Below are 112,005 nucleotides of genomic sequence, written 5' to 3' on the forward strand. Positions count from 1 at the left end.
CTGCAGCTCGTCCATCAGGTCGAGCCCGGCGGCGTTCAGGGTGGCGGGATCGGCCAAGGTGATGACGCCGATGCCGTCCTCGACCGCGGTTTTGATCTTAAAATAGGCCACGTCGTCCTCCCTCAAGGTTCGCGGGACGAACTAAAGAGGGGATGTCCTGGCGTCAGGCTAGGGGAAAGTTGCGAGCCGCCGATCAGGCGGCCGCGACCACCGTCTCGGCGCTGCTGACCCGGTTGCGGCCCGACCGCTTGGAGACGTAGAGGGCGCTGTCGGCGCGCTCCATCAGCCCGTGGGCCGACTCACCGCGACGTAGTTCGGCCAGGCCGGCCGAGACTGTGATGGCCCCCAGGTCGTCGTTGGTCGAGCGCCGCTTGAGCATGCGCGAGGACACTTCTTCGCGGATTTCCTCGAGCACCGCGGCGGCAATTTCGGCGGTTTCGCGCGGGAAGATCAGAGCGAACTCCTCGCCGCCGTAGCGGGCGGCGAAGCGGGGCGGCGCGCCGACCCGGCCGATGACGCTGGCCACATAGCGGATGACCTGGTCGCCGGTCTGGTGGCCCCATGTGTCGTTGAAGTTCTTGAAGTGGTCGATGTCGATCACTGCCAGCGTCAGGCTCTGGCCCTGCTCGCGGGCGTCCGAACAGGCGCGTTCCAGTTCCTCGTCGAAGGCCTTGCGGTTGGCGAGGTTGGTCAGCCCGTCCGTGGTCGCCTCGCGGCGGACCTGTTCCAGGTGCTCGCGCAGCTTGGCCACCTGAGAGGTGGATTCCGTCAGGCGCTTCTCCAGCGCCTTGTTCTCGCGCTGGACGCGCTTGGTGGCGACGACCAAGCCGTCGACCGTCTCCTGGACGGCGGCGATATTGGCGGCGTCGCTCAGCGACTTGGAGGCGCCGGCCAGGGTCTGGCCATAGACCTCGCTGGACTTCTGCGCGGTCTCGATGGCTCGGCTGACCGCGTCCAGTTCCTTCGTCAGCGCATCGCCGGCGTCGCGGATCTGTTCGTTCAGCTTGGCTTTGGGAAGGTAGGTGGCCGCCAACTCGTCGGCGACCATGTCGGTGAACGCCTCCCCGGAGGAGAGCAGGCGGGCGATCTCTTGCCCAAGCGCGCTGTCGGGCTCGGCGATATAGTAGGTCCAGAGCTCGAAATTGGTGGCGGTCGGCCAGACCTTGTGCGCCTCCATAGCGTCCATCGCCTGGCGGGCGATGTCGTAGGCGCCAGGACCCCGCAGCTTGGTTTCGATATCGCCCGACATTCTGTCTTTCCCGAATCCTCGAGGCGTCCCGTGTCACGCGGACGCCCCGTCTCATGGGGAAGAATAGGCGAGAGAGTCGAACGAGCCGTTAAAACGCGGCTATTTCGACTATTCCGAAGTTGTCGGTCGCGGCGCGCGCTTGAGGAAGTCTGGAATGTCGGAGCCGAAGCCGACGACGCTGTCCCGGTCCTCGCGGTTATCACGGCGCTGACGGTCGCGGCGCGCCGGTTGTGAAGCCGGTTCCGCAGCGACTGGGGCTGGCCGTTCGGTCGGGCGTTCGGCGCGAGCCGGCCGGTCCGAATACTGGGGCCGCTCAGCGGGCGCGGAGCGCTCGGCACGCTCCGGGCGCTCCGCACGCTCTGGGCGCTCGGCACGCGCCGGACGCTCGGCCGTGCGGGTGCGCGGCTTGCGGCTAGGCGCCTCAGACTCAGTCGTGGCCTCGGCCGGCGCCGCGGCGAGGGGCTCCATGGAGGCCACCTCGCCATGCGCGGCGATCGGTCGGTCGCGCCCGCGACCACGATCGCGGTCTCGGCTTCCACCGCCTCCGCTGCGCTCGCGTCCGCCACGCTCGCGGCCGCCACGCTCGCGGCCGCCGCCGCCGCTGCGTTCGCGACGTTCGTCCTTGATCGAGGCGAAATCGACGCCTTCCAGCACTACCTCGTTGGGCGTCTTGCCGATCAGCTTGAGCACCTTGTCGATGTTCTTGGCGTCGGCGGGCGTCACGATCATGAACGCCTCGCCGCTACGGCCGGCGCGGCCCGTGCGGCCGATGCGGTGCACGTAGTCGTCGGCGTGGTGCGGAACGTCGTAGTTGAAGACGTGGCTCACGGCCGGGATGTCGAGGCCGCGGGCGGCGACGTCAGACGCGCAAAGCAACTTCAACTCGCCCTTGCGGAAGCTCTCCAGCGTCCGCATCCGTGTCGCTTGGTCCAGGTCGCCATGGATCGGGCCAGCGTCGAAGCCATGCTTCTTCAGCGACTTGGCGACGATGTCGACTTCGGACTTGCGGTTGCAGAACACGATGCCGGTGTCGACCTCGGCCCGCTCGACCAGCATTCGCAGCGCCGTGCGCTTGGCCTTCGGGTCGGAGGTCGGCAGACGGACCAGGTGCTGAGTGATGTTCTCGCCGGTGGTCGCCGGGCGCGAGACCTCGATCCGCAGCGGGTCATTCAGGAACTGCTTGGTCAGCCGGGTGATTTCCGGCGGCATGGTGGCCGAGAAGAACAGCGTCTGCTTCTTGGCCGGGGTCAGCTTGAAGATGCGCTCGATGTCAGGGATGAAGCCCATGTCGAGCATGCGGTCGGCCTCGTCGACCACCATGATCTGCACGCCGGTGAGCAGCAGCTTGCCGCGCTCGAAGTGGTCCAGCAGGCGGCCGGGGGTGGCGATCAGCACGTCGACGCCGCGGTCCAGCTTCAGTTCCTGGTCGCCGAACGAGACGCCGCCGATCAGCAGGGCCCAGGACAGCGTGCGCTTCTGGCCCTTGGAGTATTTCTCGAATGAGGCGGCGACCTGGTCAGCCAGTTCGCGCGTGGGCGCGATGACCAGCGAGCGCGGCATCCGCGCCTTGGAGCGGCCGGCGGCCAGCCGATCGATCATCGGCAGCGTGAAGGCGGCGGTCTTGCCGGTGCCGGTCTGGGCGATGCCGAGCACGTCGCGACCCTGGAGGGCGACGGGAATGGCCTGCGCCTGGATCGGGGTGGCGGTCGTGTAGCCTGTGTCGGCAACAGCCTGAAGCGTCGCGGGCGACAGGCCCAGTTCGGAAAATTCGGTCATTCAACAGCAATGGGGGCGGAGGGCCCGCTCAAGTGAAGAGGTGGCAAACCGCGGCGGCGCGGACGGCGGTCGTCGCGCGGCCGGAAGATACGGCGTGACGGCGTCAAGTCAAACGCGTTCTGAACCTTGAAGTTCAAGGCGCGGGCGCGTTCAGCGCATATCGTTCTTCAGTGACCGCAGCGAGCAGCCTGAACAGCACCGCGCAGAGGGCCAATTCGCGACCGGTTGCGAAGCGCTAAACGTCCAGGTCAGCGGCCGCGAATTCGGCGTTTTCCTGGATAAACCGGAAGCGCAGCTCGGGCTTGCGGCCCATCAGCGCCTCGACGAGGTCCTCGACCGTCTCCTCGGCGCGGGGCAGGGTGACGCGGGCCATGGTCCGGGTAGCCGGGTCCATGGTCGTCTCCTTGAGCTGCGCCGGCATCATCTCGCCGAGGCCCTTGAAGCGGCCGATCTCGGGCTTCTTGCCCTTGAACTCGGTGGTCAGCAGCTCTTCACGATGGGCGTCGTCACGCGCGTAGATGGTCTTGCCGCCATGGCTCATTCGGTAGAGCGGCGGCAGCGCCAGATAGAGGCGCCCAGAGCGGATCAGGTCCGGCATGGTCCGGTAGAAGAAGGTGATCAGCAGCGATGCGATGTGGGCGCCGTCCACGTCGGCGTCCGTCATGATCACCACGCGCTCGTAGCGCAGTTCCTCTTCCTTGAACTTCGAACCGCCCTGCACGCCAAGGGCCAGCAGCAGGTCGGACAGCTCCTTGTTGGCGCCCAGCTTATCGAGCGAGGCCGAGGCGACGTTCAAGATCTTGCCGCGCAGGGGCAGGATCGCCTGGGTCTTGCGGTTGCGGGCCTGCTTGGCCGAGCCGCCGGCCGAGTCGCCTTCGACCAGGAAGATCTCGGTGCCGTCGGTCGCCTGGCCGGAACAGTCGGCCAGCTTGCCGGGCAGGCGCAGCCTGCGGGTCGCAGAGGCGCGGGCGACTTCCTTGTCGCGGCGGCGCTTCAGTCGCTCCTCAGCGCGATCGACAACGAACTGCAGCAGGGCGCTGGCGGCCTTTGGCTGGGCGGTCAGCCAGTGATCGAACGGATCGCGCAGGGCGTTCTCGACCAGCCGCTGAGCGTCGGACGAGGAGAGCTTCTCCTTGGTCTGGCCCTGGAATTCGGGATTGGCGATGAACACGCTGACCAGCGCGCCGGCCTGGGCCACCACGTCTTCGGCGGTAATCACCGCGCCGCGCTTCTCGCCGGTCAGTTCGGCGTACTGCTTCAGGCCGCGGGTCAGCGCCGCGCGCAGACCTGCCTCGTGCGTGCCGCCTTCCGGGGTCGGCACGGTGTTGCAGTAGGACTGCATGAAGCCGTCAGCTTCGCCAAAGCCCGCCGGGGTCCAGGTGACCGCCCACTCGACCTTGCCGGTCTCGCCGGGCCGCTCATAGCGGCCGGCGAACGGCTCGGGGGTGACGGTCTCCACCGACTTCACGCGCTCGGCCAGGAAATCGGCCAGGCCGTTAGGGAAGCGGAAGGTCGCCTCGGCTGGCGTCTGGTCATGGATGCGGGCCGGATCGCAGCTCCAGCGGATCTCGACGCCGCCGAACAAGTAGGCCTTCGAGCGCGCCATCCGATAGAGGCGCGCCGGCTTAAAGGCGCAACCCTCGCCGAAGATCTGCTCGTCCGGCACGAAGCTGATCGCCGTGCCCTTCTTGCGGGTCGGGTTCAGCTTCTCGATCGAGCCCAGCGGCTTGCCGCGGCTGAACGACTGGCGCCACTCGAAGCCGTCCTTCCAGGCGGTGACGTCGACCTGTTCCGACAGCGCGTTGACGACCGAGACGCCGACGCCGTGCAGACCGCCGGAGGTCTCGTAGGCCTTGCCGGAGAACTTACCGCCCGAGTGCAAGACGGTCATGATCACTTCCAGGGCCGACTTGCCCGGATGCTTGGGGTGCGGGTCGACCGGGATGCCGCGGCCGTCGTCCTTGACGGTCAGCCGGCCATCGGCTTCCAGGCGCACCTCGATGACCTTGGCGTGGCCGGCGACGGCCTCGTCCATGGCGTTGTCGAGGACTTCGGCGAACAGGTGGTGCAGGGCGCGCTCGTCGGTGCCGCCGATGTACATGCCCGGCCGCTTGCGGACCGGCTCCAGCCCCTCGAGGACTTCGATGTCCTTGGCGGAGTAGCCGCTGGTCGGTTTCTCGCCCAGCACCGCAGGGTCGGGACGCGGCTCATGGCTCTGCGCCAGCGGCGCAGCCGGCGCAGGGTTGAGGGCGTCATCGAACAGGGAAGCTTGGGGAGTGGAAGAGGCCTGGGACATGCGACCTGAAAATGGAACGATTCGAGACCGCCCCATATGAAGGGCGCACGCGCCGATATCAATGCGACGGGTAGGCGGGGAGGTTCGCGCGTGCAGCGCTGCTCCGCTAAACCGGGACGCTGAAGCAGAATGTTGGAAATCACGCCTGAGGGCGAGGCGACGCGCCAGGAGACCGTCACTCGCGATCCGACCTATGATTACCAGCTACGCGCCTTCGTGGACGCCGTGCGTGGTCGCGCCGCCGACCTGACGGGCGGCGACGACGCGGTGGCGCAAATGGAGTTGCTGGACGCCGTGCGGCCGGCGGCGCGGGCTTAGGCTGCCGCTGCGACTGCGCGACGACGGCGGCGAATGAAGCCGCCGGCCGTCATGAAGCCGACGATCAGCATGGCCCAGGTGGCCGGCTCGGGAACAGCGGACTGAGGCGGGAGGCTGTGCGAGGTGATGCCGCCGCCGCCGCCGTTGGGACGGCCAAGCCAGGTGAGCAAGGACGGCATGCGCGGCTGGAACTCGACGATCGTCGGGATGCGCAGGTCTTCGAACGGCAGGGCGCGTTCGACGCCGGTCTCGCTGATCACCGTGGCCGGGTCGGCGATGCTGAGCACCACGGTCTCGGGCAGCATGGCCGGCGCGCGCGGCGCGCGGGCAGGCAGGAAGTAGACCGGAACCATCGTGGCCTGGGGGGCGGGAGCGGCGCTGACCAGGCTCATCGCGCCCATGGCGCTCGACAGAAGCGCAGGCGTCATTGCCGGCAGCGGGATCACCACCGACGCCACCAGAAGCGCGAAGAGGGTTCGATTGGTAGTTGTCGCCTTCGACGTTTTTTGCATCGATTCAACGCCCCCGTGTCTATTCCCCGGGCTCGCTTGCATCGCGAAATGACGAGCAAGAAAACCCAGACGCCCTGGACACATCTGTCCTTGTTTGGTGTGCGCCTGCAAGACTTGGTCCAGGTAAACAATTGTCACATCGGGACATGTCGCGCCGCACGGCCCAAGAGACTCAACCCGCTGGCGAGTTTGACTTGCCAAGTGCGATCTCTGCAGACGCGGCGGGTGATGCCCCAGGACGAGCCGAAAGTGAAGCCCTTGCCGTGCTGTCCCGCAATGAACCACTCCGAACGTACAGTCGGCGTTGCATTTTGGTTTCACCTGCGAGGAGGTCCGCGCTTTACTCGCCTCCTGAGCGAATGGCGCCGTTCCGCCTCAATTTCCCTTGAGCACCAGCGCCGGACCCGCGGCTTCGGCCGAAATTTCAGCGGCGTGGAAGGGCAGGCGGTGCCAACCCTTCTTTGAATAGAGTCAGGTCTGGTCCGCGTAGTAGGGCGAGGCCGGGTCGGTGGACTGCGAGTAGGACAGCACCGCATCTGCAACCGGCCCCTTGTCGTCGAAGGTGACGACCTGGATGTAGCTCGAGCCGTGATAGGGCACGTAACCGCCGGCTTGTTCGTTCCAGCGCGACTGCTGGGCGTTCAGGACGCCGTCGCTACCTTCGCCGCCATGGACCGGGATCTTCTGGTCGCCGCGGACCGCGAAGTGATAGCGGCCGTACGGCGCGTCCAGCGCAACCTTCTGGCGGTCAAGCATGGCCACGGCGTTGCCCAGCGCCTGGCGCAGCTTGGCGGCGGTCTCGGCGTCGGTTTTCAGGCCGCGCGGCGTGTGCACCGGATCGGCCGGATCGAACGGGGTGACGTAGAGGTCGGAGACCCTTTGGGCGTTGCGCCAGAATTCGACCCAGAGCAGCGCGCCGACGCTGTCGCTGTCCATCCGCCGGTCCCACCTGGCCAGAACCGAGCAGGCCTGGGCCAGGTCGATGCTCTTGCCCTCGACGGAGGGGGCCGGCCCTTCGGCCGAACAGACCTTCAGCGTGTCGTCGAGATAGAGCTCGGCCGCGTGGTTCCTGTTCCGGAACAGCATGGTCTTGACCACTTCGGGGTCGAAGCCTGCGCCGGAGAGGCCGTCCGTGCCGGCGATGCGCGCCTCGATCTCGACGATCCCCGAACGGGTGCGCAGGTTCTGCGGCGTCGCGGTTGGCCCGACGATGGGCGAGGCCGCGGGCATCGGAGCGCTGGGATTGGCCAGCCAGAAGCTGTCATTGCTGTTGGCCACATAGTCGGTCCGGACCGCGGCGGGCATGGTCGCGCCGGGCATCAGGCCGGGTGCATCCCAGTTACACGCCGCCCGTGAGCCGTCGAGCACGTAGACGCGGGCGGCGTCGGCCAGCTTGGCGGCGCCAGGGCTCGGAGCGCAGTCCTTCAGCTTCTGGGCCGAGACGTTCGGCGTGGCGGTGATGTCGGCGTAGAGCGCCTCGCCATGCCTGTCGGCGGCGATGGTGTTCACCCACGGGATGCCGAGCGACTTGGTGATCGTGGCGCGGATCTCACCCACCGACTTGGCTCTCGCGATGTCGAGCCAGGTTCCGGCCGCAGCGCTGTTGTTCTTGTTGGCGTCGCGCAGGGCGTAGGCGGTCTTGGCGTTCCAGGTCAGACCGGCCTGCGGCATCACCACCACCGGGCCGTAGAGGGTCGAGTAGTAGGTGCGGGTCTGCTGACCGGCGGCAGTGTCGAGCGTGACGGTCTCGCGTTCCATGGCGTGGCGCTTGCCGTCGAGCAGATAGGCGGTGGGATCGGCCGGATCGAGCGCCAATTCGAAGAGGGTGAAATGACGGTCGGTCGAGACCGTGTGGGTCCAGGCCACGTCCTTGTTGAAGCCGATCGACATCCCAGGCGCGCCGCCGATGGTCACGCCCATCGCGTCGAACTTGCCAGGGATGGTCAGGTGCGCCTCGTAGAAGCGGTTGGTGGTTTCCCACGGGAAGTGCGGGTTGCCGAGCAGCAGCCCGGACTTGTTGGCGGTGACGCCGCGGCCGAACGCCCAGCCGTTGGAGCCGAGTCCGATCATCTCGGCCATGTTCGGCAGGCCAAGGTTCGAGGCGGCCTTGGCCGGCGCAGCGGCGCTCGGCGGTGCGGCGGCGTTGGTCTGGCGCAGCCACGCTCCGCCGCTGGCCTGGATCATCCGCTCCTCGTTGAGGCGCAGCATGTCGTCGAGGGTGATCTGGCGGACCCAGGCGGCGTCGCGGCATTCCGCGGGCCGTTTCTCCTTCGGCGTATCGGCGAGGTAGCGGTTGAACCCGGCCACATAGCCGGTGACCAGTTCACGGTACTCCGCTGGGCCCTTCTGCAGGCCGGCCCGTAGCGGCGCCAGGTCGATGTTGGCGCGGAAGAAGAAGTCGCTCTCGATATTCTTGATGTCGGTGAACGAGACGACCGTGGTCCCTTCGGCGCCGAAGTGCTTCGTGCGCTCGCCGTTCACGGTGACGATTTTGTCGGCCAGCAGGCAGAGATTGTCCTGCGCGAAAGCGTAGGCCTGGCCGTAGCCGAGGCTGCCGTAGTCCTTCGCGGTGACGTGCGGGATGCCGTATTTGGTGCGGACGATCTGCGCCTCGTAGGTCGCCGCTGCAGCGCTGGAGGTGATTCCCGCGGCAAGCGCGCAGGCGGCCGTGGTCAGAAGCAGCGACTTCATGCGTTTCCCCCGAACTGTCCCCGCGTTGGATCGCGAGCGATGAGGGATGACGTGCGGATCGGACGGCGTTCGTCAACCGCAGCTTGGCCGGCCGCCCAAAAGAAGAGGGCCGCGGATTGCTCCGCGGCCCCTCCGATGTTCGCCTCAGGCGGCTTCGATCAGCACGCGTAGTACATGTCGAATTCGACCGGGTGCGGATGCAGCTGGAGACGCATCACTTCCTGCATCTTGAGCTCGATGTAGGAGTCGATGAAGTCGTCGTCCATGACGCCGCCGGCCTTCAGGAAGGCGCGGTCCTTGTCGAGGTTTTCCAGGGCTTCACGCAGCGAGCCGCAGACTTCCGGAACCTTCTTCTGCTCGCGCGGCGGCAGGTCGTAGAGGTTCTTGTCTTGGGCGGCGCCCGGGTCGATCTGGTTGATGATGCCGTCCAGGCCGGCCATCAGCAGGGCGACGAAGGTCAGGTAGGGGTTGCCCATCGGGTCCGGGAAGCGGGCTTCGATGCGCTTGGCCTTCGGCGAGTCGACGTGCGGGATACGGATCGAGGCCGAACGGTTGCGGGCCGAGTAGGCCAGCTTCACCGGGGCTTCGTAGCCGGGCACCAGACGCTTGTAGGAGTTGGTCGTCGAGTTCGAGAAGGCGTTGATGGCCTTGGCGTGCTTGATGATGCCGCCGATGTACCACAGGCACATCTGCGACAAGCCGGCGTACTTGTCGCCAGCGAACAGCGGCTTGCCGTCGGCCCAGATCGACTGGTGGACGTGCATGCCCGAGCCGTTGTCGGCGAACATCGGCTTGGCCATGAAGGTGGCCGTCTTGCCGTAAGCCGCCGCCACGTTGTGGATGACGTACTTATAGAGCTGCATCCGGTCGGCCATGGTGATCATGGTGTCGAACTTCAGGCCGAGCTCGTGCTGGGCAGGCGCCACTTCGTGGTGGTGCTTTTCCGGCCGCATGCCGAGTTCGCCCATGACGGCGAGCATTTCGCCGCGCAGGTCCTGGCAGCTGTCGACCGGGTTGACCGGGAAGTAGCCGCCCTTCGGGCCGGGCCGATGGCCCATGTTGCCTTCCGGATATTCCTTGCCGGTGTTCGACGGCAGTTCCGTCGAGTCGTAGGAGTAGCCGGTGTTGTGCGGCGCGGTGGACCAGCGCACGTCGTCGAAGATGAAGAACTCGGCTTCCGGACCGAAGAACACGGTGTCGCCGATGCCCGAGGCCTTCACGTAGTTCAGCGCGGCCTTGGCGATCGAGCGCGGGTCGCGGTTGTACGGGGTGCCGGTGTCCGGGTTCACGATGTCGCACATCAGGCACAGCGTGGTCTGCTGGTAGAACGGGTCGATGATCGCCGTTTCCAGGTCCGGACGCAGCTTCATGTCCGACTCGTTGATGGCTTTCCAACCGGCGATCGACGAACCGTCGAACATCGTGCCGTCGGTCAGGAACTCTTCGTCCACCAGGTCGATGTCGAAGGTGACATGCTGCATCTTGCCGCGAATGTCGGTGAAGCGGACGTCGACATATTTGACGTCCTTTTCTTTGATCTGGTCCAGAATGTCCTTGGCGGTCGTGGCCATGGTCTTATCCCCTTGAAGACGTCCGATAGCTAAGTTGGTCTAGACGGCTGCGGCGCCGGTCTCCCCCGTGCGGATCCGCAGAACGTCGGTGATTTCCGAAACGAAGATCTTGCCATCCCCGATACGGCCGGTGCGGGCGGCTCCGACGATGGCTTCCAGCGCCGCTTCGAGCTGGTCGTCGGCCACGACCACCTCGATTTTGATCTTGGGCAGGAAGTCCACGACGTACTCGGCCCCGCGATAGAGTTCGGTATGACCCTTCTGGCGGCCATATCCCTTGGCCTCGATCACGGTCATCCCCTGGACGCCCAGCTCCTGCAGGGCTTCCTTCACCTCGTCCAGCTTGAACGGCTTGATGATGGCTTCGATCTTTTTCATTCCAAGCTCACTGGCCTCAGGTCTCAGGCGGCGCCGCCGAAGCGGCTCGGGGCTACGAGCACGCTCGCAGTAGGGGCGACAAGAGGGTTGGGCTTGCGGTTCCGTCGCGGGAGCATGCGATGATGTGAATGATGCAAAATTAGGCAAGCGGCGCCCAAATCACGATCAGCGCCGGAAACGATTGGTTCGGGTCTTTTTCTGCGCCTTCAGCGGCGTCGGAGAAGGGCTGGGAGGGACGGAAAATGGACGAGCGCACGCCAGTTCTGATCGGAGCGGGTCAATTCACGTACAGGGGTGATCCGGGTGCTTCGCCTTCTCCCACCAGTTTGCTGAAGATTGCGGCGGAACGTGCGGCGGCCGATGCCGGGCTCGGGGCGGAAAAGCTCTCCCGGATCGATACCTTGGCCGTTGTGGGCTTCACCATCGACGCTCCCGGCGGCGGCCGGATGGTGCCGCACTCGACCAATCCGCCCGCGACTTTGGCCAAGCGCATCGGCGCTTCCCCGGCGCACGCGGTCTATTCGCACATGGGTGGAAACAGCCCCCAGCAGCTGATCAACACCGTCTGCGAGCGAATCGCCAAGGGCGAGACCCAGTTCGCTTTGGTGGTTGGCTGCGAATTCCTGGGCTCCGCCACCAAGCGGCTGACCAAAGGCTTGGGCTTCGACGACTGGGACGACGTCGAAGAGCTGCCGGAGCCAGACCGGATCGGCGATCCGCGTCCCGGCGTGACGCCCTATGAGGCCAAGCATGGCCTCGGCCGGCCGATCAACTGCTATCCCTTGTTCGAGAACGCCTTGCGCGCGCGCGACGGCCGCTCGATCCCCGGCCACCAGCGGCGGCTGGGCGAGCTGTTCGCCCCCTTCACCCAGGTGGCGGCCAAGAACCCCGAAGCCTGGTTCCCGGTTGAGCGCTCGGCCGAGGAGCTGGTCGAGGTCACCGACCGCAACCGCATGGTCGGCTTCCCCTACACCAAGTACCTGAACGCCATCATGGAGGTCGACCAGTCGGCCGGGGTGCTGGTGGCCAGCCTCAAGACGGCGCGGGAGATGGGCGTGCCGGAGGACAAGCTGGTCTATCTTCACGGCTGCGCCGACGCCTCGGACCTCTGGTATCCGCTGGATCGCCAGGACTTCCATTCCAGCCCAGCCATGCGGCTCACCGGCCAGCGGGCGCTGGAGATGGCCGGGGTGAGCCTGGACGACATCGGCCACATCGACCTCTACTCCTGCTTCCCCGTCGCCGTGGAGATCGGCGCGGAGGAGTTGGGCCTGGCGCTAGACGACCCGCGCGGCCTGACCGTTACCGGCGGGCTCCCCTATATGGGCGGGCCGGGCAACAACTACGCCATGCACTCGATCGCCGTGATGATGCAGCGGCTGCGCGACGATCCGGGCTCCTATGGGCTGGTGACCGCCAACGGCTGGTTCCTGACCAAGCAGTCGACCGGCGTCTATTCGACCAAGCCGCTCGGCGGCCCGTTCGAGCGGCAGGATCCGAAGATCATCCAGGCCCAGATCGACGCACTGCCGCACCCGACTGTCATCGAAGAGCCAAAAGGTGCGGCCACTATCGAGACCTATACGGTGGTGCACGGCCGCGAGGGTTACATGTTGGGCATCGTGGTCGGCCGCGACTCCGAAGGACGCCGTTTCGTCGCCCAGACCCCCACGGACGAGGCGACCTTGGCTGGACTTGAGGCTACAGAAGCGGTCGGCCGCACGGGGATTGTCACCCGCTCCGAGGACGGCACGCGCAACATCTTCATTCCGGATTGACCTGATGTCCCGACTTTACCTGATCCGCCACGGCAGGCCGGCCGCCGTCTGGGGCGAGGCTGACGAGGACCCGGGCCTCGACGCGGCGGGTCAGGCGCAGGCCGAAGCGGCCCGCGACCATCTGCTCAGCCTGCCGGAGGGCCAACGGCCGACCCGAGTGGTGTCCTCGCCGCTGCGCCGCTGCCGCGAGACTGCCGAACCGACCGCCAAGGCGCTGGGTGTCGAAATCGAGATCGACCCGTTCGTCGGCGAGATTCCGACCCCCAAGGCGCTGACCGCCGAGCAGCGCCCCGCCTGGCTGCGGGCCGTCTTTCAAGGCCGCTGGAAGGACGTCGAGGGCGACCTCGACTATGACGCCTGGCGCGGCGACGTCGTGAAAGCCCTGCATTCGCGCGGCGATACGGCGGTGTTTTCGCACTATGTGGCGATCAATGCGGTGATGTCGCATCTGGATGGCGATGAGCGCGTTCTGGTCTTCCGTCCGGATCACGCCTCGATCTCCACCCTGGAAACCGACGGCGGGACCTTGACCTTGGTGGAGCGGGGGCGCGAAGCCTCTACCGGAGTTCTCTAGGTCTTCGAAGGAGCGGCCGTGGCTGCGCGCAGGATTCTCACGGTCGCCGAGATCGCCGCCGCCGATCGCGCGGCCATCGCCGCGGGCACGCCCGGCGTCGAACTGATGGAGCGGGCTGGGGCCGCGGTGGCGGACGCCATCGTCGAGCGCTTCTCGCCCCGCCCCGTTTGCGTGATCTGCGGCCCTGGCAACAACGGCGGCGACGGCTATGTGGTCGCCCGGCTGCTGAAGGAGCGCGACTGGCCGGTCGAGGTCCGCGCGCTCGAGCCACCGGCCAGCGCCGACGCCAAGGCCGCGGCCGCCCGCTGGGACGGCGGCCTGACGCCGATCAGCGCTCCCATGGACGCCCGCCTCTATGTCGACGCCATGTTCGGCGCGGGTCTGGCCCGGCCGTTGAGCGGCGACGCGGCCGGGGTGGTGACACGCCTAGCGGCCCATCCGGAGCTGGTGGTCGCGGTCGACGTGCCCTCGGGCCTGCCAGGCGACACCGGCGCGCCGCAGGGACCGGTCGTGGTCGCCGTCCTGACCGTTACCTTCCACGCCAAGAAGCCGGCCCATGTGCTGCAGCCCGGCCACGAGCTCTGCGGCGAGGTGGTCGTTGCCGACATCGGTTTGGCCGAGGCCGATGGAAAGCTGATCGAGAACGGCCCGGAAGCCTGGCTGGCCCACTTCCCCTGGCCGGCCGCCAATTCGCACAAGCACGCCCGCGGTCGTTTGGTGGTCGTCTCTGGCGAGGCTTGGAGCACCGGCGCTGCGCGGCTCTCGGCGCGGGCCGGCCTGCGCATGGGCGCTGGCCTGGTGACCATCCTCTCACCCTCCGAAGCCCTGTCGGTGAACGCCGCCCATCTGGAAGCGGTGATGCTCAAGGGCTTCGACACCGAGGCTGAACTGGAGCAGGCCGCGGCCGACGTCGACGCCGCGATCATCGGCCCCGCGGCCGGGGTCACCGAGAACACTCTGGTCAACGTGCTGGCGCTGGCCCGCACCGGCGCCGCGCTGGTGATCGACGCCGACGCCATCACCGTTTTCCGCGACGATCCAGAAGAGCTGTTTTCGGTGCTCGACGTCGATGACGTGCTGACCCCGCACCCCGGCGAGTTCGAGCGCCTGTTCCCCGGCCTGCTGAAGGAATCGCCCGACCGGATCGCCGCCGCCCGGCAAGCCGCGCGGCAGGCCGACGCCATCGTGCTGCTGAAAGGCGCCGACACCGTGATCGCCGCGCCGGACGGCCGCGCCTGCGTCAATGCCAACGGCTCGCCCTGGCTGGCCACGGCCGGTTCCGGCGATGTCCTGGCCGGCTTCATCGGCTCGCTGATCGCCCAGGGCATGGAGAGCTTCGAAGCGGCCTGCGCGGCCGCCTGGATCCACGCCGAGGCCGCCGAACTGCACGGGCCGGGCCTGATCGCCGAGGACCTGCCCGGCCTGGCGCCGACCATCCTTCGCCGGCTGTACGAGGGGCGGGGGCTCTAGCGCACGCCCGTGCGCCAGCCCTCGCCGTCATGCTCCATGTACTCGGCGACGCCCTTAGCCTGCGCCTCGCCGTAGTAGCGTGAGACCACGTGCAGGGCCGCGTCGATCCCCGATGTCAGTCCGCCCGCGCTGACGAACTTGCCGTTGTCCACGAAGCGGCGGCCCTTCACGAGCCGCACAGTCGGGTATTTCTCTGCGAAGGGCTCGAAATACTCGTGGTGGGTCGCCGCCGTCTGGCCGTCAATCAGCCCGGTCGCCGCCAGCAGGAAGGCGCCGGTGCAAACCGACATCACCACGTCGGCCTTGGCGGCCGCCTCCCTGATCCAGGCGATCTTGGCCTTGTCCGTCCACCCCTGCGCCCCAATGACCAGCACCGCCGGCTGCGGGGCGTCGGAGAAGTCGTGGTCGGCGACCATCTTCATCCCGCCCGTCATCCGGATCGGGCCCTTGGTGGGCGCGACGGTATAGAGCTTGAACCCGGGCGAGGGATTGTCTTGGAACGTCTCCCAAGGGCCTGCAACGTCCATCACGTTGGCCTTGTCATCGATCAGGAAGGCGACCGGCACCGAGGCCTGCCGCGCGACGACGGGGACATCCGCGGCAGTGGCGACGGAGCGCGCAAGCCCCGCTGCGGTGATTCCGCCAAGCGCCGCTGCGCCCGAGAGGAGAAGGTAGCCGCGTCGGTCCAATCGCATGGGAAAGCCCTCAAATGTTCGCGCCACGTGGCGACGAGGAGGGGATAGGCGCGGCCGTGGAGCGTCCATAGGCCGATATTCAGACGAAAACGGACGAAGGTCGCCCGCGCTCTTGAGTCCCGAAACGTCGGATGCCTCATAGGGCGTCCGGAGGGATCACATGCAGCCGCGGCGAATTGGCCTGATCGTATTTGACGATGTCATGGCGATGGATGTCGCTGGGCCGTTGGACGTCTTCCATTCCGCCAACCCGTGCGATCAGGACGGAAGGATCCTGTACGAGGTGCTGTTGGTCGCGGCTGAACCTGGTCCCATCAGGTCGGAGTCCGGCATACTCTTTCAGCCTCACTGCACCTTGGACGAGGCTCCCGCCTTTGACACCTTGATCGTCCCGGGCGGCCGCAGCCTGCGGGTCGCGCCGCCACAGGCCGTCATCAACTTCATCCAGCATCGGGCGGCCAGCACGCCTCGTGTGGTTTCTGTTTGCACGGGACTCTACGCCCTAGCCGCCGCTGGCCTGATGGATGGCCGGAGCGCCACCACCCACTGGCGTTATGCTGAGGACTTCCGCCGACGCTTCCCCTTGGTGCGGCTCCAGCCAGAGGCCATCTTCATTAGGGACGGAAAATTCCAGACATCGGCGGGGGTCACGGCGGGGATTGATCTGGCCATGGCCATTATTGAGGCCGATCACGGTCCCTCCCTGGCGTTGGAGGTGGCGCGGGAGTTGGTGGTTTTCGTCAAGCGCCCTGGCGGCCAGACCCAGTACTCACAGCAGCTTCAGACTCAAATGCGCAGTGGCGATCGTTTCGCCGACCTCGTCGCGTGGCTGCCGGGGCACCTGAGTCAGGATCTGTCGGTGGAGGCGATGTCGCGTCGCGTGAACCTCAGCCCCCGCCACTTCTCGCGGCGGTTCACCGAGCAATTTGCGGTCTCGCCTGGAGATCACGTGACCAAGCTGAGACTCGAAATGGCCGTGCGGCTTTTGGAAGCTACCGGTCAGCGCGTGGACGTCATCGCCGCCGCGGTCGGTTTTGCCGGCCCGGACGTCTTTAGGCGCAGCTTCATCCGGGCCTACGGCATGTCGCCAAGCGCCTATCGCGCCCAAGGCAGTAGAGAGGCAGCAGCGACCGTGGCCGAGCAGACCGCCAGGTGCTGATGAATGGCCAAGCCTCGCCGGCCATGCTACGCCCGTCGTAAGATGACCTTGAGCCTCCAGCGCACAGCAGCTCTCGCAGCTAGCCTCCGTCCGGTAATGACCGGGCGGATCGTCATGCGTGTTCGGGAGGGTAGGGGTGTCTAGGGTTCGATTTCGAACCTGACGTACAGCAGAAACCCCCCTCCCGGCGACGGGAGGGGGTTTTGCGTTGCAGGCTCCTTAAGTCGTCGCCGGTCCACCACCGGAGCCCACCATGACCTCGCTCAATCCAGAACTCCTGGCGGCGCTGACGCTCTTCGCGTTTGTCTCCTCGATCACGCCTGGCCCCAACAACACGATGCTGATGGCCTCGGGCGCCAACTTCGGCTTCCGCGCAACCATCCCGCATGGGCTCGGCGTGTCGGTCGGGTTCTTTCTGTTGGTGATGGCCGTGGGCCTGGGGCTGGGCGGCCTGTTCGCCGCCTATCCGCCGCTGCACGACATCCTGGCGGTGGTGGGCGGACTGTATCTGCTGTGGCTGGCCTGGAAGATCGGCACGTCGAAGGGACTCGGCCTGGGGGAGGCCGGCGCGCGGCCGCAGACCTTCCTGCAGGCGGCCGCCTTTCAGTGGGTGAACCCCAAGGCCTGGGCCATGGCGCTCGGCGCGGTCACCGCCTACGCGCCGCGCGAGAACTACGTGTTCAACATCTTCCTGGTCTCGCTGATCTTCACCGCGATCAACCTGCCGTGCGTGATGAGTTGGACCGGCTTCGGCGTGGGCCTGCGGCGCTTCCTCGATCGCCCGGCTGTGCTGCGCGGCTTCAACATCGCCATGGCGCTGCTGCTGGTGCTTTCACTCGTCCCGGTGGCCATGGAGCTGATCGGCGCTTGACGCGCGCCAACGGTTCGCCGATGGCAGGGGCGGAACGCGGGCGTGGCGGAACTGGTAGACGCACTGGATTTAGGTTCCAGCGCCGCAAGGCGTGGAGGTTCGAGTCCTCTCGCCCGCACCATCCTGTATCGCGCCTTCGGCGCTTCGCAGGACGGGTCCTGTCGCGTCGTTCGAGGCGGGATGTTCTCGGAAGTCTTGGCGAAGAGCGCGGTTGACAAGACTGCGCGCCTTTGCGCTTGGACTAGGGCGCTCGAAATGACATAAGAGCGCCCGCTCGCCGCCGCTGGTTCGGCGGCGCATATCTTTTCACCCCTAGGGCGGAACTGCCGGCGCGAGCCCGCGCCGCACTCCGGAAGTTCAAGAATGTCGATGCAGATCGTTGAAAAGTCTGGCGAAGGCCTGAGCCGCGTCTATGGCGTGACCGTCCCGGTCGCGGACCTGAACGAGCGCCTCGAAGCGCGGATCGTGGAAATCACGCCGCAGCTGAACATCAAGGGCTTCCGCCCGGGCAAGGTTCCGGCCGCCCACGTCCGCCGTCTGCATGGCAAGGCCCTGATGGCCGAAGTGGTCGAACAGGCCATTTCCGAGACCGCCCAGAAGGTCCTGGAAGACAACAAGCTGCGCCCCGCCGGCGAGCCGGACCTGAAGCCGGAAGGCGACATCGCCGACGTGATCGAAGGCAAGGCCGACCTGGCCTACGAAATGGCCGTCGAGCTGATGCCGGAATTCGAGCCGACCGACCTGACCAAGATTTCGCTGACCCGCCCGATCTACGAGCCGAGCGAGACGGAAGTCGACGAGGCCGTCGACGAGCTGGCCAAGCAGAACCGCACCTACGAGCCGCGCACCGGCAAGTCGCTGAAGGCCAAGGATGGCGATCAGCTGCTGATCGACTTCGTCGGCCGCATCGACGGTGAAGCCTTCCAGGGCGGCACGGCCGAGGATTCGGAACTGGTGCTGGGTTCGGGCCAATTCATCCCGGGCTTCGAAGACCAGCTGGTCGGCGCCAAGCCGGGCGATGAAGTGATCGTGAAGGTGGCCTTCCCGGCCGACTACCAAGCCGCCAACCTGGCCGGCAAGGACGCCGAATTCACCACCACCGTGAAGGAAGTCCGCGCGCCGGTGGAGTCCAAGGCCGATGACGCCATGGCCGAACGCCTGGGCATCGAGAGCCTCGAAAAGCTCAAGGAACTGCTGAAGTCGAACCTGGAGTCGCAATACGCCGGCGCCTCGCGCTTCAAACTGAAGCGCGCGCTGCTGGACGTGCTCGACGAGAAGCATGACTTCCTGCTGCCGCCGAAGATGGTCGCCGCCGAGTTCGCTGCGATCTGGCAACAGGTCCAGCAGGACAAGGAACGGGGCGGCCTGCCGCCGGAAGACGCCGAGAAGTCGGACGACCAGCTCGAAACCGAGTACCGCAAGATCGCCGAGCGCCGCGTGCGCCTGGGTCTGGTGCTGGCCGAGATCGGCCGCGCCAACAACGTCCAGGTCACCGAGCAGGAGCTGCTGGACGCCATGCGCGCCGAAGCCATGCGCTATGGCCAGCAAGCCCAGCAGATCTTCGACATGTTCCGTCAGAACGCCAACATGCAGGCCCAGCTCCGTGCGCCGATCTTCGAGGACAAGGTCGTCGACCTGATCGTCGAAAAGGCCACCGTGAAGGACGAGAAGGTCTCCAAGGAAGAGCTTCTGAAGGAAGACGACATGCCGGAAGGCTACGGCGCCTAAACGCCGATCGCCTCAAGGCTGACGCATTGAAATCCCTCCCGGCGACGGGAGGGATTTTCTTTAGGACTATCGGTCACCTTGCGCTGGCCCCTCCGCCACGCGATATCGGAGGGGAACGCGGCTCTGTGCGCAGAGTCGACCAATCAGAGAGGCTTACTTTTATGCGTGACCCGCAGATCACCGCCCTGAACCTCGTGCCGATGGTGGTGGAGCAGACGAGCCGCGGCGAGCGCGCCTTCGACATCTTCTCCCGCCTGCTGAAAGAGCGCGTGATCTTCCTGAACGGTCCGGTCGAGGACGGCATGTCGGCGCTGATCTGCGCCCAGCTGCTCTACCTCGAGGCCGAGAACCCGAAGAAAGAGATCCAGATGTACATCAACTCCCCCGGCGGAGTGGTGACGTCCGGCCTCGCGATCTACGACACCATGCAGTACATCCGCTCGCCGGTCGTGACCCTCTGCATGGGCATGGCCGCGTCGATGGGCTCGTTCCTGCTGATGGCGGGCGAAAAGGATCAGCGCATCGCCCTTCCCAACAGCCGCATCATGGTTCACCAGCCCTCGGGCGGTTACTCGGGCAAGGCCTCGGACATCGAGCGTCACGCCGAGGACATCATCAAGACCAAGCGCCGGCTGAACGAGATCTACGCCAAGCACACCGGCCGCACCTATGAAGAGGTCGAGGAAAAGCTCGACCGCGACACCTTCATGACCCCGGAAGAGGCCAAGGAGTGGGGCTTGGTCGATCACGTGATCGAGCGCCGCGCCGACGACTAGACCGGTCATGCCGGGCCACTTCCTCGTCGTAGGCGGGACCGGAATGCTCAGTGGACTTGTGGAGGCGCTCGCCGGAGACGGCGGGCGCTTTTCGCTTTTGTCGCGGCGTGCCTCGCGGGTCGCCGGGGATCGCGGTTTCGACTGCGACTACCACGACGAGGCGGCCTTCCGCCGCGCCTTGATGGCCGCGGTACACCGCAACGGGCAGATCGATCTGGCCGTCGCCTGGTTCCACACCCTGAAGATCCCCGCGCCGCGGCTGCTGGCCGAGCAGGTGAGGGGGCGCATGTTCCAGGTGCTCGGCAGCGCGACCGCCGATCCGGCCCATCCGGACCGCCTGCAGCGGGCGGCGGAGGTCGCTGAAGGCCTGCCCGACTGCCGGCTGCGCCAGGTCGTCCTGGGGTTCGTGCAGGACGACGGCGGTTCGCGCTGGCTGACCAACGCCGAGATCAGCGCTGGAACGCTGGAGGCGATCACCGTGGATCGGCCGCTCACCATCGTCGGCCAGGTGGAGCCCTGGGCCGCTAGGCCCTGAGCCGCTCGCCGGTCAGCGCCAGAAGCGCCGCCCGGCCCTCTGCGCCGCTGACGTCAAAGCGCTCGAAGTCGCCGCCATCGGCTGTGCGGATATCGGCGAACAGGCCCTTGGGGTCCTCGTGGAAATGCAGGAAGGCCTTGGACTTGCGATAGAAGACGCCGCGCTTCTTCTCGACCATGCCCGGGTGGGCGCGCAACTCCGCCAGCAGTGGCTCAAGCTGGTCGAGGGCGTCCTGGCCTGCGTGCTTCATGGCGCTCAGTCTTCGCGGGGATATTGCCCTGGTCTGGCCAGATAGTAGTCCGCCGCCGGCAGGCCGTCTTCAGCCTCCACTGCAGCGTTGAACACCCTTTCGTCGAAGCCGCCGCGCTCGTCCCGCTTGGCCAGGCGACGCTGTTCGACCAGATCTAGGCTGGAGCCGTGCGCCTCGGCCAGGGCGCGGAGCACTTCCAGCACGTCGGCCAGTTCACCGAGCAGATCGCCGTCATTGGCGTCACGGACCTCCAAGGCCTCCTCGACCAACTTCTCGCGAAGCGCGGCCAGGTACTCCGCATCGTCCAGCCGACGGTCGAACACCGCTAGGCCTTGGGCCCGCATCATGGCCGGCAGGCGATCGCGGATCAGCTTCTGGACGCGAAACCGCATCAACGACCTCCAGCAGGGATCAGGGCTTTTCCTGGAACACGCGGTATCCAGGCTCGTCGGCGATGGCCAGCATCTCATGGTCGCCGCTGGTGTCGCCATAGGCCGCCCGCAGTCGCAGGCCCGGGCCGAAGACTTCCTCCAGCCGCCGTACTTTTTCGGCCCCCCGGCAGTTGGAGCCGACGAACGACCCGATCACCCGGTCCCGCTCATCGAACGCCAGTTCCGTCCCCAGGAGCAGGTCGGCGCCAAGGCCGCGGGCGAAGGGGGCGACCACGATCTCCGGCGAGGCGGTGACGATCACCATCTTGGCCCGGCGCTGGGTCCAGCGCCGCCAGGTGCGCAACGCGTCGGGGCGCAGCAGTCGAGGGGCCATCAGCTCGGCGAAGGCCTTGGCGTCGGCCTCCAGGCGCTCGCGCGACACGCCGGACAGGAACTCGCGAGTGGCCGCCGCCTTGATCCGGCCGCGATTGCGATGTCCCAAATATGAAATCGCGCTCGGGATCAGCCGGGCCATGCCGAGATTGTACCGCGCCGGGCCGGCGCGCCACTTCAGGAAGGCCGTATAGCTGTCGTGCGTCGTCAGGGTGCCGTCGAAGTCGAAAGCCACCACGCCGGCGTCCTCAACGCCTTCGTCCAGCGTTTCCGTCTGCGATCCGCCGATGCGCAGCAGTTGTCGTCTAGCCATACGTCCCCCAACGCGCCGCAACCGCATGCGGGTCAACTCAGGCTGAGCCGCTACAGGGCGGCGCGAGCACTTGAGGTGCGGCGTAGTGTGCGGCTCTCTTGCGCCTTTTCGACACAATCCCATCTAGGGATTCGGACATGCCTGCCATCAGGCGCCCCGCCGCCAAATGTCACTGAAGCGTCTCGGAGGCTTGTGATCGTGGCCCGGATCGGGGAATGTCAAGGATTAGACAACCCCGGGCACGTATCCTGCACTGATGGCGTCAGGGACGCCGCCGGGCCGAGCGACGGCGAAAACTTCGGTGGACGCCGCCGAGAGAGTGAGAAACGACCATGACCAAGGCCGCGAGCGGGGACTCCAAGAGCACTCTGTATTGCTCTTTCTGCGGCAAGAGCCAGCACGAGGTCCGCAAGCTTATCGCGGGCCCGACGGTGTTCATCTGCGATGAATGCGTCGAGCTGTGCATGGACATCATTCGGGAAGAACACAAGATTTCCTTTGTTAAATCAAAGGATGGCGTGCCGACCCCGAAGGAAATCCGGGAAGTTCTCGACGACTATGTGATCGGCCAGGACCACGCCAAGAAGGTCCTCTCGGTTGCGGTTCACAATCACTACAAGCGCCTGAACCACGCGACGAAGAACAACGACGTTGAGCTGGGCAAGGCCAACATCCTGCTGATCGGTCCGACCGGCACCGGCAAGACGCTGCTGGCCCAGACGCTCGCGCGAATCATCGACGTGCCGTTCACCGTGGCCGACGCCACGACCCTGACCGAAGCCGGCTACGTCGGCGAGGACGTCGAAAACATCATTCTGAAGCTGCTGCAGTCGGCCGACTACAATGTCGAGCGGGCCCAGCGCGGCATTGTCTACATCGACGAAGTGGACAAGATCAGCCGCAAGTCGGACAACCCTTCGATCACCCGCGACGTGTCGGGCGAGGGTGTGCAGCAGGCGCTGCTGAAGATCATGGAAGGCACCGTCGCCTCGGTGCCGCCGCAAGGCGGGCGCAAGCATCCGCAGCAGGAGTTCCTGCAGGTCGACACCACCAACATCCTCTTCATCTGCGGCGGCGCCTTCGCCGGCCTGGAGAAGATCATCTCGGCCCGCGGCCAAGGCACCTCGATCGGCTTCGGCGCCAAGGTGTCTGACCCGGACGATCGCCGCACCGGCGAGATCTTCCGTCAGGTGGAGCCTGACGACCTGCTGCGCTTCGGCCTGATTCCGGAATTCGTCGGCCGTCTGCCGGTCATCGCGACCCTGGACGACCTGGACGAGCCGGCGCTGGTGAAGATCCTCACCGAGCCGAAGAACGCTTTCGTGAAGCAGTATCAGCGCCTGTTCGACATGGAGAACGTCGGCCTGACCTTCACCGACGACGCCCTGATGGCGGTGGCCCGCAAGGCCATCATCCGCAAGACCGGCGCGCGCGGCCTGCGCTCGATCCTCGAAGGCATCCTGCTCGACACCATGTACGAGCTGCCGACCTATGACGGCGTCGAAGAGGTGGTGGTCAACGCCGAGGTGGTCGAGGGCCGCGCCCAGCCCCTGGTCATCTACGCCGAGCGCCGCGACAAGGGTGGCGCGGCGTAAGCCGGGTCGTACTGAATGATCAAGGGCCCCGCGGACCTGCGCCGCGGGGCCCTTTTCGTTTGGGGTTGAGTGTGAGCCAGGCGCTCACCTCGCCCTGCGACCGCGGCGTAATCGCCGCCACCGGTCATTGCGACGACAGCGCCCGCGGTCCGCTGGTCCTGGCCGGGACCGTGCTGGGTTCGAGCCTCGCCTTCATCGACGGCTCGGCGGTGAACCTGACCCTGCCCGTAATCCAGCGCGAACTGGGCGGCGACGCCGCCTCGGCGCAGTGGGTGATGAACGCCTACGCGCTTCTGCTTGGCGCCTTGGTGCTGGCGGGTGGCGCGGCGGCGGACCGCTACGGCCGCCGGCGAGTGTTCGTGGTCGGCGTGGTGCTGTTCTCCGCCGCCTCGGCCCTCTGCGGCGCTGCGCCGAACCTCTTGCTGCTGATCATGGCCCGGGCGCTCCAAGGGGTCGGGGCTGCGCTGCTGGTTCCGGCCAGTCTGGCGCTGCTGGGCGCGTCCTTCGACGAGAAGGGCAGGGGCAGGGCGGTCGGCATCTGGGCCGGCGTAAGCGGTCTGATGAGCGCCGTCGGCCCGGTGCTGGGCGGCTGGCTGACCGACACCGTCTCCTGGCGGGCGGTTTTCTTGATCAATCTGCCGCTGGCCGCCCTGGCCATCACCTTCATCCTGTCGGGCGCGCGTGAGAGCCGGCTGGCCACGGCCGGTCCTGTCGACTGGGCGGGCGCGGCCTGCGTCACGCTTGGCCTGACCGCGCTGACCTGGAGCCTGACCGAGGCCTCCGGTCGGGGCGCAGGCCCGCTCCTTTGGAGTGTTCTCGCCGTCGGCGCCGCGCTGTTGATCGCCTTCCTGCTGGTCGAGCGTCGGGCGGAAAGTCCGATGGCGCCGTTGGGGCTGTTCAAGTCAAAGGCGTTCAGCGGCGCCAACCTGCTGACCTTCCTGCTCTACGCCGCGTTCGGCGGCGCGCTGTTCCTGCTGCCTTTCCAGCTGATCAACGTGCATGGCTATGCGGCGACGGCGGCGGGCGCAGCGCTGCTGCCGCTATCGGGCGGGCTGGCGGTGCTGTCGCCGCTGACGGGAGCATTGGCGCACCGGATTGGGGTCAGGGCGATGCTAACGCTTGGCCCCTGGCTGGTGGCCGCCGGGTTCGCCAGCCTGGCCTGGAGCGCGCAGCATGGCGGCTACTGGCTGGGGGTGTTTCCCGGCCTCGTCCTGCTGGCGTTCGGCATGGGCGTGACGGTGGCTCCATTGACCGACGCCGTGCTGGGCGCGGCGCCCCGCGAGTACGAGGGCGCGGCCGCAGGCGTGAACAACGCCACCGCGCGGATCGGCGGCCTGATGGCTGTGGCCTTGGCCGGCTTCGTCATCGCCCCCGGCGCGCCGGAGGTTATGACAGAGGGCTACCGATGGGCGATGGTCGCCGCCGCGGCCCTGGCCATCGCCGCGGGGCTGATCGGAGCGCTGACCATGCCGCGGCGCAGCTCTGGGGAAATGAAGTGATGCGGGTCCTGCTCGTTCTCGCCGCCAGCGCCTTGGCGCTGGCCGCCTGCGATCGCAAGCCGCCTGCGGCGGCCGCGCCCGCGGCGTCACAGTCTGCCCCGCGCGCTCCAGCGCCGATCGCTGCGCCCAGCGGCGAGTTCGACCCCATTTCGACCACCGCCATGGGCGTCACCGGCGACTTCACCGCAGCGGACGGAACCCTGAAGTTCGCTCAGGGGCAGAGCTACGCCGTTACAGGCGTCTCGATGCAGAAGGGGAGCGAGCCGTACGCTTCGACCAAGGCCAGCTTCGCCAGCCTGATCAACGTGTCGGACGCGGCCGAGCTGACAGTGTTCAAGGTCGTCGCCGAGGATCCGGCCAAGGCGCCGAACGGCGGATTTTGCGGCAAGACGCCAACCACCTATCTGGTCACCCACAATGGGGTCGATGGGAGCGGGCAGCCCGCCTACGTCATCGTCGCGTTCAGCGGCGCGGCGCCGCCCAGCGCCGCCTCCGCCGAGACCGAGCTCTGCGGCACGTTCATGTACGCGCCGCGGTACGACTAGGCAGAGGCTCTGGATGAAATGTTGAAAACTGAGGCCTCGCGGGCGGCCGGCGTCTGCAAGTTCTTCGCGCTACCCTGTCACTTCGTCGCGGACCACTCTGGCCGCGCTTGAATGCGGCGACGAAGCGTCCACATAAATGAGCCGAGAAGCCGCCGTCGAAGGCGGACGGGCCGTCCGACTCAGACGCATCGTCTGTAGTAACCGCGGTCCGGGGGCCGAGCCTGGTGTTCCAACGGGCCGGCAGGAGTTAGAACGCATCATGTCCGAGATCAAAACCCTTCCCATTCTGCCGCTGCGGGACATCGTGGTGTTCCCGCATCAGCCGGTGCCGCTCTTCGTGGGCCGGGAGAAATCCGTACGCGCGCTCGAAGAGGCGATGCGGGGCGAAGGCAAGCAGATCCTTCTGGCGACGCAAAAGGACAAGGACGACGACGATCCGTCGCCCGAGGCCATCTATGACGTCGGCGTCGTCGCGACGGTCCTGCAGCTGCTGAAGCTTCCCGACGGCACCGTGAAGGTGCTGGTGGAAGGCAAGGCCCGCGCCGGCATTTCCCGCTTCACCGCGCAGGAAGAATACTACGAAGCCGAGATCGCCTTCATTTCTGAGGACGGCGCCGCTTCGCCGGAGGCCGAAGCGCTGTCGCGCGCGGTCGTCGAGCAATTCGAAAACTACGTCAAACTGAACAAGAAGGTGCCGCCGGAGGCCCTGGCCTCGATGCCGCAGGTCGACGCGCCCGGCGAACTGGCCGACCGCATCGCCTCGCACCTGTCCGTGAAGATCGCCGAGAAGCAGAGCCTGCTTGAGGTCTTCAACGTCGTGAAGCGCCTGGAGAAGGTCTACGCCCTGATGGAGGGCGAAATCTCGGTCATGCAGACCGAGAAGAAGATCCGCAACCGCGTGAAGCGGCAGATGGAGAAGACCCAGCGCGAGTACTATCTCAACGAGCAGATGAAGGCGATCCAGCGCGAGCTGGGCGAGCAGGACGATCAGCGCGACGAGCTGCTCGAGCTCGAAAAGCGCATCAAGAAGACCAAGCTGTCCAAGGAGGCCCGCACCAAGGCCGAGGGCGAGCTGAAGAAGCTGCGCAACATGAGCCCGATGTCGGCGGAATCGACCGTCGTGCGGAACTACCTCGACTGGCTGCTGTCGATCCCGTGGGGCAAGGCCAAGACCAAGGCTATCGACCTGAACAAGGCCGAGGAGATCCTGAACCGCGACCACTTCGGCCTCGAGAAGGTCAAGGAGCGGATCCTGGAGTACCTGGCCGTGCAGGCGCGGACCGGTTCGCTGAAGGGCCCGATCCTCTGCCTGGTCGGTCCTCCCGGCGTGGGCAAGACCTCGCTGGGCAAGTCGATCGCTGAGGCGACCGCGCGTGAATTCGTGCGCGTCTCCCTGGGCGGCGTGCGCGACGAGGCCGAGATTCGCGGCCACCGCCGGACCTATATCGGCTCCATGCCGGGCAAGATCATTCAGTCGATGAAGAAGGCCAAGTCGACCAACGCCTTCTTCCTGCTGGACGAGATCGACAAGATGGGCAGCGACTACCGGGGCGACCCGGCCTCGGCCCTGCTTGAGGTCCTGGACCCGTCGCAGAACTCGACCTTCGCCGACCACTATCTGGAGGTGGACTACGACCTGTCGCCGGTGATGTTCGTCACCACCGCCAACAGCCTCAACATGCCCCAGCCGCTGCTGGACCGCATGGAGATCATCCGCATCCCCGGCTACACCGAGGATGAAAAGGTCGAGATCGCCAAGCGCCACGTCCTGCCGAAGCTGACCAAGGACCACGGCCTGACGGCCGAGGAGTTCGTGGTGCCAACGGAGACCATCCGCGACCTGATCCGCTACTACACCCGGGAAGCCGGCGTCCGCTCGCTCGAGCGGGAACTGGGCAATCTGGCGCGTAAGACGGTTCGGGATCTGGGCCGCGAGGCCGTCACCTCGATCACCGTCGACGCCGATCGGCTGGCCAAGTACGCGGGCGTTCAGAAGTACCGCTACGGCGAGACCGACGCTGAAGATCAGGTCGGCATCATCACGGGCCTCGCCTACACCGAGTTCGGCGGCGATATCCTGACCATCGAAGCGGTCAAGATGCCGGGCAAGGGCCGCATGTCCATCACGGGCAACCTGAAGGACGTGATGAAGGAGTCCATCGCGGCGGCCAACTCGTATGTCCGCAGCCGGGCGACCCACTTCGGCATCGAGCCTCCGGTCTTCGAGAAGACCGACGTGCACATCCACGTGCCGGACGGCGCCACGCCCAAGGACGGTCCGTCAGCGGGCGCGGCGATGGCCACGGCAATCGTCTCGGTGCTGACCGGCATTCCGATCCGCAAGGACATCGCCATGACCGGCGAAGTCACCTTGCGCGGCCGGGTGACCGCGATCGGCGGCCTGAAGGAAAAGCTGCTCGCGGCTCTGCGCTCCGGCGTGAAGACCGTGCTGATCCCGCAGGAGAACGTGAAGGACCTGGCCGATATCCCCGACAACGTGAAGTCGGCGCTCGAGATCGTGCCGGTTTCCAACGTCGACGAGGTGTTGGCGCGGGCGCTGATTCAGCCCCTGAGTCCCATCGAATGGAACCCTGCGGACCAGCCGGCGGTGTCGGTTCAGGCCGATGATGGGGCCGACGAGGCCGTGATCACCCACTAATCAGTGGAAAACTGAGAAAAAATAAGGCGGCGCGAGGTCTTCTCGCGCCGCCTTTGTTTGACGCGCGAGAATCGACCGCCATAATCGCGCAACGCGAAGCAGCCTCGCGCTTCCGCGAGGGGTTCGCGGTTTGAATAACGGGCTGGGAGAGACAGGAAATGACCAAGGCCGAACTCGTCACGGCGATCGCCGACAAGGCGGGCCTCAACAAGGCGCAGGCGAAGGACGCTCTGGAAGCGTTCATCGATAGCGTCACGGAGTCGCTGAAGGCGGGGCAGGAAGTCCGACTCGTCGGTTTCGGCAGCTTCGTTCCGGTGACCCGCGCCGCGGGCACTGCGCGCAACCCGCGCACCGGCGAGACCGTGAGCCGTCCGGCTTCGAAGACCGCGCGCTTCCGCGTCGGCGAAGGCCTGAAGGGCTCGCTGAACTAAGAACCGTCCATACGGTTTAGCGTTCAAGGGGCGGCCTCCGGGATTTCGGAGGCCGCCCCTTTTCGCATTATATGGGGCGGCTAGCTCAGCTGGTCAGAGCACCTGGTTTACACCCAGGGGGTCGGGGGTTCGAACCCCTCGCCGCCCACCAGCCTTCGCCCGTTCCACGGGCTACGGCTCGGCAAGCCCCATCCAGGGCGAAGGCTGCCGCGCCGAAGCGTAGCGAAGGCGGGCTTCTGAGTTGAGTGAGTGGCTCGGCCCGTTYCWCGGGCTACGGCTCGGCAAGCCCCATCCAGGGCGAAGGCTGCCGCGCCGAAGCGTAGCGAAGGCGGGCTTCTGAGTTGAGTGAGTGGCTCGGCCCGTTYCWCGGGCTACGGCTCGGCAAGCCCCATCCAGGGCGAAGGCTGAAGGCCGGGCCGGGACAAGACGTGAGGGGGCAATCCTGAAGTACGTCTACATCCTTGAGAGCACTGACGATCCGGGTCGCCACTATGTCGGCCTCACCAGCGACCTGCGTGCGCGGCTCGAACGCCACAATGCTGGACAGGTCAGCCACACTTCCAAGTTCGCACCCTGGCGGGTGAAGTCCTATTTCGCCTTCGCCGACGAACTCAAGGCCATAGCGTTCGAGAAATACCTGAAGAGCGCTTCTGGGCGCGCGTTTGCTAAGAAACGACTTTGAGCATGCTCCACCGCCCCCTCGGCGCCACTGGCCTCAGCGTCTCCGAAATCGGCCTCGGCTGCGCCAGCTGGTGGGGCCAGAAGGCGTTTGACGAGCGCCAGGCCATCGCCCTGGTCCATGCCGCGCTCGATCACGGCGTTACCTTCTTCGACACCGGCCCGGCCTATTCGGGCGGCGAGGCCGAGCCGCGGCTCGGTCGGGCGCTGAAGGGCAGGGCGCTGGACGGTCTGGTCATCGCCACTAAGGCCGGCACCTGGCATGACGGTCATCGCGTCCTCCGGGATTTCCGCCCGGCCGCCATCGAGGCCAGCGTCGAGCGTAGCCTGCGCCATCTCGGCCTCGAAAGCCTGCCGCTGCTTCAGCTGCACGGCCCCGCCATCGCCGAATTGAATGACGACATGTTGGCCATGCTGGAAGGCCTCAAGCGCCGCGGCCTGGTCCGCGTTGTGGGCGCCAACAGCTTCGATCCGGCGGTCGCCGCCCATGTCGCCAGCCTGCCGACCTTCGACGTCGTGATGGTCGACTACAACGTTCTGCGGCCGGAGCGCGCGCCGCTGATCGCCGAAGCGGCCGAGCAGGGCAAGGGCGTGCTGGCCGGCATGGCGCTGGCCATGGGGCATCCGAATCGCCAGGTGCTGCGTATCCGTGCCCCCCGTGACGTCTGGTACGCCCTGCGCGCGCTGAAGAACCACCGGACCGACATCGCCAAGGGCGCCCGCTTCGGCTTTCTCGCCGACACGCCGGGCATGAGCGCCGCCCAGGCCGCCCTGGCCTATGTGCTGGCCAATCCCCACGTCTCCTGCGCGGTCATCGGCACCACGCGGATGGGCCACCTGCTGGAGAACCTGGCCGCATCGGGCATGAGCCTGCCAACAGCGACCCTGGCGCAAATACGCCGCGCCCAGGGCATGGAGTAGGGCGGTGAGCGACGAGGACTTCCTGAAACGGGCCGTGGCTCTGGCCGAATCCAATGTGCGCGACAGCGGCGGCCGTCCCTTCGGCGCCCTGGTGGTCAAGGACGGCGCGGTGCTGGCGAGCGGCGTCAACGAGATCGGCGTCACCGGGGACCCCACCGCGCACGCGGAGCTATCCGCCATCCGCAGGGCGGCCCAGGTCCTGGGCTCGCCCCGTCTGGACGACTGCGTGGTCTACGCCAGCGGCCAGCCGTGCCCGATGTGTCTCTCGGCGATGTACCTGACCGGCGTGAAGGCGGTCCGCTTCGCCTTTTCCAACGTGCAAGGCGAGCCGTTTGGCCTCTCCACCGCGGCGGTCTACGCCGAGCTGGCTAAACCCCTGGACGCCCAGGCGCTCGACATCCGGCAGGTCGCCGTCGGCGAGCCCGAAGCTTACCGGATCTGGGCGGCGACACGCTCAAGCTAGCCGCGCCAACCGAACTTAGTTTGGTTTCAATGGCTTGTTGTCGGCTCGGTCCGATTGGTCTTTGATCGCTCCCAACGGCGCCCCGAGCGCCGACCACAGGGAGTTCGTGCGATGGCTGACGGCGCCATGAAGCTGGCCGACGAGGCGCGCGCCCGCGCCTTTTCCATCCCGCTGGATGAGATCCACCCCGGCGATCCTGAGCTGTTTCGCACCGACACCCACTGGCCGTACTTCGAACGCCTGCGCCGCGAGGACCCGGTCCACTGGTGCAAGGACAGCGAGTTTGGCCCGTACTGGTCGGTCACCAAGTACAACGACATCATGGCGGTCGACACCAATCACGGGGTCTTCTCGTCCGAGGCGGCGCTCGGCGGCATCACTATCCGCGATGCCCGGCCTGACCTGCGGCGGCCCAGCTTCATCGCCATGGACCCGCCCAAGCACGACGTGCAGCGCAAGACCGTCAGCCCCGTCGTCTCCCCCGCCAACCTGCAGGTGCTGGAGCCGCTGATCCGCGAGCGCGCCGCCCGCATCCTCGACGAGTTGCCGATCGGCGAGACCTTCGACTGGGTCGATCGGGTCTCCATCGAGCTGACCACCCAGATGCTGGCCACCCTGTTCGACTATCCGTTCGAGCGCCGGCGCGAACTCACGCACTGGTCCGACGTGGCGACCTCCATGCCGATGCCCGGCGGCCTGGTGGAGACGGAGGAGGCCAAGCAGGCCGAGCTGATGGAGTGTCTGTCCAGCTTCAACGAGCTCTGGAACCAGCGGGTCAACGCGCCGCCCACCGGCGACCTGATCTCGATGCTGGCCCACGGCGAGGCGACTCGGAACATGAGCCCGGACGAGTATCTCGGGAACATCATCCTGCTGATCGTCGGCGGGAACGACACCACCCGTAACTCGATCAGCGGCGGCGTCCTGGCGCTGAACCAGAATCCCGACCAGTACGACAAGCTGCGCGCCGATCCGTCGCTGGTCCCGTCGATGGTCTCCGAGATCATCCGCTGGCAGACCCCGCTCGCTCACATGCGCCGCACCGCCCTGGCCGATGTCGAGGTCGGCGGCAAGACCATCCGCAAGGGCGACAAGGTCGTCATGTGGTACGTCTCGGGCAACCGCGACGACACCGTTATCGACAGCCCGGATCGTTTTATCATCGACCGTGAGCGGCCGCGTCAGCACCTGTCGTTCGGCTTCGGCATCCACCGCTGCGTCGGCAACCGGCTGGCCGAGCTGCAGCTCCGCATCGTCTGGGAGGAGATCCTCAAGCGGTTCTCGTTCGTCGAGGTGGTCGGCGAGCCGCGCCGCGTCCGCTCCAGCTTCGTCAAAGGCTACGAGACCTTGCCGGTGCGGCTGCACGCTAAATAGTTCCTCCCCCGCTGGGGGAGGTGGATCGGCGCACCAGCGCCGAGAGGGGGTATGCCGATGGACGGCGTCCCCCTCAGCCGGCCATGCGGCTGGCAGCTCCCCCAGAGGGGGAGCAATGATGGCCCCGCCCGCCCAAATACCCTTCCGCGACGGCGCCCTTTTCCTCGTCCGCGAGAGGCGTAGTCTGCCCGCATAACAACGATAAACGGGCGGAGACGAGACATGGCTGCCGGCGTCGACCTTGGGCCTCTTGATCAGGCGTTGGAGACGGCGCACCTGCCGGCGCTCTCCGCAGCCCTGGTCCATCTGACCGGCGATCCGGCGTGGCTGCGGCCCGAATGGCGGCCGATGTATACGCCGTTGTCGCGCGGCGAGACCGGGGTCCCCGAGGACGAGCAGGCCAAGATGCGCGCCTTGGCCAAGGTCGCCATCACCGACTACCTGACCGGCAAGACGCCGATGGCGCCGACCCCTGGGCCCGAGTTGGTCCGCCAGATGATGAGCTTCGTGGCCGGGGCCGACATTCCCGACGGCTATGGCGAGTTTCTCACCGACGAACTGGCCCTCGACGGCCATTCCTCCAAGGACCCGCAGTGGTCGCCGGAGGTGAAGAGCGTCGCGCGGCGGATGCATGTGCTGGTGGTCGGGGCGGGGATGTCGGGCCTGCTGACCGCTCTGCGCCTGGAACAGGCCGGCGTGCCGTTCGAGGTGGTCGACAAGAACGCCGACGTCGGCGGGACCTGGCTGGAGAACTCGTATCCCGGCTGCCGGGTCGACTCCTCCAACCACATGTACTCCTACAGCTTCGAACCCAATCACTTCTGGCCTCAGCACTTCTCGACCCAGCCGGTGCTGCTCGACTATTTCCGCGGGGTGGCCCAGCGCCATGACCTGAAGAAGCACATCCGCTTCGAGACCACGGTCGAGGAGATGGTCTGGGACGAGCATCGCGCCCTCTGGAAGGTTCGCCTGAAGACGCCCAATGGGATCGAGCATGCCGAGGCGAGCGCCGTCGTCACGGCGGTCGGACAGCTCAATCGACCGCGCTATCCGGAGATCAAGGGCCGCGAGCGCTTCTCCGGGCCGGCCTTCCACTCGGCCGAATGGCGGCACGACGTCGACCTGACCGGCAAGCGGGTGGCGGTGATCGGCACTGGCGCCAGCGCCTACCAGTTTGTCCCCGAGATCGCCGGCAAGGTCGGCAGTCTGACCGTCTTCCAGCGCACGCCGCCGTGGGGCTTCCCGGTGCCGCACTATCACGAGGACGTCCCGGAAGGGATGAACTGGCTGATGGAGCACGTGCCGCTCTATGACAAATGGTACCGCTTCTGGATGTTCTGGATGGTGACCGACGGCCTGCTGCCGATGGTCACCGCCGATCCGGGCTGGAATGGTCCCCCGACCGCGGTCAGCGAGCTCAACCAGGGCTTCCGTGAGATGATCGCCATGGCCATTGCGGCCCAGGCCCCGGAGCGCCCCGACCTGGTCGAGAAGGTGATTCCGACCTATCCGATCGGCGGCAAGCGCTCACTGCTGGACAACGGCGTCTGGATGGCCGCCCTGCAGCGCCCGAACGTCGAACTGGTGACCGAGGGGATCAGCGAGATCACCGAGACGGGCGTCGTCACCGCCGACGGCCAGGTCCGCGACTTCGACGTCGTCATCTACGGCACAGGCTTCTACGCCTCGAAGTTCCTGTGGCCGATGCAGATCAAGGGCCGCGGCGGGGCCGACCTGCACGAGACCTGGGGCGGCGACGCCAAGGCCTATCTCGGCATGACCACGCCGGGCTTCCCGAACCTGTTCATGATCTACGGCCCCAACACCAACATCGTGGTCAACGGTTCGATCATCTTCTTCTCGGAGTGCAGCGTCCGCTACATCGTCGGCTGCCTGAAGTTGCTGGCGGAAACCGGCTCGGCGGCGATGGAGCCCAAGCGCGAGGTCCATGACGCCTTCAACGTCAAGATCGACGAGGGCAATCGCCTGATGGCCTGGGGCGCCCCGCAGGTGTCCAGCTGGTACAAGAACGAGAAGGGCAGGGTGAGCCAGAACTGGCCCTTCGCCCTGGTCGACTACTGGCGCGCCACCCTGGCGCCCGATCCGAAGGACTTCGTGCTCAGCAAGAGCGCCGAACTGGTCGGTTAGCGAGAGGGAGGGGAACCGGATGAGCGAACTTCAAGGCGGCTGCGCGTGCGGCAAGGTGCGCTACAAGATCAGCCAGGCCCCGATGGGCGTTGGGGTCTGCCATTGTCGCCAGTGCCAGTACAGCAGCGGCGGCGGCCCCAACTACGTAGCGCTGGTCCTGCGCTCAGACTTCGAGGTCACCAAGGGCGAGCCCAAGACCTTCGCCAGCCCCGGCGGCAGCGGTCAGGACGTGCTGCGCGCCTTTTGCCCGGACTGCGGCACGCCGCTCTACTCCGATCCGGGCTCGATCCCGTTCCTGGCGGTCAAGCTGGGCGGGCTGGACGATCCGTCGGCGCTGTCGCCCGGAATGCACATCTGGACCGTCGAGGCGCCTTCCTGGCACCAGATGACGCCCGGTCTGCCGGCGTTCGAGCGCGGCCCGCCCGGCTAGGCCGGCCGCGCATGGCGGCGGGGGGCGCCGGCGCTATAGCTGATCGCTCGACGCGTTCGCTGGAGATTTCCGCATGTCCCTGAAGCTCGCCGTCATCGTCTGCTCTACCCGCCCTGGCCGGGTCGGCATCTCCATCGCGCGCTGGTTCGAGGGCTACGCCAAGGCGCACGGCGGCTTCGATGTGACGCTGGAGGATCTGGCCGACTACGACCTGCCGGTCTTCGACGAGCCGCACCATCCGCGGCTGCGCAAGTACGAGCACGATCACACCAAGGCCTGGAGCGCCGCGGTCGAGCGGGCCGACGCCTACGTGTTCGTGACGCCGGAGTACAACTACGGCCCGCCGCCGTCGTTCGTGAACGCGATGAACTACCTGGTCCTGGAATGGCAGAACAAGGTGGCCGGCTTCGTCAGCTACGGCGGCGTCTCCGGCGGCATCCGCGCCGTGCAGACCGAAAAGCTGATGCTGACCAGCTTCAAGATCATGCCTCTGCCGGAGCTGGTGATGATTCCGATGTTCCCCCAGCACCTGGATGCGGAAAAGAACTTCACCCCGAACGAAATCCACCTGACCTCGGCCAAGACCATGCTCGACGAGCTGGCCCGCTGGGGCGCGGCGTTGAAAGCGATGCGGGCGGGCGGCTAGCCAAGCTTTCTTGCGGCAGGTTCCTGCGCGATTCAGCAGGAAACCTGCCGATAGGCCTCAGACATGCCGAAACCCGCCGTGAGCGCGGCGGTGGGTCTATCTATCTGTTCGGAAAAGAAGAAGTGGCGCGAATGACGGGGCTCGAACCCGCGACCTCCGGCGTGACAGGCCGGCGCTCTAACCAACTGAGCTACATCCGCGTGACGGCGACGTCGCCGCGAGGGGCGTCTGATATGACCGACCCGGAATCGTGTCAACGGCCAATCTCGTTCAGCTGTGGATAAAGCGCCCCGCCCGACGATTTCCCGCCATTCGGCAGGAATGGGGCCTCAAGAATTGATAACGATTATCATTCGTATTATCTGACCAAGTGAAGTTCAGGCCGCCTGTTCGTGAGCCTGAGGCGCGAGCGCAAGCTGCGGATTTCTCGAACAATGCTGGCTGCGCGCATTTGCGATACCACCGGTCGCACCACGCCGTTTGAACCCTGCGCAATGCTGGTCTAGAAGGGCGCGCGACTCCTTCGAGGATTCCATGAACGCCTTTCTTTTGCAGTATCTGCCCATCGTGATCTTCCTTGGGATCGCGACCGTCCTGGGCCTCGCCTTCATCGTGGCTTCGGCGACCCTGTCGCCGCAGGCCCCGGACCCTGAGAAGCTGTCCACCTACGAGTGCGGCTTCAACGCCTTCGACGATGCGCGAATGAAGTTCGACGTCCGGTTCTATCTGGTCTCGATCCTCTTCATCATCTTCGACCTGGAAGTGGCGTTCCTGTTCCCCTGGGCCGTTTCGCTCATGAAGCTGCCCCAGGAGCTCGGACAGTTCGCCTTCTGGTCGATGATGACCTTCCTCGGCGTGCTGACCGTCGGCTTCATCTACGAATGGAAGAAAGGCGCCCTGGAATGGGAGTGATCGTTCCTGCGGGTTCGGCCGGCCGCACCACGGTCGAGGGCTATAACCCCAAGCTCCACGACCCCTTCTTCGACGGCGTCTCGAACGAGCTCGCCGACAAGGGCTTCATCACCGCGGCCGCGGACGACCTGATCACCTGGGCGCGCACCGGCTCGCTCATGTGGATGACGTTCGGCCTGGCGTGCTGCGCGGTCGAGATGATGCAGGCCTCGATGCCGCGTTACGACTTGGAGCGCTACGGCTTCGCGCCCCGCGCCTCACCGCGCCAGTCGGACGTGATGATCGTCGCCGGCACCCTGTGCAACAAGATGGCTCCGGCCCTGCGCAAGGTCTACGACCAGATGCCGGAGCCGCGCTACGTCATCTCCATGGGCTCGTGCGCCAACGGCGGCGGCTACTACTACTTCTCCTACTCGGTGGTGCGCGGCTGCGACCGGATCGTCCCGGTCGACATCTATGTGCCCGGCTGCCCGCCCACGGCTGAGGCGCTGGTCTACGGCGTGCTGCAGCTGCAGAAGAAGATCCGCCGGACGGGGACCATCGAGCGATGAGCTGGCCCCTGACCGAAGACGCCCTGCACACGCTCGGCAACGAGATCCTGACCTCGGGGACCGGCCAGGTGGCCGGCTTCCACATCGCCTATGGCGAGCTGACGCTGACCGCGCCGACCAACCGGATCGTCGAGACCCTGACCCAGCTGCGTGACCAGTTCGGTTTCCACCAGCTGATCGACCTGTGCGGCGTCGACTATCCCGACCGCGCCCAGCGTTTCGACGTGGTCTATCACCTGCTGTCGCTGACCAAGAACGCCCGCCTGCGGGTGAAGGTGCAGACCGACGAAGACACCCCGGTCCCGACCGTGACCGGCGTCTTCCCCTGCGCCGACTGGTATGAGCGCGAGGCGTTCGACATGTACGGCGTGTTCTTCGAAGGACACCCGGATCTGCGCCGCATCCTCACCGACTACGGCTTCCACGGCCATCCGCTGCGGAAGGACTTCCCGATGACCGGCTATGTCGAGCTGCGCTACGACGACGAGCTCAAGCGCGTCGTCTACGAGCCGGTGAAGTCGGTCGAATACCGCAACTGGGACTTCCTGAGCCCCTGGGAGGGCGCGGAGTACCTGCTGCCTGGCGACGAGAAGGCGCCCGCTGCCGGAGGACCGAAGTGATGGCTGACGACGCTTCGAACCCCGCTGTGATCCCGGAAACCCCGGTCCGCAAATTCAACATCAACTTCGGCCCGCAGCACCCGGCGGCCCACGGCGTGCTGCGTCTGGTCCTGGAGCTGGACGGCGAAGTCGTCGAGCGGGTCGATCCGCACGTCGGCCTGCTGCATCGCGGCACCGAAAAGCTGATGGAGTACCGGACCTACCTCCAGAACATCCCGTACTTCGACCGCCTCGACTACGTGGCGCCGATGAACCAGGAACATGCGTTCTGCCTGGCCATCGAGAAGCTGCTGGACCTGGAGACCCCGATCCGCGGTTCGATCATCCGCGTGATGTTCTCTGAGATCGGCCGGATCCTGAACCACCTGCTGAACGTGACGACCCAGGCCATGGACGTCGGCGCCCTGACCCCGCCGCTGTGGGGCTTCGAAGAGCGCGAAAAGCTGATGGTGTTCTATGAGCGCGCCTGCGGCGCTCGCCTGCACGCCAACTACTTCCGTCCCGGCGGCGTCCACCAGGACCTGCCTGAAGCGCTGGTCAACGACATTGGCGACTGGGCCGTGGCCTTCGAGCGTCCGCTCAGGGACATCGACAAACTGATCACCGGCAACCGCATCTTCAAGCAGCGCAACGTCGACATCGGCGTGGTGAGCAAGGAGCAGGCGATCGAGTGGGGCTTCTCCGGTGTGATGGTGCGCGGTTCGGGCATCGCCTGGGACCTGCGCCGCAGCCAGCCCTACGAGTGCTACGACGACTTCGAGTTCGACATCCCGCTGGGCGTCAACGGCGACTGCTACGACCGCTATCTCTGCCGCATGGAAGAGATGCGCCAGAGCGCGAAGATCATCATTCAGTGCGTTGAACGGCTTAAGAAAACGCCGGGCCCGGTGATGACCGAGGACAACAAGTATTCGCCCCCGCGCCGCGGTGAGATGAAGCGTTCGATGGAAGCGCTCATTCACCACTTCAAGCTCTACACCGAAGGATTCCGCACCCCGGAAGGCGACGTTTACGCCGCCGTCGAGGCGCCCAAGGGCGAGTTCGGGGTCTATCTGGTTTCGGACGGCACCAATCGTCCGTACCGCTGCAAAATCCGCGCGCCGGGCTTCCCGCACCTGATGGCGATGGACTGGATGAACCGCGGTCACATGCTGGCCGACGTCTCGGCGATCCTCGGCTCGCTGGATATCGTTTTCGGGGAGATCGACCGTTGAGCGCGCCCGCCTGCATCAGCCCGTTCGACGTGGTCGACGCCCAGTTCGAGGCCTACAACGCCCAGGATCTTGAAGCCTTCTGCTCGTTCTACGCCGACAACGCCACTCTGGGCGATTTCAACGGCGCGATCACGGCTGACGGCCTCGAGGCGATCCGCGCCCGCCACCAGAAGCTGTTCGCCGATTTCCCTGAGAACAAGGCCGAGCTGCGCCACCGCATCGTCGTGGGCAATACGGTGATCGACCACGAGCGCGTTGCGCGCAAACCCGGCGGAGACACCTTCGAGGTGGCCGCCATCTACACCGTCTCGGACGCCAAGATCGTCCGCGTCGACTTCGTGAAGTGAGGATCGCTTGAGCGTTCGCCGCCTCTCTCCGAACCAGCCCGCCAGCTTCGCCTTCTCAGCCGAGACGAAGCAGAAGGCGGATTGGTGGATTTCCAAGTTCCCGGCCGGCCGCCAGCAATCGGCGGTCATCCCGATCCTGTGGCTCGTGCAGAAGCAGGAGGGCTGGGTCTCGGAGCCGGCCATCCGCCTGATCGCCGAGCTGCTCGGCATGGCCCAGATCCGGGTGCTGGAGGTCGCGACCTTCTACACCATGTTCATGCTGGAGCCGGTCGGCAGCCACGCCCTGGTTCAGGTCTGCGGCACGACGCCCTGCGCGCTGCGCGGTGCCAATGAACTGATGGCCCACTGCAAGAAGAAGATCGGCCCGAAGGATCACCTGTCGGCCGACGGCAAATTCTACTGGCAAGAAGTCGAGTGCTTGGGCGCCTGCTCCAACGCGCCGATGGCCGCCATCAACGACTATTACTACGAAGACCTCACGGTCGAGACCCTCGACGAGGTGCTGAACGAGTTCGCCGCCGGCAAGCCGCGCGCGCCGGGCTCGGTGATCGGCCGCAGCGGCTCTGCGCCGGAAGGCGGTCCGCTGACCCTGAGCGATGCATCGCTCTACGACGGGACCCGGGCCAAGCCGATCAAGTCCCTCCCCAACGCGCCCAAGCCTTCGAAGGGCGCCAAGGAGCCGGCCCAATGAGCGGAATGAATGCGATCGCGCGCCTGCTGGGCGCGGACAAGGGAGTGTAGGGGCCTTGGTCGGTATTCTCGAAGACAAGGACCGCATCTTCACGAACCTCTACGGCCTCCATGACTGGGGCCTGGAGGGCGCGAAGAAGCGTGGGGCCTGGAACGGGACCCGTGAAATGCTGAAGCAGACGCCGGAATGGCTTTGCGACCAGATCAAGGCGTCCGGCCTGCGCGGCCGGGGCGGCGCCGGCTTCGGCACGGGCCTGAAGTGGACCTTCATGCCCAAGCAGGAGAGCGAGCGTCCGCACTACCTGGTGGTCAACGCTGACGAATCCGAGCCGGGCACCTGCAAGGACCGCGAGATCATGCGCAATGATCCGCACCTGCTGATCGAGGGTTGCCTGATCGCCAGCTACGCGATCCGCGCGCACACCTGCTACATCTACATCCGCGGCGAGTACGTGCATGAGCGCGAGCGCCTGGAAGCGGCGATCCGCCAGGCCTACGAGGCCAAGCTGATCGGCAAGGGCAACGTTCACGGTTGGGACTTCGACTTGCACGTCACCCACGGCGGCGGCGCCTATATCTGCGGCGACGAAACCGCGCTGATGGAAAGCCTGGAAGGCAAGAAGGGCCAGCCGCGCCTGAAGCCGCCGTTCCCGGCCGGTGCTGGCATCTACGGCTGTCCGACCACCATCAACAACGTCGAGTCGATCTCGGTCGTCGGCACGATCCTGCGCCGCGGCGCCGAATGGTTCGCGGGCTTTGGCCGTCCGAACAACACCGGCACCAAGCTGATGGCCATCTCCGGCCACGTGAACAAGCCGTGCGTGGTCGAAGAGGCCATGTCGATCCCGCTGCGGCAGCTGCTGGAAGACCACTGCGGCGGCATCCGCGGCGGTTGGGGCAACCTCAAGGCGGTCATTCCGGGCGGTTCGTCGGTGCGAATGATCCCGGCCCACGAGGCCGAGACTGCGCTGATGGACTTCGACAGCCTCTCGGCGCTGAAGTCGGGCCTGGGCACCGCGGCGGTGATCGTGATGGACCAGTCCACCGACATCGTGAAGGCGATCGCCCGCCTGTCGTACTTCTACAAGCATGAGAGCTGCGGCCAGTGCACGCCGTGCCGCGAAGGCACCGGCTGGATGTGGCGGGTCATGGAGCGCATGGTCACCGGCGAAGCCGAGATGCGCGAAATCGACATGCTGCTCGACGTGGCCAGCCAGGTCGAAGGCCACACCATCTGCGGCCTCGGCGATGCGGCCGCCTGGCCGATCCAGGGCCTCTTCCGGCACTTCCGCCACGAGGTGGAGGATCGGATCACCCAATATCGGGCCGGAAGGCCGCATGTGCAGGGCGCGTCCCTGCAAGCGGCGGAGTAACCCCTAATGCCCATCGCTAAGGTCAATGGCGTCGAGGTCGAGTTCGAACCCGGCATGACGGTTCTGCAGGTCGCGGAGCTGGCCGGGGAAGAGATCCCGCGCTTCTGTTATCACGAACGCCTGAGCATCGCCGGCAACTGCCGCATGTGCCTGGTCGAGGTGAAGCCCGGCCCGCCGAAGCCCCAGGCTTCCTGCGCCCTGCCGGCCGCAGAGAACCAGGAGATCTTCACCAACACGCCGATGGTGAAGAAGGCCCGCGAAGGGGTGATGGAGTTCCTGCTCATCAACCACCCGCTGGACTGCCCGATCTGCGACCAGGGCGGCGAGTGCGACCTGCAGGACCAGGCCATGGGCTATGGCCGCGACGGCAGCCGCTACGCAGAGAACAAGCGAGCCGTCGAAGAGAAGTACATGGGGCCGTTGATCAAGACGGTCATGACCCGCTGCATCCAGTGCACCCGCTGCGTCCGCTTCATCACCGAAGTGGCCGGCGTGCCGGACATCGGTCTCATCTCCCGTGGCGAAGACGTTGAAATCACGACCTATCTCGACAAAGCCGTGGCGTCCGAGCTGTCCGCCAACGTGATCGACCTCTGCCCGGTCGGCGCGCTCACCTCCAAGCCTTACGCCTTCAACGCCCGTCCCTGGGAGCTGAAGAAGACCGAGAGCGTGGACGTGATGGACGCGCTGGGCTCGGCGATCCGCGTCGACAGCCGCGGCCCGGCCGTGCTGCGCGTGCTGCCGCGCCTCAACGAAGAGATCAACGAGGAGTGGATCAGCGACAAGACCCGCTACGCGGTTGATGGTCTCTCCCGCCAGCGCCTCGATCGGCCGTTCATCCGCAAGGGCGGTCGGCTGCAGCCGGCCACCTGGGGCGAGGCCTTCGAGCTGATCACGAGCAAGGTGAAGGCCGCCAGCCCTGAGCGTCTCGGCGTGATCGCCGGCGACGTCCAGGACGTGGAGTCGATGAAGGCGGCCAAGGACCTGTTCTCGGCGCTCGGCTCGGCCAACATCGATTGCCGCCAGGACGGCATGGCCCTGGGCGGCGGTCAGCGCGAGAGCTGGCTGTTCAACTCGACCCTCGCCGGCATCGAAGACGCCGACGTGGTCCTGCTGGTCGGGACCAATCCGCGCATCGAAGCTCCGGTGTTCAACGCCCGCCTGCGCAAGCGCTGGGCCGCTGGCGCCCTGCGCGTCGGCTTGATCGGCGAGCAGGCCGACCTGACCTACAAGTATGACTATCTCGGCGCGGGGGCCTCGACCCTGTCGGGCCTGGCCCGCGCCAAGAACGACTTCGTCACTGCGCTCAAGGAAGCCAAGAAGCCGGCGATCATCATCGGCGCCGGCGCCCTGGCCCGTGAAGACGGCCAGGCGGTGCTCGCCGCCGCCGCCGCTGCGGCCAAGAGCTTCGGCCTGACCTGGAACGTGCTGCACACCGCGGCTTCGCGGGTCGGCGGCCTCGACCTGGGCTTCGTGCCCAGCGAAGGCGGCAAGAGCGCCAAGGAAATGGTCCAGCCCGGCGCGCTCGACGTGCTCTTCCTGCTCGGCGCCGACGAGATCGACGCCAAGGCCAGCGACGCCTTCAAGGTCTATCTGGGCACGCACGGCGACGCCGGCGCGCATGTCGCCGACGTGGTCCTGCCGGGCGCGGCTTACACCGAGAAAGACGGCATCTACGTCAACACCGAGGGCCGGGTTCAGCTCGGCTACCGCGCGGTCTTCCCGAAGGGCGACGCCCGCGAGGACTGGTCTGTGTTCCGGGCCCTGTCCGATCGTCTCGGCGCGACCCTGCCTTACGACACCCTGGCCCAACTGCGGGCCAAGCTGTTCGCCGACCACCCAAGCTTCGGCCAGGTGGACTTCGCGCCCGGCTCGACGGGCGCGGCGGTGGACTTCGGTTCGCTGGGCGCCAAGGGCGAGGTCTCCGACGCGCCGTTCGAGAGCGCCGTGAAAGCCTTCCACCTGACCAATCCCATCGCGCGCGCCAGCGTGACGATGGCTGAGTGCGCCGCCGTCGCTTCCGGCGCCGCCAAGATCGCGGCGGAGTAGGGGCATGGACGCGCTCGCCAACACCTTCTGGGCCACGCCAGGCGGCTGGACCCTCATCACCGTCGCTCAGATTCTGGCGGTGATCTTGCCGCTGCTGGTCGCGCTGGCGTTCTTCATGCTGGCCGACCGCAAGATCTGGGCCGGCGTGCAGATGCGCAAAGGCCCCAACGTGGTCGGGCCTTTCGGTCTGCTGCAGTCCTTCGCCGACCTGATCAAGTTCGTGCTGAAGGAAATCGTCATCCCCGACGGGGCCGACAAATTCGTCTTCCTGCTAGCCCCGGTGCTGACCTTCGTGCTCGCCATGGTCGGCTGGGCGGTGATCCCGTTCGCGCCGGGCTGGGTCGTCTCGAACATCAATGTCGGCGTGCTGTACCTGTTCGCGATCAGCTCGCTGGGCGTCTACGGCATCATCATGGGCGGCTGGGCTTCGAACTCGAAGTACCCGTTCCTCGGCTCGCTCCGTTCGGCGGCGCAGATGGTCTCGTACGAAGTCTCGATCGGCTTCGTCATCGTCACCGTGATCCTGCTGGCCGGCACCATGAACCTGCAGACCATCGTCGAGAAGCAGGCCGGCGGGTTCTGGAACTGGAACGTCTTCGGTGGCGGCCTGCACAACCTGCCCATGGCGCTGGTGATGATCCCGATGGCGGTGATTTTCTTCATCTCGGCCCTGGCCGAGACCAACCGTCCGCCCTTTGACCTGCCGGAAGCCGAGTCCGAGCTCGTGGCCGGCTATCAGGTGGAATACTCCTCCAGCCCGTTCCTGCTGTTCATGATCGGCGAGCTGGTGAACATCGTGCTGATGTGCGCCCTGATCTCGCTGATGTTCTTCGGCGGCTGGCAGGCGCCCATCGATCTGCCCTTCGTCCATAGCTGGGCGCCGACGGCGCAGAGCTTCTACGGCCTGATGTGGTTCGTGCTGAAGATCTGCTTCTTCTTCTTCCTGTTCGGCATGGTGAAGGCCATCGTCCCGCGCTACCGCTACGACCAGCTGATGCGGCTGGGCTGGAAGGTATTCCTGCCGACCTCCCTCGTCGCCGTGGCGATCGTCGCGGCCTGGCGGGTCTTCGGTCCGGGGGGCGCATGAGGACGCTGATGGCCGGCATTCTCCTGATCACCCTGAGCGCCTGCGCCAGTTCGCCCGGCGGTCCCGATCCGCTTGGCGGCGTCGCCAGCTACGACGCGCTGAAGAACGCGCGCGGGGCTTGCGTCGCCAAGGGCGGTGAACTGGTGCGCAGCGACGAAAGCTCGGGCAAGCGCATGTCCGACTACGTCTGCAAGAGAAAGTAACCGCGAGATGATGCAGCGAATTTCACAAGCGATCAGGGGCGCGGCGCTGATGGACTTCGTCGGGGCGTTCGGCCTGGCGATGAAGTACATGGTCAAACCGAAGGCGACCGTGCAGTACCCGCACGAGCGCGGCCCGCAATCGCCGCGGTTCCGCGGCGAGCACGTCCTGCGGCGCTATCCCAACGGGGAAGAGCGCTGCATCGCCTGCAAGCTGTGCGAGGCGATCTGCCCGGCCCAGGCCATCACCATCGAAGCCGAACCGCGTGACGACGGCAGCCGCCGTACGACCCGGTACGACATCGACATGGTCAAGTGCATCTACTGCGGCCTGTGCCAGGAGGCCTGCCCGGTGGACGCCATCGTCGAGGGGCCGAACATCGAGTTCGCCGTCGAGACGCGTGAAGAGCTCTACTACGACAAGGAACGCCTGCTCGAGAACGGCGATCGTTGGGAGCGGCAGATCGCGAAGAATCTAGAACTGGACGCGCCCTACCGGTAAGAACCCGGGCGCGATTCCGAGACGACCACCTTCGTCATTGCGGGCCTCGGCCGGCGGTGACGGACCCAAGTAAACTAAGGGGCTGAGAAGAGCCGTCATGGCCTTGGCGATCGCATTTTACCTGCTGGCGGCGGTGACCGTAGGCGCAGGGTTCGGGGTGGTTTCATCCCGAAATCCCGTGCACTCGGTGCTGTTCCTGATCCTCAGCTTCTTCTCGGCCGCGGGCCTCTTCGTGACCTTGGGCGCGGAGTTCCTCGCGATGCTGCTCGTCGTCGTCTACGTCGGCGCGGTGGCGGTGCTGTTCCTGTTCGTCGTCATGATGCTCGACGTCGACTTCGCGGCGCTGCGCCAGGGCTTTGCGCGCTACATGCCGCTCGGCGGCCTGGTCGCGCTGATCCTCGTGGTCGAGATGATCACCGTCTCGACCGCTGTGGCCACACAGGGGGCGAGCAAGAGCGAGCCGATGGTGCACTCCGACGTCTCGAACATCGAGAGCATCGGCCGGGTGCTCTACACCGACTACGTCTACTTCTTCCAAGCCGCTGGGCTGGTGCTGCTGGTGGCCATGATCGGCGCCATCGTCCTGACCTTGCGCCACAAGCCGGGCGTCCGCCGCCAGGTCATCGTCGACCAGGTGGCCCGTACGCCGAAGACCGGCATGCGCGTCGTTCAGATCAAGCCGGGACAGGGGATCGAGCAATGATGATCGGGCTCACCCACTATCTCGCGGTGGCCGCGATCTTGTTCACCATTGGGGTGTTCGGGATCTTCGTGAACCGCAAGAACATCATCGTCATCCTGATGTCGATCGAGCTGATCCTGCTCGCCGTGAACATTAATCTGGTGGCGTTCTCGGTCTATCTGCACAACGTCGCCGGACAGATCTTCGCCATGTTCGTACTGACCGTCGCCGCCGCCGAGGCGGCCGTCGGCCTCGCCATCCTTGTCACCTTCTTCCGTAACCGCGGCGACATCGCCGTGGACGACGTCTCGATGATGAAGGGCTGACGGACCTAAACATGACACCGCAGTCTCTCATCACAACCGTGGTCTTCGCGCCGATGATCGGCGCGATCATCGCCGGCCTGTTCGGGCGCCGGATCGGCAACGTCGCCTCGCAAAGCGTGACGACCGGCCTGCTGCTGCTGTCGGCGGTCCTGTCCTGGACCATCTTCAGCAAGTGGACTTGGGGCGGCCTCGAGCCGTTCACCATCCAGCTGCTGCCGTTCATCAACATCGGCGACTTCCAGTCGAACTGGTCGATCCGCCTCGACGGCCTCTCGGCGGTCATGCTGGTGGTCGTCACCAGCGTCTCCTCGCTCGTCCACGTCTATTCGTGGGGCTACATGGCCGAGGACGACTCCAAGCCGCGCTTCTTCGCCTACCTGTCGCTGTTCACCTTCGCCATGCTGGCCCTGGTGACCGCCGCCGACTTCATGCAGCTGTTCTTCGGCTGGGAAGGCGTGGGCCTGGCCAGCTACCTGCTGATCGGATTCTGGTTCAAGAAGCCCACCGCCAACGCCGCCTCGATCAAGGCCTTCGTGGTCAACCGGGTCGGGGACTTCGGCTTCGCGCTCGGCATCATGACCGTCTTCTGGATGTTCGGTTCGATCCAGTTCGCCGAGATCTTCCCGAAGGTCGCCGGCATGGCCGACCAGGGCTGGTGGTTCGCCGGCTCCTACTGGCACGCCGTCGACCTGGCCTGCGCGCTGCTGTTCGTGGGCGCGATGGGCAAGTCGGCTCAGTTTTTCCTGCACACCTGGCTGCCGGACGCGATGGAAGGTCCGACCCCTGTGTCGGCGCTGATCCACGCGGCGACCATGGTCACCGCCGGCGTCTACATGGTCTGCCTGCTGTCGCCGATGTTCGAGTACGCGCCCTACACCAAGCAGATCGTCACCCTGATCGGCGCGGTCACGGCCCTGTTCGCCGCGACCGTCGGCCTGGCGCAGAATGACATCAAGCGCGTCATCGCCTATTCGACCTGCTCGCAGCTCGGCTACATGTTCTTCGCCGCCGGCGTCGGGGCCTACCAGGCCGCCATGTTCCACCTGTTCACGCACGCCTTCTTCAAGGCGCTGCTGTTCCTGGGCGCCGGCTCCGTGATCCACGGCATGCACCACGAGCAGGACATGCGCCGCATGGGCGCGCTCTGGAAGTACCTGCCGGTCACCTATGTGGTGATGACCATCGGCACCCTGGCGATCACCGGCTTCGGCCTGCCGAACCTGCACCTGGGCTTTGCGGGCTTCTACTCGAAGGACACCATCATCGAGAGCGCCTTCGCGGCTGGCCAGGAGTTCGGTGGCACGGCGTACTTCGCCTTCATCGTCGGCATCTTTGCCGCCGGCCTGACCGCCTTCTACTCGTGGCGCCTGGCGTTCATGACCTTCCACGGCACCGCCAAGTGGGGCCATGGCCATGACGACGAGCACGGACATGCGCATGACGATCACGCCTCCTCGGCGCAGATCGAGACCCACGACGAGCCGCTGCCCGATCATGACCCCGGTCACGAGCACAAACCGCACGAGAGCCCGTGGGTGATGCTGGTTCCGCTCCTGCTGCTGGCGTTCGGCGCCCTGGCCGCCGGCTTCGTCTTCGTCGACCACTTCGTGGGCGAGGGCTGGAAGGAGTTCTGGCGCGGCGCGATTTTCAACGGCGCGGACAACCACGTGCTTGAGCACGCGCACCATTCGCCGACCTGGGTGAAGTGGGCGCCGCTGGTGGTTTCGGCGATCGGCTTCGCCAGCGCCTTCTACGTCTACATCATGCGCGAGGGCCTCGGTGCGACGCTCGCCGCGCGGAAGGGCCCGCTGTGGACCTTCCTCTACAACAAGTGGTTCTTCGACGAGATCTATGAGGCGACCTTCGTGCGGGCGACCAAGTTCCTGGGCGACCTGTTCTGGAAGGGCGGCGACCAGAAGATCATCGATGGCCTGGGCCCCGACGGGGTTTCGGCGCTGTCCTACGCCGTCGGGCGTCGGGCCGGCCGTCTCCAGACTGGCTACGTCTATCACTATGCGTTCGTAATGCTCCTCGGCGTGGCGGGACTGCTGTCCTACGCGCTGTGGGCTTGGCAGGCTTAAGGGGGAGGGCGATCCCATGACCGGTATTCTCTCCCTGACGACCTTCACGCCGTTGATCGGCGTGGCGGCCATCCTGTTCCTGCGGACCTTCCGTTCGCACGAGGACGCGCAGACCATCCGCGCCGTGAAGTGGATCACCTTCGTGACCACGCTGGCGACTTTCGGGCTGTCCCTGCTGCTGGTCGGCCAGTTCGACCCGGCCAACCCGGGCTTCCAGTTCGTGGAAGACCACGCCTGGTTCGCGGGCATCCACTACCGAATGGGCGTGGATGGCATCTCGATCCTGTTCGTGCTGCTGACCGCGTTCCTGATGCCGATCTGCATCGCCGCGTCCTGGAACTCGATCGACAAGCGGGTCCCGGCCTACATGGTGGCGTTCCTGGTCCTAGAGACCCTGGTCATCGGCGTGTTCTGCGCCCTGGACCTGGTGCTGTTCTACCTGTTCTTCGAGTTCGGCCTGGTGCCGATGTTCCTGATCATCGGCATCTGGGGCGGAAAGAACCGGGTCTACGCGGCCTACAAATTCTTCCTCTACACCCTGCTTGGCTCGGTGCTGATGCTGGCCGCCATCCTGGTGATGATCGGCGTCTCGGGGACCTCCTCGATCCCCGAGCTGATGAACTACAAGTTCGACGAGCACCTGCAGACCTGGCTCTGGCTGGCCTTCTTCGCCTCGTTCGCGGTGAAGATGCCGATGTGGCCGGTGCACACCTGGCTTCCCGACGCCCACGTCGAGGCGCMGACCGCCGGTTCGGTCATCCTGGCGGGGATCCTGCTGAAGATGGGCGGCTACGGCTTCCTGCGCTTCAGCCTGCCGATGTTCCCGATCGCCTCGGACCTGTTCACGCCGCTGGTCTTCGCGCTCAGCGTGATCGCCGTCGTCTACACCTCGCTGGTCGCCTTCCGTCAGACCGACATCAAGAAGCTGATCGCCTACTCCTCAGTCGCCCACATGGGCTTCGTGACCATGGGGATCTTCGCCGGCAACGCCGTCGGGGTGCAGGGCGCGATCTTCCAGATGCTCAGCCACGGGGTGATCTCCGGCGCGCTCTTCCTGTGCGTCGGCGTCGTCTACGACCGCATGCACACCCGAGAGATCGCCTTCTACGGCGGTCTGGTGAACCGCATGCCCTGGTACGCCGCGACCTTCATGCTCTTCACCATGGGCAATGTCGGTCTGCCGGGCACCTCGGGCTTCGTCGGCGAAATCACCACCATGACCGGCGCCTATCAGGTCTCCACCTGGACGGCGGTTGTGGCGGCCACGGGCGTCATCTTCTCGGCGGTCTACGCCCTGACCCTCTATCGTCGGGTCATCTTCGGCGAGATCACCAACCCGGCCCTTGCCGACATCACCGACCTCGACTGGCGAGAGGTGGCGATCTTCGCCCCGCTGATCGCCATGACCCTGTACCTCGGCGTCTATCCGGCCGCCGTCTTCGATCTGACCCAAGCTTCAGTCGACAACCTCGCGGCGGTCTACCGCGCGGCCATCGGCGGGTGAGGACCTAGAGACCCATGACCTTCTCTCAAGACCTCGCCCTCGCGGCGCCGGAACTGATCCTGGCGATCGCCGCCCTCGGCCTTCTGGTGGTCGGGGCCTTCGCGCCGCGCGCCACCACGGCGTTGATGCTCGCCTCGATCGGCGCCCTGATCCTGGCGGCCTGGGCCGCTGCGGTCGGCCCGATCGGCCGCGGCTTCGCCGGCGGCATGATCTCCGACAACGCCTCGGCCTTCGCCAAGGTGGCGATCTACGTCGCCAGCGCCATCGCCGTCCTGCTCGGCCAGAAGTGGTTCGAGCGGAAGGCGATCCGCAACTTCGAGTTCCCGATCCTGATCCTGCTCGCCGCGCTCGGCATGGGCATGATGGCCTCGGCCGGCGACCTGATCTCGCTCTATATGGGCGTGGAACTGCACTCGCTGGCGCTCTACGTGCTGGCGGCCATGCATCGCGACGACGCCAAGGCGTCCGAAGCGGGCCTGAAGTACTTCGTGCTCGGCGCCCTGTCCTCGGGCCTGCTGCTCTACGGCGCCTCGCTGATCTACGGCTTCGCGGGTTCGACCAAATTCGACGACATCGCAGTGGCGGTCGAGGGCGGGGCCGGAACCGGCGTGCTGTTCGGCCTGGTCTTCCTGATCTGCGGCCTGGCCTTCAAGGTTTCGGCCGCGCCGTTCCACATGTGGACCCCCGACGTCTATGAAGGCGCCCCGACCCCGGTCGTGGCCTACTTCGCCGGCGCGCCGAAGCTGGCCGCCATGGTGCTGTTCGCCCGCGTGCTCTCGGAAGGCTTCGAGGGCGCGGCGGACCAATGGCGCCAGGTGCTGGTGGTCATCGCCCTGCTGTCGATCTTCGTCGGCGCCTTCGCGGGCCTGGCGCAGAAGAACCTGAAGCGCCTTTGGGCCTACTCGTCGATCGCCAACGTCGGCTACGCGGTGCTCGGCCTGGCGGCCGGAAACACCGAAGGCATGCAGGCCATGCTGGTGTTCATGATCCTCTACATGGTCGACGTGACCGGCTTCTTCGCCTGCCTGACGGCGCTGTCGCGTGAAGGCCGCCCGATGGAGACCATTGACGATATGGCGGGGCTCTTCAAGGAACGCCCCGGCATCGCCCTGGCCATGACCGCGTTCTCGCTGTCGGCGCTGGGCCTGCCGCCATTCTCGGGCTTCTGGGCGAAGTTCTATGTGTTCAAGGCCGCCATCAATGTCGGAGATCCGATGATCCAGATCGCGGCGGTGCTTGGCCTGGTCGGCAGCGTCGTGGCCGCCTTCTACTACCTGCGCCTGATCAAGGTGATGTGGTTCGACACCGCCCCCAGCGCCGTCGACGCATCGCCGACCGAGGCGCGCGTGGTGGCCATCGGCGCGGCGTTCTTCTCGTTCCCGCTGGTGCTCGGCGCGCTGATCTTCCTCGATCCGCTGGCCAAGGCTGCGGCGGTGGCGTTCGGGCTCGCCTCCTAGGTGAGCGGCCACCCGCCGATCGAAGCCCACGAAGAACTGGACTCCACCAACGCCGAGGCGCGCCGCCGCGCCGAGGCGGGGGAGGGCGGTCCGCTCTGGATCACCGCCCTGCGGCAGACCGCCGGCCACGGCCGGCGGGGCCGGGCCTGGACCACCTCGACCGGAAATCTGGCGGCGACCCTGCTGCTGACCACGGATAAACCGGCCGCCGAGGCCGCGCAGCTCTCCTTCGTGGCCGCGCTCGCCGCCGCCGAGCTGGCGCAGACCTGCCTTGGTCCCGGCGCGGCCAAGCTGAAATGGCCCAACGACGTGATGGTCTTCGGCCGCAAGGCGGTCGGCATCCTCATCGAGTCCGGAGCCCGGCCTGACGGCGCGCTCTGGCTGGCGGTCGGCATCGGCGTCAACCTCGCCGAAGCCCCCCAGAACGTCGAGCGGCCCGCTACCGCATTTGCCGAGCACATGGCCAGCCCGCCGCCGGCGCCGCTGGATGCTCTGGAAATCCTCGCCACGCGTTTCGAGCATTGGCGCGCGCTTTGGGACCGCGAGGGCTTCGCGCCCATCGCGCAGGCCTGGACGCTCCATGCGCATGGGTTGGGCCAGACTTGCGAGGCGCGGCTGCCCAACCAGACGCACAAGGGCGTGGCCGAGGGGCTGGACGCCGACGGCGCGCTGCGCCTGCGGCTGAATGATGGAACCGTGCTGCGGATCACCGCAGGCGACGTCTTCTTCGGGGAGGCTTGAACCCAATGCTGTTGGCCATCGAGCAAGGCAACACCAACACCCTGTTCGCCGTTCATGACGGCGATCGCTGGATCGCCCAGTGGCGCGCGGCCACCGACTCCAGCCGCACGGCGGACGAGTACGCGGTCTGGCTCTCGCAGTTGCTGCACATGGCCGGGCTGCAGTTCGGCGTGCTGGACGCCTGCATCATCTCCAGCGTGGTGCCGCAGTCGATCTTCAACCTGCGCAACCTCGCCCGCCGCTACCTGCACGTCGAGCCGCTGGTGATCGGCGAGAACGCCGACCTCGGCATCGAGGTGCGGATCGACAAGCCCTCGGAAGCCGGCGCTGACCGCCTGGTCAACGCCCTGGGCGCGCACATCGTCTATCCGGGCGACCTGATCGTCATCGACAGCGGGACCGCCACCACCTTCGACGTCATCGCCGGCGACGGCGGGTTCGAGGGGGGTGTGATCGCGCCCGGCATCAACCTATCTATGGAAGCGTTGCACAGCGCGGCGGCGAAGCTGCCGCGCGTCGCGATCCAGAAACCCCAGAAGGTGGTCGGGACCGATACGGTCGGGGCCATGCAGTCGGGCGTCTTCTGGGGCTATGTGGCCCTGATCGAGGGCTTGATCGCCCGCATCAAGGCCGAACGCGGCGCGCCGATGACGGTCATCGCCACGGGCGGTGTCGCCTCGCTGTTCCATGGGGCCACCCTGGCCATCGACCACTTCGACCCGGATCTGACGATCCGCGGCCTACTTGAGATTCACCGCCGGAACACGGCGGCAAGGACGTAATGAAAGCAAAAGACCAAGACGAGCTCGTCTTCCTGCCGCTCGGCGGCTCGAACGAGATCGGCATGAACTTCAATCTCTACGGCTACGGCCCGGCGCATGCGCGCAAGTGGATCGTGGTCGACCTGGGCGTCACCTTCGGCGACCAGACCACGCCGGGCGTGGAGATCATCCTGCCCGATCCGCAGTTCATCCTCGACTACGCCAAGGACATCATCGGCATCGTCCTGACCCACGCGCACGAGGATCACATCGGCGCCGTCGCCTGGCTGTGGCCCAAGCTGCGCGCCCCGCTCTATGCGACGCCGTTCACCGCCTTCCTCCTGCGCGAGAAGCTGCGCGAGAACGAGGACTGCGCCGACGCCGAGATCACCGAGGTGCCGCTGAGCGGGAAGGTGCAGCTGGGCCCGTTCGAGGTCGAGCTGGTGACGCTCACCCATTCGATTCCCGAGCCGAACGGCCTGGCGATCCGCACGCCGCTGGGCGTGATCCTGCACACCGGCGACTGGAAGATCGACCCTGACCCAGTACTGGGCGCGACCACCGACGAGGCCGCAATCCAGAAGCTGGGCGACGAGGGCGTCCTGGCCATGGTCTGCGACTCGACCAACGTCTTCGTCGACGGCGAGGCCGGCTCCGAGGCCGACGTGAAGACCGCCCTGGCCGGCCTGATCGGCGGGCTGAAGGGCAAGGTCGCCGTCGCCTGCTTCGCCTCCAACGTGGCGCGCATGGACAGCGTGATCCGGGCCGCGGAGGCCGCCGGCCGCAGCGTCTGCCTGGTCGGCCGCTCGATGCACCGCATGTCGGCCGCCGCCAAGTCGGTCGGCCTGCTCGAGGGCGTCGCCGAGTTCATCTCCGAGCAGCAGGCCGCCTCGCTGCCCGAGAACGAAGTGCTGTTCCTCTGCACCGGCAGCCAGGGCGAACCGCGCGCGGCGCTGTCGCGCATCGCCGACGGTTCTCATCCGCACGTGAAGCTCGGCGCGGGCGATTCCTGCGTCTTCTCCTCGCGGGTCATTCCCGGCAACGAGATCCCGATTCGCAACCTGCAGAACCGCCTCGCCGACCGCGGCGTGCGGCTCTACACCGAGCGCGACCATCCCGGCATCCACGTCTCCGGCCACCCCTGCCGCGACGAACTGGCCCGCATGTACCATTGGGCGCGGCCGCAAATCGCCGTGCCGACCCATGGCGAGCGCCGCCACCTGCTCGAGCACGCCGCCTTCGCCAAGGACCTCCAGGTCCCGCAGTCGATCGCCCCGCGCAACGGCGACATGGTCCGCCTGGCCCCGGGCCGGGCCGAGATCATAGATGAAGTGCCCGCCGGCCGTATCTATGTCGACGCCGGCGTGCTGACACCCGAGAACGGCGACGCGCTGCGTGAGCGTCGCCACGCGGCCTACAACGGCGTGCTGGCCGTCAGCGTGGTCCTCGACGGCCGCGGTAAGTTGCTGGGCGAGCCGCAGGTCCGCGCGCTCGGCCTGCCGGCCGACGAAGACTATCCGATGGACGAGGTGCTCGACGACCTGGCCGGCGAGGCCCGCCAGGCCCTGGCCCGCGTGACGGGCGAGCAACGCGAGTTCGACGCCGAGGTCGAGACCGCCATCTCCCGCGCCGTCAAGAAGGCCAGCCAGCGGATCTGGGGCAAGCGTCCGGTCGTGGAGACCACGGTCCTGCGGGTCTAGATTTCGCCGCACCATCGCGTGTCATCCCGGAAGCCGCATAGCGGCTGCCCGGGACCAATGAACACCTGATGGATCAAGCTGTAGCTCGGTCCTTCTTCAGCGCGGCGCAAATGGGTTCCGGTCTTGCTTCGCAAACCGGGACGACACGGCAGGGTGACGCTCCGGCGCCCTCGCGCCCGCGCCCGGAGAGGTCTATACCGCCGCCATGATCGGAAGACTGAACCACGTGGGCGTCGCCACGCCCTCCATCGCCGAGTCGGTGAAACTCTATCGCGACGTGCTAGGCGCGACGAACATCACCGAGACCAAGGCGTTGCCGGAGCAGGGCGTCTACGTCTGTTTCGTCGACCTGCCCAACAGCCAGATCGAGTTGATCGAGCCTCTTGGCGACGATTCGCCGCTCAGGGGCTTCCTTGCGAAGAACCCGGCCGGGGGGCAACACCACGTCTGTTTCGAGGTGTCCGACATCATCGCCGCGCGCGACGACATGCGGGCCAAGGGCGCGACGGTGCTGGGCACGGGCGAGCCGCGGATCGGCGCGCACGGCACGCCGGTGATCTTCGTCCACCCGAAGAACATGGGCGGGGTCTTGGTCGAACTGATGGAAACTCCGAAGGAAGCTCACGCATGAGCGTGTTCACCGGCATTGCGATCTATCTGACCATCTGGTGGACGGTGCTGTTCTCCGTCCTGCCGATCGGCGTGACCAGCCATGCCGAAGCCGGCATCGACAAGGGCGACGGCGGCGACCCCGGCGCGCCGGTCGATCCCAAGCTGAAGAAGAAGTTCCTCACCACGACGATCATCACCACGGTGCTGTGGGTGATCCTGTTCCTGGTGCTGCATTTCAAGCTGGTGACCCTGCCGCCGGTGCCCGACAACTGGAGCTGAGGGCGGCTGGCGTCGCCGGATTGCCCGCGCGAGGCTCCACTGCGCACAAGTTTTAGGCGAAATCGCCAATCCTCCACGCCAGGGGAAACTCAGCCGAGCCATGGGGCGTAACCCGAGTTACCTCTGAGGCAGACACAGACGGCCATCCGGTTCGTCCGTGGCGTTTTCCCCGACGACTTGAAGGCCGCCCGCCCTCCCGTGGGCGGCCTTCTTTTCGCTCAGCTTGCATTGCAAAGCTCGCGAACCCGGCTATCACGGCCAGTAGATCATCGGGACACATCCCCAGGCATGCATCTTCCGAGACTTTCGCTCGCGACTGGAGCGCCCAAGGTTTGAGCGCGCAGAACGGCAGCAACGGCGCGCTGAACGGCCGCGCGCCTCCGTTCGGGCAATGGGAGCGGTCGGTGGCCGCCCGTTACCTTCGGGCCAAGCGCAGCCAGGGCGGCGTGGCGCTGATTTCCATCATCTCCTTCGTGGGGATCATGCTGGCCGTGGCAGTGCTGATCATCGTCATGAGCGTGATGAACGGCTTTCGGGCCGAGCTGCTGTCGCGGATCCTCGGCTTCAGCGGTCACCTCTATGTCACTGGCGGCGTGCTGACCGACCCCGACCGAGGCGCGATCGTCAAACGGCTGTCGGATATCCCCGGCGTGGTCCAGGTGACACCGGTCATCGAGGCCCAGGCCATGGCGCTCGGCGCCGGCCAGATCAGCGGCGCCATCGTGCGCGGCGTCACCCGGGCCGATCTGAAGGCCACCAAGATCGTTTCGGGCAACATCACCCGCGGCAGCATCGCCGGCTTCGGCGAGGGCGAATACGGCGGCGACATGATCCTTGTCGGCGACCGCCTGGCCGAGGGCCTCGGCGTCCAGGCGGGCGACGAACTCAGCCTGATCTCGCCGGTCGGCGGGGCCACGGCGTTCGGGGCCACGCCGCTGCGCAAGACCTACACCATCGCCGGCACCTTCACGGTCGGCATGAGCGAATACGACCAGGCCTTCATCTACATGCCGCTGGAGCAGGCCCAGCTGTTCTTCGGCCGCGACAGCGGCGTCGACTATCTGGAGATGAAGCTCGCCGATCCGGACCGGGCCGTGGCCATGAAGGGCGATGTCGCCCGCGCTGCCGGACCCTCGGCCCTGGTCACCGACTGGACCGAGAAGAACTCCGCCTACTGGGGCGCCCTGAAGGTCGAGCGCAACGTCATGCGCCTGATTCTGATGCTGGTCGTCGCCATCGCCGCGATGAACATCATCTCGGGCCTGGTGATGCTGGTGAAGAACAAGGGCCGCGACATCGCCATCCTGCGCACCATGGGGGCGGGGCAGGGCTCGATCCTGCGCATCTTCTTCATGTCCGGCGCGGCTGTCGGCGTGCTCGGCACGCTGGCCGGCCTGCTGGTCGGCTCACTGTTCTGCGTCTTCATCGGCGAGATCCAGACCTTCGTGGAGTGGGCCACGGGCGCCCAGGTCTTCAACTCCGACATCTATTTCCTCAACCGTATCCCCGCGAAGATCGACTGGCAGGAAGTCGCCGTGATCACCGGCTGGGCGCTGGCCGTGTCGTTCCTGGCGACCCTGCCGCCGGCCTGGCGTGCCTCGCGCCTCGATCCTGTGGAGGCGCTTCGCTATGAGTGAGCCGGTGCTCTCCATCCGCGGCCTGCGGCGGACCTACAAGAGCGGCGACAAGACCCTGGTGGTGCTCAACGGCGTCGATCTCGACGTGCGGCCCGGCGAGATCGTCGGCCTGATCGGGCCGTCCGGCTCGGGCAAGTCCTCGCTGCTGCATGCAGCCGGCCTGCTCGAACACCCGGACGCCGGCCAGATCACCGTCGAGGGCCGCGACTGCTCCGACCTCAGCGATCGCCAGCGCACCCGCGTGCGCCTGGCCACCGTCGGCTTCGTCTATCAGGCGCACCATCTGCTCGCCGAGTTCACAGCTCTCGACAACGTGGCCCTGCCGCAGATGATCGCCGGCCGCTCGCGCAAGGCCGCTCGGGACCGCGCCGCCGAGCTGCTCTCCAACCTCGGCCTGGCCGAACGCGTCGACCATCAGCCCGCCCAGATGTCAGGCGGTGAGCAGCAGCGAGTGGCGATCGCCCGGGCGCTGGCCAACTCGCCTCGGCTGTTGCTGGCCGACGAGCCGACCGGCAACCTCGACCCGCACACCTCCGCCTCGGTGTTCGACAGCCTCTACGCCCTGGCGCGCAGCGAAGGCGTCGCGGCCCTGGTCGCCACCCATAACCTAGAGCTCGCCAAGCACATGGACCGCGTCCTGGCGCTGAAGGACGGCCACCTGGAAGCGCACGTCCTCTAGGAACTCTGGACGAGCCGGGGAGGGGCGCGATCCATGGATGAGACCGAAGAGCTGATCCAGCTCTGCGTGCGTGCGCTCGCCTCGCAGATGAACGCAGCGCCTGGGATCGAACTTCACATGACCCGGAACTGTATTCTCGGTCTGACGGACGAGCTCCTGGCCGACCACAATAGACTGACCTTGGGCGCCGATCCTGACGCCGAGGGCTTTCTCATTCGATCGGTGGCGCGGGCGAGAGAACGAGGTCGGCCGCTCACGGCCATCATGAGCCCCCATGTGGCGCAGAGCCTTGCGCCGGTCGCGACGAGGCTAGGCCTCACCGCTGTCGGCGCTGCGCCGCTCATGGTGCTTCGCCCGAACGTTCCCGTTCAACCGAGCTGCCCCACGCACGTCGTCCGCGCACTCGGCCCAGAGCTTGTCGGCGTCGCCGGCGATCTGATCGCCGCCGCCTTTGACGAGCCACGGGATGTCATCGCCAGGTGTATCGAAGTCAGCATGACCGAGACCTCGGGCGTGGAGACCTATATCGCCTGGGGCGACGAAGGGCCCATGTGCACCGTCTCCGTCACCCCAACGGGTAACACGGGGGGAATCTCGCTTATGGCCACGCCGCCTGAGCACCAACGCAAGGGCATGGGCCGCGCCCTGCTGAGTCAGGTGATCTATGACTACCGGCGCCGCGGCATGGAGCGCTTCCACCTGGGCGCGACCGATGCAGGCCGGCCGCTCTACACAAGCCTTGGCTTCGAGCTGGTCGCCGATCTCCCCGTCTGGATCTTGGAACAACCCGCCTCAGCGTAGGATTAGATGGCTTCGGGTGCTCGGGCGATCTCCGGACTTTCCAGATCGGAGATCAGGCCGGGCCCTGTCGGGCGCCAACCCAGCCGCTGTTGCGTCAGCGCGCTGGAGGCCTGGCCGTCGCGGCCGATGAACATCCCGAGCCAGCCGAAGTGCTCGCCCGCCTGCTCCTGCGGGATCGAGGCCACGGGCAGGTTCAGTCGGCGGCCGATCGCTTCGGCGATGTCGAGCATGGAGACCCCTTCGTCCGCCACCGCGTGCCAGGTCGCGCCGGGCTGCGCCCGCTCAAGGGCCAGCCGGTATAGCCGCGCCGTATCGAGCACGTGGGCGGCCGCCCAGCGGGCGTCGCCGTCGCCGACATAGGCCGACACGCGCTTTTGACGCGCCACCTCGACGGCATGGGTGAGCAGGCCGTGATGGCGCATGTCATGCACCTGCGGTAGGCGCACGACGCCGGCGTTGACGCCATGGGCGGCGAGAGCGGCCGCAGCTTCCTCGGACGCGGCGCGCGGGATGTCGGTGGACCTGGGCGGCGGATCGTCCTCGGTCCCCGGGCGGCCCGGCGCGGCCATGCCCGTCCCGGAGGTGACAAGGATCGGCCGGTCGGATCCGGCCAGGGCGGAGCCCAGCGCGGCGATGACGCGGCGATCATCCTCGCAGTTCGCCAGGTAGGTCGAGAAGTCGTGGTTGAAGGCCAGGTGGACCACCGCGTTCGCCTGGGCGGCCCCGCGCCTCAGGCTCTCAAGGTCATCGAGCGCGCCCATGTGCGGTTCAGCTCCAGCGGCGGCCAGCGCCTGCCGGCCGGCTTCGGAGCGGGTCAGACCGAGCACCTGGTGGCCCGCCGCGATCAGGTCGGAGACCAGGGCTGAGCCGATGAATCCAGTCGCGCCGGTGATGAAGACACGCATTGGACAGGATCTCCTCACGTCAATGGAGACAAGCGTGCGCCCTGGAGATATCCTGGTAAAGATATAACATTATCATGGTATAATGATCACCCAGATAAGCATGCAGACCGCGACGGACAGACGGCTTGGGAGTTATCTGAAGGATCGACGCGCCAAGCTGGATCCGGCGGCGTTCGGGTTTGCGACGGGCCGCCGGCGCACGCCGGGCCTGCGGCGCGAGGAGGTCGCTCAGCGGGCCAGCATCAGCCCCACCTGGTACACCTGGCTGGAGCAGGGACGTGGCGGCCCGCCCTCCGCTGACGTGTTGGACCGGCTGGCCCGGGCCCTGATGCTGACCGAACTGGAGCGCGAGCACCTCTTCCTGCTGGGCCTCGGCCGCCCGCCCGAGGCGCGCTACCGGAAGGATGAGGGCGTCACCCCGCGGCTGCATCGCGTCCTCGAAGCCCTGGAGCCCTGTCCCGCGCTCATTCGCACCGCCACTTGGGACGTGGTCGCGTGGAACCGGGCGGCGACGCTCCTTCTGAGCGACTATGGGGCGGTGGCGCCGCAGGAGCGCAACCTGTTGCGCCGTATCTTTCTCGATCCGCAGGTTCGCCAGGCCCACGACCACTGGGAGAGCGTGGCCCGGTTCGTCGTGAGCGCGTTCCGGGTGGACGCCGCGCGGGCCGGCGCGGCGGCCGAGGTGGAGCCGCTCGTCGACGAACTCTCCCGGCTGAGCCCCGAGTTCAGGGCGATGTGGGCAGAGAACGAGGTCCTCAGCCACGGCGAGGCGGTCAAGCAGATCCGCCACCCCGTCCTGGGCCGCATCGCCGTCGAGTACTCCACCTTCTCCGTGGATGGCCGCTCGGACCTCAGCCTGCTGGTCTACAATCCCACAAGCCGATCGGACGCCGAGAAGATCGCCGCGCTGCTGGGCATGGCGACCGCACCAAGCTGATGGTCCGCCTACATCCGGATGGGAATGCCCGCTCCTGGCGTTGCGCTGACTTTGGGCCTTCGTGTTCCAAACCTCCGCGAAGTCGAAATAAGAGCTGCGCCTACGTCAGCAAGGCGCCTTGCTTGGCGCCTCAGCGGGGGCTGACAACGATCCTGGGGATCGTCACCCATCCGCCGGCGTAAACGTCGTCGAGCCGTCCGGGTGGATGGTGCAGCCTGGATTGTAGGCCACCTCCCATCCGTGGCCGTCGAGGTCCACGAAGTAGCCCGAATATCCGCCCCAGACGGCATCTTCCGGCGGCTTCGACGTGGTCGCGCCGGCGGCGAGGGCTTGTGCGAATGTGGAGTCGACCACCTCGCGCGACGGCTCGTTGATCGCCACCGTGATGCCGGAGAACCTGCCGTCGATCGGCCGCTTGGCGTCCTTCTCCAGGTCGCCACGCCCAAACAGCGCCAGGCCCAGGCCCGGTAACTGGTAGAAGCAGACCTCCTCATTGGCGAAGCCTGGCGTCCAGCCCAGGCCCTGCTCGAAGAACACCCGGGAGCGTGCGAGGTCGTCGACCCCAAGGGTGATGAGCGACAATCTCTGGTCCAAATTGGCCTCCTTGCGTGCGCAAAGCTTAGCCTCTTGACGATGAGAACAAAACGAGAAATAAGAACACAACTAGAACATCCACAGTGAGGACGTCGCAGATGGTTCGCTTGGCTCGGGAATCGCTGGCCTTTGTATCGGTTGCAGGCTTTGTCTGGATGATGTGCGCGGTGGCCCAGTACGCCGCCTGATGTAGGAGGTGTCGGAGTGAGCGAAGCGGGGAACGAGGGTTTCGTCCACCTGCGGGTTCGCTCCGCCTATTCGCTCCTCGAAGGGGCGATCAAGGCCGAGCAGGTCAGCGGCCTGGCCAAGGCCGCGGACATGCCGGCGGTGGCCCTGACGGATCGGGCCAATCTCTACGGCGCCCTGGAATTCTCGGTCACCAGCAAGGATGCGGGCGTCCAGCCGATCGTCGGCTGCGCCCTGCCGGTCACCGGTATCGGTGGCGGCCAGAGCGAACGCTGGGCCAAGATCCCGACCATCGTGCTGCTGGCCCAGAGCGAGCAGGGCTACCTGAACCTCAGCGTGCTCTCGTCACTGTGCTATCTGGAATCCGACGGCTCGGAGGACGTTTCTGCGCCCTGGAGCAAGGTGATCGAGCACTCCGAGGGGCTGATCCTGCTCTCGGGCGGCGTCGACGGGCCGGTCGATCCGTTGCTGGCGCAGGGCAAGGTGGCCGAGGGCCAGGCTGCGCTGGCGGAAATGGCGCGGGTATTCGGCGACCGCTTCTATATCGAGCTGCAACGGCACGGCCTGCCGGCCCAGGCGGCGGCGGAGGGCGAACTGGTCGCCTATGCCTATGACCACGACATCCCGCTGGTCGCCACCAACGACGTCTATTTCGCCAAGCAGTCGATGTACGAGGCGCACGAGGCGCTGCTCTGCATCGCCGACGGCGCCTTCATCATGCAGGATGAGCGCCGGCGGGTGACTGCCGAGCATTGGTTCAAGCCGGCCGCCGACATGCGCGCGCTGTTCGCCGACCTGCCGGAAGCCTGCGACAACACCCTCGATATCGCCCGCCGCTGCGCCTTCATGGTCAAGAAGCGCGACCCGATCCTGCCGCGGTTCGACACCGACGGCGGCCGCTCGGAGGCCGACGAACTGGCCTACCAAGCCCGCGAAGGGCTGAAGTCGCGCATCGCGCTCGGCCAGGCCTCGGCCTTGCCGGTCGAGGAGTATGAGGCCCGGCTGGAGCGCGAGATCGGGGTCATCGCTCAGATGGGCTTCCCCGGCTACTTCCTGATCGTCGCCGACTTCATCAAGTGGGCCAAGGCGCACGACATTCCGGTCGGGCCGGGCCGGGGTTCAGGCGCCGGTTCGCTGGTCGCCTACGCCCTGACCATCACCGACCTCGACCCGCTGCGCTACGGCCTGCTGTTCGAGCGCTTCCTCAATCCGGAGCGGGTCTCGATGCCCGACTTCGATATCGACTTCTGCCAGGAGCGCCGCGAAGAGGTCATCAGCTACGTCCAGCAGCACTATGGGCGTGACCGGGTGGCGCAGATCATCACCTTCGGCACCCTGCAGGCGCGGGCCGTGCTGCGCGACGTCGGCCGGGTGCTGCAATTGCCGCTGGGCCTGGTCGACCGCCTGGCCAAGATGGTGCCGGCCAACCCCGCCAACCCGGTGACTTTGGCCAAGGCCATCGAGATCGAGCCGCGCCTGCGTCAGGCCCGCGACGATGACGAGGCGGTCAAGCAGTTGCTGGACACCGCGCTCCAACTCGAGGGGCTCTACCGCAACGCCTCGACTCACGCCGCCGGCGTGGTGATCGGCGACCGGCCGCTGACCGAGCTGACCCCGCTCTACCGCGATCCGCGGTCCGAGCTGCCCGCCACCCAGTTCAACATGAAGTGGGTCGAGAGCGCGGGCCTGGTGAAGTTCGACTTCCTCGGCTTGAAGACCCTGACCGTTATCGATCGGGCGCTGAAGTTCCTGGCCAAGCGCGGGGAGGTTGTCGATTTCGCCACCGTGGCGCTCGATGACGAGGCTGCTTACGAGGTGATGTCCAGCGGCGGCACCGTCGGGGTGTTCCAGCTGGAAGGGCAGGGGATGCGCGACACCCTGCGCCAGTTGCGGCCCGGCTCGATCGAGGACGTCACTGCCGTTGTCTCGCTCTACCGCCCTGGCCCGATGGACAACATCCCGGCCTTCATCGACTGCAAGTTCGGCCGCCGCGAGATCGACTATCTGCACCCGACCCTGGAGCCGGTGCTGAAGGAGACCTACGGCATCATCGTCTACCAGGAACAGGTGATGCAGATCGCCCAGATCCTGGCCGGCTACAGCCTCGGCGAAGCCGACCTGCTGCGCCGGGCGATGGGCAAGAAGAAGAAGGAGGAGATGGACCTCCAGCGGGCCCGGTTTGTCACCGGTGCGGAGGCCAAGGGCGTGCCGGCCGAACAGGCGGGCTCGATCTTCGACCTGGTCGACAAGTTCGCCGGCTATGGCTTCAACAAGAGCCACGCGGCCGCCTACGCCTATGTCTCCTACCAAACGGCCTGGCTGAAGGCGAACGCGCCGGTGGAGTTCTTCGCGGCTTCGATGAGCCTCGATATCTCCAACACCGACAAGCTGGCGGTGTTCTACCAGGACGCCAAGCGCTTCAACGTCAAGGTCCGCAGCCCGGACGTGAACCGCAGCGCCGCCGACTTCGAGGTCGAGAACGGCGAGGTGCTCTATGCGCTCGGCGGCATCCGCAACGTCGGCCTGCAGGCCATGCAGCACGTGGTGACGGTGAGGGCCGAGGGCGGGCCGTTCCGCGACATTTTCGATTTCGTCGAGCGGGTGGACCCCAAGCAGGTCAACAAGCGGGCCTTCGAGACCCTGGCCCGGGCCGGCGCCTTCGACACCATCCATCCAGACCGCGCCCAACTGGCGGCGGCCGCCGACGTGCTGGTCGGCTATGGCCAGACCATCGCGGCCGATCGCGCCTCCTCGCAGGGCTCGCTGTTCGGCGGCGATCAGGTCGAAGCTCAGCGACCGCGCCTGCCCAAGGCCGAGCCGTGGACGCCGGTGCAGCGCCTGGACGAGGAACTGGCCGCGGTCGGCTTCTATCTGTCGGGCCACCCGCTGGACGACATGGTCACGGCGCTGCGCCGGCGGCGCACCGATCTGCTGGCCGACGTGATCCCCAAGGCCGAAGCCGGGGCCGAAGCCTTCCGCATGGCAGGGGTCGTGCGCCGCAAACAGGAGCGGGCCTCGCAGTCGAGCGGCGAGAAGTTCGCCTTCGTGACCCTTTCTGACCCGACCGGCGAGTACGAGGTGCTGTTCCCGCCGGAAGCGCTGCGCAAGTGCCGCGACCTGCTCGAGCCCGGCAAGGCCGTGGCGCTCAAGGTCCGGGCCAAGGCCCGCGACGGTGAGGTGCGGTTCTTCGGCGACGACGCCGAGCCTGTGGATAAGGCTGTGGAAAACGCGGTGGCCGGCCTGCGTGTGCACCTGGCTCCGCGCAGCGCCGAGATCGAGGCCCTGAAGAAGCGGCTGGAGAACGTCTCCAATCCGCGCGGGGGCGAGATCGTGCTGATCGCCGGCATCGAGCGTGGCCGCGAGGTGGAGTTGAAGCTGCCGGGCCGCTTCACCCTCGACGCCTCGGTGCGCGGCGCGCTGAAGACCTCCCCCGGCGTGGTCTTCGTCGAGGACATCTAGCCAGGCTGAACCTAGTCATCCGCGCGAGCGGCAGGCCGGCTCAGCGCAGGTCGACGTAGCCCTTGGGCTTGGCGGGCTTGGGATAGGAATCCAGGCCGCCGCGCTCGGAATAGACCGACTTGGGTTTGTAGGGCTTGAACATGTCGGGTTGCGCCATGGTCGGCGCCTCAGGCGCCGATGGGAACTTCGGGGCAGGATTGGATTGCGTGTGCCTGGACGTTGTCGGCGGGGCATAGAATGACGGCGGCTTGTAGGGAGCCGGCGTGGAGGTGGGCAGTGATCTTCCTGACCACTGCGCGAACGGCCCCGGTTTCGGCTTCATGGGCTGGGCGCCTGCCTGGCCTGCAAGCAATGACAGTCCCAGCGCGACTGCTACGATAGATTTCATGATCGCCCCCAGATTGCGACCATAAGCTGAGCGATAACGAGGTTCGGCGCAAGGGGGCGGCAGGGCGCAGCGCGTTCCAGGCTTGCATTTTCCGACGTCAGCGCCTATTTGCCCGCCTCATTCCACACGCAGGTGTTTGGCGATGTGCGGGGAGACATCCCGCCGTACCCATTCCGGTCCTCCATCTGGAGGGTTTGCCTGCGGCGGTTAACCGGAAAAAGGACGAAAAGCCGATGGCGCTTCCTGAATTCTCCATGCGTCAGCTCCTGGAAGCTGGCGCCCACTTCGGTCACCAGACTCACCGCTGGAACCCGAAGATGGACCGTTACATCTTCGGTTCGCGGTCGAACATCCACATCATTGACCTGTCGCAGAGCATTCCGCTGCTGCACCAGGCCCTGGTGAAGGTGCGCGAAGTCGCCGCTTCGGGCGGCCGCGTGCTGTTCGTCGGCACCAAGCGCCAGGCCTCCGAGCCGGTCGCCACCGCCGCCAAGCGCAGCGCCCAATACTACGTGAACCACCGTTGGCTGGGCGGCACGCTCACCAACTGGCGCACCGTTTCGGGCTCGATCGCGCGTCTGCGCGAGCTGGAAGGCATGCTGGAAGGCGAAGGTCAGGGCCGCAGCAAGAAAGAGCTGCTGCAGATGACCCGCGAGCGCGACAAGCTCGAGCTGAGCCTGGGCGGCATCAAGGACATGGGCGGCATTCCCGACCTGATGTTCGTGATCGACACCAACAAGGAAGCGATCGCGATCCAGGAAGCCCGCAAGCTGAACATCCCGGTCATCGCCATCCTCGACACCAACTGCGATCCGGACGGCATCACCTATCCGATCCCCGGCAACGATGACGCGGCGCGCGCCATTCAGCTGTACTGCGACCTGCTGGCCGACGCCGTCCTCGACGGCCTGGCTGCTGGCCAGTCGGCCGCCGGCGTCGACCTCGGCGCTTCGGTCGCCCCGATCGAACCGACCCTGGCCCGAGAGCTTACGCCGGAGCCCGAAGCGGCGCCGGCCGTCGAGGCCCCTGCCGCCGAGGCTCCGGCCGCGGACCAGGAACAAGCCGGCTAAGACGTCGCTCCGACGTCTTTTCCAGCTTGACGAAAAACGATCATGGCCGGGCCCTATCAGGGTCCGGTCAAACCCATTCTGAATGATAAGGAGCTGACCATGGCGGAGATCACCGCTGCGCTGGTCAAGGACCTGCGCGAGAAGTCCGGCGCTGGCATGATGGACTGCAAGAAGGCCTTGCAGGAAAACAACGGCGACATGGAAGCCGCGGTCGACTGGCTGCGCACCAAGGGCCTGAGCAAGGCCGCCAAGAAGTCCGACCGCGCCGCGGCCGAAGGCCTGGTGGCTGGTAAGCTGAGCGACGACGGCAAGACCGGCGTGCTGGTCGAGCTGAACGCCGAGACCGACTTCGTGTCGAAGAACGAGCTGTTCCAGAACGCCGCTCGTGACTTTGCGACCGTCGGTCTGGAGATCGAAGGCGTTGACGCCATCACCGCGGCCAAGACGGCCAAGGGCGAAGTCGTCAGCGACGTGATCACCAACCTGATCGCGACCATCGGCGAGAACATGCGCCTGCGTCGCTCGGCCCGCCTGTCGGTGAGCCAAGGCGCCGTGGCCCTCTACCTGCACAATGCGCAGGGCGAAGGCGTCGGCCGTCTGGGCGTGCTCGTGGCTCTGGAAGGCGCTGGCGACCAAGCCGTGCTGAAGGAAGTCGGCCGCAAGATCGCACTGCACGTGGCCGGCACCCCGACCCCGCCGCTGGCGCTGAACGAGGGCGACCTCGACCCGGCCGCCGTCGAGAAGGAAAAGAAGTTCCTGACCGACCAGGCTCTGGAATCGGGCAAGCCGGTGGCCGTCGTCGAAAAGATGATCGAAGGCCGGATCCGCAAGTGGCAGGAAGAAGTGGTTCTGCTGAAGCAGCCCTTCGTCATGAACCCGGATCAGACCATCGAGCAGCTGATCGCCGAGACCGCCAAGGAAACCGGTTCGCCGGTGGCCGTGAAGGCTTTCGTGCGTTTCGCCCTCGGCGAAGGCGTGGAGAAGAAGCAGGACGACTTCGCCGCGGAAGTGGCGTCGATGACCGGCCAAGCCTGATCCGACCCGGATTGAGCCTTTAAAGGGGCGCCGTGCGTTCGACGCGCACGGCGCCCTTGGTTTATGTAGTAACAGCCAGATTCTCGACGGAACCCGCCGATGCCCCCAGTCACGCCCCGCTACAAGAAGATCCTCTTGAAGATGTCGGGCGAGGTCCTGATGGGCGACTCGCTCTTCGGCATCGACACCAAAACGATCGAAGCGGTGGCCGAGGACATCAAGGAAGTGGTGGAGCACGGGATCGAGCTCTGCCTGGTGATCGGCGGCGGCAACATCTTCCGCGGCGTGTCGCTGGCTGGCAAAGGCATGGATCGCGCCAACGCCGACTACATGGGCATGCTGGCCACCGTGATGAACGCCTTGGCGCTGCAAGGCGCGCTTGAGAAGATCGGCGTCTACACCCGCGTGCAGTCGGCGATCCCGATGGAAGCGGTCTGCGAGCCCTACATCCGTCGTCGGGCGCTGCGGCACCTGGAGAAGGGTAGGGTGGTCATTTTCGCCGCCGGCCTGGGCGCGCCATTCTTCACCACCGACACGCCGGCGGCGCTGCGCACGGCCGAGATGGGCTGCGACGCGCTCTTCAAGGGCACGAGCGTGGACGGCGTCTACACTGCCGACCCGAAGAAGGATCCGAGCGCCCAGCGCTACGAGACCCTGAGCTATCAGGAAGTGCTGGCCAAGGACCTACGCGTCATGGACGCCTCCGCCATCGCCCTGATGCGTGACAACCAGATCCCGATCGTGGTCTTTTCCATCCGCGAGCGGGGCAACTTCTTCAAAGTGCTGAAGGGCCAGGGCGTCTTCACGACCATCGCCTGACCTTTCGCTAAGCGTTACACGAGAAATCTGGGAGAAATTCCTATGGCTGCTACGGAAAAGCCGGTTCTGGCGAGGTACCGGGATCGCATGGACAAGGCGATCTCCGCCCTGAAGGACGAGTTCGCCAGCCTGCGCACCGGTCGCGCCTCGGCCAGCCTGCTCGATCAGGTCATGGTCGAAGCCTACGGTTCGACGGTGCCGATCAACCAGGTGGGCGCGGTCAGCGTGCCCGAGCCGCGTTCGATCAGCGTCAGCATCTGGGACCGCGGCCTGGTGGTCTCGGTGGAGAAGGCGATCCGCAATTCCGGCCTGGGGCTGAACCCGGTCGTTGACGGTCAGAGCCTGCGCGTGCCGATTCCGCCGCTCACCGAAGAGCGCCGTAAGGACCTCGCCAAGCTGGCCGGCAAGTATGCCGAGCAGCAGAAGGTCGCGATCCGCAACGTCCGCCGCGACGCCAACGACGACCTGAAGAAGGCCGAGAAGGACAGCGTGATCACTCAGGACGAACTGCACCGCATGGAAGGCGACGTGCAGAAGTTCACCGATGAGGCGATCAAGCGCGTCGACGAAGCCTTGAAAACCAAAGAACAAGAGATCATGCAGATTTAGTCCGCCGATCTTTCGGTCAAGGACCCCGGGAACCTCATGGCGACGATCGATCAAGAGCAGCCTGCGGCGCACGCGCCTCTGCACGTGGCGATCGTCATGGACGGCAATGGCCGCTGGGCGAAGCGCAGGGGCCTGCCGCGCCAGGTCGGGCACCCGAAGGGCGTGGACGCCATCCGCCGCGTGGTCGAGGCCGCGCCGGACCAGGGGATCCGCTATCTGACGCTCTACGCCTTTTCGACCGAGAACTGGCGGCGGCCGGCCGGTGAAGTGGCCGAGGTCATGCGGCTGCTGAAGCTCTACGTGAACTCTGATCTCGACAAGCTGGCCCGCGAGGGCGTGAAGGTGCGCATTCTGGGCCGCCGCGCAGGCCTGCCCGCCGACGTGGCCGAGATCGTCGAACGCGCCGAGCGCCAGACCGCGCACAACGACAAGTTCTTCCTGCAGGTCGCTTTCAACTACGGTGGCCGCGCCGACATCATCGATGCGGCGCGGGCGTTGGCGGCCGAGGCCGTCGCTGGCGCGATTGCGCCGGAGGACATCACCGAGGATCTGCTGCAGTCGCGGCTGTCCACCGGCGGCATTCCCGACCCTGACCTGGTGATCCGCACCAGCGGCGAGCAGCGGCTGTCGAACTTCCTGCTCTGGGAGACGGCTTATTCCGAGTTCGTCTTCCAGGACGTGCTCTGGCCGGACTACGACGCCGAGCACCTGCGTATCGCCATCGAAGAATTCAAGAAGCGCGAGCGGCGCTACGGCGGCGCCGTGGCCGATGATGTCCTTGCCGCCGGCTAGACGTTTCGATTGGTCCAATCTGGGCGTGCGCGTCGCCTCGGCCACGGTCCTGGTGCCGGCGGTGCTGGGCGCGGTGTGGTTCGCCGACCTGCCGGGCCTGCGCTGGCTGTTCCTGGTCCTGATCGCCGTGGCCGTGGCCTTGCTGGCCATTGAGTGGGGGGCGATGACCGCCCCGAACGCCCCGGTCCGCGTCTCCACCGCCCTGACGGTGGCGATCCTCGCGGCGGCATTTCTGGCCTTCCAGGGTCACATGGCGCTCGCCTGGGGCGCTGTCGCTCTCGGCGCCGCCGCCGCCGCGCTGGTGGCGCGGGGCGTCGCTGAGCGGCCGACCAACGCCGCGTTCGGGGTCATCTACCTGGCGATTCCGGTCGTCTGCATCGTCTGGCTCCGCGGGATGCCGGAGGGGCGCCAGTGGACGGTCCTGCTGTTCGCGGTCGCCTGGGCGGCCGACATCGCCGCCTTCGCGGTCGGAAGCGCCCTCAAGGGGCCCAAGCTGTGGCCGCAGTTCTCGCCCAACAAGACCTGGTCCGGTTTCATCGGCGGGCTGGTGGCCGCCGCCGCGGCCGGAGCCGCCATGGCCGCCTTCAGCGCCATCGTCCTGAGCATCCAGGCCGGTGCGCTGATCGGCTTCGTCGGAGGGCTGGCGACCATGGGCGGCGACCTCTGGGAGTCGCGCCTCAAACGCCGCTTCGGAGTAAAGGATTCGGGCGATCTGATCCCCGGCCATGGCGGTCTGCTTGATCGGGTCGATGGATTAATGTTCGCAACAGTCGTACTTGCGGGCGCTCGTCTGATAAACCATTGGGGATGGGCTCATTGACCCTGCCACGCCGCGTCAGCGTTCTCGGCTCCACCGGCTCTGTCGGCGTCTCGACCCTCGATCTGCTGGACAAGGCTGGGGCCGAGGTCGAGGTCATGGCGCTGACCGCCGGGCGCAACGTCGCGCGTCTGTCCGAGCAGGCCCTTCGCTGGCGGCCGAGACTGGCGGTCATCGAGGATGAAACTAAGCTCCCGGAACTGCGCGCGCGGTTGAACGGCTCGGGCATCGAGACCGCCGCGGGCCACGCGGCCGTGGTGGAGGCTGCGGCGGGCGAAGCCCAATGGGTGATGTCCTCCATCGTCGGTTTCGCCGGTCTCGCGCCGACGCTGGCGGCGGCGAAGGCTGGGGCCGTCATCGGCCTGGCCAACAAGGAAAGCCTGGTCTGTGCAGGCCCTCCGTTGCTTCGCACGGCCAAGCTGGCGGGCGGGGCGGTGATCCCGGTCGATTCAGAGCATTCGGCGATCTTCCAGGTGCTCGACCCGATGAACGCGCAGCGGGTGGATCGCCTGATCCTGACCTCGTCGGGCGGCCCGTTCCGCACCTGGTCGGCCGAGCAGATGGCGCACGCCACGCCGGAGCAGGCGGTGGCCCACCCCAACTTCAGCATGGGCGCCAAGATCTCCGTCGACTCGGCGACCATGATGAACAAAGGGCTTGAGATCATCGAGGCGGCCTACCTGTTTGGCATGACCGACGAGCGGGTCGACGTGCTGATCCACCATCAGCAGATCATCCACAGCCTCGTGGAGTACGCCGACGGATCCACGCTGGCCCAGCTGGGGCCGCCGGATATGCGCACGCCCATCGCTTGCGCCTTCGCATGGCCTGACCGACTGCCCTGGCCCGCGCCGCGTCTCGACCTTGCGGCCATCGGGAAATTGACCTTCGAAGAACCCGACCTGCGCCGCTTTCCCGCCTTGAAGATCGCCAAAGAAGCTTTGGCGGCCGGTGGGGTCGCGCCTGCGGTGATGAACGCCGCCAATGAGGTCGCCGTGGCCGCGTTCCTTGACCGCAGGATTGGCTTTCTGGATATTGCCGCGACGGTGGCTGAGACCCTCGAACGTGTCGAGACTCAGGGCCTTGTCGCGGGGGCGGCGAATGGCGACACGCTTGAGAATGCCCGGAATACCGATGCGGCGGCGCGCCGCGTCGCCGGTGACGTCGTCAGCGGCCTAGGCCGCTAGGTCCGGAGGAGTAAATCGCCGTGCTCGATTTCGCGCTCACCGCCCTGACCTTCGTCATTCCGTTCGCGCTTGTCCTCGGGCTGGTGGTGACGATCCACGAGCTCGGCCACTTCCTGGCCGCCAAGATGTTCGGCGTCGCCATCGACCGGTTCTCCATCGGCTTTGGCAAGGCGATCGCGGCCTGGACCGACAAGTCCGGCGTCGAGTGGCGCGTGGGTTGGATCCCGCTGGGCGGCTACGTGCGCTTCACCGGCGACGAGAACGCCTCGAGCGTGCCCGACCACGAAGACCTCGAGACCATGCGCCGCACGATCGAGCGCCGCGAAGGCGCCGAGGCGGTCAGCCGCTACTTCCATTTCAAGCCGCTGTGGCAGCGCGCGATCGTCGTGGCTGCCGGCCCGATGGCGAACTTCGTGCTGGCGGTGGCGCTGTTCGCATCGCTGCTGCTGGCGTTCGGTCAGTACGTCCTGCCGCCGCGGATCGCCTCCGTGGCCGCGGGCAGCCCGGCCGAGCGCGCCGGCTTCCGGCCCGGCGACCTGATCGTCGAGGCCGACGGCCGCAGAATTACCGGCTTCGACCAGGTGGCCGAGGTCGTCCAGGTGCGCGCGAACGTCCCGACCCAGTTCGTGATCGAGCGCGGCGGCAGCAAGGTCGAGATCACCGCCACGCCCGAATGGGTCGAGCGCACCGACTCCCTGGCGGGCAAGCGCCGCCAAGGCATGCTGGGCCTGACTCCGGCCCAGACCGCCCGCGACTTCATCCACGTTCGCTACAATCCGCTCCAGGCGCTGTCGGGGGGTGTCGATCGCACCTGGCGCACGCTGGAGACCACGGTTTACTACCTCGGCCGCATGGTGACAGGGCAGGTTTCGCCCGACCAACTCAGCGGACCCCTGGGAATCGCGCGAATCTCGGGCAAGGTGGCGCAGGCGGGGGCGGAAGGCGCGCCGGATGTCGCGGGGATGATCCTCGGCTCCAGCGTCAATCTGCTTCAGCTCGCCGCGTTCGTTTCGGTTAGCATCGGCTTCATGAACCTCCTCCCTATCCCTGTGCTGGATGGGGGCCACCTGCTGTTCTACGCCTATGAGGCGGTAGCGCGGCGTCCACTCGCGGCCAAGGTTCAGGCGGCGGGCTACCGGGTGGGGCTTGCGCTGCTGTTGGGATTGATGTTGTTCGCCACCTGGAACGATCTGCAGCAACTGCGTGTGTTCAAAATCCTCGGCGGCGTCTTCTCCTGAGCCTGCCCCCATTTCCTTTGACGGCTGATACGATGCAAAGACCTCGCGCTCGCCGCGCCGCGCTAGCCTCCGGCCTCGCCCTGTTGATGGGGTCGACTGCGCTCGTCGTGCCAGGCGTCGTCCTGGCCCAGGAGCAGGCGACTCCGCCGCAGCCGCAACCTGATCCGCAGGCCGCCATCGGCCAGCAGTCGGGCGTGGTTCAGCGGATCATCGTCCGCGGCAACGAGCGGATCGAGCAATCGACGATCCTCTCCTACCTGCCGATCCAGCCGGGCGAGACGCTCGACGCGGCCAAGGCCGACCTGGCGCTGAAGACCCTGTTCCGCACCGACCTGTTCGCCGACGTGAAGGTCGACCTGCAAGGGTCGGACATGATCGTCACGGTCGTCGAGAATCCGATCATCAACAAGGTGGTGTTCGAGGGGAACTCGGGCCTGAAGGAAGACAAGCTGCGCGATGAAGTGACCGTGCGCCCGCGCGGCATCTTCACCCGCGCCAAGGTCCAGCAGGACGTCCAGCGCATCGTCGAACTCTATCGTCGCTCGGGCCGCATTTCCGCGACCGTGACGCCGAAGATCGTCGAACTGCCCCAGAAGCGCGTCGACCTGATCTTCGAGATCAGCGAGGGCCCCAAGAGCGGCGTTCTGCGGGTCAACTTCCTCGGCAACCAGGAGTTCTCGGACAACGACCTGCGCGACGTGGTCGTGACCGAGCAGACCACCTGGTACAAATTCTTCTCGACCAACGCGAACTACGACCCGGACCGCCTTGAGTACGACAAGGAGCAGCTGCGCAAGCACTACCGCAACCGCGGCTTCTACGATTTCCGTGTCATCTCATCGATCGCCGAGCTGGCGCCCGACAAGAACGGCTTCGTGATCACCTACACCCTCGACGAGGGCAAGGAGTACCGGTTCGGCAAGATCTCGGTCGAGACCGAGCTGCAGAAGCTGGACAAGGACGTGCTCCAGCAACTGGTGCCGATCCGCAGCGGCGAGATCTATCAAGACGAACGCATCGAAGCGGCGACCGACTCGCTGACCTTCGCCGCCGGCGCCGCGGGCTTCGCGGCGGTGGATGTGCGTCCGCGCTACACGCCCAACCGTGAGACCGGCCTGGTCGACGTGGTGTTCCAGGTCCGGGAAGGACCGCGCGTCTACGTCGAGCGCATCGACGTGACCGGCAACACCCGCACCTTGGACTACGTCATCCGCCGCGAGCTGAACCTCGTGGAAGGCGACGCCTACAACCGCGCCCTGGTCGATCGTTCGCGCAACAACATCCGCGCGCTTGGCTTCTTCAAGGACGTGACCATCGAGGAAACGCCCGGATCGGCGCCCGACCGCACCAACTTGCAGGTGCAGGTCGAGGAACAGCCCACCGGCGAGCTCTCCTTCAGCGCCGGCTACTCGTCGGTCGATCAGCTGATCCTCGACCTCGGCGTCACCGAACGGAACTTCCGCGGCCGCGGCCAGAGCGTGCGCGCCCGCGTCTCCGTCGGCTCGCTGCGCCAGCAGATCGACTTCGGCTTCACCGAGCCGCGGTTCATGGGCCGCGACCTGGGCGCCGGCGTCGACCTCTATTCCTACCGCTACGACCTGACCGAGTACTCGGCCTATAAGACGGTCACGGTGGGCGGCAACCTCCGCATGGCGTTCCCGCTGACCGTCAACTCGCGGATGTCGACGCGCTACACCCTGCGGCAGGAAGACGTGCAGATCGACGACGGCTACTGCGATCCCGCGGCCCCGCTCGTCTCGCTGTCGCTCTGCGATCAGCGCGGCAAGTATCTGACCTCGTTGATCGGCTACACCTACCTGTTCGATCGTCGGAACGATCCGATCAATCCGACCCGCGGCTTCCGCTTCGATGTCAGCCAGGACCTGGCCGGCCTCGGCGGCGACGTGAATTACATCAGCACCGAGATGACCGGGGGCTGGTACCACGGCTTCAACAAGGACTTCATTCTCAGCGTCACCGGCCAGGGCGGTTATATCGCCGGCTGGAGCGGCGATACGGTGCGGGTCAACAGCCGCTTCTACAAGGGCGGCAACAACTTCCGCGGCTTCGAGACCGCTGGTATCGGCCCGCGCGACACCAATTTCGGCCGTTCGGACGCCCTGGGCGGCCGGGCTTACGCCATCGGTTCTGCGGAGCTGACCATCCCGACCGGCCTGCCTGAGCAGTACGGCATCAAGGCCGCGCTGTTCACCGATGTCGGCACCCTCGGCCTGCTGGACGACAAGGACAAGCTGCGGGCCGACGGCACCGTCGATCCGCTGATCTTCGACGACCTCTCCCTGCGCGCTACGGCTGGTCTGTCGATCTTCTGGCGCTCGCCGATGGGCCCCATCCGATTCGACTTCAGCCAAGTTTTGGCCAAAGAAGACTACGACAAGACCGAAACCTTCCGGTTCTCAACCTCAACCAGGTTCTAGAAACTCCCCAAATGTCGATCAAATCCATCGTTGCGGCGACTTGTGTCGCCGCCGTCACCGTTTCCGCATCGAGCGCCGCCTTCGCCCAGGCTGCGGCGCCGGCCGCCGCCTCGGCGCCTGCGGTTACTCATGGCCCGGCCCTGCCGGGCGTGTGCGTCATTTCTCTGGAAGGCGCCATCGCGACCTCCACTGTCGGCAAGTACGTGCAGACCCGCCTGCAGCAGATCGCTACCCAGGTCCAAGCCGAGCTGAAGGGTGAAGAAGCCGCCCTGCAGGCCGAAGCCAAGACCCTGGAAAGCCAACGCGCCAGCCTCGACCAAAAGACCTTCGAGGCCCGCGCCAACGCTCTGCAGACCAAGGCCGGTGCGTTCCAGCGCAAGGCCCAGATCCGCGAGCGTGAAATGCAAGCGACGCAGCAGAAGGCTCTCGGCCGCGTTGGCCAGGAGCTCGACCCGATCCTGCGTCAGGTCTACCAGCAGCGTCAGTGCAGCCTGCTGCTGAACCGCGACGCCGTGGTCATCGCCAACCCGGCCATGGACATCAGCCAGCCGGTTGTCACGGCGCTCAACGCCAAGATCCAGCAGTTCACGTTCGATCGCGAGCGTCTGGACCAGGCGGCGGCTCCGGCCCAAAAGTAGGCGCGACTCGCCTTAGACGTGGGTCGAGCCAAGGATAGCCATGCCCGACCCCCGATTTTTTGAAGACCTTGGCCCTGTCACGCTTGCCGACCTGGCGAGCCTGACAGGCGCCGAACTCGCCGCCGCGGACCAGGGACGGACCCAGGTTCGCGGCGTCGCCGTCCTGGCCAGCGCCCAGGCCGACACCATCACCTTCCTGACCGACAAGAAGCACGCCGCCGAGCTGGCTGTGACCAAAGCCGTGGCTGTGTTCATTACGCCGCGCGACCGCGAGCTGGCGCCGGCTGGCTGTGCGGCGTTGGTGACACCGACCCCCCAGGCCGCCTATGCCGCGGCGGCGAACCGCCTGCACCGTCCGCGCCGCCATGAAGGCCCCGCGGCAGTCTCTCCGGACGCGGTGCTGGAGGAGGGCGTCCATCTCGCCCCTGGCGTCGTTGTCGGGCCCGGCGCGCGGATCGGCGCAGGTACGGAAATCGGCGCAAACACCGTCATCGGCCCTGGCGTGGCCATCGGCCGTGACTGCACGATCGGAGCGAATGTCACGCTTGGCTTCGCCCTGCTCGGCGATCGCGTGCGAATCCTGGCCGGGGCCGTGATCGGCGAGCCCGGCTTCGGCGCGGCCGGCGGCGCGACCGGCGTGGTCGACGTTCCCCAGCTTGGCCGGGTTATCATGCAGGATGGCGTCACCGTCGGCGCCAACACCTGCATCGACCGCGGAGCGTTCGACGACACCGTGATCGGCGAGAACACCAAGATCGACAACCTGGTGCAGATCGCCCACAACGTCCGTGTGGGACGGAACTGCGTCATGGCCGCTCACACAGGCATTTCCGGCAGCGTCGTGATCGGCGACGGGGCGGCCTTCGGCGGTCGCGCAGGCGTCGCCGACCACGTGAACATCGGAGATCGCGCCCAGGTGGCCGCCGCTGCGGGGGTGTTTCGCGACATTCCGGCCGGCGAAACCTGGGGCGGCGTGCCCGGACAACCAATTCGCCGCTGGATGCGGGAGGTGGCGTGGCTATCTCGCGCCTCCAGCCGCAAGGGAACTGACCAATGAGCACTGAGGCGACCGAGAGCGACATCTCGATCGACATCGGCGAGATCCTCCAACGGATCCCACATCGCTATCCGTTCTTGCTGGTCGACCGCGCTGAACAGTACCGGGCCAATGAGTCGATCATCGGCATCAAGTGCGTGACGATCAACGAGCCGTTCTTCCAGGGGCACTTCCCCGACTATGCGGTGATGCCTGGTGTTCTGATCGTCGAAGCCATGGCCCAGACCGGCGCGGTGCTGATGTCCAAGACCCTGAACGTCGATCGCGAAGGCAAGACCATCCTCTTCACCTCGGTCGACAACTGCCGCTTCCGGCAGCCAGTGCGGCCGGGCGACGTTCTACGAATGCATGTGCGCGTGGTGCGCGTGCGTGGGGGCCTGTTCAAGTTCGAAGGCAAGGCCATGGTCGGCGACAAGACCGCTGCTGAAGCGGAATTCGCGGCCATGCTGGTGGAGACCCCATGAGCATCGAAGTCCATCCCAGCTCGGTCGTCGACCCGAAGGCGCAACTGGCCGACGGCGTCGTCATTGGCCCCTTCTGCACGGTCGGTCCGAACGTGAAGCTTGGTGCGCGCACCAAGCTGTTCTCGCACGTCGTCGTCGATGGGGCGACCGAGGTCGGCGAGGACAACGCCATCTACCCGTTCGTGATGCTGGGCGGCCCGCCGCAGCACACGGCCTACAAGGGCGAACTGACCCAACTGATCATCGGCGATCGCAACCAGATCCGCGAACACGCCACGATGAACACCGGAACGGTCGGCGGCGGCGGCGTCACCAGGGTCGGGTCCGATGGCCTCTACATGATCGAGAGCCATGTCGGTCATGACTGCGTGGTCGGCGACCAGGTGATCCTGACCAAGCAGGCGACCCTGGGCGGGCACTGCGAGATCGCCGACTTCGTGATCGTCGGCGGGCTGGCCGCGGTCCACCAGCGCACGCGCGTCGGCCGCCACGCCATGATCGGCGGGCTCGCCGCCGTCGTGAAGGACGTCATTCCCTACGGTTCGGTGTGGGGCAATCATGCCCACCTTGAGGGGCTGAATCTGCTGGGCCTGAAGCGCCGCGGATTCAGCCGCGAGACCATCAACACCATGCGTGCGGCCTATCGGATGTTGTTCGCCGACGAGGGCACCTTCCAGGAGCGCCTGGACGACACCGTCGAAACCTACTCCGACAGCCCGGAGGTGATGGAGATCGTCGACTTCATCCGGGCCGACGCCAGCCGTCCGCTCTGCCTGCCGGAGCGGGAGGTCTAGGGCATGCAGAAGCTCGGCCTGATCGCTGGCGGCGGGAACCTCCCGGTCGAGATCGCGCAGCACTGCGAGCGCGCTGGCCGGCCGTTCTTCATCGTCCGTCTCAAGGGTTTTTCCGGCCCGGACATCGCCCGCTATCCGGGCGCGGACATCGGGCTGGCCGAGCTCGGCAAGTGCTTCAAGGCGCTCAAGCGCGCCGGCTGCAAGGCCGTGACCCTGGTGGGCACGGTCGATCGCCCAGACTTCAAGTCCCTGGCGCCCGACCTGCGCGGCCTGATGGCCCTGCCGGGCGTCATCGCCGCCGCGCGCAAGGGCGACGACGCGTTGCTGCGCCAGCTGCTCGGGGAATTCGAAAAAGAAGGCTTCGCCGTCGAGGGCGCGCACGAGGTGATGGGCGACCTGACCATCTCCGCGGGGCCCCTGGGCCGCATCTCGCCGACGCCCGATCAGATGGCTGACGTCGAGCGCGCGCTGCAGGTGGCGCGGGCCATCGGCGAGCTGGACGTGGGGCAGGGCGCCGTCGTCTGCGAAGGCCTGGTCCTGGCGGTCGAGGCGCAGGAAGGCACCGACGCCATGCTGCGTCGGGTCGCCGAGCTGCCGCGCAATATCCGCGGAACGACGGAAGCGCTTCGCGGCGTGCTGGCCAAGGCTCCCAAGCCGATCCAGGAGACTCGCATCGACCTGCCGACCATTGGCCTCAACACCATTCAGCGCGCCGCCCAGGCCGGTCTGGCCGGTGTCGCGGGCGAGGTTGGCCGGTTGCTGGTGCTGGACCGCGAGGCCGTGATCGAACTGGCCGATGAGCTTGGTCTGTTCATCGTGGGCGTGGAGCCGCCCGCTCAGCCGTGAGCAAGCCGCTCTGCGTCATGCTGGTGGCCGCCGAGGCCTCGGGCGACGACCGGGGCGCCGGCCTGGCCAAGGCGCTGCGGGCGCGGCTGGGCGATGGGGTCCGCTTTGTGGGCGTCGGCGGAGAGAAGATGGCCGCCGAGGGCGTCCACAGTCCCTTCGACATCGCCGAGCTCTCGATCCTGGGCCTGCTTGAAGGCTTGATGGCCTATCGCAAGGTGGTCGCCCGCGTCGAGGACACGGTCGCCCTGGCGCAGCGCGAGAAGCCCGATGTGGTCATCCTGATCGACTCCTGGGGCTTCACTCTTCGCGTCGCCCAGCGGCTGCGCAAGCTCGACCCCAAACTGCCGCTGATCAAGTACGTCGCCCCGCAGGTCTGGGCGACGCGGCCTGGCCGGGCCAAGACCCTGGCCGCAGCCGTGGACCACCTGCTGTCGATCCACGTGTTCGACGCGCCCTATTTCGAGGCCGAGGGCCTGCCGGTGACCTTCGTTGGCAATTCGGCCCTGAGCGTGGATTTCTCAAGGGCCGACGGCGGCCGACTTCGTTCCCAGCTTGGCGTGCCGCAGACCGCGCCCCTGCTGCTTGTCTTGCCGGGCAGCCGGCCTGGCGAGATCAGCCGCATCCTGCCGTCCTTCGCCGAAGCCGTTGGCATCCTGAAGGCTCAGCGCCCCGATCTGGCCGTGGTGATCCCGGCCGCGCCAACGGTGGCGGTGGCGGTCAAAACCCAGGCCTCAAGCTGGGCGCACGTCGTCGAGGGGGAGGGAGCCAAGCTCGACTCCATGAAGGCCGCCACGGTGGCCCTGGCCTGCTCGGGCACGGTCACCACCGAACTGGCGCTGGCCGGCGTGCCGATGGTGATCGGCTATCGGCTGGGCTCGCTCACCCACGCCATTCTCAAGCGGCTGATCCGCACGCCCTACATCACCCTCTTCAACATCGCGGCCAAGGCGTTTGTCGCGCCTGAGTTGGTTCAGGACGACTGCAACGGTCCGGCCCTGGCGCGCGAGGTGGGCAAGCGGCTCGACGATCCCGAGCTTCGCCGGACCCAGGTCGCGGCGCAGTCGGCCGCGCTCCTGGAGATGGGGCGCGGCGGCCCCGATCCATCCGAAGCAGCCGCCGATGCGGTGCTCAAGGTGCTCGCAGACCGTAGTTAGATCGCGGGCGTGCGGATGAAGTGCTCTTCGATGTTGGGCGACACCGCCACCACGTGAAGATCGACCACCCTGTGCTCGCCGGCTTCCATGCCGAGTTGCGCCAACGCTGGTGCGAACCGGTTCTGGAGGTAGGCGTCGATGTGCGCCTGGCTTTCCCAGATGTCGATGATGTGGGCGCCCTCCGCATCGAACGAGGCCATGTGCAGCAGGCACCCGGCCGGCGGCCCGTTGTCCCAGTCGATCACTTTGCGGGCGGCTTCGTACATGTCCTGAGTAACGTCGAGGGCGTCGTAACTGACCATGAGCGCCATGGGCGTGCTCCTGTCATTCGCGTCGGGCCTTCTGCCCGGTCGCCGCACCATACGAGCATTGTGGTCCTGCGCAACGATGGCGCGTGGCGTGGCCCAAAAGAAAGCCCCGCCCGGCGATGCCGGGCGGGGCTCCTTGTCTCGGTGCTGATCGAGCGGCTTAGCGCTTGTCGACCGACATGTAGTCGCGTTGCGGCGCGCCGGTGTAAATCTGGCGCGGACGGCCGATCTTCTGCGACGGATCCTCGATCATTTCCTTCCACTGGCTGATCCAGCCCACGGTGCGGGCCAGGGCGAACAGCACGGTGAACATCTCCGGCGGGAAGCCGAGGGCGCGCAGGGTGATGCCCGAGTAGAAGTCGACGTTCGGATAGAGCTTGCGCTCGATGAAGTACGGATCGCTCAGGGCGACCTTTTCGAGCTCCATGGCGACCTTCAGCAGCGGGTCGTCCTGGTGGCCGACTTCGGCCAGCACTTCATGGCAGGTCTTCTGCATGACCGTCGCGCGCGGGTCGTAGTTCTTGTAGACCCGGTGGCCGAAGCCCATCAGGCGATAGCGGCGGTCCTTCACGCCCTGGACGTACTCGGGGATGCGATCGACGGTGCCGATCTCCTTGAGCATGTTCAGTGCTTCTTCGTTGGCGCCGCCATGGCTGGGGCCCCAGAGGCAGGCGATGCCGGCCGCGATGCAGGCGAACGGATTGGCGCCCGACGAACCGGCCAGGCGGACGGTCGAGGTCGAGGCGTTCTGTTCGTGGTCCGCATGCAGGATGAAGATGCGGTCCATGGCGCGGGTCAGCACCGGGTTCGGCTTCCAGTCCTCGGCCGGGACCGAGAAGCACATGCGCAGGAAGTTTTCCGAGTAGGACAGGTCGTTGCGCGGATGCACGAAGGGCTGGCCGCGGAAGTACTTGAACGCGCGGGCGGCGATCGTCGGCATCTTGGCGATCAGCCGGTGCGACGAGATCATCCGTTGTTCCGGATCATCGACGTTGGTGCTGTCGTGATAGAAGGCCGACAGCGCGCCGACGGCGCCGACCATGATCGCCATCGGGTGAGCGTCCCGACGGAAGCCCATGAAGAACCTATCGAACTGCTCGTGCAGCATCGTGTGATAGGTGATGTTGTGTTCGAAGGTCTCGAATTCCTTGGCGTTCGGCAGGTCGCCGTTCAGCAGGAGATAGCAGACCTCGAGGAAGCTCGACTTCTCGGCCAGTTGGTCGATCGGGTAGCCGCGGTGCAGCAGGATGCCCTTATCGCCGTCGATGAAGGTGATCTTGCTCTCGCAGCTCGCAGTCGACGTGAAGCCGGGGTCGTACGTGAAGACATCGGCTTCGGCGTAGAGTTTTCGGATGTCGACGACGGCGGGGCCGTCCGTCCCTTTGAGGATCGGCAGCTCAACCGACTTGCCGTCGAAACTCACCTTAGCCGTGTCGCCCATGCCATTCCTTCCAAGTGCGAGAAGTTAAACGCCCGTTTCGACGTGCCTTATAGCGCCTTATGCGGGCTGTGAAAGCGCATCGTCGAGGCGCCCCAAACTTTCCTGTTTCCCAAGGCTCACAAGGGCTCCGGCCAGGTCCGGCGCCGGGGAGCCCCCGGAGAGGACGCCACGTAAGGCTGGGCCGAACTTGCCGAGCCCGACGCCTTCGCCTTCGGCGAAGCTGCGCAGGGCCGCCTCGAGGGTGGGAACATCCCAGGCCGCTTGCTCCGTCAGAGCCGCGCGCAGGCGCGAAAGGCGCGCACGGGTCTCATCGGTCAGCAGGCCCTTGGCCTTGTCCGGAAGCTCCAGCGGGCGGCGCTTAAGGGCGAACACCGTGGCGTCGGCCAACTCCAGCATGGTCTTGGCGCCGTCCCGGACCAGCGGGATCGTCCGCTCGATGATCGACTCGTCGCCATCGTGCAGATGGAAGTCGCGGCTCTTGTGGACACCGACCACCAGCTTGGCGAGCCGGGCCGGGTCCGCCTGACGCAGATAGTGGTTGTTCAGGTGGTTGAGCTTGTCCCAGTCCAGGCGGGCGGGGGCGCCGACCACGTCCTTGACGTCGAACCAGCTGATCGCCTGCTCGTCGCTGAAGATCTCGTCGTCGCCATGGCCCCAGCCAAGCTTGGCCAGGTAGTTGCGCATCGCTTCGGGCAGGTAGCCCATGTCGTCGAACTCGCTGACGGCCTGAGCGCCGTGGCGTTTCGACAGCTTTGCGCCGTCCGGCCCATGAATCAGCGGCAGGTGAGCCCAGACGGGAACTTCCCAGCCCATCGCCTGATAAATCAGGGTCTGACGGGCGGCGTTGTTGAGGTGGTCATCGCCGCGGATGACGTGGGTGATGCCCATGTCGTGGTCGTCCACGACGACCGCCAGGTTGTAGGTCGGCGTGCCGTCCGAACGCAGCAGGATCAGGTCGTCCAGGGTCTTGTTCTGGAACGTGACCTGACCCTTGACCATGTCGCCGATCACGGTCTCGCCCTCGAGCGGGCTCTTCAGGCGGACGACGAAGGGCTGGCCCTCGTCGTAGTTGCCGGCGCCGCGGTCGCGCCAGGGCGAACGGATCACCCGGCCCTCGGCCCGAGCGGCTTCACGTTCGATTTCCAGCTCTTCGGCGGTCATGTAGCAGCGATATGCGCCGCCGCGGGCCAGCATCTCATCGACTACCGCCCGGTGGCGATCAGCGCGGGCGAATTGGAACACCGGCTCGGCGTCCGGCTTCAGGCCTAGCCAGTCGAGACCTTCGAAGATCACCTGCACGGCCGCCTCGGTCGAGCGCTCGCGATCGGTGTCCTCGATGCGCAGCAGGAACTGGCCGCCGGTATGTTTCGCGTAAAGCCAGTTGAAAAGCGCCGTCCGGGCCGTGCCAATGTGCATCGAGCCGGTGGGCGAGGGGGCGATCCTGGTGACGACGGGACGGTCGGACATCGAAATGGAGGCTGCTGTGACTGTAGCTGGCGCGCCGAAGGTGCGCGCGGCGCCTCTTAGCACGGCCTTTGCGAAGCGTCCTAGCTTTCGCCGCATCGCAACATGGGTCTCCGATCAAGCCTCCGTGCAGTCGGGCCGGCTGAGCTTGTGGACGCCCGTCGCCTTCGGTTCGGGCGCCGCGATCTACCTGGCCTTGCCCGCCGAACCGCTCACCCTTGTGGCCGTGATCGCCCTGGTCGTAGCGGCATTGCTGGTCGCCGCCCGGGCGCGCCTCAGTCTTGGACGCATGGCGACCATCGCCTTGACCCTGGCCGCCTTTCTGTTTGCCGGCTTCGCCGCCGGGAAAATTCGCACCCAGACCGTTCGCGCGCCCATCGCCCCGGCTGGCGGCGGCGTACGGTTGATCGAGGGCTTCGTCGTCGATGTCGCCAGTCCTGGGCAGGGCGGTCCGCGCATCCTGATCGCCCCGATCCGGATTAGCGGCCTGGCCCCGGAGGCGACGCCGATTCGCGCGCGGCTCACCTTGTCCGATGACGACGAACTGCCCGCCCCGGGGACCGCCGTCTCCGTGAAGGGCATGATCAACGCGCCGCCGCCTCCCGCGAGTCCCGGGTCCTACGACTTCGCCCGTGACGCCTTCTTCGACGGGGTCGGCGGCGTCGGGTTCGCCCTCACGCCGGCGAGGGTTGTTCAAGCCGATTCGGCTCCCTGGCGGCTGCGGCTGGAAATGCAGGTCAACGCGGTGCGCTGGGCGCTTGCCAAGCGGATCGTCGCGGAGATGGGGGTTGAAAGCGGCGGCCTGGCCGCGGCGATGATCACCGGCCATGAGGCGTTCGTGCCCAAGGAACAGGTCGACGACCTGCGCGCCTCGGGCCTGGCGCACATCATCTCCATTTCCGGACTGCACATGGCGATCGTCGGCGGATTCACCTTCGCGGCAGTCCGCCTTGCGGTGGCCGCTTGGCCCTGGGCGGCGCTGCGGGTGTCCTCCAAGAAGGTGGCGGCGGCGGCCGGCCTGTTGGCCGTAGGGGCCTATCTCGTCATCTCCGGCGCGCCGAGCCCGGCCGAGCGCGCAGCTATTACCGCTGGCGCGGCGTTCCTGGCCATCCTGGTCGATCGGCGGGCCATCAGCCTTCATACCCTGGCGCTGGCCGCCTTGCTGATCATCGCCCTGCAGCCGGAAGCGGTTGCCGCGCCTGGATTTCAGATGTCCTTCGCCGCCACCGCCGCCCTGGTGGCTCTGGCTGAGACCTGGCCCCGTCCGCCACGGGAGATAAATACGCCCTGGCCGATCCGGACCCTCCAGGCGGTGGGCGTCTGGACGGCGGCGAGCCTGGGCGCGAGCTTCGTCGCCGGCTTGGCGACAGGCCCCTTCGCCATGCAGCACTTCAATCGCGTTTCGACCTTTGGGCTGGTGGCCAACCTCGCGACGGCTCCGATCTCGTCCTTCCTGATGATGCCTGCCCTGGCGCTGGGCGCGGTGCTTGCGCCGCTGGGCCTTGGAAGCATTCCGCTCGCGGGGGCCGACCTCGCGATCGACACCATGAATCGTATCGCTTCGATCGTGGCCGATATGCCGGGCAGTCAGCGGATCTTCGCCAGCGCGCCGGCCTGGACCTTGCCGGCGGCGTTCATGGGCCTGCTTTGGCTTTGCCTGTGGAAGGGACCGTTGCGCTGGGCCGGCGTGCCGCTGGCCATGGCGGTCTGGCTGTGTCCGCGGCCGCCGGCGCCGGACATCTGGATCTCGTCGGATGGTTCGGCCGCCGCGGTGCGGAGTGGGGATGAAGCGATCCTGCTGCGCCCGGACGCCAAGCTGTTCGCCGCCGAGCTCTGGGCGCGGAGGCGGGGGCTGACGCCGGCCGGGGCTGAGGCTCGCGACGTTGGCTATGATTGTGATCGCTGGTCCTGCGCGCCTCGTCAGGGCGCCGGCGAACCACGCTTGGCGGCGATCTTCACGCGTCGGGCCTCGACCATCGAGAAGAAGCAGCCGTTGTTCTGCGATTGGGCGGAAGTTGTCGTGATCCGCGGCAAGGCGCCGCCCTGTCCGCGGGCCTTGACCTTAACGGAGGCGGAGTTCGTCCGCGGCGGCTCCGCTGAGCTCTATAGGACCGCGACGGGATGGAAGATCGTGTGGGCGCAGGACCTGCGTGGTCAGCGCCCCTGGACGCTCAGTGGTAGCGGCGGATGAGGCCGACCAGACGGCCTTGAACCTGAACCTGGTCGGGCCCGAAGATGCGGGTCTCGTAGGCCGGGTTGGACGCCTCAAGGGCGACGGAAGCGCCCTTCTTGCGCAGGCGCTTTAGGGTGGCTTCTTCGCCCATGACCAGGGCCACCACGATGTCGCCGGAATTGGCCGTGTCGGTCTTTCGGATGACCACATAGTCGCCGTCGAGAATGCCGGCGTTGATCATCGAGTCACCGGCGATTTCGAGCACGAAGTGCTCGCCGGCGCCGAGAATGGTTTCCGGCACGGGGATCCGGTCGCGTTCCTGCTGGATCGCTTCGATCGGCGTGCCGGCGGCGATGCGGCCCAGGATCGGCAGCTCACGGGTGTCGTTGGCGACCGGCAGGGCAGGCAATTCATCGGCCTCGACCAACTGCGGTTTGAATGGCGAGCGACCCTTCGGCGGCGCCGTGGTCGTCGCCTGCTGCGGAAGCTTCACCACTTCCAGGGCTCGCGCCCGGTGCGGCAGGCGGCGAAGGAAGCCTCGCTCCTCCAGCGCCGTGATGAGCCGGTGAATGCCCGACTTGGACGCCAGGTCCAGCGCCTCCTTCATCTCGTCGAAGGACGGCGAGACCCCGGTTTCCTTGATCCGCTCATGGATGAACATGAGAAGTTCGTGTTGCTTACGGGTGAGCATGGCTGTCGAGCCCTTGAGAACAAAGCGCTAACGTCACGAATGTTCTCTAGGTGTTCCAGGTTAATGTCAAGTTACCGTTGAGCCTTTGAAAAGGCTCGGGTTTCTTGCGCGCCTGAAGCCGAGGATCCGACTCAGGCGAGTAGGGCGCGCGTTGCCGCGGCCACGTCGGCCTGCCGCATCAGGCTCTCGCCGACCAGCATGGCGCGCGCGCCGGAGCGTTCGAGGCGGGTGACGTCCAAGGCATTGAAGATGCCGCTCTCGGTGACTAGCAGCGCGTCTGAAGGCGTCGCTGCGGCCAGCCGCTCAGTGATCGTCAGATCGGTCTCGAAGGTGCGCAGATTGCGATTGTTCACGCCGACCAGATTCGCGCCGAGCTTGCCGGCGCGGGCCATTTCGTCCTCGTCGTGCACCTCGACCAGGGCGTCCATGCCAAGCCGCGCGGCCTCGGCCATCAAGTCGGCGGCCAGGGCGTCGTCGACCATGGCCATGATCACCAGAATGGCGTCGGCGCCGAGCGCCCGGGCTTCCGGCACTTGCCACGGATCGACCAGGAACTCCTTGCGCAGGGCGGGCAGGGCGACGGCGTCGCGCGCGGCGGTGAGGAAGGCGTCGGCGCCCTGGAAACTCGGACCGTCGGTAAGGACCGAGAGGCAGGCCGCGCCGCCGGCCTCATAGGCCTGGGCCAGGCTGGGCGGGTCGAAATCCTCTCGGATCAATCCCTTGGACGGCGACGCCTTCTTGATCTCGGCGATCAGGGCGAGTTTGCCGGGCGCATGCGCCCGTTCCAGCGCGGCGCGGAAGCCGCGCGGCGGCGTCGCCAGCGCAGCGGAGGCTTCCAGGTCAGCCAGCGTGCGCTGTGTTTTGCGCTCGGCGACTTCCTCGCGCTTGTAGGCGGCGATCTTGTCGAGAATGTCGCTCACGCCGTGACCTCGATCAGCTTGTCTAGCGCGGCCTTCGCGCGGCCGTCGTCGATGATCTGGCCGGCCAGCTCGACGCCCTCGCGCAGGGTCTCCACTTTCTCGCCGACCAGGAAGGCGGCGGCGGTGTTGAGCAGCACGATGTCGCGATAGGCGCCCTTGGCCCCGTCCAGCAACTCGCGCAGGGCGGTGGCGTTTTGGGCCGGCGAGCCGCCGGTCAGATCGGCCAGCGAGGCCCGCGGCAAGCCGACCGCCTCGGGCGTGATGCTGAACAGGCGCACCTGGCCGTCGCGATATTCCGCGACGCTGGTCTCCCCCGTGGTGGTCATTTCGTCCATGCCGCCGCCATGCACGACCCAGGCCCGCTCGGCGCCGAGCGCGCCCAGCACGCGGGCGAGAGGTTCGACCCAGCGATCGGCGAACACGCCCATCACCTGCCGTTGCGCGCCGGCCGGGTTGGTCAGCGGGCCCAGCAGGTTGAAGATGGTGCGGAAGCCCAGGTCGGTGCGGATCGGGGCGACGTGGCGCATGGCGCTGTGGTGGGCCGGGGCGAAGAAGAAGGCGACATTGGCGGTGTCCAGCGCCCGCAGCTGCTGCTCGGCTCCGGCGTTCACGTCGACGCCCAGCTCGGCCAGCACGTCCGCCGCGCCTGAGCGCGAGGATACAGCGCGGTTGCCATGCTTGGCGACTTTCAGGCCGCCGCCCGCGGCCACGAACGCCACGGCCGTGGAGACATTGAGGGTGTGCAGCCCGTCGCCACCGGTGCCGCAGACATCCATCACCTGATAGGGGTGCTCCAGCGTGACGGCGGCCTTGCGCATGGCGCGGGCGCAGGCGGTGATCTCGCCGGTCGTCTCGCCGCGCATGCGCATGGCGGTGACCGCGGCGGCGACCTGAGCCGGGGTCGGCTCGCCGCGCAGGCAGGCGGCGAAGAATTCGCCGGCGTCGTCTTCCGTCAGGGTTCCGCCATCCGCCAGGCGGCCCAGAAGCGGCTTGAAAGCATCGGACATGTCGAGGGTCTCTTAGGCGTCGACCAGGGGCTCAACGCCCGCGAGCTTGAGGAAGTTGGCCAGCATGGCGTGGCCGCCCTCGGTGGCGATGGATTCCGGGTGGAACTGGACGCCGTGCACCGGCCGGGTGCGGTGTTGGAAGCCCATGATCTCGCCGTCTTCGGTCCAGCCGGTGACTTCCAGCGCCTCCGGCAAGGTCGATTTCTCGACCGAAAGGCTGTGATAGCGCGTCGCCGTGAACGGGTTGGGCAGGCCGGCGAACAGGCCCTTGCCCTCGTGTTCGATCGGGCTGGTCTTGCCGTGCATGATCGCCTTGGCGCGCACGACATCGCCGCCATAGGCCTGGCCGATCGCCTGGTGGCCCAGGCAGACCCCGAGGATCGGCAGGTCGTCAGGCGCGGCGGCCAGGAGCTCCAGGCATATGCCGGCTTCGTTGGGCGTGCAGGGGCCGGGGGAGAGCAGGATCCCCTGCGGCTTGAGACCCAGCGCCTCGTCGACGCTCAGTGCGTCGTTGCGATAGACGAGCGTCTCCGCACCCAGCTCGTTCAGATAGTGAACCAGGTTGTAGGTGAAGCTGTCGTAGTTATCGATCACCAGGATCATAAGCGTTCTCTAGGCTCCGCTTGGCCCCGCGCCAAGTCTGAAGGATTGCAGGGGCCGCTTGTTCGCAAGATGCTGTTCGTATGACGCCAGCCGATTCCGTCCTCGATCGCGACCAGATGGCCTATGCGCGGAAGCTGCTGCGGCCGCCGGTCGATCGTGAGCGGGCCTGGCCGGCCCTGGGCGCTGCAGCGTTAGCCGCGCTGGCGGCCTTGGCGCTGGCGGGGGCGATGATCACCGCACCGCCCGTCACCACCACGCACGTCGTCCAGCGCACGCCCTGATCGTCAGACGAATCGCCAGGATTCCTCGGCCGCGCGGCGCAGAGCTCGCGCCTTGTGCAGGGTCTCGTCGTATTCGGCGTCCGCGTCGCTGTCGGCGACTACGCCACCGCCGGCCTGGACGTACATCTGGCCGTCCTTGAAGCAGGCGGTGCGCAGCACGATGCAGGTGTCCACCGAGCCGTCGGCGCCAAAGTAACCGACCGCTCCGGCGTAGGCGATGCCGCGCTTCTCGAGCTCGAGTTCGTCGATGATCTCCATCGCCCGCACCTTGGGCGCGCCGGAGAGCGTACCGGCCGGCAGGGCGGCCATCAGCACATCCACTGGGTCCAGGCCCTCGGGGGCGTCGCCCTCGACGTTGGAGACCAGGTGCATGACGTGGCTGTAGCGCTCGACGAAATAGGAGTCGGTCACGCGCACCCGCGGCCCGCGGAAGGCCTGCGGCGGTTGATTGGCGCCCTGCTGCTTCAGCATCGCCACCCGGCCGACGTCGTTGCGGCCGAGGTCCAGCAGCATCAGGTGCTCGGCTCGTTCCTTCGGGTCGGCGATCAGCTCGGCTTCCAGCGCCCGGTCTTCCTCGGGGGTGGCGCCGCGCGGCCGGGTGCCGGCGATCGGACGGATGGTGATCTTGCCGTCACGCAGCCGCACCAGGATCTCGGGGCTCGATCCGGCCAGCTGGAAGTCGCCGAAGTTCAGGTAGAACAGGAACGGCGAGGGGTTCATTCGCCGCAGCGAGCGATAGAGCGCGAACGGATCGTGCGCGAACGGCGCGCGGAACCGATGGCTGGGCACCACCTGGAATATGTCGCCGGCCAGGATGTAGTCCTTCGCCCTGGCGACGATGCGGTGATAGTCCTCGCGGCTCACCGGGGTGGTGAAGCTGTCGGGCTCGGGCGTCGCCGCGCCGGTCAGGGGCGGGGCCGCCTTGCGCAGATCCGAGGCCACCTCGGCCAGTCGGGCCTGGGCGTCCTCGTAAGCCGCCCTGGCCGAGATCTCAGAGGGCCGCACCGTGGTGACCAGGACGATCTCCTGGGCGATGGCGTCGAAGATGGCGACCATCGAGGGGCGGATCATCAGCCCGTCGGGCAGGTCCAGCGGATCGGGGTTGATGTTCGGCAGGCGCTCGACCAGCCGGATCATGTCGTAGCCGATCGCCCCGAACACGCCGGCCGACATCGGCGGCAGCCCAGCCGGGAGGTCGAGCCGCGAGCGCGCGACCAGGTCACGCAGCGAATCGAGCGCTCCACCGGCCTGCGATTGGAAGCGGCCGGCCGCGATGTCGGGCCCGACTGCGATCTCCGCCTTGTCGCCTCGGCACCTCCAGACGAGGTCGGGCTTCATGGCGATGACGGAGTAGCGGCCCCGGTGGGCGCCGCCTTCCACGGATTCGAACAGGAAGGCGTACGGCCTTCCATGAGCGATCTTCAGATAGGCCGAGACCGGGGTCTCCAGATCGTCGATCAAGCGGGTCCAAACGACCTGCGGCGCGCCTTGAGCATATTTCGTCTCAAAGTCCGCAAACGCAGGGTCGATCGTCACTTGGTCTTCTCCGTCTTCGCGGCCGGTTCACCGGCCTTTCCCTTTTCAAGCGGCGGCAGGCCCAGGGCCGCACGCGCCTTGTCCGGATAGATCCGGGCCTTGACGTCGGCGCGAGCCGAGTTGCGCGCCGAAGCGCCCAGGTCGCGGAACAGCGCCATCGTCACCTGCGGACGCACGTCCTCGGTGATGCGGGCCAAGGTCGATCCGCTGGGCGCGCGCACGGCGTCCAGCTTGGCGACGATCAGGCCGAACGAGGTGTGCTCGGCGGTGAACACCTCGCCGGGCTTGGCGCCGAAGGCTTTCACCAGCGCATCGCGCGACAGGGCCGTGCTCTGCGCGGCGTTCTGGCGGTCCAGGCCGGTCACATGCACGACCTTGGCGCCGGCGGAGGCCGCCACGGCGTCCAGGCTCTCGCCCTTGCGCACGCGGGCGGCCAGTTCATCGGCGCGGGCCTGCAGCTTCTTGACCATTTCGCGCATCATCCAGAAGCGGGCCAGCTGCGGCTTGACCTCGGCCAGCGGCGGCAGCGCCTTGGGCATGACGCGGTCGACGCGCACGGCGAAGTACTCGCCATTGCCCAGCTCCTGGACTTCGCTCTCGCCGCCCTGCGGCAGGCCATAGGCGACGTCGAGGATCTTCTGGTTCACGCCGCCGACCGGCTGGCCTTGCGGACCCTGGCCCTGCTGGGTCACCGGCCCGACCGTGAAGGTGGGCACGCCGGCCTTCTTGGCGGCGTCGAGGAGGTTGGAGCCCTCCGAGCGGGCGTCGTCATAGGCTTGGCTGAGGGCGTAGACCTTCTCGGCCGCCGCGTCCTTGCGCAGTTCAGCCTCGATCTGCGGGCGAACCTGGTCGAGCGTAACGGCCTGGCCGGCCGTGACCTTGGTCACCTTGACTACTGCCGAGCCGAGGTCGCCCTGGATGGCCGAGACCTGACCTTCCTTCATGGTGAAGGCGCCCGCGCCGACGCGCTTGTCGGCCACGGCGCTTTGCGGCTTGTCGGCATAAATAATGGCTTCCACGCCCAGCGACTTGGCGATCGCGGCGGGATCCTCGCCCTTGGCCAGGCGAGCTGCCGCTGCTTGGGCCGCGGCGGCGTCCTTCGCCGGGATCTGCACCAGCGAGCGCGTCTCGGGGCGCGAGAGCGTGTCCTTGCGGAAGTTGAAGCGCTTCTGCACCTCGGCCTCGTCGATCGGCAGGTTCGCCGCGACCATGGCCGGGGTGAAGGCGACGACGGTGACGACGCGGAATTCCGGGCGGGTCAGGCGCGCCGCATTTTCCTTCATGAAGGCTTCCAACTGCGCGTCGGTCGGCGCGGTCGGAGCCGACACGCTGCGCGGGTCGAGGGCGAAGTAGCCGACGTCGCGGCCTTCCAGCTCGAACACGGCGCCCAGGGCGCTGTAGGCGCGCGGCACGCGCAGGCCGTTGACCATGGCCGAGGCCGCATGGGACTCGGCGATCTGATCGCGCATCATCATTTCGAAGCGCGTCGTCGTCAGACCGTTCTCGGCCAGGCGCTGCTCATAGAGCGCCTTGTCGAAAGCGCCGGAGATCGGGTTGAAGAAAGCTGGGATCTTCCGCAGCTCGGCCTCCATCAGCCGGTCCGAGGGACGGATCCCGATGCGGCTGAGCATTTCGCCGAACGACTCGCGGGTGGCGATCTCTTCGAGCAGCCGCCGGTCGAGGCCGGCCTGGACGGCCTCCTCGATCGAGATCGGACGCTTGGCCTGTTGCTCGGCGTTCTTGCGGAAATTGTCGAACTCCCGGCGGAAGTCCGGGCCGGACACGCTGCGCGAGCCGGCGATCACCACATCGTTGGTGAAATTGCCTTTGAAGACATCGTTGATGCCGAAGATCGCAAAGCTGATGACCAAGAGGCCGATCAGCACAGCGGCGACCCATGATTTAGCGAATTGTCGGGTGGCGGACAGCATTTGACCCTACCGGAGCCCCTTCGGCGCGAACGTGGAACGGCGGGTATAGTGGAGGCGGCTTCCCCCCCGCAAGGAGGTGACAGAAGAAGCTGCTTGGCTTAACGCCCTCCAACCCATGAATTTCGAGGCAGACATGACTTCTCCGACCCCCCTGATCGCCGGCAATTGGAAGATGAATGGGGTCGGTGCGTCGCTCGCTGAGGCTCAGGCGGTCGCAGAGAATCTCGGCGCGACCACGGCGCGCGTGGCGATTTGCCCGCCCTCGACCCTCATCGGTCGGGCCGCCTCGGCGCTGCAGGGCTCGGCCGTCCTGGTCGGCGGGCAGGATTGCCGGGCCGAGGTCTCGGGGGCTTACACCGGCGACGTCGCCGCTGAGATGCTCGCCGACGCCGGCGCCAGCCTGGTGATCCTCGGGCACTCCGAGCGTCGTTCCTACTATGCCGAGAGCGACGCCGACGTGGCCGCCAAGGTCGCCGCCGCGCTGCGCGCTGGCCTTGAGCCAATCGTTTGTGTCGGCGAGACTCTCGACGAACGTGAGGCCGGTAAGGCCCTGGAGGTCGTGACCAGGCAGGTGAGGGGCTCTCTGCCCGCTGAGTTGGCCGGCAAGGCCTTTGCGGTCGCCTACGAGCCAGTCTGGGCTATTGGCACGGGCCTGACGCCCACCACGCCGGAGATCGAGGAAGTCCACGTCGCGATCCGCGCGGCGCTGGTCGAGCTCTTCGGCGAGCACGGCAAGGCGCCCCCGATTCTCTACGGCGGCTCGGTGAAGCCCTCGAACGCGGCCGAGATTCTGCATGCGGCCGAGGTCGGCGGCGCGCTCGTTGGCGGCGCCTCGCTGAAGGCCGAAGACTTCCTCGGGATCATCAAGGCGATCTAGGCCGACGGGCCTTTGAGCTCCACCGTATTGCCCTCTGGGTCCTTGATGTAGATCGAGGGTCCTTCACCTTCAGCGCCATAGCGAGGGCCCTCGTCGTCGATCTCGACGCCGTGCGCGGCGAGGTGAGCCCGGATCGCGGCATCGTCGAAAGGACGGATCGCCAGCGCGAAGTGATCAAGATTGCGCCCCTCCGGCCCCGGGGCGGCGCCGCCGAGCGCGCCCAGCCTGCCGTCGATGGTGACTAGGTCGATCAACGAGCTGCCGACGCGAATGTGCGTAAGGCCGAGTTCGGGGCGATCCCAGTCGACCGGGCAGCCAAGCACGTCGCGGTAGAAGGCGACCATCCTTTCCTTATCGACGACGCGAAGGACGATGTGGTCGAAGCCTGCTGGCGAAATCGGATGGGTCATACATCTCACCTAGGGCACCGGGCGAACGTTGCTAGAGCAGCAGGCCGAACAGGCGGCAATCGCGGTGTTCGCCATCGCGCAGCACGTGGCCGCGCAGCAGCCCTTCCTCCTCGAAGCCGAGCTTCTCCAGCAAGGCGTCTGAGCGGCGATTGCCCAGGTGCGTGCGGGCCGCCAAGCGTCGCACGCCCATCGTTGCGGCGAAGGAGATCACCGATCGCATGGCTTCCAACGCATATCCCCGGCCCCATGCGCCCCGGCCGAGGAGGAACCCGACTTCCGCCCGCTTGTGCCAGCGGTCGATGTCCGAAAGATCGCAGGCGCCGATGAACTGGCCGGCGCCGAGCGTGCGGATAGTCCAGTGCACTGCTTTGCCGGCGTCGGCGTCGGCCACCTGGCCCTCGACAATGGCCCGTACGAGATCGGGATCGTCGATTTCCGGCACGTCCCAATGGGCCATAACTTCGGCGTCGCTCAGGATAGGGAACAGGTGTTCGGCGTCCGCGACCGCCAGAGGGCGAAGGCTGAGACGTTCAGTTTCGAGAATCATGGACTTGCCTGCGCGATGCGACGCCCTAGCTATGGCCTTACGCGCAGCCTAGTGGTAGAGCGCGCGCTTCATTTCGGCGCGGGGTGACCGGCCGGAGGCACTGGATACGTCATGCTCCTCGGCATTTTGCTCACTATTCACGTCATCGTTTGCATCGCCCTGATCGGCATCGTGCTGCTTCAGCGGTCCGAAGGCGGAGCCCTCGGCATGGGGGGCGGCAATACCGGCTTCATGACGGCTCGCGGCGCTGGCGACCTGCTGACCCGCACCACCTGGATCCTCGGCTCGGTCTTCTTCGTCCTCAGCCTTGTGCTGACGATGCTGGCCGGCCAGGAGCGCGGCGCCTCGTCGGTCGTCGATCGGATCAAGGTCCAGAGCATCGATCCGAGCAAGCTGAACCAACCCGCAGCGCCTCAGCCAACGGCGCCCGGCGCCGCTCCCGCGCCGCTCACGGCTCCGACCCCGCAGGTCCGCAACCCCTTCACCGGCGACGCGGGCGCGCAGGGCCAACCGGCCCAGCCCGCTCCGGCCGCGCCGTCCAACCCCTAAGTCCCAGAGTCATCGTGAAACCTGATCAAAAGCCGCTTCGGCGGCTCGTTCGGCGTTTGCGTGAGGCCTCACCGGCCGAACGCGGTTCGAAATCCACAAGCTTTGGCGAATCGCCGCAGCGCGCTCCGCGCGAATCACTGGTACTCTGAACGCCCATGGCCCGGTACATCTTCATCACCGGCGGCGTGGTTTCCTCTCTTGGAAAAGGTCTCGCGTCCGCCGCCCTCGGCGCGCTGCTGCAGGCACGCGGCTACAAAGTCCGTCTGCGTAAGCTCGATCCCTATTTGAACGTCGATCCAGGGACGATGAGTCCCTATCAGCACGGCGAGGTCTTCGTGACCGACGACGGCGCTGAGACCGACCTCGACCTTGGTCACTACGAGCGCTTCACCGGCGTGAGCGCGACCAAGGCGGACAACATCACCACCGGTCAGATCTACAAGACGATCATCGAGAAGGAGCGTCGCGGCGACTATCTCGGCGCGACCGTCCAGGTGATCCCGCACGTCACCGACGAAATCCGCAATTTCGTGCTGTCGGACCCGGGCGAGGGCGTCGATTTCGTGCTGGTGGAGATCGGCGGCACCGTCGGCGACATCGAGGGCCTGCCGTTCTTCGAGGCGATCCGCCAGCTCGGCCAGGAGCTGCCGCGCGGTCATGCCTGCTACATCCACCTGACCTTGCTGCCGTACATCAAGACGGCCGGCGAGATGAAGACCAAGCCGACCCAGCACTCCGTCAAGGAGCTGCGCTCGATCGGCATTCAGCCCGACATCCTGCTTTGCCGTTGCGAGCAGGAGATCCCGGCCGGTGAACGCCGCAAGATCGGCCAGTTCTGCAATGTGCGGGAAAGCGCCGTGATCCAGGCGATGGACTCGCCGAACATCTATCACGTGCCGCTCGACTACCACGCCCAAGGTCTCGATCGCGAAGTGCTGTCGGTCTTCGGCCTCCTGGAAACCGCTCCGGCCCCGGACCTGTCGCGCTGGCAGGCGATCTCCAACACCCTGACCAACCCGGACGGCGAGGTGAACATCGCCATCGTCGGCAAGTACACCGGCCTGACCGACGCCTATAAGTCGCTGGTCGAAGCCTTGGTGCATGGCGGCGTCGCCAACAATGTCCGCGTCAAGTTCGACTGGATCGAGGGCGAAGCCTTCGAGCGCGAGGAGGGGCTAATCTCCGAACGCCTGACCGGCGTCCACGGCGTCCTGGTCCCCGGCGCGTTCGGCGAGCGCGGCTCTGAAGGCATGATCCGCGCGGTCCGGTTCGCCCGAGAGCACGAGGTCCCGTACTTCGGCATCTGTTTCGGCATGCAGATGGCGATGATCGAAGCTGCGCGGAACCTGGCAGGCATCAAGCAGGCCTCGTCCACCGAGTTCGGCCCGACTTCCGAGCCGATCGTCGGCCTGATGACCGAGTGGGTGCGCGGCAACGAACGCGAGACCCGCAAGGAAGGCGACGATCTGGGCGGCACCATGCGCCTGGGCTCCTACGAGGCGATCCTGACCGAGGGCTCCAAGGTCGCGGAGATCTATGGCTCCCCGACCATCAGCGAGCGGCATCGCCACCGCTACGAGGTCAATATCGGCTACCGGGAGGCCATCGAGAACACTGGCCTGTCCTTCTCCGGCCTCTCGCCGGACGGCGTGCTGCCGGAGATCTGCGAGCGCGCCGATCACCCCTGGTTCGTCGGCGTCCAGTTCCACCCGGAACTGAAGAGCCGCCCGTTCGATCCGCACCCGCTGTTCACCGGCTTCATCGGTGCGGCGAAGGAGCGGAGCCGCCTGGTCTAGCGACCTGCCGCTTTTCCCTCCCCAGCGCGGGGAGGGAAGGTTAGGCTCGCGCCATGCTCAGCCGCGAAGACGTCCGTCGCATCGCCCTTGCTCAGCCTGAGGCCTATGAGGCCGACCACCACGGCATGCCGTCGTTCCGGGTGGGCAAGAAGATCTTCTGTACGATCCACCAGGATCGTCCGCGGACCATGCTCAAGCTCGATCCCGAGGATCAGCGGAACCTGAGCGAGGGCGCCCCTGATGTGATCGAACCTGTGCCTGGCTACTGGGGCCGCAATGGCTCGACGTTCGTGTGGTTTGAGAGAATCGAAGAGCCCCGGTTGGACGATTTGATGCGCATGGCCTGGGCTCAAGTCGCCTCAAAGGCCTTGCAGGCCAAGGTTTTTCAGACAATTCACAAGGGCGGTTGAAACCGCGGACGTTTTCCGGCATACACCCGCGCTCACGTCGGCGGCCGCCCGTTCGGCCGCCTTCTCCATTTTCTACGCCTGCGAGATTTTCCGATGGCCGTTCCGAAGCGAAAAGTATCCCCCTCGCGGCGCAACATGCGACGCTCGCACCACGCGCTGGGCGCCAACTCCTATGTCGAAGACAAGGAAACCGGCGAACTGAAGCGCCCGCACCACGTCGACCTGAAGACCGGCATGTACAAGGGCCGTCAGGTCATCACGCCGAAGGCCGACTAAGCCTTCAGCGATCCGGCGCCTGCCGCGCCGACGAGTTTCAGATCCCCCGCCTGGGCCTCCAGGCGGGGGATTTTGCTTTTGGGCTGTCGATTTGCCCCGGGCGGAGAAGGTGGCTAAACGGTCGCGCGCCTTCCCGCCAAAGCCTGGAGCTCCCATGACCGAGATCGTCGACATCACCGCCCGCGAAATCCTGGATAGCCGGGGCAATCCGACGGTCGAGGTGGACGTCGTCCTCGAGGACGGTTCGCTCGGCCGCGCCGCCGTGCCGTCCGGCGCCTCCACCGGCGCCCACGAGGCCGTCGAGAAGCGCGATGGCGACAAGAGCCGCTACGGCGGCAAGGGCGCCCTGGCCGCCGTCGAGGCCGTCAACGGTGAGATCTACGACGCGCTTTCGGGCTTCGACGCCGAGGACCAGCGCCGGCTCGACCAGCGCCTGATCGAACTGGACGGCACGCCGAACAAGGCTCGCCTGGGCGCGAACGCCATCCTCGGCGTCAGCCTCGCGACCGCCAAGGCCGCGGCGATCAGCGCCGGCCTGCCGCTCTACAAGTATGTTGGCGGCGTCTCGGCTCGCGTGCTGCCGGTTCCGATGATGAACATCATCAACGGCGGGGCTCATGCCGATAACCCGATCGACATCCAGGAATTCATGATCCTGCCCACCGGCGCGACCACCTTCGCCGAGGGGCTGCGCATGGGCGCCGAGATCTTCCACGGCCTCAAGAAGGCTCTCAAGGACGCCGGCCACAACACCAACGTCGGTGACGAGGGCGGATTCGCCCCGAATATCGGTTCGGCCGAAGAGGCGCTGGCCTTCATCGTCAAGGCGGGCGAGGCGGCCGGCTACAAGGCCGGCGACGACTTCCAGCTTGGCCTCGACGTGGCCTCCACCGAGTTCTTCAAGGGCGGCAAGTATGTGCTGGAAGGCGAGGGCAAGACCCTCGATCCGGCCGGTATGGTCAAGTACCTGGAAGGTCTGGTCAAAAACTTCCCGATCGTAAGCATCGAAGACGGCGCCGCAGAGGACGATCTCGAGGGCTGGAAGCTGCTGACCGAGGCCCTCGGCGCCAAGGTCCAACTGGTCGGCGACGACCTGTTCGTCACCAATCCCGCCCGTCTCTCGATGGGCATCGACAAGGGCCTGGCCAATTCCATCCTGGTGAAGGTCAACCAGATCGGCACGCTGTCGGAGACCATGGACGCGGTCGATATGGCCCATCGCGCCGGCTACACCTCGGTGATGAGCCACCGCTCGGGCGAGACCGAGGACTCGACCATCGCCGACTTGGCCGTCGCAATGAACTGCGGTCAGATCAAGACCGGCTCGCTGGCCCGCTCGGACCGCACCGCTAAGTACAACCAGCTTCTGCGTATCGAGGAAGAACTGGGCGATCAGGCGATCTACCTCGGCGCCAAGGCGCTAAAGCAACGCTAGAGCCGGCGGCAGGCGCGGCCCCCGCAAGGGCTGCGCCGGTCTGCGCCGTCGCTCCCCGCCGCACGTCGTGAATACGGGGGCGTAGCCATCGCCCGGCGATCTCTACGTATGGAACCGGCGGCGCCTTGTGGGCGTACATCGTGGCCACGAGCCCGCGCACGAATTTCCCCCTTCTCGCCCCCGCATGGGGGAAGTTGTAACCGGAAATTAAGCACAATTGCGTGAGATGACGTTGTTCAGGAGTCCTCGATTCGACCGTGTTTGCGCGCCTCCGCCCATATCTGCCGACAGCGGCGCTCGCGTTCCTGATCTTCTATTTCGGGTTCCACGCTTTCACGGGCGAGCGTGGCCTTTTGTCTTCCACGCAAAGGGACGCCACGCTTGCGGCCAAGTCGCAGGAACTGGCGCAGCTGCGTACCCAAAGGCAGGATCTCGAAGCACGTGCTCGCCTTTTGCGCGATACAAGCTTGTCGGCTGACCTACTGGAAGAACGTGCCCGTTCCCTGCTAGGTTTCAGCCACCCGAACGACTATGTGGTCCGCGTGAAGCCTTAGGGCGGATTTGGTCGTTCTATCGGCAAATGGAAACGCGGAGCGTAACCGCGATATGAATTCCTACGGGAGAGACGGATGGCGCGTGGGCAACCAGGCTCCGCTGCTAAGCGGAAAAGTAATGACACCGGTGTCAGCGGCGCCGTAAGTGGCCCTGTGACTAGGGACGAACTCCTCCAGTATTATCGCGACATGCTCCTGATCCGGCGCTTCGAGGAGCGGGCCGGCCAGCTCTACGGCATGGGCCTCATCGGAGGCTTCTGTCACCTGTACATCGGCCAGGAAGCCATCGCCGTCGGCGTGCAGGCGATCAAGGAGCCCGGCGATCAGGTGATCACCGGCTACCGCGACCACGGCCACATGCTGGCCTGCGGCATGGATCCCAAGGAAGTCATGGCCGAGCTCACCGGCCGCGCCGGCGGCTCGTCGAAGGGCAAGGGCGGGTCGATGCACATGTTCTCGACCGAAGCTGACTTCTACGGCGGCCACGGAATCGTCGGCGGCCAGGTTGCGCTTGGAACCGGGTTGGCGCTGGCCAATCGCTATCGCGACAACAAGAAGGTGGCCTTCACCTACTTCGGCGACGGCGCGGCCAACCAGGGCCAGGTCTATGAGAGCTTCAACATGGCTCAGATCTGGGATCTTCCGGTCGTCTACGTGATCGAGAACAACCAGTACGCCATGGGCACTTCCATCGAGCGGAGCTCGTCCGAGACCCGCCTCTACAAGCGCGGCGCCTCGTTCCGGATCCCCGGCGAGGAAGTCGATGGCATGGACGTGCTGGCGGTGAAGGCCGCCGCCCAGAAAGCCGCCGACCATGCCCGCTCGGGCAAAGGTCCCTACATCCTCGAGATGAAGACCTATCGGTATCGCGGCCACTCGATGAGCGACCCGGCCAAGTACCGCACCCGCGACGAGGTCGACGAAGTCCGCAAGACCCGCGATCCGATCGACCACGTACAGGAACTGTTGGCCAAGGAAGGCTGGGCCGACGAGGCTGCCCTCAAGGCTATCGACGCCGAGGTGAAGGCGATCGTCGCCGACGCCGCGGAGTTCGCCCGCACTTCGCCCGAGCCCGAGCCTTCGGAACTCTACACGGACGTCTATCTGGAGGCCGCCGAGTGACCGACGTCCTTATGCCTGCGCTTTCTCCGACCATGGAGGAGGGCACCCTCGCCAAGTGGCACGTGAAGAAGGGCGACGCCGTCCGCTCCGGCGACGTCATTGCCGAGATCGAGACCGACAAGGCGACCATGGAGGTCGAGGCCGTCGACGAAGGCACCGTCGAAGAGATCCTGGTCCCGGAAGGGACCGAGGCGGTCAAGGTCAACACGCCGATCGCCCGACTGTCCGGGGAGGGCGGCACGGCCGCTCCGGCGCCTGTTCAGTCGTCCGGCGAGCCGGAGAAGACGGCGCCTGAGGCTGTGGTCGTTCGGCCGGAAGGCGAAGCCGCTGCGCCCGTGACCCCCAAGGTCGAGTTGCGTGATCCCGAGCTACCGGCCGACGCCAAGCTGGTGAAGACCACCATCCGCGACGCGCTGCGCGATGCGATGGCCGAGGAGATGCGCCGCGACGAGACTGTGTTCCTGATGGGTGAAGAGGTCGCCCAGTACCAGGGCGCCTACAAGGTCTCGCGGGATTTGCTCCAGGAGTTCGGCGACAAGCGTGTCGTCGACACTCCGATCACCGAGTACGGCTTCGCCGGCCTGGGCGTCGGCGCCGCCATGGCGGGCCTGAAGCCGATCGTCGAGTTCATGACCTGGAATTTCGCCATGCAGGCGATCGACCACATCATCAATTCCGCCGCCAAGACGCTCTACATGTCGGGCGGCCAGATCAAATGCTCGATCGTCTTCCGCGGCCCGAACGGCGCGGCGGCGCGCGTCGCGGCCCAGCACAGCCAGGACTATTCGGCCTGGTACGCCCAGATCCCCGGCCTCAAGGTCATCGCGCCCTACGACGCGGCCGACGCCAAGGGCCTGCTCAAGGCGGCGATCCGCGACCCGAACCCCGTCGTCTTCCTCGAACACGAGATGATGTACGGCCACGAGTTCGACGTTCCGGCCGATGTCGACTGGGTCGTTCCGATCGGCAAGGCCAAGGTCCGGCGGGAGGGCAAGGACGTCACCATCACCGCCCATTCGCGGATGGTCGGCCTGGCCCTGAAGGCCGCGGAGCAATTGGCGGCTGAAGGCATCGACGCCGAGGTCATCGACCTGCGCACCCTGCGGCCGCTCGATCACGAGACCATCGTCGAGAGCGTCAAAAAGACCAACCGACTGGTCACGGCCGAGGAGGGTTGGGGTTCCATGGGCGTAGGCGCCGAGGTTGTGGCGCGGGTGCTGGAACATGCCTTCGATTATCTGGACGCTCCGCCGACCCGGGTGCACCAGAAGGACGTGCCGATGCCCTATGCGGCAAATCTGGAAGCCCTTTCGCTGCCCTCGGTCGAGGACATCGTGAAGGCGGCCAAGGCCGTGACCTACAAATGAGCCGGACGCCCTCGATCCTCGTCGAAGCCCTGCCCAGCGCCTGAGAAGCTTGATCATGCCCATCGACGTTTTGATGCCCGCGCTCTCCCCGACCATGGAGGAGGGCACGCTCGCCAAGTGGCACGTGAAGAAAGGTGACGCCGTCCGCTCCGGCGACGTCATCGCCGAGATCGAGACGGACAAGGCGACCATGGAGGTCGAGGCCGTCGATGAGGGCACCGTCGAGGAGATCCTCGTCGCCGAAGGTTCCGAGGGCGTGAAGGTCAATACGCCGATCGCCCGCTTGAGCGGAGAGGGCGCGTCGCTGGCCCCTGCACCCAAGGCCGAGGCCCCGAAGGCCGAAGTCCCCAAGACCGAAACCAAGGCTGAGCCGGCTCCGAAACCGACGGCCGCGGCGCCCGCCCCAGCTGCATCTGCCAAGTCCTCGGGCGAACGCGTCTTTGCCTCGCCCTTGGCCCGGCGCATCGCCGAGCAGAAGGGCCTGGACCTGGCCGCCGTCGAGGGCTCGGGCCCGCACGGCCGGATTATCAAGCGAGATGTCGAGAGCGCCACGCCGCAGGTCAAGGCTCCGGCGGCAGCGTCAGGTGTGGCGACTGCGCCTCGTCAGGTCCAGTCCCTGGCCCAGATGGGCATTCCGGACGGTAGCTATGACCTCGTCCCGCTGGACGGCATGCGCAAGACCGTCGCCCGGCGGATGACCGAGAGCTTCCGGGACGTTCCCCACTTCCCGCTGACCATCGACCTGGAAATCGACGGATTGCTTGCCAGCCGCGCCAAGATCAACGCCATGCTGGAGAAGCAGGGCGTGAAGGTCAGCGTCAACGATCTGGTGATCAAGGCCGCGGCCCTGGCGTTGAAGCAGGTGCCGGAGGCCAACGCCTCCTACTCGCCCGAAGGCATCGCGATGCATCATCATGCGGACATCGCGATTGCGGTGGCCCTCGAGCACGGCCTGATCACGCCGATCATCCGCGCCGCCGAGACCAAGGGCCTGGCGCAGATCGCGCTCGAGGCCAAGGACTTGGCCGAGCGCGCCCGGTCCAAAAAGTTGAAGCCCGAAGAGTTCCAAGGCGGCACCTTCTCGATCTCCAATCTCGGCATGTTCGGCATCAAGAGCTTCGCCTCGATCATAAACGAGCCGCAGGGCGCGATCCTCTCTGTTGGCGCGGGTGAGAAACGGCCGGTGGTCAAAGGCGATCAACTGGCCATCGCCACCGTCATGAGCGTCACGCTCACCTGCGATCATCGGGTCGTCGATGGCGCCATCGGCGCCCGCTGGCTCGCGGCCTTCAAGGCCCTGATCGAAGATCCCATCACGATGATCGTCTGAGGCTTTTCACATGGATTTCGACGTCATCGTCATCGGCTCCGGCCCCGGCGGCTATGTCACCGCCATCCGCGCCAGCCAGTTGGGTCTGAAGACCGCCATCGTCGAGCGCGAGGCGCTGGGCGGCGTGTGCCTGAACTGGGGCTGCATTCCTACCAAGGCCCTGCTCAAGTCCGGTGAAGCCTACGAGAACCTCAGTCATCTGGCCGACTATGGCCTGAAGATCGAGAAGGCCAGCTTCGATTTCAACGCGGTCGTTCAGCGCTCGCGCAAGGTGGCCGGCCAGCTCAACGCCGGCGTCGCCTTCCTGATGAAGAAGCACAAGATCGAGGTGATCGAGGGAGCCGCCAAGCTCGAGAAGGGGCAGGGCGCTCCAAAGGTCGTGGTGGCCTTGAAGGCCGGCGGATCGCGCACGGTCCAGGCCAAGCACGTGATCCTCGCCACCGGCGCCCGCGCCCGGACTATTCCAGCGATTGGCCTGGAGCCCGATGGCGACCGGGTTTGGACCTACCGCGAGGCGCTCGCGCCCAAGTCGGCGCCGAAGTCCCTCATCGTGGTGGGCTCAGGCGCGATCGGCATCGAGTTCGCCAGCTTCTTCCGGGCCCTCGGTTCGGAGGTGACCGTCATCGAGGCGTTGCCGCGCATTCTGCCGGTGGAGGACGAGGAAGTCTCGAAGGCCGCGCACAAGGCGTTCGAGAAGCGCGGCCTGAAGTTCCGGGTCGGCGCCGCGGTCAAGAAGCTCACCAAGTCCAAGACTGTCGTTTCCATAGAAATTGAAGCCGGGGGCAAGGCTGAGACGCTGCAGGCGGACGTGGCCATTGTGGCGGTCGGCATCGTCGGCAATGTCGAGGACCTGGGCCTGGAAGCGCTGGGCGTGAAGGTCGAGAAGACCCACATTGTCACCGACAGCCATGGCGCGACCGGCGTGCCTGGCCTCTATGCAATCGGCGATGTCGCCGGCCCGCCGTGGCTGGCGCACAAGGCGAGCCATGAGGGCGTCCACTGCATCGAGCACATCGCCGGCCTGAAGCCCACCAACCTCAACTCGCCGATCCCGGGCTGCACCTACTCGACCCCGCAGATCGCTTCGGTCGGGCTGACCGAGGCCCAGGCCAAGGAGCAGGGGATCGCGGCGAAGGTTGGCCGCTTCCCGTTCAAGGTGAATGGCAAGGCCATCGCTTCGGGTGAGACCGAGGGCTTCGTGAAGACCGTCTTCGACGGCAAGACCGGGGCGCTGATCGGCGCGCACATGATCGGCGCCGAGGTCACCGAGATGATCCAGGGCTTCACCTTGGCCATTACGCTTGAGGCCACGGAAGCCGAGGTGTTCGCGACGGTCTTCCCGCACCCGACCATGAGCGAGGCCATGCACGAGGCCGCGCTCGACGCCTATGGGCAGGTTCTACACATCTGATCGCGGGAATTTGCCAGGCGGCGGCCAAGCCGCCGCCTGCAGATCAGGCCGCGCGGCGGCCATCGGCTTCGGCCATGCGGGTGATGGCCACATAGTCGGTCTTGCCGGTGCCGAGCACCGGAACCTCTGTGACCTTGATGATCTTGCGCGGCACGGCTAGCTCCGGCGCGCCGATCTGCTGGGCGTGAGCGACCAGCGGGCCGGCGTCGGCGTCGCGGCGGTCGGTGACCAGCACCAGCCGCTCGCCCTTTTTGGGATCGGGCATGGCGATGACGGCGTGGCGGCTCTCGGGCCAGACCGCGGTGGCGATGTCCTCGGCGGCGGTCAACGACACCATCTCGCCGCCGACCTTGGCGAAACGCTTCACCCGGCCGAGGATCTTGATCCACTGGTCGTCGGTGATGTCGACCACGTCGCCTGTGTCGTGCCAGCCACCCGGGGGCGGTTCGAGGCCCGCATCGGTCAGGTATCCGCTCATGATGTTGGGGCCGCGCACGTAGAGGCGGCCGCCACCGGGAATGCCTTCGACGGGCTCTAGCCGAGTCTCCATGCCGGGGAGCAGGCCGCCGACAGTGCCGCGGCGGTTGTCGGTCGGCTTGTTCACCGCGATCACCGGCGAGGCCTCGGTCGCGCCGTAGCCTTCCAGCACCGGCACGTCGCCGAACCGGTCGCGGATCAGGTTGTGGGTCTCCTCGCGCACTTTCTCGGCGCCGCAAACGATGAACTGCAGGCCCGACAATTCGTCGGGCTCGGCGCTGCGCGCGTATTGATTGAGGAAGGTGTCGGTGGCGAACAGGATCGAGGCGCCCGTGTCCTTGATCAGCGGCGGGATTTGTTTGACGTGCAGGGGCGAGGGGTACTCGAACGCCTTCATGCCCTTCATCAACGGCAGCAGCGCCCCGCCGGTCAGGCCGAAGCAGTGGAAGATCGGCAGCGGGTTGAACATCACCCAGCTCGGGTCGAGCGGGATGTGCGCGGCGATCTGCTCGACATTGGCGATCAGGTTCGCTTGGCTCAGGACCACCCCGCGGGGCGCGCCGAAGCTGCCGGAGGTGAAGAGGATCACGCCCGGATCGCTCGGCTTGGTCTCGACGCGGAACTGCTTGGGGAAGGCCCCGGCGGCGGCGGCGAACAGCTTATCGGCCAAGCCGACCTTTTCGCGCACGTCCTCCAGATAGGTCATGTTGGCCAGCGGCTCGAGCGCATCGATCAGGTCGTGCAGCTTTCCCTGCTCGACGAACCGATGCGATGTCAGCACCCGCTTCACCCCGGCCAGCTCACAGGCGGCTTTGAGATTTCGGATGCCGGCTGTGAAGTTCAGCATGGTCGGCGTGCGGCCGAACGCATGCAGGGCGAAGAAGGTCACAACCGCGCCGGAGCTGGACGGCAGCATGACGCCGACCCGCTCGCCGGGCTCGGTCATGGCGGCGATCTTGCGGCCAAGCGCGAATGAGGCGCGGATCAGGTCGGTGTAGCTGAGCGGATTGCGTTCCTGGTCTTCCAGGATCGGTTTCTTGGCGCCGTAGGTGGCGCGCGCATCGACCAGCGCATCAAACAAGGAGCGCTCACTCGAACGCGGATCAAAAGAACGCGACAAAGGCGAAAACCTCCCCGAACGTCTCGCCGTTTTTATTAGCGCGAGCCTACCGCCAGCGCCTTGGCTTGAAAAGATGTGTAACAGATCGTGAGGCTGATGGCTGCGGTCAAGTCTGCGGCATGCGCTAAGGTCTTGGAGATACAGCCGAAAAGACCTGCGCCTGGCGGTCTTCGATCCTGCCGTCCACGAATGATTCTATGGCCGCCAACCAGGGCGCGCGCCACTGGTCGCCCTCCAAATGCAGGCTGGCGCGTGCACCGGGGAAAGGCAGTTCGGAGCACGCTGGCAGTCTCGCGCACAGTGCGGCGCTGTCCGGATCTGGATTGAGCATCAGCACCGGCGATCGCACCTGCGGCGCGGCCGATTCTAGAGCCCGGCTCGCCGCCTCGTAACCCTTCGTCCAGCCAAGACTGGGCCCCGCCAGGCGCAGGTCCGGATTGGCCGTCATCCAGGCTTGGCCGACGCGCCCGCGCCACGCGTCGTGGGTTCGCTCGGCGGCCAGGTCGTCTGGAATGTCGCGGCTCCAGCCCTTCCATCCGGCGGGAGGTGCGTCGGGGCGGCGGACGGCGCCCAACATGCGTGCAGGCGGTGGATCCGCCAGCCGTGGGCTGCTGGCGACTATGCCATCGGCCTTGAGGCCCGAGCGGATCGCCAGAAGCGCCACCACCGCGCCGTCGGTCTGCGTCAGCAGCACCAGGGGCGTGTCCGGCGATGGCCTGACAACCACGCGGACCAACTCCCGCAACGCGGCGACATCCGGGTCGAAGGTCGGCGCGTGGCCGAGGTCTCGGGGAGTCGTGTAGCGCTCGGAGCCGCCCTGGCCGGCGCGGTCGAGCACCCAGACTGTGTAGCCGCGACCAATCAGGTCCGACGCCGTTTCGAACCAGATTTCCGCAGTCTCGCCGTAGCCTGGCACGATCACGACGTTGGCGACCGGGACGCGGCGGGTGCTGGCGACCCCGTATCGCTGGACCGGTTTCTCCCCGATGCCGACATAGCCCCAGGCCCATCCTTCCGGCGGATAGAAGCGCGGGGCCAGCGAAGCTGGCGTGCGGCTTTCGGCGAACGGCTCGCGCGCGCCGTCGCGGCTGCACGCCACAAGCGAGACGACCAGGGCGGCAAGCAGGCACGCACGAACCATAGTCAAGTTTGAGCATGCGGCGCGCGGCCGCTCAATCGCGCCTTGATCCGAGCGGTCAGAAAGCCGATCTAGGCCTTATGGCGACCGTCATCGACACCATCGGGGGGCCACGGCCCCGACACCCCGAAAAGCAGTCGCGTCCCGATACGCCCGTCCTGCGCAAGCCGGAGTGGCTGCGCGTGCGCGCTCCGGGATCGCCGGGCTACAACGCCACCCGCTCGATCGTGAAGGAGCATGGGCTCACCACGGTCTGCGAAGAGGCGGCCTGCCCGAACATCGGCGAGTGCTGGACCCAGAGCCACGCGACCATGATGATCATGGGCGAGATCTGCACCCGGGCCTGCGCCTTCTGCAATGTGGCGACTGGCAAGCCGAACGCCCTGGATCCGACCGAACCGGCCCGTGTCGCCGACGCGGTGCTGAAGATGGGCCTGAAGCATGTGGTCATCACCTCGGTGGACCGCGACGATCTCTCGGACGGCGGCGGCGCCCACTTCGCCGCGGTGGTCCGCGCGATCCGCGAGACCGCGCTTGGCACGACCATCGAGATCCTGACGCCTGATTTTCTGCGCAAGCCGGCCAGCGCGGCGGAGATCGTGATCGACGCCAAGCCGGACGTCTTCAACCACAACCTGGAAACCGTTCCGCGCCTCTATCTCTCGATCCGACCCGGCGCCCGCTACTATCATTCGCTGCGGCTGCTTGAGCGGGTGAAGGAGCGCGACCCCAACCAGTTCACCAAGTCCGGCCTGATGGTCGGTCTAGGCGAGGCCAAGGAAGAGGTCATGCAGGTCATGGACGACATGCGTTCGGCCGGCGTCGATTTCCTGACCATCGGCCAGTACCTCCAGCCGACGCGCAAGCATGCGGCGATCGATCGCTTCGTCACGCCGGAAGAGTTCAAGGCCTATGAGGAAATCGCCCGCGCCAAGGGCTTCCTGATGGTTTCGGCCAGTCCGCTGACCCGCTCCTCGCACCATGCCGGCGAGGACTTCGCGCGGTTGAAGGCGGCGCGGCTGGCCAAGGACGCGGCGGCCTAACCGCTTGCCGCGCTACCATATCGAAAAGGTGCTGCCGTACAGCCCCGACCAGCTCTTCCGGCTGGTCGGCGATGTGGACGCCTATCCGGACTTCGTGCCTTGGATCCAGTCCATGCGAACCTGGAACGCGCGCGCCGAGGGCGAAGCGGTGACCCTGGTCGACGCCCAGGCAGGGGTCGGGTTCTCTTTCCTGAAGGAGAAATTCTCCACCCGGGTGCGGCGCGACGCCAGTGCGCGGCAGATCGACGTGCAGCTGCTCTCCGGGCCGTTCAAGCATCTCGCCAACCGCTGGCGTTTCGTTGAGGCGGAGGGCGGTGGGACCAAGATCGAGTTCGACATCGACTTCGAGTTCAAGTCGCGCCTGCTATCGGGCGTGCTGGCGGCGAACTTCCATCACGCCGTCGACAAGCTGATGGTCTGCTTCGAGGGGCGGGCGAGGGCGCTCTACCTCGCTTAGGTCATCCGGTCGCGCAGGGCCTGTAGCGCGGCCTGCACCGCCTGCTCCTGGATCTCAGCGCGGGTCACACCATCAAACAGCTCTGACCGGTGCATCAGCGCCTGGTTGGAGCGCGCGGTAGCGATGTGCACGGTGCCGACCGGCTTCATCGCCGTGCCGCCGCCCGGTCCGGCGACGCCGGTGATGGCCACTGCGACGTGGGCGTTCGAGGCCTCCAGCGCGCCCTCGGCCATCATCCGTGCGACGGGCTCGGAGACGGCGCCAAGGTCGGCGATCAGGTCGCCGGGGACGCCCAGCAGCTCTTGCTTCGCCCGATTGGTGTAGACCACGAAGCCGCGCTCGAAGACGTCGGAGGCCCCGGGGATCGAGCAGATCGCACCCGCCACCAGCCCGCCGGTGCAGCTCTCGGCGGTGACGATCCGAAGCGACCGCTCGCGTGCTTCGTCGATCAGAAGCCGCGCCAAGGTCTCGATTTCCAGGGAAAACATGCGTGACTCCAACGGGCTCTAGTGTCCCGATTCCAAGGTTCGCATGCACTCGTGACGGCTTTAGCGAACGATGATTTCTATTAGGATGCTAGCTAGCTTTTGATTCTAATGTGATTTCGAATTTGAAACTCGCGCCGAACCCGGATCCGGACCCTCGCGACTTTCGAATTCCGCACATTAGGCAGTGACACGCGTAGACGACAACCTCTCAGGCCAGCGTCACACAAAGGCGATTCACACCCATGACCGCACTCGACCAGGCTGAACGGCCGGCCGCAACGATCTCGCCAACGCTCTTTGCAATCACGACCTTCGCCAGCGCAGGTCTGGTGTTCATGGTTCAGCCGATGGTGGCCAAGCTGGTGCTGCCACTGCTTGGCGGCAGTCCGTCAGTCTGGAACACCTCGATCGCCTTTTTCCAGACGGCCCTGCTGGTCGGATATGGCTATGCGCACCTGTTGCAGCGCGTGCAGTCGATCCGGGTTCAGGCCCTGTTCCACGTCACCGCGTTGCTCATCGCAGCGCTGGTGCTTCCATTGCGAGTGAGCGGGGTGTTCGGCGAGCCGTCCTCCGAGCATCCCTCGCTCTGGCTGTTGGGCGTTCTGGCCGCGTCGATCGGCGCGCCGTTCGCCGTGCTCTCAGCGACGGCGCCGCTAGTTCAGGCTTGGCACGCGCGAACCGTTCACGCCGAGACGGGAACTGAGCCCTACGTCCTCTACGCGGCCTCGAACCTTGGCAGCCTGCTGGCCCTGCTGGCCTATCCGGTGCTCATGGAGCCGCTGGCCACGCTCAGGGGGCAGACCATCGGTTGGAGCGGGGGCTATGTGGCCTTCATCCTATTGATGGCGACCCTCGCTCTGCTCGTTTCACGGGTCCGCACCGCCGCCATCGAGGCGCCGGTGGCCCATACCGACGCGGCGCCTACATGGCGTCAGCGCCTGGTCTGGGTCGCTCTGGCCGCGATCCCGTCCAGCCTGATGCTTGGCGTCACGACCCACCTGGCTACCGACGTAGCTTCGGCGCCGTTCCTTTGGGTCGTCCCGCTGGCGCTCTATCTGGTGACGTTCATCATCGCCTTCTCTGAGAAGCCGGCGATCTCGCCACGAGCGACGCTGTTTCTCCAGGCCGCCGCCGCCGCGGCGTGCGCGCTGTTACTGCCGTTCAAGAACGTCAACCTGGCGCCGCAATTGGCCGTCCACCTGGGCACGTTCTTCCTGACCGCGCTGATGTGCCACCAGGCTTTGGTCGCCAGACGCCCAAATCCGGCGCGGCTGACGGAATTTTATCTGTGGATGTCGGTCGGTGGCGTCGTGGGCGGGTCGTTCAACGCCTTCGTGGCGCCGGTGATCTTCAACAACGTCTGGGAGTATCCGCTGGTACTCGCCCTGGCCTGCCTGGCGCGGCCGAGCGACCAGCGCAACAATCCGCGGCGTTGGATAATCTTCGCGCTCGGCGTCGCCGTTGCCGTCATAGCGCCGCTCCTGGCAGTGCGTCTGGGCGTCGACACCTCAACCGGCAAGATCGTCTACTTGCTGTTGGGCGCCGCCGCGGTCTGCGCCTTCCTGATCCGCGGCAACGCAGTGATGTTCTTCGGCTTGATCGTCGTGCTGTCGCTTTCAGCTGAAATCATCGGCGACCGCGTGGAGGTGCGTGAGAGTTGGCGCAGCTTCTTCGGGGTCGTGCGGCAGTCCGAAATGCCGGTCCCGGCCATGAAGGGGAAGGTGCGTATGCTTTCGCACGGAACGACCCTTCATGGGGCTCAGGCCCAGCATCCCGACTACAAGTGCCGGCCCTTGGTCTACTACGCGCCAGAGACGCCCATCGGCCAGGTGTTCACCCGCAACAAGGCGATCGGCAAGCCGCAGCGGATCGGGGCGGTTGGCCTGGGGACAGGTGCTGTAGCCGCCTACACTCAACCGGGCGACCATCTGACCTTCTTCGAGATCGATCCGCTGGTGATCGACATCGCGACCAACCCCAAGCATTTCAGCTACACCACGGAGTGCGCGGGCGGGAAGATCGACTATGTGCTGGGCGATGCGCGCCTGACGCTCGCCAAGCAGCCGGCCGACAGCTTCGACGTGCTGCTGATCGACGCCTTCTCGTCCGACACCGTGCCGGCCCACTTGATGACCGTCGAGGCGATGCGGGGCTACCTGGCAAAGCTGAAGCCCGATGGCGTGCTGATCCTCCACGTCTCCAACCGCAATCTTGAACTGCGAGGCCCGGCAATGGCTGTGGCGGAGGCGGCCGGCGGGTTTGCCTTGATCCAGCGTCACCGTCGGGCTGAAGGCAGTCCTCCGCTTTGGGAGGCGCCGGAAGACGCGCTGATCGTGACAAGATCGCTCAAGGCGTTGGCCCCCTATGAGGCCGACAAACGCTGGTCCCAGATCGATCCAACTGCGGCGCAGCCCTGGACCGACGACTACATGAACCTGATCGGCGCAGTGTACGCGCTGCGGAAGGAGAAGTGGTCTTGGCTGCCCTAGGCAGGGGTCTCGATCGCCACGATCGCCTGCGCGAGCAGGCCCTCCTGGCGGCCGGTGAACCCCATGCCCTCGGTCGTGGTCGCCTTGACGCTGACCCGGTCGACCGGCACGCCCAGCAATTCAGCTAAGCGCTGGCGCATGGCGTCACGGTGAGGGTGGATTTTGGGCCGTTCGCAGATCAGGGTGACGTCGGCGTTGATGATGCGCCCGCCCTTGGCCCTGGCCAGTTCGACCGCGTACAGCAGGAACTGGTCCGAGGCGGCGCCTTTCCACCGCGGGTCGGACGGCGGGAAGTGTTCGCCGATATCGCCTTCGCCGACGGCCCCGAGAATGGCGTCGGTGAGGGCGTGAAGTCCGGCGTCGGCGTCCGAGTGACCAATGAGGGTCTGGTCGTGGTCGATGCGCACGCCGCATAGCCAGACGGCGTCGCCTGGCCCCCAGCGATGGGCGTCGACGCCTTGACCGATACGGGTGATGCGCGCCGCTCCGGCCAGTCGCTCAGCCATGGCGAAGTCCTCCGGATAGGTCAGTTTCATGAGCAGCGGGTCGCCGGGCGTGATTGCGACCCTGCCGCCCGCGCGCTCGACCACGGCGGCGTCGTCCGTCGGCTCGGCGTCGGCGGGCCAGGAGTCGTATGCCTGGAGAAGGGTCGAGCGTCGAAAGGCCTGCGGGGTCTGGGCGCGCCAAAGTCCGTCTCGCGATACGGTTTCGGCGATCATTCCGCCGCCGCGCTTCAGCGTGTCGGCGACGGGAAGGGCGGGGACTGCGCCGTCGGCGGCCTTCAGATCTTCCAGCAGGGCCCCGATGATCGCGCGGGAAAGCAGCGGCCGGGCTGCGTCGTGGATCAGCACTGCTTCGTCGCCCGGGCCGTCCACGGCCGACAGGCCAGCCCGAACCGATTCCGCGCGGGTTGATCCGCCCGCCACCACGAGCACCCCCGGAAAAGCGGCAGCGGCCCCAGCGACCCGGTCTTGCGCGACCACGGCGACAATCTGGCGCGCCCCGGCGCCGGCCATGGCCTCCAGCGAC

Annotated in this window: 107 protein-coding genes, 3 tRNA genes and 1 pseudogene (2 of these 111 running past the window's edge); 81 read left to right on the plus strand and 30 right to left on the minus strand. The window is 66.6% G+C overall.

Features of this window, described 5'->3' with window-relative positions:
* The 4 genes from AC1DQJ_RS06485 to parE form a co-directional block, all read right to left on the minus strand.
* Positions 1–111 carry the 5' end (the start) of an enoyl-CoA hydratase/isomerase gene (locus AC1DQJ_RS06485; RefSeq protein WP_477601436.1) on the minus strand. The gene continues 687 nt to the left of window position 1, outside the view, so 111 of the gene's 798 nt are visible here — the first part of the coding sequence; it begins with the start codon at positions 109–111; its stop codon lies beyond the left edge, outside the window.
* Between the two features lie 82 nt (positions 112–193).
* Positions 194–1,249, minus strand: coding sequence for a GGDEF domain-containing protein (locus AC1DQJ_RS06490; protein WP_477601438.1), 1,056 nt, complete (start codon positions 1,247–1,249; stop codon positions 194–196).
* 108 nt (positions 1,250–1,357) lie between these two features.
* Positions 1,358–3,025, minus strand: coding sequence for a DEAD/DEAH box helicase (locus AC1DQJ_RS06495; RefSeq protein WP_477601440.1), 1,668 nt, complete (start codon positions 3,023–3,025; stop codon positions 1,358–1,360).
* 235 nt (positions 3,026–3,260) lie between these two features.
* Positions 3,261–5,321, minus strand: a complete 2,061-nt coding sequence (gene parE, locus AC1DQJ_RS06500; RefSeq protein ID WP_477601442.1) for a DNA topoisomerase IV subunit B — start codon at positions 5,319–5,321, stop codon at positions 3,261–3,263.
* Positions 5,322–5,453: 132 nt separating this feature from the next.
* On the opposite strand from parE, the gene AC1DQJ_RS06505 reads away from it, so the two are divergent.
* On the plus strand, positions 5,454–5,639 hold the full coding sequence (locus AC1DQJ_RS06505; RefSeq protein ID WP_477601444.1) for a hypothetical protein: 186 nt from the start codon (positions 5,454–5,456) through the stop codon (positions 5,637–5,639).
* Here the strand turns inward: AC1DQJ_RS06505 and AC1DQJ_RS06510 are convergent.
* The 4 genes and pseudogenes from AC1DQJ_RS06510 to AC1DQJ_RS06525 all read right to left on the minus strand — a co-directional run.
* Positions 5,636–5,740 (minus strand): annotated as a pseudogene (locus AC1DQJ_RS06510) (PEPxxWA-CTERM sorting domain-containing protein); the annotation flags it as partial. The gene AC1DQJ_RS06505 and the pseudogene AC1DQJ_RS06510 overlap by 4 nt on opposite strands.
* An 882-nt stretch (positions 5,741–6,622) precedes the next feature.
* Entirely contained in the window at positions 6,623–8,842 is a 2,220-nt protein-coding gene (locus AC1DQJ_RS06515) for a penicillin acylase family protein (RefSeq protein WP_477601446.1), read from the minus strand.
* 158 nt (positions 8,843–9,000) lie between these two features.
* Positions 9,001–10,413 (minus strand): type I glutamate--ammonia ligase, encoded by a 1,413-nt coding sequence (gene glnA, locus AC1DQJ_RS06520; protein ID WP_477601448.1) that lies wholly within the window; start codon positions 10,411–10,413, stop codon positions 9,001–9,003.
* A gap of 39 nt (positions 10,414–10,452) precedes the next feature.
* Entirely contained in the window at positions 10,453–10,791 is a 339-nt protein-coding gene (locus AC1DQJ_RS06525) for a P-II family nitrogen regulator (protein ID WP_183770192.1), read from the minus strand.
* Between the two features lie 242 nt (positions 10,792–11,033).
* Between AC1DQJ_RS06525 and AC1DQJ_RS06530 the strand changes: the two genes are divergently transcribed.
* From AC1DQJ_RS06530 to AC1DQJ_RS06540, 3 genes are read left to right on the plus strand one after another with little or no spacing between them, the layout of a single operon-like run.
* The gene (locus tag AC1DQJ_RS06530) at positions 11,034–12,569 is read left to right on the plus strand and encodes an acetyl-CoA acetyltransferase (RefSeq protein ID WP_477601450.1); all 1,536 of its coding nucleotides are present in this window, start codon (positions 11,034–11,036) and stop codon (positions 12,567–12,569) included.
* Between the two features lie 4 nt (positions 12,570–12,573).
* On the plus strand, positions 12,574–13,143 hold the full coding sequence (locus AC1DQJ_RS06535; RefSeq protein ID WP_477601452.1) for a histidine phosphatase family protein: 570 nt from the start codon (positions 12,574–12,576) through the stop codon (positions 13,141–13,143).
* Between the two features lie 18 nt (positions 13,144–13,161).
* Positions 13,162–14,613 (plus strand): NAD(P)H-hydrate dehydratase, encoded by a 1,452-nt coding sequence (locus AC1DQJ_RS06540; RefSeq protein WP_477601454.1) that lies wholly within the window; start codon positions 13,162–13,164, stop codon positions 14,611–14,613.
* On the opposite strand, the gene AC1DQJ_RS06545 is transcribed toward AC1DQJ_RS06540, so the two are convergent.
* Positions 14,610–15,308 carry a DJ-1/PfpI family protein gene (locus AC1DQJ_RS06545; protein ID WP_477601456.1) on the minus strand — a complete coding sequence of 233 codons (699 nt, stop codon included), beginning with the start codon at positions 15,306–15,308 and terminating at the stop codon, positions 14,610–14,612. The two genes, AC1DQJ_RS06540 and AC1DQJ_RS06545, sit on opposite strands and share 4 nt — an antisense overlap.
* A 160-nt stretch (positions 15,309–15,468) precedes the next feature.
* Here AC1DQJ_RS06545 and AC1DQJ_RS06550 point away from each other — a divergent pair, with 160 nt between their 5' ends.
* The 6 genes from AC1DQJ_RS06550 to AC1DQJ_RS06575 all read left to right on the plus strand — a co-directional run bounded on the left by AC1DQJ_RS06550 (position 15,469) and on the right by AC1DQJ_RS06575 (position 20,377).
* The gene (locus AC1DQJ_RS06550; protein ID WP_477601457.1) at positions 15,469–16,467 is read left to right on the plus strand and encodes a GlxA family transcriptional regulator; all 999 of its coding nucleotides are present in this window, start codon (positions 15,469–15,471) and stop codon (positions 16,465–16,467) included.
* 253 nt (positions 16,468–16,720) lie between these two features.
* A complete protein-coding gene (locus AC1DQJ_RS06555) occupies positions 16,721–17,338 on the plus strand; it encodes a LysE family translocator (RefSeq protein WP_477601459.1) in 618 nt (205 codons plus the stop codon).
* 36 nt (positions 17,339–17,374) lie between these two features.
* Positions 17,375–17,459: transfer RNA gene (locus tag AC1DQJ_RS06560), tRNA-Leu, on the plus strand.
* Positions 17,460–17,707: 248 nt separating this feature from the next.
* Positions 17,708–19,066, plus strand: coding sequence for a trigger factor (gene tig / locus AC1DQJ_RS06565; protein ID WP_477601665.1), 1,359 nt, complete (start codon positions 17,708–17,710; stop codon positions 19,064–19,066).
* Between the two features lie 161 nt (positions 19,067–19,227).
* Positions 19,228–19,842 (plus strand): ATP-dependent Clp protease proteolytic subunit, encoded by a 615-nt coding sequence (locus AC1DQJ_RS06570; RefSeq protein WP_477601461.1) that lies wholly within the window; start codon positions 19,228–19,230, stop codon positions 19,840–19,842.
* A gap of 43 nt (positions 19,843–19,885) precedes the next feature.
* Positions 19,886–20,377, plus strand: a complete 492-nt coding sequence (locus AC1DQJ_RS06575) for a Rossmann-fold NAD(P)-binding domain-containing protein (RefSeq protein ID WP_477601463.1) — start codon at positions 19,886–19,888, stop codon at positions 20,375–20,377.
* Here the strand turns inward: AC1DQJ_RS06575 and AC1DQJ_RS06580 are convergent.
* The 3 genes from AC1DQJ_RS06580 to AC1DQJ_RS06590 are packed head-to-tail and all read right to left on the minus strand — an operon-like array spanning position 20,367 to position 21,704.
* A complete protein-coding gene (locus AC1DQJ_RS06580) occupies positions 20,367–20,627 on the minus strand; it encodes a hypothetical protein (protein ID WP_477601465.1) in 261 nt (86 codons plus the stop codon). The two genes, AC1DQJ_RS06575 and AC1DQJ_RS06580, sit on opposite strands and share 11 nt — an antisense overlap.
* A 5-nt stretch (positions 20,628–20,632) precedes the next feature.
* Positions 20,633–21,019: a hypothetical protein gene (locus tag AC1DQJ_RS06585; RefSeq protein WP_477601467.1), complete on the minus strand. Its 387-nt coding sequence runs from the start codon at positions 21,017–21,019 to the stop codon at positions 20,633–20,635.
* A 19-nt stretch (positions 21,020–21,038) separates the two neighbouring features.
* Entirely contained in the window at positions 21,039–21,704 is a 666-nt protein-coding gene (locus tag AC1DQJ_RS06590; RefSeq protein ID WP_477601469.1) for an HAD-IB family hydrolase, read from the minus strand.
* 332 nt (positions 21,705–22,036) lie between these two features.
* On the opposite strand from AC1DQJ_RS06590, the gene clpX reads away from it, so the two are divergent.
* From clpX to AC1DQJ_RS06655, 13 genes are all read left to right on the plus strand, one after another.
* Positions 22,037–23,299, plus strand: a complete 1,263-nt coding sequence (gene clpX / locus AC1DQJ_RS06595) for an ATP-dependent Clp protease ATP-binding subunit ClpX (protein WP_477601470.1) — start codon at positions 22,037–22,039, stop codon at positions 23,297–23,299.
* A gap of 71 nt (positions 23,300–23,370) precedes the next feature.
* Complete coding sequence (locus tag AC1DQJ_RS06600; RefSeq protein WP_477601472.1) at positions 23,371–24,798, plus strand: DHA2 family efflux MFS transporter permease subunit; 1,428 nt, start codon at positions 23,371–23,373, stop codon at positions 24,796–24,798.
* A complete protein-coding gene (locus AC1DQJ_RS06605; RefSeq protein WP_477601474.1) occupies positions 24,798–25,343 on the plus strand; it encodes a hypothetical protein in 546 nt (181 codons plus the stop codon). The genes AC1DQJ_RS06600 and AC1DQJ_RS06605 overlap by 1 nt, the downstream gene beginning before the upstream one ends.
* A gap of 259 nt (positions 25,344–25,602) precedes the next feature.
* Positions 25,603–28,002 (plus strand): endopeptidase La, encoded by a 2,400-nt coding sequence (gene lon, locus AC1DQJ_RS06610; protein ID WP_477601476.1) that lies wholly within the window; start codon positions 25,603–25,605, stop codon positions 28,000–28,002.
* Between the two features lie 158 nt (positions 28,003–28,160).
* Entirely contained in the window at positions 28,161–28,433 is a 273-nt protein-coding gene (locus tag AC1DQJ_RS06615; RefSeq protein WP_267233024.1) for an HU family DNA-binding protein, read from the plus strand.
* Positions 28,434–28,507: 74 nt separating this feature from the next.
* Positions 28,508–28,584, plus strand: a tRNA-Val gene (locus AC1DQJ_RS06620).
* 198 nt (positions 28,585–28,782) lie between these two features.
* Complete coding sequence (locus tag AC1DQJ_RS06625) at positions 28,783–29,115, plus strand: GIY-YIG nuclease family protein (protein ID WP_477601479.1); 333 nt, start codon at positions 28,783–28,785, stop codon at positions 29,113–29,115.
* A 2-nt stretch (positions 29,116–29,117) separates the two neighbouring features.
* A complete protein-coding gene (locus tag AC1DQJ_RS06630) occupies positions 29,118–30,032 on the plus strand; it encodes an aldo/keto reductase (RefSeq protein ID WP_477601481.1) in 915 nt (304 codons plus the stop codon).
* Positions 30,033–30,036: 4 nt separating this feature from the next.
* Entirely contained in the window at positions 30,037–30,495 is a 459-nt protein-coding gene (locus tag AC1DQJ_RS06635) for a nucleoside deaminase (protein WP_477601482.1), read from the plus strand.
* A 111-nt stretch (positions 30,496–30,606) separates the two neighbouring features.
* Positions 30,607–31,869 (plus strand): cytochrome P450, encoded by a 1,263-nt coding sequence (locus AC1DQJ_RS06640; protein ID WP_477601484.1) that lies wholly within the window; start codon positions 30,607–30,609, stop codon positions 31,867–31,869.
* Positions 31,870–32,091: 222 nt separating this feature from the next.
* A complete protein-coding gene (locus AC1DQJ_RS06645) occupies positions 32,092–34,017 on the plus strand; it encodes a flavin-containing monooxygenase (RefSeq protein ID WP_477601486.1) in 1,926 nt (641 codons plus the stop codon).
* 19 nt (positions 34,018–34,036) lie between these two features.
* On the plus strand, positions 34,037–34,447 hold the full coding sequence (locus AC1DQJ_RS06650; RefSeq protein WP_477601488.1) for a GFA family protein: 411 nt from the start codon (positions 34,037–34,039) through the stop codon (positions 34,445–34,447).
* Positions 34,448–34,520: 73 nt separating this feature from the next.
* On the plus strand, positions 34,521–35,093 hold the full coding sequence (locus AC1DQJ_RS06655; protein ID WP_477601490.1) for an NADPH-dependent FMN reductase: 573 nt from the start codon (positions 34,521–34,523) through the stop codon (positions 35,091–35,093).
* Between the two features lie 123 nt (positions 35,094–35,216).
* Here the strand turns inward: AC1DQJ_RS06655 and AC1DQJ_RS06660 are convergent.
* Positions 35,217–35,293: transfer RNA gene (locus AC1DQJ_RS06660), tRNA-Asp, on the minus strand.
* Positions 35,294–35,627: 334 nt separating this feature from the next.
* Here AC1DQJ_RS06660 and AC1DQJ_RS06665 point away from each other — a divergent pair.
* The 24 genes from AC1DQJ_RS06665 to AC1DQJ_RS06780 all read left to right on the plus strand — a co-directional run bounded on the left by AC1DQJ_RS06665 (position 35,628) and on the right by AC1DQJ_RS06780 (position 57,898).
* Positions 35,628–36,005, plus strand: coding sequence for an NADH-quinone oxidoreductase subunit A (locus AC1DQJ_RS06665; RefSeq protein WP_374532734.1), 378 nt, complete (start codon positions 35,628–35,630; stop codon positions 36,003–36,005).
* A complete protein-coding gene (locus AC1DQJ_RS06670; RefSeq protein WP_477601492.1) occupies positions 35,975–36,556 on the plus strand; it encodes a NuoB/complex I 20 kDa subunit family protein in 582 nt (193 codons plus the stop codon). The genes AC1DQJ_RS06665 and AC1DQJ_RS06670 overlap by 31 nt, the downstream gene beginning before the upstream one ends.
* Complete coding sequence (locus AC1DQJ_RS06675; protein ID WP_477601494.1) at positions 36,553–37,176, plus strand: NADH-quinone oxidoreductase subunit C; 624 nt, start codon at positions 36,553–36,555, stop codon at positions 37,174–37,176. Before AC1DQJ_RS06670 ends, AC1DQJ_RS06675 begins: the two co-directional genes overlap by 4 nt.
* A complete protein-coding gene (locus tag AC1DQJ_RS06680; protein ID WP_477601495.1) occupies positions 37,176–38,390 on the plus strand; it encodes an NADH-quinone oxidoreductase subunit D in 1,215 nt (404 codons plus the stop codon). Before AC1DQJ_RS06675 ends, AC1DQJ_RS06680 begins: the two co-directional genes overlap by 1 nt.
* Positions 38,387–38,737, plus strand: coding sequence for a nuclear transport factor 2 family protein (locus tag AC1DQJ_RS06685; protein WP_477601497.1), 351 nt, complete (start codon positions 38,387–38,389; stop codon positions 38,735–38,737). The genes AC1DQJ_RS06680 and AC1DQJ_RS06685 overlap by 4 nt, the downstream gene beginning before the upstream one ends.
* Before the next feature lie 7 nt (positions 38,738–38,744).
* Positions 38,745–39,428 (plus strand): NADH-quinone oxidoreductase subunit NuoE, encoded by a 684-nt coding sequence (gene nuoE / locus AC1DQJ_RS06690; protein WP_477601499.1) that lies wholly within the window; start codon positions 38,745–38,747, stop codon positions 39,426–39,428.
* A gap of 55 nt (positions 39,429–39,483) precedes the next feature.
* A complete protein-coding gene (nuoF, locus tag AC1DQJ_RS06695; RefSeq protein WP_477601501.1) occupies positions 39,484–40,800 on the plus strand; it encodes an NADH-quinone oxidoreductase subunit NuoF in 1,317 nt (438 codons plus the stop codon).
* Positions 40,801–40,806: 6 nt separating this feature from the next.
* Positions 40,807–42,849, plus strand: a complete 2,043-nt coding sequence (gene nuoG, locus AC1DQJ_RS06700) for an NADH-quinone oxidoreductase subunit NuoG (RefSeq protein ID WP_477601503.1) — start codon at positions 40,807–40,809, stop codon at positions 42,847–42,849.
* A gap of 4 nt (positions 42,850–42,853) precedes the next feature.
* Positions 42,854–43,936 (plus strand): NADH-quinone oxidoreductase subunit NuoH, encoded by a 1,083-nt coding sequence (nuoH, locus tag AC1DQJ_RS06705; protein WP_477601505.1) that lies wholly within the window; start codon positions 42,854–42,856, stop codon positions 43,934–43,936.
* 8 nt (positions 43,937–43,944) lie between these two features.
* The gene (locus tag AC1DQJ_RS06710; protein ID WP_477601506.1) at positions 43,945–44,139 is read left to right on the plus strand and encodes a hypothetical protein; all 195 of its coding nucleotides are present in this window, start codon (positions 43,945–43,947) and stop codon (positions 44,137–44,139) included.
* Positions 44,140–44,146: 7 nt separating this feature from the next.
* Positions 44,147–44,638, plus strand: a complete 492-nt coding sequence (gene nuoI / locus AC1DQJ_RS06715) for an NADH-quinone oxidoreductase subunit NuoI (protein WP_477601508.1) — start codon at positions 44,147–44,149, stop codon at positions 44,636–44,638.
* A gap of 97 nt (positions 44,639–44,735) precedes the next feature.
* Positions 44,736–45,341, plus strand: a complete 606-nt coding sequence (locus AC1DQJ_RS06720; RefSeq protein WP_477601510.1) for an NADH-quinone oxidoreductase subunit J — start codon at positions 44,736–44,738, stop codon at positions 45,339–45,341.
* On the plus strand, positions 45,341–45,646 hold the full coding sequence (gene nuoK / locus AC1DQJ_RS06725; protein ID WP_477601667.1) for an NADH-quinone oxidoreductase subunit NuoK: 306 nt from the start codon (positions 45,341–45,343) through the stop codon (positions 45,644–45,646). The genes AC1DQJ_RS06720 and nuoK overlap by 1 nt, the downstream gene beginning before the upstream one ends.
* A gap of 11 nt (positions 45,647–45,657) precedes the next feature.
* A complete protein-coding gene (nuoL, locus tag AC1DQJ_RS06730) occupies positions 45,658–47,727 on the plus strand; it encodes an NADH-quinone oxidoreductase subunit L (protein ID WP_477601512.1) in 2,070 nt (689 codons plus the stop codon).
* 16 nt (positions 47,728–47,743) lie between these two features.
* Entirely contained in the window at positions 47,744–49,231 is a 1,488-nt protein-coding gene (locus tag AC1DQJ_RS06735; protein ID WP_477601514.1) for an NADH-quinone oxidoreductase subunit M, read from the plus strand.
* Between the two features lie 14 nt (positions 49,232–49,245).
* Positions 49,246–50,688, plus strand: coding sequence for an NADH-quinone oxidoreductase subunit NuoN (nuoN, locus tag AC1DQJ_RS06740; RefSeq protein ID WP_477601516.1), 1,443 nt, complete (start codon positions 49,246–49,248; stop codon positions 50,686–50,688).
* A complete protein-coding gene (locus tag AC1DQJ_RS06745; RefSeq protein ID WP_477601518.1) occupies positions 50,689–51,429 on the plus strand; it encodes a biotin--[acetyl-CoA-carboxylase] ligase in 741 nt (246 codons plus the stop codon).
* 5 nt (positions 51,430–51,434) lie between these two features.
* Complete coding sequence (locus tag AC1DQJ_RS06750) at positions 51,435–52,211, plus strand: type III pantothenate kinase (RefSeq protein WP_477601520.1); 777 nt, start codon at positions 51,435–51,437, stop codon at positions 52,209–52,211.
* Positions 52,211–53,890 carry a ribonuclease J gene (locus tag AC1DQJ_RS06755; RefSeq protein ID WP_477601521.1) on the plus strand — a complete coding sequence of 560 codons (1,680 nt, stop codon included), beginning with the start codon at positions 52,211–52,213 and terminating at the stop codon, positions 53,888–53,890. The genes AC1DQJ_RS06750 and AC1DQJ_RS06755 overlap by 1 nt, the downstream gene beginning before the upstream one ends.
* A 205-nt stretch (positions 53,891–54,095) precedes the next feature.
* Positions 54,096–54,521, plus strand: a complete 426-nt coding sequence (mce, locus tag AC1DQJ_RS06760) for a methylmalonyl-CoA epimerase (protein ID WP_477601523.1) — start codon at positions 54,096–54,098, stop codon at positions 54,519–54,521.
* Entirely contained in the window at positions 54,518–54,781 is a 264-nt protein-coding gene (locus tag AC1DQJ_RS06765) for a DUF1467 family protein (protein WP_477601525.1), read from the plus strand. Before mce ends, AC1DQJ_RS06765 begins: the two co-directional genes overlap by 4 nt.
* Positions 54,782–55,113: 332 nt before the next feature.
* On the plus strand, positions 55,114–56,418 hold the full coding sequence (locus AC1DQJ_RS06770; RefSeq protein WP_477601527.1) for a lipoprotein-releasing ABC transporter permease subunit: 1,305 nt from the start codon (positions 55,114–55,116) through the stop codon (positions 56,416–56,418).
* Complete coding sequence (locus AC1DQJ_RS06775; RefSeq protein WP_477601529.1) at positions 56,411–57,097, plus strand: ABC transporter ATP-binding protein; 687 nt, start codon at positions 56,411–56,413, stop codon at positions 57,095–57,097. The genes AC1DQJ_RS06770 and AC1DQJ_RS06775 overlap by 8 nt, the downstream gene beginning before the upstream one ends.
* A 33-nt stretch (positions 57,098–57,130) precedes the next feature.
* Entirely contained in the window at positions 57,131–57,898 is a 768-nt protein-coding gene (locus AC1DQJ_RS06780; protein ID WP_477601531.1) for a GNAT family N-acetyltransferase, read from the plus strand.
* A gap of 2 nt (positions 57,899–57,900) precedes the next feature.
* On the opposite strand, the gene AC1DQJ_RS06785 is transcribed toward AC1DQJ_RS06780, so the two are convergent.
* Complete coding sequence (locus AC1DQJ_RS06785) at positions 57,901–58,803, minus strand: SDR family oxidoreductase (RefSeq protein WP_477601533.1); 903 nt, start codon at positions 58,801–58,803, stop codon at positions 57,901–57,903.
* A 100-nt stretch (positions 58,804–58,903) separates the two neighbouring features.
* Here AC1DQJ_RS06785 and AC1DQJ_RS06790 point away from each other — a divergent pair, with 100 nt between their 5' ends.
* On the plus strand, positions 58,904–59,740 hold the full coding sequence (locus AC1DQJ_RS06790) for a helix-turn-helix transcriptional regulator (protein WP_477601535.1): 837 nt from the start codon (positions 58,904–58,906) through the stop codon (positions 59,738–59,740).
* A gap of 162 nt (positions 59,741–59,902) precedes the next feature.
* Here the strand turns inward: AC1DQJ_RS06790 and AC1DQJ_RS06795 are convergent, their stop codons facing one another.
* Complete coding sequence (locus tag AC1DQJ_RS06795) at positions 59,903–60,334, minus strand: VOC family protein (RefSeq protein WP_477601537.1); 432 nt, start codon at positions 60,332–60,334, stop codon at positions 59,903–59,905.
* 98 nt (positions 60,335–60,432) lie between these two features.
* Between AC1DQJ_RS06795 and sidA the strand changes: the two genes are divergently transcribed.
* From sidA to lpxB, 17 genes are all read left to right on the plus strand, one after another.
* On the plus strand, positions 60,433–60,522 hold the full coding sequence (gene sidA / locus AC1DQJ_RS06800; protein ID WP_183770094.1) for a cell division inhibitor SidA: 90 nt from the start codon (positions 60,433–60,435) through the stop codon (positions 60,520–60,522).
* A gap of 16 nt (positions 60,523–60,538) precedes the next feature.
* A complete protein-coding gene (dnaE, locus tag AC1DQJ_RS06805) occupies positions 60,539–63,979 on the plus strand; it encodes a DNA polymerase III subunit alpha (RefSeq protein ID WP_477601540.1) in 3,441 nt (1,146 codons plus the stop codon).
* Between the two features lie 621 nt (positions 63,980–64,600).
* Complete coding sequence (gene rpsB, locus AC1DQJ_RS06810; RefSeq protein ID WP_477601542.1) at positions 64,601–65,437, plus strand: 30S ribosomal protein S2; 837 nt, start codon at positions 64,601–64,603, stop codon at positions 65,435–65,437.
* Positions 65,438–65,536: 99 nt separating this feature from the next.
* Positions 65,537–66,472 carry a translation elongation factor Ts gene (gene tsf / locus AC1DQJ_RS06815; protein ID WP_477601544.1) on the plus strand — a complete coding sequence of 312 codons (936 nt, stop codon included), beginning with the start codon at positions 65,537–65,539 and terminating at the stop codon, positions 66,470–66,472.
* 99 nt (positions 66,473–66,571) lie between these two features.
* Positions 66,572–67,291: a UMP kinase gene (gene pyrH, locus AC1DQJ_RS06820; RefSeq protein WP_477601546.1), complete on the plus strand. Its 720-nt coding sequence runs from the start codon at positions 66,572–66,574 to the stop codon at positions 67,289–67,291.
* 42 nt (positions 67,292–67,333) lie between these two features.
* Entirely contained in the window at positions 67,334–67,900 is a 567-nt protein-coding gene (gene frr, locus AC1DQJ_RS06825; RefSeq protein WP_477601548.1) for a ribosome recycling factor, read from the plus strand.
* Between the two features lie 36 nt (positions 67,901–67,936).
* Positions 67,937–68,692, plus strand: coding sequence for an isoprenyl transferase (locus tag AC1DQJ_RS06830; RefSeq protein WP_477601550.1), 756 nt, complete (start codon positions 67,937–67,939; stop codon positions 68,690–68,692).
* Complete coding sequence (locus tag AC1DQJ_RS06835) at positions 68,670–69,512, plus strand: phosphatidate cytidylyltransferase (RefSeq protein WP_477601552.1); 843 nt, start codon at positions 68,670–68,672, stop codon at positions 69,510–69,512. The genes AC1DQJ_RS06830 and AC1DQJ_RS06835 overlap by 23 nt, the downstream gene beginning before the upstream one ends.
* Positions 69,500–70,696 (plus strand): 1-deoxy-D-xylulose-5-phosphate reductoisomerase, encoded by a 1,197-nt coding sequence (gene dxr / locus AC1DQJ_RS06840; RefSeq protein WP_477601554.1) that lies wholly within the window; start codon positions 69,500–69,502, stop codon positions 70,694–70,696. Before AC1DQJ_RS06835 ends, dxr begins: the two co-directional genes overlap by 13 nt.
* A 20-nt stretch (positions 70,697–70,716) precedes the next feature.
* Positions 70,717–71,934 (plus strand): RIP metalloprotease RseP, encoded by a 1,218-nt coding sequence (gene rseP, locus AC1DQJ_RS06845; protein ID WP_477601556.1) that lies wholly within the window; start codon positions 70,717–70,719, stop codon positions 71,932–71,934.
* A gap of 32 nt (positions 71,935–71,966) precedes the next feature.
* Positions 71,967–74,372, plus strand: a complete 2,406-nt coding sequence (bamA, locus tag AC1DQJ_RS06850) for an outer membrane protein assembly factor BamA (protein WP_477601558.1) — start codon at positions 71,967–71,969, stop codon at positions 74,370–74,372.
* A gap of 11 nt (positions 74,373–74,383) precedes the next feature.
* Positions 74,384–75,010: an OmpH/Skp family outer membrane protein gene (locus tag AC1DQJ_RS06855; protein ID WP_477601560.1), complete on the plus strand. Its 627-nt coding sequence runs from the start codon at positions 74,384–74,386 to the stop codon at positions 75,008–75,010.
* Between the two features lie 40 nt (positions 75,011–75,050).
* The gene (gene lpxD, locus AC1DQJ_RS06860) at positions 75,051–76,067 is read left to right on the plus strand and encodes a UDP-3-O-(3-hydroxymyristoyl)glucosamine N-acyltransferase (RefSeq protein ID WP_477601562.1); all 1,017 of its coding nucleotides are present in this window, start codon (positions 75,051–75,053) and stop codon (positions 76,065–76,067) included.
* Entirely contained in the window at positions 76,064–76,531 is a 468-nt protein-coding gene (fabZ, locus tag AC1DQJ_RS06865; RefSeq protein ID WP_477601564.1) for a 3-hydroxyacyl-ACP dehydratase FabZ, read from the plus strand. Before lpxD ends, fabZ begins: the two co-directional genes overlap by 4 nt.
* The gene (gene lpxA, locus AC1DQJ_RS06870) at positions 76,528–77,325 is read left to right on the plus strand and encodes an acyl-ACP--UDP-N-acetylglucosamine O-acyltransferase (protein ID WP_477601566.1); all 798 of its coding nucleotides are present in this window, start codon (positions 76,528–76,530) and stop codon (positions 77,323–77,325) included. The genes fabZ and lpxA overlap by 4 nt, the downstream gene beginning before the upstream one ends.
* A gap of 3 nt (positions 77,326–77,328) precedes the next feature.
* Positions 77,329–78,171, plus strand: coding sequence for a UDP-2,3-diacylglucosamine diphosphatase (lpxI, locus tag AC1DQJ_RS06875; protein ID WP_477601568.1), 843 nt, complete (start codon positions 77,329–77,331; stop codon positions 78,169–78,171).
* Positions 78,168–79,325 (plus strand): lipid-A-disaccharide synthase, encoded by a 1,158-nt coding sequence (gene lpxB / locus AC1DQJ_RS06880; RefSeq protein ID WP_477601570.1) that lies wholly within the window; start codon positions 78,168–78,170, stop codon positions 79,323–79,325. The genes lpxI and lpxB overlap by 4 nt, the downstream gene beginning before the upstream one ends.
* On the opposite strand, the gene AC1DQJ_RS06885 is transcribed toward lpxB, so the two are convergent.
* The 3 genes from AC1DQJ_RS06885 to gltX all read right to left on the minus strand — a co-directional run bounded on the left by AC1DQJ_RS06885 (position 79,322) and on the right by gltX (position 82,541).
* Entirely contained in the window at positions 79,322–79,636 is a 315-nt protein-coding gene (locus AC1DQJ_RS06885) for a hypothetical protein (protein WP_477601572.1), read from the minus strand. The genes lpxB and AC1DQJ_RS06885 overlap by 4 nt on opposite strands.
* Before the next feature lie 157 nt (positions 79,637–79,793).
* Complete coding sequence (gene gltA, locus AC1DQJ_RS06890) at positions 79,794–81,074, minus strand: citrate synthase (RefSeq protein WP_477601574.1); 1,281 nt, start codon at positions 81,072–81,074, stop codon at positions 79,794–79,796.
* 57 nt (positions 81,075–81,131) lie between these two features.
* On the minus strand, positions 81,132–82,541 hold the full coding sequence (gene gltX, locus AC1DQJ_RS06895) for a glutamate--tRNA ligase (RefSeq protein WP_477601576.1): 1,410 nt from the start codon (positions 82,539–82,541) through the stop codon (positions 81,132–81,134).
* 16 nt (positions 82,542–82,557) lie between these two features.
* Between gltX and AC1DQJ_RS06900 the strand changes: the two genes are divergently transcribed.
* Complete coding sequence (locus AC1DQJ_RS06900) at positions 82,558–84,729, plus strand: ComEC/Rec2 family competence protein (RefSeq protein ID WP_477601578.1); 2,172 nt, start codon at positions 82,558–82,560, stop codon at positions 84,727–84,729.
* On the opposite strand, the gene lexA is transcribed toward AC1DQJ_RS06900, so the two are convergent.
* The 4 genes from lexA to AC1DQJ_RS06920 all read right to left on the minus strand — a co-directional run bounded on the left by lexA (position 84,710) and on the right by AC1DQJ_RS06920 (position 87,932).
* Complete coding sequence (gene lexA / locus AC1DQJ_RS06905; RefSeq protein WP_477601580.1) at positions 84,710–85,402, minus strand: transcriptional repressor LexA; 693 nt, start codon at positions 85,400–85,402, stop codon at positions 84,710–84,712. The genes AC1DQJ_RS06900 and lexA overlap by 20 nt on opposite strands.
* A 131-nt stretch (positions 85,403–85,533) precedes the next feature.
* Positions 85,534–86,322, minus strand: a complete 789-nt coding sequence (gene trpC / locus AC1DQJ_RS06910) for an indole-3-glycerol phosphate synthase TrpC (RefSeq protein WP_477601582.1) — start codon at positions 86,320–86,322, stop codon at positions 85,534–85,536.
* Complete coding sequence (gene trpD, locus AC1DQJ_RS06915) at positions 86,319–87,329, minus strand: anthranilate phosphoribosyltransferase (protein WP_477601584.1); 1,011 nt, start codon at positions 87,327–87,329, stop codon at positions 86,319–86,321. The genes trpC and trpD overlap by 4 nt, the downstream gene beginning before the upstream one ends.
* A 12-nt stretch (positions 87,330–87,341) precedes the next feature.
* Complete coding sequence (locus AC1DQJ_RS06920) at positions 87,342–87,932, minus strand: anthranilate synthase component II (protein ID WP_477601586.1); 591 nt, start codon at positions 87,930–87,932, stop codon at positions 87,342–87,344.
* Positions 87,933–88,012: 80 nt separating this feature from the next.
* On the opposite strand from AC1DQJ_RS06920, the gene AC1DQJ_RS06925 reads away from it, so the two are divergent.
* Positions 88,013–88,213 carry a hypothetical protein gene (locus AC1DQJ_RS06925; protein WP_477601588.1) on the plus strand — a complete coding sequence of 67 codons (201 nt, stop codon included), beginning with the start codon at positions 88,013–88,015 and terminating at the stop codon, positions 88,211–88,213.
* A gap of 3 nt (positions 88,214–88,216) precedes the next feature.
* Here the strand turns inward: AC1DQJ_RS06925 and trpE are convergent, their stop codons facing one another.
* Positions 88,217–89,749 (minus strand): anthranilate synthase component I, encoded by a 1,533-nt coding sequence (gene trpE / locus AC1DQJ_RS06930; RefSeq protein WP_477601590.1) that lies wholly within the window; start codon positions 89,747–89,749, stop codon positions 88,217–88,219.
* The gene (locus AC1DQJ_RS06935) at positions 89,746–91,680 is read right to left on the minus strand and encodes a peptidylprolyl isomerase (RefSeq protein WP_477601592.1); all 1,935 of its coding nucleotides are present in this window, start codon (positions 91,678–91,680) and stop codon (positions 89,746–89,748) included. The genes trpE and AC1DQJ_RS06935 overlap by 4 nt, the downstream gene beginning before the upstream one ends.
* A 133-nt stretch (positions 91,681–91,813) precedes the next feature.
* On the opposite strand from AC1DQJ_RS06935, the gene tpiA reads away from it, so the two are divergent.
* Entirely contained in the window at positions 91,814–92,557 is a 744-nt protein-coding gene (tpiA, locus tag AC1DQJ_RS06940; RefSeq protein WP_477601594.1) for a triose-phosphate isomerase, read from the plus strand.
* Here the strand turns inward: tpiA and AC1DQJ_RS06945 are convergent.
* Both AC1DQJ_RS06945 and AC1DQJ_RS06950 read right to left on the minus strand, forming a co-directional pair.
* Entirely contained in the window at positions 92,554–92,967 is a 414-nt protein-coding gene (locus AC1DQJ_RS06945) for a VOC family protein (protein ID WP_477601596.1), read from the minus strand. The two genes, tpiA and AC1DQJ_RS06945, sit on opposite strands and share 4 nt — an antisense overlap.
* Before the next feature lie 31 nt (positions 92,968–92,998).
* A complete protein-coding gene (locus tag AC1DQJ_RS06950) occupies positions 92,999–93,514 on the minus strand; it encodes a GNAT family N-acetyltransferase (protein ID WP_477601598.1) in 516 nt (171 codons plus the stop codon).
* Between the two features lie 111 nt (positions 93,515–93,625).
* Between AC1DQJ_RS06950 and secG the strand changes: the two genes are divergently transcribed.
* The 10 genes from secG (at position 93,626) to lpdA (ending at position 103,764) form a co-directional block, all read left to right on the plus strand.
* Entirely contained in the window at positions 93,626–94,063 is a 438-nt protein-coding gene (gene secG, locus AC1DQJ_RS06955) for a preprotein translocase subunit SecG (protein WP_477601600.1), read from the plus strand.
* 155 nt (positions 94,064–94,218) lie between these two features.
* Positions 94,219–95,859 carry a CTP synthase gene (locus tag AC1DQJ_RS06960; protein ID WP_477601602.1) on the plus strand — a complete coding sequence of 547 codons (1,641 nt, stop codon included), beginning with the start codon at positions 94,219–94,221 and terminating at the stop codon, positions 95,857–95,859.
* Between the two features lie 53 nt (positions 95,860–95,912).
* Complete coding sequence (locus AC1DQJ_RS06965; protein ID WP_477601604.1) at positions 95,913–96,269, plus strand: MmcQ/YjbR family DNA-binding protein; 357 nt, start codon at positions 95,913–95,915, stop codon at positions 96,267–96,269.
* 93 nt (positions 96,270–96,362) lie between these two features.
* Positions 96,363–96,545 (plus strand): 50S ribosomal protein L32, encoded by a 183-nt coding sequence (gene rpmF, locus AC1DQJ_RS06970; protein ID WP_056018768.1) that lies wholly within the window; start codon positions 96,363–96,365, stop codon positions 96,543–96,545.
* A 154-nt stretch (positions 96,546–96,699) separates the two neighbouring features.
* Positions 96,700–97,980: a phosphopyruvate hydratase gene (gene eno / locus AC1DQJ_RS06975; protein WP_477601606.1), complete on the plus strand. Its 1,281-nt coding sequence runs from the start codon at positions 96,700–96,702 to the stop codon at positions 97,978–97,980.
* Between the two features lie 257 nt (positions 97,981–98,237).
* Positions 98,238–98,534 (plus strand): FtsB family cell division protein, encoded by a 297-nt coding sequence (locus tag AC1DQJ_RS06980; protein ID WP_477601608.1) that lies wholly within the window; start codon positions 98,238–98,240, stop codon positions 98,532–98,534.
* A gap of 75 nt (positions 98,535–98,609) precedes the next feature.
* Positions 98,610–99,656: a pyruvate dehydrogenase (acetyl-transferring) E1 component subunit alpha gene (gene pdhA, locus AC1DQJ_RS06985; RefSeq protein ID WP_477601610.1), complete on the plus strand. Its 1,047-nt coding sequence runs from the start codon at positions 98,610–98,612 to the stop codon at positions 99,654–99,656.
* Positions 99,653–101,023: a pyruvate dehydrogenase complex E1 component subunit beta gene (locus tag AC1DQJ_RS06990; protein WP_477601612.1), complete on the plus strand. Its 1,371-nt coding sequence runs from the start codon at positions 99,653–99,655 to the stop codon at positions 101,021–101,023. Before pdhA ends, AC1DQJ_RS06990 begins: the two co-directional genes overlap by 4 nt.
* A 55-nt stretch (positions 101,024–101,078) precedes the next feature.
* Entirely contained in the window at positions 101,079–102,353 is a 1,275-nt protein-coding gene (locus tag AC1DQJ_RS06995) for a pyruvate dehydrogenase complex dihydrolipoamide acetyltransferase (RefSeq protein WP_477601614.1), read from the plus strand.
* Between the two features lie 10 nt (positions 102,354–102,363).
* Entirely contained in the window at positions 102,364–103,764 is a 1,401-nt protein-coding gene (gene lpdA, locus AC1DQJ_RS07000) for a dihydrolipoyl dehydrogenase (RefSeq protein ID WP_477601616.1), read from the plus strand.
* 43 nt (positions 103,765–103,807) lie between these two features.
* Here lpdA and AC1DQJ_RS07005 read toward each other — a convergent pair whose 3' ends face one another.
* Both AC1DQJ_RS07005 and AC1DQJ_RS07010 read right to left on the minus strand, forming a co-directional pair.
* A complete protein-coding gene (locus tag AC1DQJ_RS07005; protein WP_477601618.1) occupies positions 103,808–105,361 on the minus strand; it encodes an AMP-binding protein in 1,554 nt (517 codons plus the stop codon).
* Between the two features lie 124 nt (positions 105,362–105,485).
* On the minus strand, positions 105,486–106,502 hold the full coding sequence (locus tag AC1DQJ_RS07010; RefSeq protein ID WP_477601620.1) for an alpha/beta fold hydrolase: 1,017 nt from the start codon (positions 106,500–106,502) through the stop codon (positions 105,486–105,488).
* A 77-nt stretch (positions 106,503–106,579) separates the two neighbouring features.
* Between AC1DQJ_RS07010 and lipA the strand changes: the two genes are divergently transcribed.
* The gene (lipA, locus tag AC1DQJ_RS07015) at positions 106,580–107,542 is read left to right on the plus strand and encodes a lipoyl synthase (protein WP_477601622.1); all 963 of its coding nucleotides are present in this window, start codon (positions 106,580–106,582) and stop codon (positions 107,540–107,542) included.
* 4 nt (positions 107,543–107,546) lie between these two features.
* Complete coding sequence (locus AC1DQJ_RS07020) at positions 107,547–107,999, plus strand: type II toxin-antitoxin system RatA family toxin (RefSeq protein ID WP_477601624.1); 453 nt, start codon at positions 107,547–107,549, stop codon at positions 107,997–107,999.
* Here the strand turns inward: AC1DQJ_RS07020 and AC1DQJ_RS07025 are convergent.
* Positions 107,996–108,487, minus strand: a complete 492-nt coding sequence (locus AC1DQJ_RS07025; protein WP_477601626.1) for a CinA family protein — start codon at positions 108,485–108,487, stop codon at positions 107,996–107,998. The two genes, AC1DQJ_RS07020 and AC1DQJ_RS07025, sit on opposite strands and share 4 nt — an antisense overlap.
* Positions 108,488–108,729: 242 nt before the next feature.
* Between AC1DQJ_RS07025 and AC1DQJ_RS07030 the strand changes: the two genes are divergently transcribed.
* Complete coding sequence (locus AC1DQJ_RS07030) at positions 108,730–110,976, plus strand: fused MFS/spermidine synthase (protein ID WP_477601628.1); 2,247 nt, start codon at positions 108,730–108,732, stop codon at positions 110,974–110,976.
* On the opposite strand, the gene AC1DQJ_RS07035 is transcribed toward AC1DQJ_RS07030, so the two are convergent.
* On the minus strand, positions 110,973–112,005 hold the 3' portion of the coding sequence (locus AC1DQJ_RS07035; protein ID WP_477601630.1) for a bifunctional 2-C-methyl-D-erythritol 4-phosphate cytidylyltransferase/2-C-methyl-D-erythritol 2,4-cyclodiphosphate synthase. Its footprint extends 104 nt past the window's final position; only the last 1,033 of its 1,137 coding nucleotides appear in the window; the start codon falls outside the window, past its right edge; the stop codon is at positions 110,973–110,975. The two genes, AC1DQJ_RS07030 and AC1DQJ_RS07035, sit on opposite strands and share 4 nt — an antisense overlap.

The sequence above is a fragment of the Phenylobacterium sp. P4_E10 genome (assembly GCF_056401675.1).

What these genes read in the sequence shown, in the direction of transcription:
- AC1DQJ_RS06490 (WP_477601438.1), bottom strand. Translation starts at nt 1,249, where the DNA reads ATGTCGGGCGATATCGAAACCAAGCTGCGGGGTCCTGGCGCCTACGAC.
- AC1DQJ_RS06495 (WP_477601440.1), bottom strand. Translation starts at nt 3,025, where the DNA reads ATGACCGAATTTTCCGAACTGGGCCTGTCGCCCGCGACGCTTCAGGCT.
- parE (WP_477601442.1), bottom strand. Translation starts at nt 5,321, where the DNA reads ATGTCCCAGGCCTCTTCCACTCCCCAAGCTTCCCTGTTCGATGACGCC.
- AC1DQJ_RS06515 (WP_477601446.1), bottom strand. Translation starts at nt 8,842, where the DNA reads ATGAAGTCGCTGCTTCTGACCACGGCCGCCTGCGCGCTTGCCGCGGGA.
- glnA (WP_477601448.1), bottom strand. Translation starts at nt 10,413, where the DNA reads ATGGCCACGACCGCCAAGGACATTCTGGACCAGATCAAAGAAAAGGAC.
- AC1DQJ_RS06525 (WP_183770192.1), bottom strand. Translation starts at nt 10,791, where the DNA reads ATGAAAAAGATCGAAGCCATCATCAAGCCGTTCAAGCTGGACGAGGTG.
- AC1DQJ_RS06530 (WP_477601450.1), top strand. Translation starts at nt 11,034, where the DNA reads ATGGACGAGCGCACGCCAGTTCTGATCGGAGCGGGTCAATTCACGTAC.
- AC1DQJ_RS06535 (WP_477601452.1), top strand. Translation starts at nt 12,574, where the DNA reads ATGTCCCGACTTTACCTGATCCGCCACGGCAGGCCGGCCGCCGTCTGG.
- AC1DQJ_RS06545 (WP_477601456.1), bottom strand. Translation starts at nt 15,308, where the DNA reads ATGCGATTGGACCGACGCGGCTACCTTCTCCTCTCGGGCGCAGCGGCG.
- AC1DQJ_RS06550 (WP_477601457.1), top strand. Translation starts at nt 15,469, where the DNA reads ATGCAGCCGCGGCGAATTGGCCTGATCGTATTTGACGATGTCATGGCG.
- AC1DQJ_RS06555 (WP_477601459.1), top strand. Translation starts at nt 16,721, where the DNA reads ATGACCTCGCTCAATCCAGAACTCCTGGCGGCGCTGACGCTCTTCGCG.
- tig (WP_477601665.1), top strand. Translation starts at nt 17,708, where the DNA reads ATGCAGATCGTTGAAAAGTCTGGCGAAGGCCTGAGCCGCGTCTATGGC.
- AC1DQJ_RS06570 (WP_477601461.1), top strand. Translation starts at nt 19,228, where the DNA reads ATGCGTGACCCGCAGATCACCGCCCTGAACCTCGTGCCGATGGTGGTG.
- AC1DQJ_RS06575 (WP_477601463.1), top strand. Translation starts at nt 19,886, where the DNA reads ATGCTCAGTGGACTTGTGGAGGCGCTCGCCGGAGACGGCGGGCGCTTT.
- AC1DQJ_RS06580 (WP_477601465.1), bottom strand. Translation starts at nt 20,627, where the DNA reads ATGAAGCACGCAGGCCAGGACGCCCTCGACCAGCTTGAGCCACTGCTG.
- AC1DQJ_RS06585 (WP_477601467.1), bottom strand. Translation starts at nt 21,019, where the DNA reads ATGCGGTTTCGCGTCCAGAAGCTGATCCGCGATCGCCTGCCGGCCATG.
- AC1DQJ_RS06590 (WP_477601469.1), bottom strand. Translation starts at nt 21,704, where the DNA reads ATGGCTAGACGACAACTGCTGCGCATCGGCGGATCGCAGACGGAAACG.
- clpX (WP_477601470.1), top strand. Translation starts at nt 22,037, where the DNA reads ATGACCAAGGCCGCGAGCGGGGACTCCAAGAGCACTCTGTATTGCTCT.
- AC1DQJ_RS06605 (WP_477601474.1), top strand. Translation starts at nt 24,798, where the DNA reads ATGCGGGTCCTGCTCGTTCTCGCCGCCAGCGCCTTGGCGCTGGCCGCC.
- lon (WP_477601476.1), top strand. Translation starts at nt 25,603, where the DNA reads ATGTCCGAGATCAAAACCCTTCCCATTCTGCCGCTGCGGGACATCGTG.
- AC1DQJ_RS06615 (WP_267233024.1), top strand. Translation starts at nt 28,161, where the DNA reads ATGACCAAGGCCGAACTCGTCACGGCGATCGCCGACAAGGCGGGCCTC.
- AC1DQJ_RS06630 (WP_477601481.1), top strand. Translation starts at nt 29,118, where the DNA reads ATGCTCCACCGCCCCCTCGGCGCCACTGGCCTCAGCGTCTCCGAAATC.
- AC1DQJ_RS06640 (WP_477601484.1), top strand. Translation starts at nt 30,607, where the DNA reads ATGGCTGACGGCGCCATGAAGCTGGCCGACGAGGCGCGCGCCCGCGCC.
- AC1DQJ_RS06645 (WP_477601486.1), top strand. Translation starts at nt 32,092, where the DNA reads ATGGCTGCCGGCGTCGACCTTGGGCCTCTTGATCAGGCGTTGGAGACG.
- AC1DQJ_RS06650 (WP_477601488.1), top strand. Translation starts at nt 34,037, where the DNA reads ATGAGCGAACTTCAAGGCGGCTGCGCGTGCGGCAAGGTGCGCTACAAG.
- AC1DQJ_RS06655 (WP_477601490.1), top strand. Translation starts at nt 34,521, where the DNA reads ATGTCCCTGAAGCTCGCCGTCATCGTCTGCTCTACCCGCCCTGGCCGG.
- AC1DQJ_RS06665 (WP_374532734.1), top strand. Translation starts at nt 35,628, where the DNA reads ATGAACGCCTTTCTTTTGCAGTATCTGCCCATCGTGATCTTCCTTGGG.
- AC1DQJ_RS06670 (WP_477601492.1), top strand. Translation starts at nt 35,975, where the DNA reads ATGGAAGAAAGGCGCCCTGGAATGGGAGTGATCGTTCCTGCGGGTTCG.
- AC1DQJ_RS06675 (WP_477601494.1), top strand. Translation starts at nt 36,553, where the DNA reads ATGAGCTGGCCCCTGACCGAAGACGCCCTGCACACGCTCGGCAACGAG.
- AC1DQJ_RS06680 (WP_477601495.1), top strand. Translation starts at nt 37,176, where the DNA reads ATGGCTGACGACGCTTCGAACCCCGCTGTGATCCCGGAAACCCCGGTC.
- nuoG (WP_477601503.1), top strand. Translation starts at nt 40,807, where the DNA reads ATGCCCATCGCTAAGGTCAATGGCGTCGAGGTCGAGTTCGAACCCGGC.
- nuoH (WP_477601505.1), top strand. Translation starts at nt 42,854, where the DNA reads ATGGACGCGCTCGCCAACACCTTCTGGGCCACGCCAGGCGGCTGGACC.
- AC1DQJ_RS06710 (WP_477601506.1), top strand. Translation starts at nt 43,945, where the DNA reads ATGGCCGGCATTCTCCTGATCACCCTGAGCGCCTGCGCCAGTTCGCCC.
- nuoI (WP_477601508.1), top strand. Translation starts at nt 44,147, where the DNA reads ATGATGCAGCGAATTTCACAAGCGATCAGGGGCGCGGCGCTGATGGAC.
- AC1DQJ_RS06720 (WP_477601510.1), top strand. Translation starts at nt 44,736, where the DNA reads ATGGCCTTGGCGATCGCATTTTACCTGCTGGCGGCGGTGACCGTAGGC.
- nuoK (WP_477601667.1), top strand. Translation starts at nt 45,341, where the DNA reads ATGATCGGGCTCACCCACTATCTCGCGGTGGCCGCGATCTTGTTCACC.
- nuoL (WP_477601512.1), top strand. Translation starts at nt 45,658, where the DNA reads ATGACACCGCAGTCTCTCATCACAACCGTGGTCTTCGCGCCGATGATC.
- nuoN (WP_477601516.1), top strand. Translation starts at nt 49,246, where the DNA reads ATGACCTTCTCTCAAGACCTCGCCCTCGCGGCGCCGGAACTGATCCTG.
- AC1DQJ_RS06750 (WP_477601520.1), top strand. Translation starts at nt 51,435, where the DNA reads ATGCTGTTGGCCATCGAGCAAGGCAACACCAACACCCTGTTCGCCGTT.
- AC1DQJ_RS06755 (WP_477601521.1), top strand. Translation starts at nt 52,211, where the DNA reads ATGAAAGCAAAAGACCAAGACGAGCTCGTCTTCCTGCCGCTCGGCGGC.
- mce (WP_477601523.1), top strand. Translation starts at nt 54,096, where the DNA reads ATGATCGGAAGACTGAACCACGTGGGCGTCGCCACGCCCTCCATCGCC.
- AC1DQJ_RS06765 (WP_477601525.1), top strand. Translation starts at nt 54,518, where the DNA reads ATGAGCGTGTTCACCGGCATTGCGATCTATCTGACCATCTGGTGGACG.
- AC1DQJ_RS06775 (WP_477601529.1), top strand. Translation starts at nt 56,411, where the DNA reads ATGAGTGAGCCGGTGCTCTCCATCCGCGGCCTGCGGCGGACCTACAAG.
- AC1DQJ_RS06780 (WP_477601531.1), top strand. Translation starts at nt 57,131, where the DNA reads ATGGATGAGACCGAAGAGCTGATCCAGCTCTGCGTGCGTGCGCTCGCC.
- AC1DQJ_RS06785 (WP_477601533.1), bottom strand. Translation starts at nt 58,803, where the DNA reads ATGCGTGTCTTCATCACCGGCGCGACTGGATTCATCGGCTCAGCCCTG.
- AC1DQJ_RS06790 (WP_477601535.1), top strand. Translation starts at nt 58,904, where the DNA reads ATGCAGACCGCGACGGACAGACGGCTTGGGAGTTATCTGAAGGATCGA.
- sidA (WP_183770094.1), top strand. Translation starts at nt 60,433, where the DNA reads ATGGTTCGCTTGGCTCGGGAATCGCTGGCCTTTGTATCGGTTGCAGGC.
- rpsB (WP_477601542.1), top strand. Translation starts at nt 64,601, where the DNA reads ATGGCGCTTCCTGAATTCTCCATGCGTCAGCTCCTGGAAGCTGGCGCC.
- tsf (WP_477601544.1), top strand. Translation starts at nt 65,537, where the DNA reads ATGGCGGAGATCACCGCTGCGCTGGTCAAGGACCTGCGCGAGAAGTCC.
- pyrH (WP_477601546.1), top strand. Translation starts at nt 66,572, where the DNA reads ATGCCCCCAGTCACGCCCCGCTACAAGAAGATCCTCTTGAAGATGTCG.
- frr (WP_477601548.1), top strand. Translation starts at nt 67,334, where the DNA reads ATGGCTGCTACGGAAAAGCCGGTTCTGGCGAGGTACCGGGATCGCATG.
- AC1DQJ_RS06830 (WP_477601550.1), top strand. Translation starts at nt 67,937, where the DNA reads ATGGCGACGATCGATCAAGAGCAGCCTGCGGCGCACGCGCCTCTGCAC.
- AC1DQJ_RS06835 (WP_477601552.1), top strand. Translation starts at nt 68,670, where the DNA reads ATGATGTCCTTGCCGCCGGCTAGACGTTTCGATTGGTCCAATCTGGGC.
- dxr (WP_477601554.1), top strand. Translation starts at nt 69,500, where the DNA reads ATGGGCTCATTGACCCTGCCACGCCGCGTCAGCGTTCTCGGCTCCACC.
- bamA (WP_477601558.1), top strand. Translation starts at nt 71,967, where the DNA reads ATGCAAAGACCTCGCGCTCGCCGCGCCGCGCTAGCCTCCGGCCTCGCC.
- AC1DQJ_RS06855 (WP_477601560.1), top strand. Translation starts at nt 74,384, where the DNA reads ATGTCGATCAAATCCATCGTTGCGGCGACTTGTGTCGCCGCCGTCACC.
- lpxD (WP_477601562.1), top strand. Translation starts at nt 75,051, where the DNA reads ATGCCCGACCCCCGATTTTTTGAAGACCTTGGCCCTGTCACGCTTGCC.
- fabZ (WP_477601564.1), top strand. Translation starts at nt 76,064, where the DNA reads ATGAGCACTGAGGCGACCGAGAGCGACATCTCGATCGACATCGGCGAG.
- lpxA (WP_477601566.1), top strand. Translation starts at nt 76,528, where the DNA reads ATGAGCATCGAAGTCCATCCCAGCTCGGTCGTCGACCCGAAGGCGCAA.
- lpxI (WP_477601568.1), top strand. Translation starts at nt 77,329, where the DNA reads ATGCAGAAGCTCGGCCTGATCGCTGGCGGCGGGAACCTCCCGGTCGAG.
- AC1DQJ_RS06885 (WP_477601572.1), bottom strand. Translation starts at nt 79,636, where the DNA reads ATGGCGCTCATGGTCAGTTACGACGCCCTCGACGTTACTCAGGACATG.
- gltA (WP_477601574.1), bottom strand. Translation starts at nt 81,074, where the DNA reads ATGGGCGACACGGCTAAGGTGAGTTTCGACGGCAAGTCGGTTGAGCTG.
- gltX (WP_477601576.1), bottom strand. Translation starts at nt 82,541, where the DNA reads ATGTCCGACCGTCCCGTCGTCACCAGGATCGCCCCCTCGCCCACCGGC.
- lexA (WP_477601580.1), bottom strand. Translation starts at nt 85,402, where the DNA reads ATGCTCACCCGTAAGCAACACGAACTTCTCATGTTCATCCATGAGCGG.
- trpD (WP_477601584.1), bottom strand. Translation starts at nt 87,329, where the DNA reads ATGTCCGATGCTTTCAAGCCGCTTCTGGGCCGCCTGGCGGATGGCGGA.
- AC1DQJ_RS06920 (WP_477601586.1), bottom strand. Translation starts at nt 87,932, where the DNA reads ATGATCCTGGTGATCGATAACTACGACAGCTTCACCTACAACCTGGTT.
- AC1DQJ_RS06925 (WP_477601588.1), top strand. Translation starts at nt 88,013, where the DNA reads ATGACGCCAGCCGATTCCGTCCTCGATCGCGACCAGATGGCCTATGCG.
- AC1DQJ_RS06935 (WP_477601592.1), bottom strand. Translation starts at nt 91,680, where the DNA reads ATGCTGTCCGCCACCCGACAATTCGCTAAATCATGGGTCGCCGCTGTG.
- tpiA (WP_477601594.1), top strand. Translation starts at nt 91,814, where the DNA reads ATGACTTCTCCGACCCCCCTGATCGCCGGCAATTGGAAGATGAATGGG.
- AC1DQJ_RS06945 (WP_477601596.1), bottom strand. Translation starts at nt 92,967, where the DNA reads ATGACCCATCCGATTTCGCCAGCAGGCTTCGACCACATCGTCCTTCGC.
- AC1DQJ_RS06950 (WP_477601598.1), bottom strand. Translation starts at nt 93,514, where the DNA reads ATGATTCTCGAAACTGAACGTCTCAGCCTTCGCCCTCTGGCGGTCGCG.
- secG (WP_477601600.1), top strand. Translation starts at nt 93,626, where the DNA reads ATGCTCCTCGGCATTTTGCTCACTATTCACGTCATCGTTTGCATCGCC.
- AC1DQJ_RS06960 (WP_477601602.1), top strand. Translation starts at nt 94,219, where the DNA reads ATGGCCCGGTACATCTTCATCACCGGCGGCGTGGTTTCCTCTCTTGGA.
- AC1DQJ_RS06965 (WP_477601604.1), top strand. Translation starts at nt 95,913, where the DNA reads ATGCTCAGCCGCGAAGACGTCCGTCGCATCGCCCTTGCTCAGCCTGAG.
- rpmF (WP_056018768.1), top strand. Translation starts at nt 96,363, where the DNA reads ATGGCCGTTCCGAAGCGAAAAGTATCCCCCTCGCGGCGCAACATGCGA.
- eno (WP_477601606.1), top strand. Translation starts at nt 96,700, where the DNA reads ATGACCGAGATCGTCGACATCACCGCCCGCGAAATCCTGGATAGCCGG.
- pdhA (WP_477601610.1), top strand. Translation starts at nt 98,610, where the DNA reads ATGGCGCGTGGGCAACCAGGCTCCGCTGCTAAGCGGAAAAGTAATGAC.
- AC1DQJ_RS06995 (WP_477601614.1), top strand. Translation starts at nt 101,079, where the DNA reads ATGCCCATCGACGTTTTGATGCCCGCGCTCTCCCCGACCATGGAGGAG.
- lpdA (WP_477601616.1), top strand. Translation starts at nt 102,364, where the DNA reads ATGGATTTCGACGTCATCGTCATCGGCTCCGGCCCCGGCGGCTATGTC.
- AC1DQJ_RS07010 (WP_477601620.1), bottom strand. Translation starts at nt 106,502, where the DNA reads ATGGTTCGTGCGTGCCTGCTTGCCGCCCTGGTCGTCTCGCTTGTGGCG.
- lipA (WP_477601622.1), top strand. Translation starts at nt 106,580, where the DNA reads ATGGCGACCGTCATCGACACCATCGGGGGGCCACGGCCCCGACACCCC.
- AC1DQJ_RS07025 (WP_477601626.1), bottom strand. Translation starts at nt 108,487, where the DNA reads ATGTTTTCCCTGGAAATCGAGACCTTGGCGCGGCTTCTGATCGACGAA.
- AC1DQJ_RS07030 (WP_477601628.1), top strand. Translation starts at nt 108,730, where the DNA reads ATGACCGCACTCGACCAGGCTGAACGGCCGGCCGCAACGATCTCGCCA.